Here is a 115343-nt window from a genome sequence, read left to right as displayed (position 1 = left end):
ACAATATTAATGTTGGATTTGCAACATTTAATCCAAACCAATTGATGTTTTTGGATGTTCAAAGCGGCTGCTCGTCGCGACGTTCGCGACATCATCGGAAGGCTGATGAACATCAGTGGGGTGGTGACGACCGCCCGGCGTCCGGTCGCCATCAGCGGCCGCCTCGGCGCTCCGGGGGCGATCGATCAGGGTCGCCGCTCCGAGGACTCTCGGATACTGCTCTTTCCTCGCTTTGCCTGCGGAGGCAGCGACGCGATCAAGCCAACCCAGCTGATGCGCCCATCGCCTAAATCAACTCAGGCCCCGAAGCACATTCTTGTGATCAAAAACCCAGGCCCAGCTGCGATTGGTCCTCGTATTCAGCCTCTTTGTCATTGGTGAGAGACGATAACGTTACCCCAAGGAGCCGGACCGCCCGTTTGAATGGATAGACACCGGCCAGCAGGGTATTGGCCGCGTCTAGAATGTCTTCGGCGTTCGAATAGGGGATGGCAGTTGTCCTGCTCCGCGTCGCCTGGGTGAAGTCGGAATATTTGATTTTCACGGTCACCGTCTTGCCGCTGAAACCCTTGGCCTCGCAATAGGACCAAACCTTTTCCGCAAGTGGCCGGAGTTCCTTGGTTGCGAGCTCGAGGTCATCGATGTCCGCGGTAAATGTATCTTCCGCGCCGACCGACTTACGCACGCGGTCCGGTCTGACCTGCCGCTCATCGATGCCCCGGGCGATGCCATAGAAATACGGACCGGACTTCCCGAAATGCTCAACCAGAAACGGCAAGGATTTTGCTTTCAGATCCGCTCCGGTCTCAATACCAAGCCGGTGCATCTTTTCCGCCGTAGCCGGGCCGACGCCATGGAATTTCTTGACTGCGAGCTGTTCGACAAAGGCCGGACCGTTCTTCGGCGTAATCACCGCCTGACCGTTCGGCTTGTTCAGATCGGACGCCATTTTTGCCAGGAACTTGTTATAGGAGATGCCGGCCGAAGCGTTCAGCCCGGTCACCGCCTTGATCCGGGCGCGGATTTCCAGAGCGATTTCAGTGGCAATTGGCATATCCTTGAGATTTTCGGTGACGTCGAGATAGGCCTCGTCGAGCGACAGAGGTTCGATGAGCGGCGTATATTCCGCAAAAATCTCGCGTATCTGCTGGGAGACGGCGCGGTAGACTTCAAATCGTGGTTTCACGAAGATCAAATCAGGGCATTTTCGAGCCGCCGTGACCGACGGCATTGCCGAGCGCACCCCAAATTCCCGTGCCTCGTAACTTGCTGCTGCAACGACGCCACGGGCAGCCGCTCCGCCAACAGCGAGGGGTTTGCCGCGCAGTTCAGGATTGTCGCGCTGCTCAACCGAAGCGTAGAAGGCATCCATGTCGACATGGATGATTTTTCTGGCGGCTGAGGCGGTGGTGAGGTCCATTGCAACCAAGTTCGCGGAGAGAAACGAAACAAGAACATAACAGCTTGCGACGTGACATCCAAGTCACCATTCGCAGTTAGGGTCATAATGGTGTTGCCGGAACGGAAGCGACGTCGTCTGATTACAATGGGTTTCAGAACCCATACATTGCCGAAATCGGTCAGGGCGGCATCCCAGGAGGCGCGGACAAATTTGCGAGGATCGTGTGCCGTGCAATTCACTCTCCTTATGGCGTGTCCATGCTGTGAGGTTAAGATTCAGTTTGGCGGCGTGCCGATGAACCTGTTCATGATCACGATTGGCACGACATAGCCGTTGTCCACCATGAGGATCCGCGAGAGCACTCTTACACTCTCTTGATCATCAGGGTGGTCGGCGACAGAGGCGTCCCGCCATCTGGACGATGGCAGGAAGCGCGTTATCGATGCGTTTGCTGGAATTTCGCGTAGTACTCGTCAGCCATCTTACGGAGCGATCGGCCAATCGCCGCGTACTCGTACTCGTTGAGATTGGCAAGCGACGCCCGACCAGAAGGGTGCTGGGTTCCAAAGCCGCGTCCCGGCAGCAAAACGATTCCGGTCTCATCGGCAATTCTGAACAGCAGCTCGTTCGGCGAAAATTCGTGTCTGACCCATGCTGCAAACTCGTCGCCAAAAAGCCGGCGGGAAATCTTCTCAAGATCCAGCAAGGTATAATAATCGACCGAATTTTCGTCGTCGGGAGTGTCCAGGCCGAGCTCAGCGTAGAGGGCTGCCTGTCTGCGCCGGATAAGTCGCTTCAGTGTTTTCTTGTAGTTGTCGTTTTCGTCCATAAGCGCGAATAACGAAAACAGCACCGTTTGGACCTGCTGAGGCGTTGAGAGCCCTGCGGTGTGATTGAGCGCCACGGTACGGCTGTCAGCAACCAAGCGGTCGATAAACCTCAATGCCGAAACGTCTGTGACAATCGATGAATACCGCTTGTCGAGCGACGCTTTGTCTTCCTCCGGCAAGTTCCTGATCGCTTGATCGATCACGTTGTCCCGTCTTAATGCGATGGTTCCCAGCCGCCAACCCGTAGCTCCGAAGTATTTCGAGTAAGAGTAGACCAGGATCGTGTTTTTTGGGCAGACGGAGAACAGCGATTTGAAGTCGTCCGCGAAAGTCCCGTAGACGTCGTCGGTTAATATCATCAAGTCTGGCCGATGATTGTCGACGATGTCGGCGATCTTTTCCAGGCTCCGTTGATCGAGCTTTACCGATGGAGGGTTGCTTGGGTTGATGCAGAAAAAAATCTTGATCGAGGGGTCTTTAAGCTTTTCGAGTTCGGAGTCCGGATACTGCCAGCCAGCCTCTGGGTCCGCACTGATCGAAACCTCTTCAAGCCCGTATGCGTCCAGTTGTGGAATCTCGATATACGGCGTGAACACAGGCATACCGATAGCCACCTTGTCCGATTTTTTGATCAGACGGTTTTTCTGCAGCGTGTCAAAAACATACGTCATTGCTGCCGTTCCGCCCTCAGTGGCAAAAACGTCTATGTCCTGGGGCGATATTTGTCCGCCGATCATCTCTTTCGCTAAATACTGACGGACAATCTGTTCACTGACACGCAGCATGCGCGGCGGAACAGGATAGTTGCAGCCCAATATGCCTTCCACCATCTCGTGGAGGAAATCGGAAGCGGAAAGTCCGAGCTGGTCACGCACGTAACTTATGGCGCGACCAAGAAACACGACGCCTTCCTGGTCTCGATTGTCTGAGACGAAGCGTTCGAATCGCGCTTCGATGCCTTCTATGCGCGGTAAGCCACCTAGGTGCTGCTCCATGTAGGAGTATGAGAGCTCTGATTCCGCAACAGCGAATAGGCCGAGCCTGAAAAAGCCTCGCCGGGGCAGGGTTGCCAGAAAATTCGGGTTGCCGCGTCCCGCGTTCAGCATTTGTTTTTCTTTTTTCGTGGACGCCAGTTTGATGAGCTCGTCTTTGAGTTCGAAGGGGCTGAGTTTTGCGAACTGACTGTAATCGTTCATACTTCTCTCTCCTGTCTGTTAAACGAGTGCCACCACGAGTGGGCCCAGCAACGTCAGGAAAACGTTGGCAAGTGCATACGTTATGGCAAAAGGGGTCGTGGGAATGGAGTTTCCGGCTTTATCGAGGATTTCTCCGAAGGCGGGATTGGCGCTTCGAGATCCACTCAGAGCACCAGCGAAAACCGCGACGTTGTCGTACTTTAGAAGGTAGCGACCAACGAGCATTGTTATCAACAGCGGGAGCACCGTGACGACGACGCCTATCGCAAATATCGAAAGACCACTTTCGGCGACGGTGTGTACCGCTTGTTGACCTGATTGTAGGCCGACCACGGCCACGAACCCTGCCAAACCGAGATCTCTCAGGAGAGTTGATGCGGGTGTTGGCATGTTGCCAAGCGTCATATTACGGCTGCGATACCAGCCAAATACGAGACCGGCGAGCAAAGCCCCGCCGCCCGCGCCAAGCGTTAGCGGGACCGAACCGATCCTCAACACGAGAAGACCAACCAGCAGGCCGATGGCCACACCAAACCCGTGGTATACGAAGTCTGTCTTGTCACTGGGAGTTATGACGTTGCCAACTTTGTTCGAGAGGCGCTGTAAATCCTCCTGTACTCCGTGCACGGTCACTATGTCGCCGGCACGTATAACGGTATCGTTGGTCAATTCCAGTTTCACACCGGCCCGAGTTACCTGGATCACGTAGATCCCGTGGCGCAGGTCTTTGCTTCGCTCCAATATCCGGGCGACGGTTTGGCCGGCGAAGTCCCTGTCTTTTACGACGATGTCGCGCGTTGTGACCACGAGTTCCAGGCCTTCCGCCGCGGCCACCTCCCTGCCGATCAGGTTTTCAAGACCGACGACGCCCGCACGACGTCCGACTATCAGCACGAGATCACCGTTCTGCAGACGAAGCTCGGGTTCAATGCCAACCAGAGCGCTGCCGCGTTTCACGCGTTCGATCGTGATGGGCCCTTTTGTCGACAGTGCTTCCAATTCGGCAATGCTTTTCCCAGCCGCATCCTCGACCCTGAATATCCGTCCGACGAGGTCCGGAAGGGCAGGTGCTTCACCGACGCCATATACTCGGGCGCCCTTGAGCATCTCTGCTTCCGCTTTCACGGCGTCATCCCGTATCCCCCGTTTCATGAACCAGGGAAGAATATTCACGCAGACGATGATGGCTCCAAAAGAACCAAATATGTAGGTGACCGCGTAACCGATCGCGACGTTCGCCTGGAGCCTCTGCGTCTCATCGGCGGCAAGGCCAAGTTTTTCAATAGCGGAGCTCGCCGTTCCGATAATGGCCGATTGTGTCATTCCCCCGGCGGCAATCCCCGCGGCGATACCCTTATCAAGGCCTGTCAACTTTGCGAGCACGACCACGGTGGCAAGACCGCTGATCGCAAGAACCGCAGCCAAGACGATCTCTCGTATAGATTGTTTTCCCAAGGAGCGGAAAAACTGTGGCCCGCTTTCAAAACCGACCGCGTATATGAAGAGCGCAAAGAGAACGGATTTGATCCCATTGTCGATTTGAACTCCCACCTGGCTTATCACGACCGCTACAAGAAGGGAGCCCGCGACGCCTCCGAGCTGAAACCTGCCGAACTGGACCTTTCCGATCCAATAGCCAAAAGCCAGGGATAAAAAGAGCGCGATTTCAGGGGATTGGCGGAAAATTTCGGCAACGAACGACATTCGACATCCTCTCAAGATGTGTAATCAAGCGTACAAACCGGCCGGGCTAGAGCTACGCGCATGACGAGCAAATTGTCTAGGGAATGCCCTGCAAAAATCCCCTTCAGGAAGATCGTGGTTACCAAAACATGACGGCTGAGCGGTCTGTGCGACCAGATGCAGCGATCGAGGCACAGGAAAACGTATCAGTAAGTATTTTAGCAACCAAAAGTTCCATGGCCTGTTCGTTTCGCGAAGCGATTAAACAACATCATCGACTGATGGCGAGCGAAGAGACTGACCTGAAATGGCGTGAGCCTCTTGGAGCGGCGGTTCATTTCGAGATGCGGAACGAAGCAACCAAGGCCCTTGAAAGTAGCCGAGACAAGTGGGCACCCCGTCGGAACCACGCAACTGGCCCATTGGCCAAAATCGCGGCTTTGAAAGCGCTCTTCTTTTCCACGATCGAAGTTTAAAGGCGGCCGGCTTTCACATTGCCGGTGGAATTTTGAGTGAAGGTCTGTATCACGCGCAGTCCATACAATATTTGCGCCGACAGCTCTAATTAAAGATCGGACAGCGCGAATGTTATTGTTCCATCCGAGACATCAGATTTCTCGGAGACACCGTAGATAATTGTTATGACAGATAATTAAGAATAACGGGGTATTATTTTCCAAGGCCGAACTTGGGAACAGTGTCATGGCATCCATTCAGCAGAAGATCATCTTTGCGGGCGTGGCAATATTTGCAATAGCCGGGGGCACCGCCGGGGTGGGGATATGGTCGGCATCGACGCTGACGCACAACTCTGAAAACGTAACCCGATCGGCTCAGGTCCTCCGCAACCATATGCAGGCGGACATGATGCATGACGCCCTGCGCGCAGATGTGTTTGCGTCTCTCCTTGCTTCCAATCCAGCGGCCGGCGTCGCATTCGACAGCGTCAAGGCCGATCTTTCAGAACACGTTGCGTCATTTCTCAAAATGATCGCCGCGAACAAAGCGCTGGCAACCGATGCGGCCACCCAGACGGTACTCGCCGGGGTCGAGAAACCCTTGCTCGCCTACATTGATAGTGCGAACAAGATCGTCGGTACGGCAGAAAAGGATCCGATCGTCGCCCTGGCGGCATTGCCCGATTTTATGAAGCAGTTCTCAGCCTTGGAAACCGCCATGGAGGAGACGGGCGACCAGATAGAGCAAGTGTCGGAATCTATCTCTGCCGAAAGCGCCCAGACAGCCGCTGCCATGCAGGATGTGCTGCAAGCTCTTCTCGGTCTGGCAGGATTGTTTTCGATCTTGCTCTTTGTCCTGTTCCGCCGCACCGTGAGCAAACCCATCCTCGCGCTCTCTGCCGACATGACAAGGCTGGCTGAGGGTGAGACCAACATCACCTGCGCGGGTACCGGACGGAAAGACGAGATTGGGACGATGGCGGCGGCTGTCGAGGTCTTCCGCAAGGCGGCAATCGTCAACAGGCAGCTGGAGGAGGATGCGGAGCGTGCACGCGGGCAAGCCGAAGCTGACAGGCTCGAGGCGCAGCAGCAGGCTGAGGCCGATGCCGCAGAACGGCTGCAGGTGGCGGTATCCGGTCTTGCCAATGGTCTCAAAAGACTGTCCTCCGGTGACCTTTCCTTCCAGCTCGATGAGCCTTTCGCTCCGGATTTCGAAGCCCTCAGGCATGACTTCAACACGTCACTGAAGCAACTGGGTAGGACGCTGAGCGCGATTTCCGAGAGCATTACGGTCATCGACAACGGCACGCGGGAGATCGCATCCGGTGCCAGCGACCTCTCGCGTCGAACGGAGCAGCAGGCTGCCTCGCTGGAGGAAACTGCTGCTGCCCTAGATGAGATCACCGCCAATGTGACCAATGCCAGCAGACGGACAGAGGAGGCACGCGGGGCGGCGACGGAGGCCGATCGGAGCGCTTCCCGCTCGGCTGCAGTGGTCAGCCAGGCTGAGGAAGCCATGCAGCGGATCGAGAATTCCGCGCAGCAGATTTCCAATATTATCGGCGTGATCGATGAGATCGCCTTCCAGACCAATCTTCTGGCTTTGAATGCCGGCGTGGAAGCTGCCCGGGCCGGCGACGCCGGCAAGGGTTTTGCGGTCGTTGCACAGGAGGTGCGCGAGCTGGCGCAACGTTCCGCGACGGCGGCAAAGGAGATCAAGACATTGATCAATACATCCACCGCCGAGGTCGACGGCGGCGTGAAGCTTGTGCGCGAGACTGGTGTGGCACTCAAGGAAATAGGTGAGCGTATCTCCGGCATCAACCGGCATATGGAAGCCATCGCGACGGCGGCCCGGGAACAGTCGACCGGTCTTTCCGAAGTCAATGGGGCGGTCAATACGATGGACCAGACGACGCAGCAGAACGCGGCGATGGTCGAGCAGTCAACGGCGGCATCCGCTGCTCTCGCGACCGAGGCGAGAAAGCTGCGGGAGCTCGTCTCGCAGTTCCACCTGGAGGCGGCCGGCTCCGTTACCTCTGCAGCGCTTAGACAAACCGCCCGCGCCATGGCAGAGCCAGCAGCTCGCGTTGTGCCCGTCGTGGCAGCCGTTAGGTGACTCATTTACGGTCTTTGGGGCATCCTGACTCAAGCGCAAGCGATATATCGGCAGGCTGGTCGAAACCATCCGGCCCGCCGAATGCCAAAAACTATCTCGAGAATACAGGGTGAGGCGAAATGCTCTAAGGCGAGCTGGCCGCGTATTTTACCGCAGGCGCTGCGCCGCATTGGCCTGCGCCTCGCGGATGAGGCCGGAATACATATTCTCCTTGCCCGGGTACCATGGCATCGTGCCGATGGAGCCGAACCCGGAAATTGTTTCCATATGCGCGACCATCCGGGCACGCATGCGCTCGTCCGGAAGCGGGCCTGTCATCGCCTGGACATTGTCACTCATATGGTCAGGGTTTGACGTACCGCAGAGCACGCTCGTAACGGCGGGGTGTGCCATGACCCATTTCAGAAAGAACTGCGCCCAGCTGGTCGCTCCAAACTCGGTTGCGAATCCGGGAAGCGGTCGCCCCTCGACGACCTTCATCAATCGTGCCTTTTCCAGCGGTAGATTAATGAGGACGCCAACGCCCTTGTCGGCGGCGGCTGGAAGGAGGCGTCGCTCCGCATCGCGATTGAAGATCGAGTAGTTCGTCTGAATGAAATCGACATCGTCGCGTTGAACAATCGCCAGCAGCTGGTCCTGTGCCGCCGACTCGTGATGGGTCACGCCGACATGCCGTATAAGACCTTCCTTCTTCCATGCCTTCATCAGCGGAATAACGACCGGCGCATTGGTGATGCTGTGGCATTGCATCAGGTTGATCGTGTCACGCCATGTCCGCATGCGTGATTGCCGAAAGCTTTCAACGGCATGGCTTTCGTCTCCGAGATATTCTCCTGTCGACCAGACCTTGTTGGCGAGGAACATCTCATCCGATCCCTCAAATTCGCCCATGAACTGACCGACGCTGACCTCCGCCGAGCCGTAGAGAGGCGATGTGTCGACCACGCGACCGCCTGCAGCGACGTATCGCTCAAAGACCTGTCGCAGGGCATCGCGGCGATCCCCGGGCTTTAGATCAAATGTCAGAAAGGTGCCGAGACCGAGGGCTGTGACCCGTTCCCCGGTGCGAGGCAAGGTCCGGGTCAGCACCTCCGGGTTCGAGGCAGATGCGGCCGACGACACGTTCGTGCCTTGAGCCTGCGCGGTAGTGCTGCTGGCGAGTGCAAGTCCGGTTGCCGCCGCACCCACCGTGCCGAGAAAGCCGCGACGATTGATCTTTGACTGATCCATGGGAGATTTCCTGCTCGATTGTTGTTGACGTCAAAACTGCCAGTTGGCGGGGACCCAGGCATAGCCGTCATCGGTCTTCAGCATCCGGCCAAGACCGGGGAAAGGATAATGAAAGCCAAGAACCGGCATACGCTCGGCGGCCGCCCTGTCAAATATGCGACGACGGGAGGAAAGGGCTGTTTCCTTATCGCGGTCGGGGCCTGGCACCCAAGGCCTGTCGACGTTGACGACAGGGTGATAGGCAAGGTCTGCCGTCAGCAGCAGCTGGTCATTTCCGGAATGAACGAGGAAGGTCGCCATGCCGGGTGTGTGGCCAGACGCGACGATCGTCGCCAGACCCGGCGCAATCTCGGTGCCGGCCTCATATAGTTCAACATCGTTCCTGAAGGGTTCGAGGCTATTCTTGATGTTTGCCGCAAATCGTGTCCGGAAATCCTCCGGGACAGGCATGTAGGATAGGTCCGGATCGGTGCGGACAAAGAAGTCCCAATCCGCCCTCGGGACAAAGACTGTGGCACGAGGGAAGGCCTTGCCACCGCCTGCAGTTCTTAGGTTGCCGACATGATCCGGGTGGGTATGCGAGATGACGATCACATCAATGTCAGCGGCATCGAGACCGATTGCCGCGAGGTTATCGAAGATGCGGCCACCGTTCGGACCCATGGTCTTGCCAGCGCCGGCTTCGATCAGAATCCGCCGGCCACCGGTTTCGATCAGCAGCGTGTTGAGATAGAGTGTCATGTGGTCGGTCGGCAGAAATGCCTGTCGCAGCACATCCTGAAGCTCGGCCTCCGGGGCATCACTGGCGTAAATGCGTGGCGGACCACCAATCACCCCATCGCTCAAGACGGTTGCGCTGATCTCTCCCACCCGAAAGCGATAATGACCGGCATTGCCGGCCGCTGCCGAAGCCGTCTGGGCACGGGCATTGCCCGGGCCGCCCAGGCTTGGGAGGATCATGCTTGACGCGCCTGCAACCGCGGACAGCATGATGGCACGTCTGTTCAGAGTGAAGGCGTTCATCTTTCTTTCCTCTTTCGTTGAGCGCACTGCCTCGGTTTGCCCCTCAATGGGGCAGAGGTGCACCAGAGCGCAGGCCTTAACTCAGGGAACCATGACATGACGTCATTGATCTGATAACCTGCATTAACTTTATCAACTTGATTAGAAAAACTTAGCAATGGACCCTGTTCGGCTAGACAGCTTCGACGTGTTTGTCGCCATCGTGCGCTGCGGCGGCTTCCGAGCCGCGGCATTTGAACGGGGGGTTTCTTCATCGGCCTTGAGCCAAACGATGAATGCTCTGGAGGAAGCTCTGGGCATCCGGCTTCTTAATCGAACAACGAGGAGCGTGTCTCCGACCGAGGCAGGGCAGCGTCTTCTCGAGCGTCTTGCGCCTGCGTTGAGCGACATCAGGCTCGCCATCGCAGAGGTCGATGAATTACGCGATAGCCCGTCGGGGACCCTCAGGATCAACGCGCCTGCGCCTGCAGTCGATCACTTCCTCTGCCCACTGGTCTTCGATTTTATGGAGGTATACCGCGAGGTGAAGATCGAAATTATCAGCGACGCGGCCGTCATAGACATCGTGGAACAGGGTTTCGATGCCGGTGTCAGGTTCGGCAAGCAACTGGCGCAGGATATGATCGCTCTGCCGCTTGGTCCTGCACTTCGTTATGCAATCGTTGCTTCTCCTGATTACATCGAGAGGTGCGGGCAACCACAGACGCCGCACGAACTTGTCAGTCATGACTGTGTCAAACGCCGCTTTCCCGGCGGCACGCTGGTCACCTGGCGATTTGCCGAGGGCGACGAGGAAATTGAAGTCACCCCAACCGGCCGCCTGACGGTCAGTTCGGCGCACAATGAACTACAGGCAGCACTTGCGGGAAGAGGTATCGCCCATGTCTTTGATGATTACGCCAGGCCCTACCTTCAGGATGGTCGACTGGTGGAGTTACTCCCCGACTGGAGCCCGACCCTGCCGCACTGGTTCCTGTATTATCCCAGCCGCCGCCTTCCGAGCGCGGCCATGCGTGCGTTCCTCGACTATATGAAGAACTATAAATGGGAGAAGGCGAGATCTTCAATCTAAGAGTCCCTGACATTGCACTGATGAACAACGAGCGACGGGTCTTGCTACGCTGACCGACGATGGCGCTAGGACTAACCTTTCAGCGTTCCCCCCGCGGCGTGTATCGCATCGGGCGTGTCTACGTCGAGCAACGCACCTTCTCCGATCTCCACATAAATGATGGGTAGGCCGGATGTTTCTATGATCCGACGAGCCCCAACATCGCCTTCGAGGTGGGTGACGGCCTCAAACAGCGATTTAGGAAGTATTACGGGATTCCCCGGCTTCCCGTTTCCCGTCGCACGTACAACCGCCTCACCATCGGTCGTTCGAAAAGCCGCAATGAGCCGATCGAGATCGCCGCTTGCCAAGCCCGGCATGTCGGCAAGCTGGACCAGAACTGCATCCGCTCCCCGAGCATGGCAGTATGAGACCCCCGCCGCAATCGAGGTCGCCATGCCGCGGCCGTATAGCGGGTTTTCGAGACACTCGACTCCCAAGCCATCAAGCGCAGCTTCGATTTCAAACCGGCGGTGCCCCGTTACAACGACCACACTGTCGGCAGTCGAACCGAGCGCGACCTGCGCAGAACGTCGTACGAGAGCAACGCCGCCAAATTCCGCAAGCAACTTGGATGCACCTGTCTCTCCCATGCGACTGGAACGCCCTGCGGCAAGCAGGATAACGAAAACACGGGGCCCGACGGGGCGTTCTTTGGGCGGCCGATCATTGTCGTCTCTGTTGGACACAGTTTTCCTCCCATGGTTTGCGGGCTTTCCATGAGCCTCTGTGACGAGGCGCTGCTGGAACCTGCAATATCCTATGGACGTGATCAATGGCTGGATTCCGCGGGGAGCGGAAGTCGTGCATCTCGTCGCTCAGCAACCGTTCGGTCTGTCGGTTTAACCTCGCGGGTTTGGCGGCCCCGTTACGGCGTTCAAGTTGTTGACCGGCGGTGGCGATGCGGATTGCACAGGGGTGGACGGATCAGCGCGACAAGCCGAATTCAGCCTCATGCGGGATTGACTGCAACTAAATTGCGGAGGCTTGATCGTCTGGCATGCAAACGCGCAGTCGATGCGCTAAACGAGGTGATGACCAGAATCCGGGCTGGCTTAAAAATAAGTGCTGGGCGGGCACCCGAGTGATCGGCGAAACACGGCAGAAAAGGCGCTTGGGCTATTGTAGCCACACTCAAGGGCGACATCGAGGACGCTTCTGCCTTCTGCCAGCATCGTCAAGGCATCGAGCATCCGGGCCTGTTGGCGCCATTGCCCGAAACTCATGCCGGTTTCACGCCTGAATGTCCGCATAAAGGTGGCTCTGCTCATGTGAAGCCTGGTCGCTGCATCTTCGATGGAGAGATTTTCCGCCGAATTGGTACGGAACTGCTCGCACATTTGCGCCAAGCCGGAATGCTTCGGTATCGGCAGGTTGAGCGGCTGCGCTGGCTGAAAGGAAAGTTCCATCAGGAGCAGCCTGACGACGGCGTCCGCTTGCTCCCGACTTTGTGGCTTCTCAGCAAGCTCGGCAAGTTTCAGAATCAATTCCCGCAAAAGAGGGGTGATCGTCACCACAAGGCATTCGTCGGGAAGCCCCCCTATTTCGCTCGTGTCAATCAGAAGTGACCGGAACTGCACGCCTGAATGGCTCGACGTTTCGTGCGCCAGCTTGGGCGGTAGCCAGACCGCCCGGCTTGGCGGAACGACCCAAGTGCCCCGATCCGTCCTGATCGATACAACCCCGCTGACGGCATATAGAAGCTGAGCCTCTTCGTGACTGTGCCTCGGCCCCGAAAAGCGGTTTTCGTCGTGGGTGATGACGGCGATCTCGTTGGTAATGTTTATGCCGCTTTTCAAAACTGATCCTTTTGCGACGATCGATGATCACCCGGCGTTAGAATATCAGCTTCGCGCTCACTACGGTAGGCCATCTAACAGCAGAGAGTTTTCGCCAGGTGACCGACCGCAACCGCCTTATTGACTGCATCGAAGAGCCGTATCCTGCGGCGCTCGGCGTGGCCGTTGGACGCGCGGCCCATGCGTTTGCCTGTTTAACGGTTTGCGACGTGTTGCGACTTACCGGCGATCGTCGGGCCTGACGGCTTCCCGGCGATCGTAATGGCCGTGTCGAATCCTTCACAAAACGCATCGCAACGGATCGCGCCATGTTGACCAATCCTGAAATCAAATACCGCCCTTTCGTCTCTCCCATCGAGCTGCAGGACCGCAGGTGGCCGTCCAACCGGCTCATGAAAGCGCCTCGCTGGTTGTCCACCGACCTGCGCGACGGCAATCAAGCGCTTGCCGATCCGATGGATGTGGAACGCAAGCTACGCTTTTACGACATGCTGCTCGCCGTAGGCTTCAAGGAAATTGAGATCGCCTTTCCATCGGCGTCACAGACCGAATTCGACTTTGTCCGTGCGCTGATCGAAGAAGATCGGATTCCCGACGACGTAACGATTCAGGTGCTTACCCAATCCCGTAAAGATCTTATTGTCCGCACCTTCGAAGCGCTCGAGGGCACGCGCCGGGCGATCGTTCACCTCTATAACGCAACGGCTCCGCTGTTCCGCCGTGTGGTCTTCGGGATGGAGCGGCATCAGATCATCGATCTGGCCGTCACCGGCGTCACGGCGATGCTGGAGGAAAGCCTGAAGCGACCCGACACCCACTGGACCTTTCAGTATTCACCCGAAACCTTCTGCTTCACCGAGCCTGATTTTGCGCTTGAGATTTGTGAACGGGTGTTGGACGTTTGGCAGCCGACCTCCGAACGTCCAGCGATCCTCAACCTGCCGGCAACGGTCGAAGTCGCGACACCCAACGTTTATGCAGACCAGATCGAGTGGTTCGGCCGCAACATCTCGCGCCGTGATGCGGTGGTTATCAGCGTGCATCCTCACAATGATAGGGGAACGGCCGTGGCGGCGGCCGAGCAGGCGTTACTTGCCGGGGCCGACCGTGTTGAGGGATGCCTGTTCGGGAATGGCGAGCGGACCGGCAATGTGGACCTGGTGACGCTGGCAATGAATTTCTACACCCAAGGGATCGATCCGAAACTCTATTTTCCCGCGATCCGCGATGTCGTGAATACCGTCGAGCATTGCAACGGACTGCCGGTGCACCCGCGCCATCCCTATGCCGGCGAACTGGTGCACACGGCCTTCTCGGGCTCGCACCAGGACGCGATCCGGAAAGGGTTCACGGCCCACAGAAAACGCAATGACGGTATCTGGGAAATGCCCTATCTGCCAGTTGATCCGGCGGACATAGGCGAGACATACGAGGCAGTCATCCGCGTCAACAGCCAGTCCGGCAAAGGAGGTATTGCCTGGGTGATTGAACAGGACAAGGGTTTGAAACTGCCGCGCTCGCTTCAGATCGATCTCAGCCGCCGTGTGCAGGAGTTCGCTGAGAGCACCGGCAGGGAAATCACGGCCGCTATGATCTGGTCGATCTTCGAAGATGCTTACCATCTAACCGGGCCGCAGCCGTTTGAACTGGTTGATTATCAGGATGAAAGCCGTCGGAGCGCCGGGAAAGAACGCGTGTTTGTCGGGCGCATCCGTCACAGAGGTCGTGTGATTGCGATCACAGGCCGTGGGAATGGCCTGATCTCCAGTGCGGTCTCGGCGCTGGAGGAGGGCTGTGGGGTGACGTTGGAAGTCCTCGACTATCACGAACATTCTCTGAAACGCGGCGCGAATTCCCAAGCGGTCGCCTACCTGGAATGCCGCACTCGTGATGGCGTCACGGTTTTCGGGATCGGCATCGACGATGACATCGCCACGGCTTCGGTCAAGGCCGTCCTCAGCGCAGCCAACAACGGCTAACCTCTCGCTATGACTGCCGCGTGATCCGCGCAGGAACAAACGAATGCCGTAGGTCATGCCCGGAGCGCTAAGGAGGCCGCCAGAGCGGCCAACTCGACGGTATGCAAACCGCAAAAACCATAGGCGAAGGGTAATGCCGGTGGTCTCTGCGCTCTTTGCCGATGGGCAGGGCTTACTGCCCATCCAGGCAGACAGATTTTGTGGACCGTTTACCGACATTGCTGTCGCTTGCAGGCGGGGTCGAGGTCCAAGCTCGACCTCGAATTTTAGCGCTCCGTGTCGGCGGCGAGCGGTTTGGACCGCGGCGGAAATGCTGAGGGCGTTGATGTTGTCGAACGCGTCAGTCGAGACCGGCCATCAGCTTGTCCAGGGTGACGGGCAGATCGCGAACACGAATACCCGTTGCGTTATAGACTGCGTTTGCAACGGCTGCGCCAACCCCTGTTATACCGATTTCACCGATGCCACGTGCGCCCATCGGCGCCTGCGGGTCGGGCTTGTTGGTGTAGAGGATTTCAATAGGCGGTACGTCCATTTGCACCGGCACATGATAATCCGCCAGGGAGGCGTTCACGATGCGTCCAGTCCGCTCATCGAAATAGGTTTCTTCGGTCAGGGCAAGCCCGATGCCCATTATGATGCCGCCTTTGAACTGGCTGGTCGCCATTTTGGGATTGAGGATCTGCCCGGCGTCGAAGGAACCCAGGAAGCGGGAGACGCGCGTCTCGCCGGTGAGTGCGCTGACGCGCACCTCGCAGAACTGCGCACCATAGGAATGCATTGAAAAAGCTTCCATTTCGGCTGGCGCTGGTGCCTCTGCCTCGCAGACGAGCTCTTCTCGACCCGCCCTCTGGAGGATCGATTGGTAGCTCTCAAACCGGCTGCTATCGCTCACATGCGATAGCCCACCATCTCTCGCCTCGACTTCAGAAAGCGACAGCCCCGCAAGGGGCGAGTCATTCCCGGCAAGCTTGATCAGCTCTTCCATGAAGACCTCGGTTGCGGCAATGATCGCCCCGCCTATGGAGGCGGTCTGAGTGGAGCCTCCGGCGATCACGCCTCTCGGCAGTCTGCTGTCGCCATACTCGAACGTGACATGCTCGAGCGGCAGGCCCAGTCGTGCCGCTAGGTGCTGCACCTGAGCCGTGGCGGTGCCCATACCCATGTCATGGACGGCCGTCGACACGGTAACATGGCCGTCTGCTGTCAGCTTGATCCGGGCCGCGCCGCCGGGAAAGCGATGGTAAGGATAGGTCGCGGTGGCGCATCCCATGCCGATAAGCCATTCGCCTTCACGTCTTTGACGTGGTGTCCGGCTCCTTTTATCCCAGCCGAATTGCTCTGCGCCCTTGTCGTAAGCTTCGATGAGAAAGCGCGACGAGAACGGCTTGCCGGTCGTCGGGTCCTTTTCCGGCTCGATCCGCCGGCGCAGCTCGATGGGATCCAGTTCCAATTTCTCCGCGAGTTCATCCAGTGCACATTCAAGTGCGAAAGTCCCGACGGACTCGCCCGGCGCACGCATGAAAGTATTTGCCAGCATGTCCAGATCGGCGACATCTTGACCGATGCGGAACGTTCTGGCGCCATAGAGATGGCGGGCCGGAAAGGTGAATTGTTCCGGACAGGAATTGTGCGTCGTCATCGCCGCGGTTCCGGTGTGGATCAACGCATTAAGTGTTCCATCGGTCCTGGCACCCAAGGCCACACGCTGTTCGGTTACGGTGCGACCGCCTATGATCCTGAAGACACCTTCCCGCGACAGCATGATGCGCACGGGGCGCCCCGCAAGTTTGGCTGCCGCGCAAGCCAGGATCTGATGATCCCAGAAACATTTCCCACCGAAGCCACCGCCGACATAGGGCGAGGTTACATGGACCTTGCTGATATCTAGCCCGAATATATCCGCGAGCTGGCCTGTGGTAAGGTCTAGCAGCTGGCTCGCATCATGAACGCGCAGCTCATCATCGTTCCAGACGATCGTTGCTGCATGCAGTTCTATGGCATTGTGATTGTGGCGTGGTGTTCTGTAGATGAGATCGACCTTCACCTGCGAACTTGCAAGCGCGGCTTCCGCGTCGCCGATTTCAACAAATGGAGGCTGACCAAGCAGGTTTTCGAGCTGCCTGGGCGATTTCTTGGCTTCATCGAAGGACGTGACCGCCGGCAGCAGTTCATACTTTGCCGTGACCAACGATGCAGCGTAATCCGCCTGTTCCTGCGTTTCGGCCAGAACCAGAGCGATCGGCTGACCGTTCCAGTGGATTTCGTCGTTTTGCATTACGGGAAGATTGCTCGCCCCGGCAGCTGTCGGAGACGACATCATCAGCGACGGCGCCTTCATCCTCGGTGCGTTTCTGTAGGTCATGACGAGAATGACGCCGGGCGCGGCCTCCGCTGCACTCACATTCAGCTCGGAGATGCGTCCGCGGGCAACGGTGCTGAAAGCGAGCGCCGCATAGCTGATGTTGTCATAGGGAAACTCCGCCGCAAATCGCGTCCTGCCCTGAACCTTCATGGGACCTTCGATGCGCGATATGGATTGCCCGAGGGCGCCATGTTTGCGCAGCAGCGGATCTTTCGTAACGGCAGGTTGCCAGCGACCTTGTCTGCCCGCTTCCGGCAGCGTGTGGGTATCAGCGCTCATGCGTTTTCTCCCTTCAGTTCTTCCAGAACGGCGACAATAGTGCGTTTTGCCAGTTCGATCTTGAAAGCATTGTCTCGCAGACCGACAGCGTCCGCGAGTTCGGCCTCCGCCGCAGCGCGGAAAGTCTTCGCGTTTGCCGGCTGACCTTTAAGATGCGATTCAGCAGTGAGAGCGCGCCACGGCTTGTGCGCGACGCCGCCGAGCGCCAGCCTCACGTCGTTCACGTTACCTGCGCTATCGACATCAAGCGCCGCGGCGACGGAAACGAGAGCGAAGGCGTAACTCGCACGGTCCCTGACCTTTCGGTAAGCGGATCTTTTTGCAAAAGGCAGCGCTGGGATTTCGACGGCCGTGATGAGCTCGTCCGGATGAAGTGCCGTTTCTATCTGGGGTGTGTCGCCCGGCAGACGGTGAAGATCGCGCAGCGGCAGGCTGCGCGTGCCGGATGGCCCCTCAAGGTGCACCATTGCATCCAGTGCGACGAGCGCAACGCACATGTCGGAAGGATGGGTCGCGATGCAGCTTTGAGATGCCCCAAGGATTGCGTGGTAGCGGTTGAAACCTTCCAGCGCGTCGCAGCCCGAACTCGGTTCACGCTTGTTGCAATGGGCGGCATTGTCATAGAAATACCGACACCGGGTGCGTTGGAGGATATTGCCTCCGACCGTCGCGACGTTTCGAATCTGCGCGCTTGCTCCTGCCAGGATGGCCCGGGAGAGAACCGGGAATTGGGTCCGCACCGCGCCATGGGCCGCGAGCGCCGTGTTCTTCACCCCCGCTCCGATCAGCAGGCTGCCATCGGTGCGCTGTTCGATGCTGCTCGATAGCCGCGTGACATCGATCAGCGTTTCCGGTCTTTCGACCGTCTCGCGCATGAGATCGACAAGATTGGTGCCGCCGCCCAGATATTTCGCCGCCGGCCCGGCCTGTTTGAGTGCGATCGCCGACCCAGCATCAGATGCCTGGTGATAGGAGAAGATATTCATGCCCGTGCCCTCTCATCGGTTTGGACCGCCGTCTGCTGCACCAGCGTTTCAGATATGGCTTCAACGATGCCGTTATAGGCTCCACAGCGACAGAGATTGCCGCTCATGCGTTCGCGAATCTCGGTGTCGTCGACGGCGATGCTGTCGCTCGAAAGATCGGCGGTGACGACGCTCGGAATATTTCGTTCAATTTCTGCCGCCATGCCGACGGCGGAACAGAGTTGGCCGGGTGTGCAATAGCCGCATTGAAAGCCGTCATGCTCTATGAAGGCTTTTTGCAGGGGATGAAGGTTGCCGTTTGCGGCGAGGCCCTCGACAGTCGTGATGTTACGCCCCTGATACTGGACCGCGAGCGCGAGACAGGAGTTGATGCGCTCGCCATCCACCAGAATGGTGCATGCGCCGCATGCGCCTTGATCACACCCTTTCTTGGTGCCGGTAAATCCCAGATAGTTGCGCATGAGATCAAGCAGCGAAGTGCGGATGTCTGCCTCGACCTCCACTGCCGTTCCGTTGATGTTAAATCGCATTGGACATCTCCCTCGTCTGAAGGCCCGCGCTGGAGGATCTGTCGCGGCACCCATGGAACTCACGGTAATGGTTTGCCTGTGACCAGCCGTCGGCTTGTTGATGCGACGGTCTTCTGCTCTAGCTGTTTGTTACGTTGAGCTGTCGCGACGCTGCGATGTCGGCGATGACCGACAGCGCCAGTGACTGAGCGTCTCTTGCCCGCCCGAAAACGCCGATCGGAGCCTTGATCCGGGCGATTGACTCATCCGAATGACCCCTCTGGCGCAATCGCTCGACGCGTTTCTCATGAGTGCGGGAGCTACCGAGTGCGCCAATGTAAAAAGGGGATGCGCGCAGAGCGGCCTCAAGTAACGGGATTTCCCGATCCAGGTCATGCTGGAGAACTGCAACGGCCGTGTCGGGATCAATCAACGATGCATCGATTTTGGTTCCCGGCGAATCCTCAAGGAGAACAACGTCGTATCCTGCAGCTCTCGCGACGCTGACGGCGTTTTCCACTTCGAGCGAGCGCCCGGAAAAAACCGTCCGTACTTTTGGCCGATAGTGGGTGACAAAGACATCGCCATCCCAGCCGGTCGGCTTGCTCTGGAGACCGGGCGAAAGTTGCTCGAGACCCGGTGCATAACAAAGCGATGCGCATTGCCGGTGATCGACCTGCATGTTGGTGGAACAGAGCGGTTCAACGTTCCTGACAAGATGAATCGCAACCGTAATACCGCCTCCGCAGGGCAGCACGATATCGAAGAACGGCGAGCCTTCGCCCAGCATGACGAAGCGATCATGGCCGCTCTTCATCGCTTGCAAGGCTTCGGCTGCGATAGCCGCTTCCGTGCATCCGCCAGAAACATATCCGCAGTACCTGCCATCCTCCGCTACCGCCATATGCGCGCCAAGCGGCCGGGACGAGCCTCCGCGTATTTCCACCAAGGTGCACAGCGCCACCTCAAGCCCTGCCTTCATGGTCTCGATGGCAAAGTCCAGGACGTCGTAGGCCCTGTCAGTGGAAAAAGCTTGCTGAGGTGTTGCCAAGATTGAGGCATCGGCACTGCGACGCAACCAATCTGCGGGATTATCGTTATGTCTGATGCTATCGGCCGATCGTGTCATAAGTGCCTCCTGCATTGTGACATCAGAATGAGCGACAGAAGGTTAAGTTCCTCAGGAACTCTGGAGTTGTCGGGAGCTCATCAGCGCCAATCGTTGATTTCGGCATGACATCCGCCTCATATCTGATTTAAAGAAGCGAATGGCGCACCCATAAACGGAGGCGCCTCCGTTTAACTTAGTGGCTTGCAGTCGTCCGTCAAGCTATTTTTTAATGGAGCGGCCTTTCACGTGCCCAAGGAGCAGACGAGTCCGGTTGAACCGGCCCCTTTGCGTGCAGACGCCCGGCGAAATCGGGAAAAGCTGATTGAAGTCGCGGCGCTGGCATTTTCAGAGCAGGGCGCGGCGGCTTCGCTGGAAGATATTGCCAGGAGTGCAGGCGTTGGCATAGGGACACTGTACCGGCACTTCCCGACGCGCGAACATCTGGTGGAGAGCGTCTATCGGCGCGAGCTGGAAATTCTTGCGACGGCCGCGCGCGACCTGATCCGGGAAGAAGAGCCCGCGAAAGCCGTTGAAGAATGGATGAACCGGTTTGTTAGCTACATGGCGGCAAAAAGGGGCATGGCCAACAGTCTGAAACTCCTGTTCACCTCCAACTCCGCCCTTTTTGCGGAGGGCTCGAAGCTGTTGCATACGGCGTTCGAGGAGCTACTCGACAATGCCGTCAAGGCTGACGCCGTAAAGGGAGACATCGCAGGTGCGGATGTCCTGAACGCGCTCTTCGGCATCTATTCCATACCGGAAGGGCCGGATTGGCGTGACCGCGCGCACAGGATCGTCCGGCTGGTCATGGATGGGCTGCGGCGTTAGTCTGGTATCCAGATCATACAGGCGGATAGACACCCTCCACGCTGTTCTGGTGCTCGTGGCCGTGACGCATTCACTCTCCGACAACGGCTCCCTCGCGCCGGGGATCGGCGCTGCCGGCCAACCCGTTTGCGGTCATCTCAATGGCATGCAAACCGGAATTCATTTCACCCGGTTTTACCTCGTAACCCAGCGCCTTGAGCGATCCCACCAGATCTTCTGCGCTGGTGCCGGCCTCGACATCGTATGTGCCGAACCGGTTGATGAGATGTGGCTGGGCGACGATCGCCTCAACGGGCATGCCCCAGTCAATGTAGGCGATCAGCGCCTGTGCCACATAGCCGATGATCTGGCTGCCGCCGGGTGAACCAATGGCGAGCAGGGGTCTTCCATCCTTCATCACGATAGTCGGGGCCATCGACGAGCGCGGCCGTTTACCGGGCTCAACGCGGTTGGCGACCGGCAGGCCGCCGTCGTGAGTCTTGAACGAGAAGTCTGTCAACTCGTTATTGAGCAGGAAACCATTCGTCATCAGACGCGAGCCGAAGCCGTTTTCGATTGTCGTCGTCATAGAGACCACATTGCCGTCCTTGTCGGCAATGACAAAATGGCTCGTGGAGGGCAACTCGAGCGCCGCATCCCGGCCCAAAAGGAGCGCGTGGTCCCATTCAGGTTCGCCGGCCTTGACGGCATCCTTGGCCAACGCCTTGTCGCCATCGAGCAGCTTTGCCCTTTCGCTTAGGTAGCTCTTGTCCAGCAGGCCCTTGATCGGCAGGGGGACGAAATCGGCGTCAGCGACATAACGCTCGCGGTCGGCAAAGGCGAGGCGTTGCGCATCGCCGATAATGCGCCAGCTTTCGACATTCTTCGGCCCTAGGCTCTTCAGGTCGAAATTCTCCGACAGGCCGAGTATTTGACCGACGGCGACGGCACCCGAAGACGGCGGTCCCATCCCGCACACATCAAGAGCGCGATAATTGAAGCAGACCGGTGCGCGCTCGATCACACGATAGTTGGACAGGTCGGTCAGCGACAAGACGCCCGGATTGTCGGCGGCTTCGCGCACGGTCTTGACAATCGCTTCGGCGATTGTCCCCTTGTAAAAAGCGTCGGCACCGCCTTTGGCAAGCACGGCAAGCGTTTCCGCATAGGCCGGATTCTTCAACACGGCACCGGTTTGCAGGGCGGCCCCTGAGGCGTCGAAGAAATATGACCGGGCTTCTGTATATTTCTTCAGCCGGTCGCCCTCCGAAGCGATGAGGGAGGCAAGACGCGGTGATACTTTGAACCCCTCGGTCGCCAGCTTTTCGGCGGGCTTCAGAAGGCTCGCCCATTCCGCTTTTCCATAGCGTTTATGGGCTTCCTCCAGAAGTCGCACCGTCCCCGGCGTGCCAACGGAACGGCCGCCAATGACTGCGTCCAAGAATTTAAGCGGCTGACCTTTATCATCCAGGAAGAGCTTAGGCGTAGCTTCCCGTGGCGCCGTCTCACGGCCGTCCAACGTCGTCAACTTGCCGCTTTTTGCATGGTAATAAACCAGGAAGGCACCGCCGCCGAGACCGGAACTCTGCGGTTCGACAAGGCCCAGCACGGTCTGCACCGCCACCATCGCATCTATGGCGTTTCCGCCCGCTGCGATCACCTCGCGTCCCGCCTCAGCCGCGAGGGGATTGGCCGCGGCGACCATGAAGCTCTTTGACTCGACACGTCTGGCAGTTGCAGCTCCCGTCGCTTTTTCGGGCGCGACAGTGTCAGAGGCCTGCTGAGCGGAGGCAATTGCGGTGGAGAGCACCAAAGCGAGGACAGTCCCACCGAGAAATCTCGTTTTCATTCGCCTTGTCCTCCAGCGCGGCGCACCGCGTTAACATGAGAAGAGCATCCAGCTGAGCCGGCAGGCCAGTGAATCCCATAATGGCCGAGGCAGGGATGGTTGCCCGAACTTTCTCTTCGCTCTCGGAAGAGCCGGCCTCTGCCCGTGACGCCATTCAGTGACGGACCGTAGCGTCGCTCTATTGCTGCACTATGATGACTGTTTCGGCCTGTGTCCATCATGCCGGAAGGTGACACATGCGTTGAGGGCGCGTCATGGAGCCTCCGCCGCCAGCACTGTCGCGGTGGTGATTTGCCTGGGCGTCAGTTGTCTTGCGTGATCGGTCCGCTGGCGGACAATCTCATTTTTATCTCGGTGCCAGGTCAATCCTCAAGAAGAATGGCGTCGCTCAGGAGCTCCCGTTTAAGCAATGCCTCCAACCAGTCTATGAAGACCTGCAAACGATGGGAGAGGTGCTGCCTGTGTGGATAGAGCAACGCCATGGGCAGGGATTGGGCCCTGTAATCCGGCATCACCTCGATCAGGGCGCCGTTTTGCAAGTGATCTCGGACGTCGTAGGCGGGTATCTGAATAAGACCCATTCCTGCCAGACAACATGCAATATAGGCCTCTGCACTGTTGGCCGTCACGCGGGCGCGCATAGACATCGAGCGAACGGTGTCGTTTTCCAGCCATTCCCAGCTTTCAATTCTCCCCGTGGAAGGAGATGCGTAGTTAATAGCCCAATGTTGCGACAGATCGTCCGGGGCGAAAGGTGTGCCATGCGCGGCAAAATATGCTGGGCTGCCGACGTTGATGAGTGGCAGCCTGCCTATCTGTCGCGCGATCAAACCGGAGTCGGTCAAGGCACCGACCCGCAAAACACAATCCACACTCTCTTCAATGAGATTGACTGCGCGGTCGGTAACCCCCAGCTCGATATCGATCAAAGGGAATCGATGAAGGAAATCCGGCAAGGCCGGCGCGATTATCAACCGGCCGATCCGGCCCGGAACGTCGATCCTCAGCCTGCCCGATGGCCGTGAGATGGTTTGTCGGAAGATGTTCTCGGTGTCCTCGACATCCGAGACAATGCGCTGGCACCTCTCGTAAAAAGCCAACCCATCCTGCGTCGCTGAAACCTTGCGGGTGGTCCGGTGAAGCAGGCGGGCGCCGACCCGCGCCTCCAGTTCCAGAACGGCAGCCGAAACCGTAGACCGTGGCAGGCCGAGTGTGTCTGCTGCACGTGTAAAGCTTGAGCACTCCACAACGCGGGTGAACACACGAAAGAGGTCGACGCGATCCACAAGAGCCTCAGATTGTGCGGGGTTTCAAACAAGTGAAACCAGAATGGATGACTTTATCACGAAAATCCAGACGATACTCTGGCTGGCGACGGCGGGCGCAGATGCGGCTGCCCATCTGCAAAAGGAGGCCATCCATGACCGATCACAGTATCAAGGGTAAAACCGTCATCATCGCCGGGGGCGCCAAGAATTTGGGCGGGCTGATAGCACGCGATCTCGCCTCACACAGCGCAAAAGCAATCGCGATCCATTATAACAGCGCTGCCACCAAAGGGGAGGCGGATGCAACAGTGACCGCAGTCAAGGCGGCCGGTGCCGAGGCAGTGGCATTGCAAGCCGACCTGACAACGGCGGGCGCCGTCGAAAAGCTGTTCGCCGAGGCTGTGGCTGCCATCGGCCGGCCTGACATTGCAATCAACACGGTGGGTAAGGTCCTTAAGAAGCCAATCCTGGAGATATCTGAAGCCGAATATGATGAGATGAGTGCCGTCAACGCGAAAACCGCATTCTTCTTCATCAAGGAAGCCGGCAGGCACCTTAATGACAACGGCAAGCTGGTAACGCTGGTGACCTCATTGCTCGGCGCTTTCACACCTTTCTATGCGAGCTATGCCGGCACCAAGGCGCCGGTCGAGCATTTCACCCGCGCAGCCTCGAAGGAGTTCGGTGAGCGCGGCATCTCGGTCACGGCGATCGGGCCCGGCCCGATGGACACCCCGTTTTTCTATCCCGCCGAAGGCGCGGATGCCGTCGCCTACCATAAGACCGCGGCGGCGCTCTCCGGTTTCTCCAAGACGGGACTTACCGACATCGAGGACATCGTCCCCTACATCCGTTTTATGGTCTCGGATGGTTGGTGGATGACGGGCCAAACCATTCTCGTCAACGGCGGCTATACGACCAAGTAACGACTGGTGGAACGGGCTTCAGCGCCCGTTCTCGCCTGCGAGGCATGAAAGGTTGGCATCATGCATATGATGTTGGTGATTCTGGGCGGCATTGCCCTGTTCGGTGTATTCTGCCTGTTCGGTTGGCTGTGGGGCGAGGATTCGGCAAGTGTGGCTGTCGCCGCGAAAGCTTTCATTCCCCTCTGGCTTGCGATGGCGCTGGTTAACATGTGGGTGGGCGTGACCAAAGCGGGTTACACGGTGATGCAGGAACTGCCCATCTTCTTGATTGTCGCCGCAATACCGGCTGCAATAGCTGCGATCGCTGTATGGCAAATCGCAAGGGCCTGATACGTAGCGGCACGTGGCTGCCGGTTCGGCGCACGATTCCTTGTCTTGCGTATGGTTGGCGCGGGCGACAACAACGCCATTCCATTCGGTCGGCGGAACCTGATCGATAGCTGCAAGCGGCATCCAGGCAGCAGTCCAAAGGTGAGGATCGGGAGAAACTGATACTGGATTGGGCCGTCTGTCATTTACCGTTGACTGCGCAACGTGCGCAGAAACCAGCGTGCACGTTCAACGGTCACCTGTGCGGGGTTCACGGTAAAATTTGCTGTCTCTCGAAAGCCGAAAGTCTTGCATATTCATCCGCCAGAAAGTCCAGAAGCGCGCGTACGGATGGCAGCAGCCCGCGCCGTGAAGGGAAGGCGGCATGGATCATGCCGCTTCGTAGCGCCCACAGGCGCGGCGCGATGATAAATCTGCCGAGAGTGCCGAAGCAAGATTCAACAGCAACTTCCAATGACTGCAAAGATAAATGATGCGATAATTCTTCTTGGGCGCCTTTCGATCAGCGCGCTCTTCCTGCAGGCCGGTGTCGGCAAGCTCTTCGAAATTTCCGGCTTTGCGGTTTCTTTTGCCGCAAAGGGCGTGGAAGAGCGCGCTCTGCCCAGCAGGGGCAATTCTTCAAGAATCTGGCGATCGTTGGGGCCCTGTTTTTGTATTTCGTGACGGGGCCCGGCAGGTATCGTCCGCGGTTCGGGGCGAAGTAGCCAATCCTAATACGGTTTGGCAGCACTCCGGTGCCGCACGGAGGTTTATTTAAAAGGCAGCGCGGTTATCGCTGACGTGATGTGTATCGTTCTTAAGCCGGGCCAAATAGCTTGCAAGCAGTTTCATCTCGTTCCTTCATGCGTGTATTCATGCAGGGCAGCGAGACGGTCCAGTGACACACCGAAAAGGACTCTGGACTGCAGGAGGCTGGCGGAGGTGATCGGGGGTGGGCCGCTCGGATTGAGATATATGGGGCTTTGATTGAGATACGATCGGCCATGATGACTTTCGGCTGATATCGACGGTCAGACACAGGAAACATGCCGCAACCGTGACAGACACTTTGCTCGCACCCGAAAGTTCTATAGGCTAACTTCTATAAATCCTCAGGTGGAGATCGTCGTCCTGGACAAGGTTAACACGCTCGCAGTTCCCGTATCCAGCCTCCTCGACACAGTGGACTGGACATCAGGGCCACTTGGTCCGAAATCGGAATGGCCTGCCTGTCTGCATGCCGCCATCGGCATCATGCTTCCCTCACAGGCGCAGATCGTGATGTTCTGGGGACCGGAGTTTGTCGCGTTCTACAACGACGCCTACGCGCCAACCATAGGCAATAAGCACCCACACGCATTCGGCAGACCCGCCCGAGAATACTGGAACGAACTCTGGGATGACCTCGAGCCGCTGCTGCAGCGCGTCCTCGCGAAGGGAGAAACGGTCGCCGCAAAAGACAGGCCATTTTATATCGAAAGACACGGTTACCCCGAAACGGTGTACTTCGACATTTCGTATTCTCCGGTCGCGGATCAGGATGGCACCGTGCGTGGTGTGTTCTGCATCGTCAACGAAACGACCGAGCGGGTGAAGGCGGATGCGGCTTTGCGAGAGAGCGAGGAGCGTCTAAGGGCCATCTTCGCGCAGTCAGCCGCTGGCATAGCCCTCGGCGATCTGACCGGAAAACTCCTCAGCGTGAACGATCATTTCTGTCGGATCGTCGGTCGGCCGAGGGACGAGCTGATCGGCATCCGCATGCAGGAGATTACGTTTGCCGACGATCTTCCCGAAAACCAGCGCCTGTTCCAGCACATGGTTCAGACCGGTGAAAGCTTCGAGATAGAAAAGCGCTACGTCCGTGGTGACGGAAGTCTGGTGTGGGTCGCGAACTCGGTCTCCGCAATCCGCGATGACGGGGGAAACATGTCGCAAGCTGTCGCCATTTCGGTCGATATCGGCGAGAGACGACACGCGCAGGAGATCGAGAAACACCTCGCGTCGATGATCGCCTCTTCCAATGACGCGATTATGGGCATCGATCTCGATATGAAGATCACCAGCTGGAACGCAGCTGCGGAAAAGCTCTATGGTTATTCGCAGGATGAAGTCGTCGGCCGGTCGGTGCTGATGTTGGTGCCGGATGGGAGGCAGGAAGAGGAGCCGAGGATCCTCACGGAGGTCAGGGCAGGCCGTTTCGTTGAACCCTACGAGACGCAGCGTCGTCGAAAAGACGGGCGGCTTGTCGAGGTGCTTCTCAGCGTGTCGCCGATCCGCGACGCCAACGGACGTGTTATAGGCGCCTCCAAGACGGCGCACGACATCACCGCCCGCAAGGATGCAGAGCGGCTGAAATCCATTCTCGTCAATGAACTCCATCATCGCGTCAAGAACGTCCTTGCGACTGTGACGGCAATTGCGAGACAAACGCTTGGTCGCGACAAGGCAAACCACGAGGAGGTGGAAGCCTTCACCAGCAGATTGGCGTCGCTGAGCAGAGCGCAGGACCTGCTGGTGCACGCCGATTGGCAGCACGCAGATCTCAAGGCCGTCATGCAGCAGGCCTTGTCACCTTATCCCGTCGACGCCTTTCAGATTGGCGGGCCTAGCGTTCCCTTGCCGCCGAGAGCGGTCGTGTCTCTTTCCCTTGCTCTCCACGAACTGGCGACCAACGCGGCAAAATACGGTGCGCTGTCCGCGCCTGGCGGCCAGGTATCCATCTCGTGGCAGTTCGAGCCTCTTGCAGACAACCGCCTCCGGATTGTGTGGGAGGAGCGAGGGGGGCCGGAGGTTGCTCCGCCCCGGCGCAGGGGTTTCGGTTCGACCCTCATCGAGCGGCTTCTGTCCGCCGAATTGAAAGGCGAGACGAAATTCGTCTATGAGAAGAGCGGTGTGATCTGCGTCATTGAGGCGGAAATGTCGAAGGATGATGATGGCGCGGCGTAATGAGGCCGAAGAGCGCGGATTGGCTTATGGTCGGGGCCCCGCCCGAGACGGGCGGGACTCCTTTGCAGATATGAAGGGCTATCTCCTGTAGGCGAGGCCGCCCCAGATTCGTCCTTCATCCCTATGTCGTCCACCGTGAACAGCGCCGATGTAAGCCGCTGCAGAGGACACGATTGCTGAAGCCGCCAATAAAAACGCGGTCAGAATGCCGGTGATTCGTGCTTTCTCCGCGACGTCAGCCGCCTGCCTCTTGGCATCCTCCAGCGCTTTCTCTGCCTGCGCCTTCATTTCGTCGACGCGCTTTTGTGCCTCATCGACTTTTTGCTGCGCTTCCGTCCGTACGGCCTGCACCCGCTCCACCGTCTGATTGACCCTGTTCTGGGCATCGGTCTGGCTGATGCCGGTACGCGTAGCAATCTGTGTCGTGAGCCAGTTTCTGTCAGCGTCGGAAATTTCGCCTGTCGACAGCAGATTTCCCAGGATGCCGCTTATTTGCCGCTGGTAGTCACCGACGGTTTGATCGGCCTGCGGCGACGCTGCCTGTCCATCCGTTCGCAACAGCGTATCAGTAAAATAATCGAGCGGATTGGCCCTGAGGCCCTGCGGAAGCATCTGCTCGATGCTGGGCGCTGCTGCCTGCCCGGCCCCTTGCGCGATACCGCCAGCGGCACTGCCGGCTCCTGAAACGATTCCCCCGGCGACCTGTCCGACGCCTTGCGCCGCTCCACCAACCGCCGTTCCGGTTGCCTCAATTGCTGTCTGGGCGGCGCTTCCAACAGCTCTTGCACCACCTGAAATAACGCCCAGGGCCAGGAATGACGAGACGACCGTTCCAATCCCCCAAACCACCAGCCCATTCAGGCCGTCACGAACGGTCAATTCGTTTCGGTCCGCCTGCCCTGCGGGTCTGCGCATCCGGCCGGTGATGTAACCGCCCAGCATGTAAGAGCCGACCATGGAAATGACTACGAAGAGGCCGGTTATGATCAGCCAGACTGAACTGATCTCACCGCCATTGTCCGCCGAGATTGAACTCAGTCCCAATCCGCTGGCAAACGCGGTGAGAACCGCCATGGCCCCGGAGGCAATAAACGCTCCGGCAAAAATGGCAGGCCAGTCGACGTAGCTCCGATTGGCGTCAGTAACGATTGGATCAACCATTAGCGTAACCCCAACAGTGAGAGAATGAACAGGACGACCACGACCAGCCCGACTAGGTAAATGATAGAGTTCACGGTATCTCCTCCGAAAGGGGGCAGATTCTCCGCATGGCGGATGACTGCATGCTGTGGGAAATGCGAGCTTCATTGCTCGTGAACCAAACTCGTCGCGCTCAAAAAAGTTTCACCCCCCGATCGCCGTCGCTGGCAAATCCGGATTCAAGACCGATTCCCTGTCTGCGATGTGTCTTATCTCGCGTCGCCGGCCTCTAAAGAACCTTCGACAGTTAGACCCATTGACGGCGACGTCTGACGAGGCGCGGTCCCGGTGTTGTGCGATAGCTGAAGCAAGTGTTCGCAAGACCCACCGGCCAGGGCTTTACGCGACGCAAAGCAATCATTCTTGCTGGAACATCCGAGAGAGGCGCGGGTTAGATGCTGATCAAGGAGGCTTCGATGAACCAAAATACCGTTCAACAACATGGCAGTTCTGTTCCCGCGCCATCAGAGGGCGACGGACAGCCGAACAACGCGGGTGTCCAGCCGCAAATCTCCGACGCTCCCCTCGTTGACGCGGCGCTTGCAGAGGTAGCGGAGCGCGATGACAGCCTTGCAGCGCAATTGAGCGATGAGATGAACGCACTGCGCGCCGAGATCGACAGTTTGAAAGTCCGTGCTGGCGAAACCGCTTCACGGGCTTTGGTGTCTGTAAATGCGGTTGCCCGGATCAATCGCCGCGCCGCACGTAGCGCTATCGGCAGAAGTCCTTGGGCTTCACTTTGCCTGGCCGCGGGTGTGGGTTACGTGTTGGGCTGCAGCACGTTGCGAAAAGACGGATGGCGGTGGCGGTAAAATTGAGAACGGCCGCAGCAGCGCGGCGTTTCGCTTCAGATACGGCGGATCACCCTTGCCAGTCCTGGGTTCTGCGCCATGCTGGACACGGAATTGCGTCTTTCTTTTCCGGCGGCAGCGTGACAATACCACGGCTGCAGACGGCCCAGTGGGGCATCAACCCCACCGGGCGGTGCCGACAGCAATGACCGGACCGGTTGCCTGACCAGTCGGTGAACCACCGAATGGTTCGACACTGATCGCGAAAGTCGTACCTTCCTTTATATTGCCACGCATGTCGGCGGGAATGACGAGGTCGCCATTCGTGCCGGGCTGGAAAACGCCGAGCGAGCGGGTCTTGCCGCCGTCCATGACGAGCCATAGTTCCAGTGACTTTTCGTCCGTCTTTCCGGTCGCCACGGGAACGATACGCATTCGGCCCGATTCCGCGTCGTAGGACGCGAGGAGATTGACCTGGCTGTCGGTTGTCGCAAGCTCGGCCACAAGCGGGCTTGTGCCGTCCCGTTGTTCCGGGAACGCGGCATAAACGACGGCAGCCACGGCGGTTGCGCTGGTGGCCACAGATATCCAGCGCCAGAAAGATGCGGAGTTCCACAAGGTGCCATTCGTGTTGACCGCTCTGCTGCCGAATAGACGCTCTTGAATACGGGCAAGAATAGCGGCGCTGGGCGTCTCTTCCTGGTAATCGGCGTTAAAGTCCGAAAACTCGGTCTCCCAGCGCTGCACCAGTTGCGCGAAGACCCCGTCCTCCTGGATACGCTGTTCCACTTCGCGGCGCTTTTCAAGCGGCAGGACACCGAGCACATATTCGCCTGCGAGTATTTCATCGCGCGAGTGCATTCCGCCGCTGTGGTCGCCCGTCGTCATCGCTGCATGCACTCTCTGAGTTTGAGAAGACTGCGCCGCAGCCAGGTTCTAACCGTATTCAGTGGCACGCGTAATTCGTCGGCGAGTTCGAGATAGCTCAGACCCTCGACATAGGCCCGGCGTATTGCCTGTGCGTGCACAGTTTCAAGTTCCCGCATGCAGTCGTCGATCCTGCGGCCTTCATCCGCCAGAACAACATGCTGTTCAGGATCGCGAACGCTTTCGTCGACGAGGTCATATACCTCGTCAATGTCATCGCCAGCAGGTCTGCGGGCGCGAATCGTATCTATGGCGTGGTTGCGCGCGATGGTGGCGAGCCATGTCGCCGGTTTGCCGGCACTAGCGGCAAATGTGCGGGCGCGCTGCCACACCTTGATATAAATTTCCTGCAGCGCCTCCTCGGCGTCCGTTCTGTCCCGCAGGATTTTCAGGCAGATCGCAAAAAGCTTCGGGCTTGTTGCCTGGTAAAGCGAGACGAATGCTGAACGATCACCCATGCCGACGCGGTGGATAAGGCTTGCGATCTCTGTGCCCTGCATTCGAACCTTCCTTGCTATTCTTCCTTTATAAGATCGTCTTTCGAAGGAAGACAAGAGATGCTTGGAAAGTTCGTTCCGGACACGCCCTGTGATCATCGGGCGCAGGCTGCAGGAGGCGACGGTCATCATGGCCAGCCTGCCGAGTTTTCCAACGGGCCAATGATGCGTACCGTGACAAGAAAGCCGATGACGGCCGCTGCCGCGGAGACGAAGGTGCCCCACAGCAGATCGGCAACTGTCAGGGTCGTCGACCAGCTTTTCAGCGTCGCCTGATTGGTCAGATCATATGTGGCATAAGCCATGAAGCCCACGGCAGCGCCGTAAAGCAGCGCCGTGCTCCATTGTCCCGAAATAAGTGCCGGACGCACGGCGAGAAAAGTAAGGCCGGCGGCGTAGATGAGATAAAAGATGATCGCCGGAGCGAGACGGAAATTTTCCGCCAGAAGATCGCCGATGGCCGGTCGATAAAGTCGTGACGCCATGGTGCTCAACCAGATGAAATCGATCACCAGAAAGGCAACCAGGGTGAAGAAATAGGCGGCAAGATATGTCTTCATCGATTTTTTCCTTTGCCATTGATCAGGCGACTTTTTGGTCTGGTTGACGAGAGAGGGAGGATCTGGGACGTGGCTAGTCGATCCTGGTCCAGCTTATGCCCTTGCACAGCAGACCGGCGATGATGCAGCCTTTCGTAGTCATGTTGTTGCCTGCCACCGTCACCGTTATCTTGTAGGATTTATCCCGCTGCGGGTCGAAGGCCGTGCCGGTGTAATTGCCCGTCTCGCCCGGCCTTATGTCCATGATCAGGCGGTCGCCGGTCTTTTCTTTCTGGGTGCCGGGTTTGATCCATGTGTTTGTCGCACATATTTTCTCGCCGCAGGGTGCGATCAGCACTTTCGCCTTGCCGTCGCCCCGCGCCCAGTTGCCGTTGATATCGGCTGCGGTCGCACTCGCTCCCACCAGCATCGGAGAGAGGGCGGATGCAATTGCCAATCCAAGGATCTTCATCGTGGTTCTCCGTTTTTTAGTCCCGCCTCATCCGTGTTCTATTGTGTACAGCCCGACGTTAATGGTTCCCTCGGCAAAACCTGCTTCGCAATAGCAGAGGTAATACTCCCACATCCGCCGAAAGCGCTCGTCGAAGCCGAGTAGGGAAATAGTCTGCCACCGAGCATGGAAACGCTGGCGCCATTCCGCCAGTGTGAGCGCATAGGACTGGCCGAAAAGCTCCTTTTCCGTGAGTTTGAGGCCGGCTTGCCCCACGGCTTTTTCCAGAGCTGAATCGGAGGGCAGGAAGCCGCCAGGAAACACGTATTTCTGAATGAAATCGGCCTTGCGCCGATACGTATCGAAGCGGTTTTCTTCAATGGATATGATTTGCAGCACCGCCCGACCGCCGGGTTTCAGGCAGCGCTTCAGCGTCCCGAAATAGCTTGGCCAATAGGCTTCACCGACGGCTTCAAACATTTCCACGGAGACGATGTTGTCGAATTGACCTTTGACGTCGCGGTAGTCCTGCAGCTTCAGTTTGATCCGGTCAGCCTTGTCTGCTTTTTCCGCAGCATTTTCCGCCCAGCGCAACTGGGAGGGCGACAGGGTGATGCCGGTCACGTTGGCATTGTGCTGCGTGGCGAGGTGAATGGCGAGCGCGCCCCAGCCGCAGCCGATTTCCAGCACATCCTTGTTGCCGGTCAACTGCAACTTTTCCGCAATACGCTCGAGTTTCTTCTGCTGCGCTGCCTCGAGGGTTGGTGTCATCAGGTCGAAAATCGCCGATGAGTAAAGCATCGAGGGATCGAGCCATTGCCGGTAAAACTCGTTGCCGAGATCGTAATGCGCCTCGATGTTGCGGCGGCTGCCACGTCTGGTATTGGCGTTCAGTCCGTGCGCAAGCCGGTTGATGAGGCGCATGGGCAGGCTGCCGCGCATTGATTTCGTAAAAGCATCACGATTTTGCGCGGCGAAACGGATAAGCGCGGTCAGGTCCGGTGTGGACCAGTCGTTCTCAATGAAGCCTTCCGCAAAGCCAATATCACCATTGACGAACAGACGGCGGATTGCCCGCCAATTATGCAGAACGAGAATGGCGTCGATGCCTTCCGATGTCCCCGATTTTTCGATGGTTCCGCCGCCGGGGAGGGTGATGCGAAGCCGGCCGCGGTGAATATTGTTCAGCAGCCGGGTGATGAGCCAAGTGCCGAGGCCCATACGGCCGCTGACGCGGGTGTTCTGCACCGGTAATTCCGAGAGATTGTCAAACGGGGTCATGAATTCTGGCCTCGATTTGCGACGATGAAGGGTGAACGAAGGATATTGGCTGTGCGGGTGGCGGCGGGCGCTTTCTCAGCGCCACCCCCTTCAGCCAGATTTTCAGCGCTTCCCAGTGAATGCCGAGAACGACTTTCAGGGTCAGGAAAGGAATGGTGACAAAGGCTCTCAGCAAGGCTCGATCGGTCAGTTCGACCCTTCGGGCAAGATGCCGGGCGGTCAGGACGGCGCCATCATCGTCGAATGTTTCAATGACGATCTTCAGCCTCTCCCCAGGCGGGATGACGCGGAAAACATAGTGAAGGTTCATGTCCATGAAGGGCGAGACATAAAAAGCCTTGTCACAGCGCTGTACGATCTCCGCGCCCATGCCGGCCTCTACGGGGATCAGATAGGAATGCCGTTGGCCGAAAGTGTTGTCCACTTCCCAGAGGATGGCTTTGAGTTCCATGTCGCGGCCATGGCAGAAGAACACGCTGAGCGGATTAAAGGACCAGCCAAGCAAACGCGGCATGGTAAGCAGGCGCACCGGCCCTCCATCCGCTGTCATGCCCGCCGCCGTCATTGCCGCATCTATCTGCTGGCGTAGCCTGAGCCCGCTGCCGTTGCCTCGGTCCTTGCGATGAAATGAAAACAGGTTGAACCGGTCCACCGAGAAAAACCGCAATTTCCGGTCCAGCGTCTCCAACTCATCGAGATCGAGAAACAGCGAATAGATCCGATAGTCCAGTTTGTGGGTTTTCGGCTTGAACCGGGCGTGGGTAACATGGCCCGGGAAAAGCGCAGAGACGAGGGGAGGCTTCATGCCGTCGCCTCCATGGATCGCGTGTCCCTGGCGATCGTCTCCAAATCAAGGCGGATGATCCGGCCGCTGTCGTCCGCCACCTTCCATGGGCGGGACAGGCCACCGAGATCTTCAGCGACGGCAAGCCCGGCCTGGAGGCCGTCTTCATGAAAACCGGAACCGAAATAGGCGCCGCAGAACCAGGTGTTTCGCAAGCCCTGCAAGGCCCATAGTTCCTGGCGCATCTGTTCGGTTCCGGCGTCAAAGACGGGGTGGTGATAGGTTTCCTCGGCGATGATCTTTCCTTGATGCGGTTCCCGCGCCGGGTTCAAGGTCACGAAAATATCCTCGGCTTCGCCGAGCGGCTGGAGCCGGTTCATCCAGTATGTGATGCTGGGCTGGCCCGCTTCGGTGCGCGTGTCGGCCACATAATTCCAGCTTGACCAAGCCGCGCGGCGGCGCGGCATGAAGGTGTTGTCAGTGTGAAGCACGGCCCGGTTTCGCGTATAACCAAAGGCACCGAGAATGCGCTTTTCGACACGTGTCGCATCGGCCAGCAAGTCCAGGGCCTGATCCGCATGCGTCGCGATGACCACGTCATCGAAGCCGGCAATCTCACCCTGCGCAGTTGTAATTTCGACGCCGTGCGGCAGGCGGCGAATACGCGTCACTGGCGTTGACAGGCGAATTCTGTCTGCAAACGGTGCCGTGAGGCGTTTTACATATTCGCGCGAACCACCAACGACGGTGCGCCAGACCGGCCGGTTGCGCAGCAACAGCAAACCGTGATTGCGGCAGAACTTGATGAAATGCGCCGCCGGATAACGGCCTACTTCCATGGCCGGTGTGGACCATATCGCCGCAGCCATCGGGTAGAGATGATCGTCGCGGAACGCTGCGCCGTAGCGATTACGCGTCAGATAATCGTCGAGGGACATGTCAGCCATCGAGTGCAGGTCACGCGGGGCGTTGCGATAAAATCGCAGGAGGTCCGCAAGCATCGACCAGAAGCGGGGTTTTAGAGCATTTCTCTTCTGTGCGAGCAGGCCAAACCCGTTTCCGCCGGAATATTCAAAGCCGCCATTATCAAGGGAAACAGCGAACGACATGTTCGAGGCTGCGGTCGGCACGTTCAGCTTTCGAAAAAGCGCGGTCAGATTGGGGTATGTCCAGTCGTTATAGACAATGAAACCCGTATCGACATGGATCGGGCCATTCTTCGTATCGAATGTCACCGTGTTGCTGTGGCCTCCGACGCGGTCTGCCGCCTCGAAGACCGTGACATCGTGCCTTTGCGACAAGAGCCAGGCTGCTGACAGACCGGAAATTCCCGTTCCCACTATTGCGATGCGGCGCCGGTTGTCTCGTCGCATTGTTTCGGTGTCGGTCATCGATCCTCGCTATCGCATTGTAGAAATTGTCTTTGGACAGCGCAGATACGAAGCGGCCGTCTGATAAGTTTCAGCGGCAGGTGGTTTTTCGAATTTTTTTCTAACCCTGAAACTCTTTTGCTGGTTAAGCCGTATTTGCCATCACGAAACCCGGCCTCGATCGATTAAAAGTGGTGAGCGAAGTAGTGATGTTTTCCGTGATCCTGACGCTTGCCATTCTGATGTCGCTGCTGATGGCAGGAGCCTGGGCATTACAAAGAGCGACCGGCTCGAGCGGCTGGATCGACACTGTCTGGTCGGCAAGCGTCGGGCTCGGCGGCATCTTGGCTGTGTTGCTGGCGGAGGGCGATGGCGGGCGGCGCAGTATCGTATTCTGTCTCGTTGTCGTATGGTCCCTGCGGCTTGCTGGACACATAGGCCTGCGCACGCGGGGTGGCGGGGAAGATCCGCGTTATGCAAAACTCATGGAGCAATGGGGCGAAACCGGTCCCCGGCGGCTTTTCTTCTTCCTGCAAATACAGGCGGTTGCCGCCTTCGTGCTTGTTTTGGCTGTTTATCTAGCCGCCAGCAACGACCAGATTTTCCCGCGCACAATAGATATTCTCGCCACCATGGTTGCGCTTGTTGCACTGGCAGGTGAAGCGCTCTCGGACGCCCAGCTGTCGAAATTCAGGAAAACCCCCGAAGCGAAAACCGGTATATGTGAAACCGGTCTCTGGCGTTATTCACGCCATCCCAATTATTTCTTCGAATGGCTTTTCTGGTGCAGCTTGCCGCTGCTGGCCCTCCAGGCGCACGGCTTGTCCTGGGCGTCGCTTGCCGCGCCCGTCATGATGTACTGGCTGCTCGTCCATGTATCCGGCATTCCGCCGCTTGAAGAGCACATGCTGAAATCGCGCGGAGAAAAATTCCGTGCCCTGCAACGCCGCGTCAACGCCTTCTTTCCGGGGCCGCGCAAAAACGAGGAAACGCCATGAATATGCTCGCCTTTGCCATCAATGCCGCAGAACGCGCGGCGCTCAACGACAGCGTTACACTCGCCGGAATAGATATGCTCTGCGCAAGAACGAAACGGCGGCTCGCAAAAATACCGCCGGATGCCGAGGCGGCTTTTGCGGCGGATATGGCGAAATTCCCCGTCGCCAGCCATACCGACGAGGCGAACAGGCAACACTATGAAGTCCCCGCTGAATTTTTCGCACTGGTTCTCGGAGCCCAGCGGAAATATTCCTGCTGCTATTATCCCCATAACAAGACAAGCCTCGGTGAAGCGGAGACAGCTGCTCTCGCCGAGACGGTAGACCATGCCGAGTTGGAGGACGGCATGGACATTCTCGAACTCGGCTGCGGCTGGGGTTCGCTGTCGCTTTATATGGCAGCGTGTTTTCCCAATGCGCGGATCACGTCCGTCTCCAATTCCGCATCGCAACGGGAATCCATCCTTGGCCGCGCGCGTGAGCGCGGGCTGTCCAATCTTTCCGTGGTGACCGCAGACATGAACGATTTTGCGACCGGCGATCACTTTGATCGCGTCGTATCGGTCGAAATGTTCGAACATATGTCGAATTGGCAGGTGCTCTTCGAACGCGTTCGTACCTGGTTGAAACCTGATGGCAAGTTTTTCCTCCATGTCTTCAACCACCGCAGCCGATCCTATCGTTTCGACCACAACAACCCCGCCGACTGGATTGCCCGGCATTTTTTCACCGGCGGCATCATGCCCGCTTTTGATCTTCCCCATCGTTTCAGCGAGGTTCTTACCGTCGAAAGGGAATGGAACTGGCCGGGATCGCATTATCGGCGCACGGCTCTCGCTTGGCTTGAGAATTTCGATCGGGAAATCGGCCACATAAGGCCGATCCTGCAGCGGGTTTATGGCGCTGACGCGCGGTTATGGGAACGCCGCTGGCGTCTGTTTTTTCTCGCAACGGCCGGGCTATTTGGTCACGAGGACGGTAACGTCTGGGGTGTGGGTCATTATCTCATGAAGCCCGCTGTTGTTGCCGAAACCTGAGAGGGACGTGGCCGACGGCGAAACAATTTCGCGTAAGCAAACGTTTACATCCGTAGAATAATGGCTAGGCTGGCCGCGTTTTGAGCAGGCCGTCGATCACAGAGCGGCTGGAGAAAGTCATGAGTTCAGTCACGCCGAAGCTGGATAGTTGCGGCGCCGAGCCCATCCACATTCCCGGCGCTATCCAGCAACATGGCGCACTCTTCGTGCTGTCCGCGCGTCAGATGGCCGTCGTGCAGGCGAGCGATAACCTGCAGGATTTTCTAGATGCGCCTCTATCGATCGGGGTAATTCCAGACCGGGGAACATTGCCTTTTATCGAGGCGTTACCGGCTTGGTATTCCGGTGACGACAGCAGCTTCAGATATGTCTGGACCGAAAAAAAACTCGATGTCTCGGCGCATCGGTCGGGAAGCGTGATCATCGTCGAGCTTGAGAGAACAGGCCCGGGCGCATCCGCCGAAGCGCTGATGAGCGAGTTAACAGGCCTCGCCCAATATCTCAACAGCACGCCGTCGCTGAGCGACGCACTGTCTCGAGTTGCACAGCTTGTTTCCTCGATCAGCGGTTATGACCGGACCCTCATTTATGACTTCGGTCCCGACTGGAGCGGTCATGTCGTGGCGGAAGCCGGCAGCGGGGCGTTGCCTTCATATATCGGGCTTCGCTTCCCGGCCGGCGACATCCCGCCGCAGGCGCGCAAGCTTTATACGGTCAACCGTCTGCGTATGATCCCGGACGTCGATTACAGGCCCGTGCCTGTCATGCCGCAGGTCAACTCGGAAACGGGCGCAGTGCTCGATATGAGCCTTTCACAGCTCCGCAGCGTTTCGCCCGTTCATCTGGAATACATGCGTAACATGGCGACGGCGGCCTCGATGTCGGTGTCAATCATCGTCAATGGCAAATTGTGGGGGCTGATCGCATGCCATCACGCCGCCCCGCACTCCGTCTCGCTCGCCGTGCGCGAAGCCTGCGATTTCGCCGCCCAGCTCCTTTCGATGCGGATCGCAATGGAGCAAAGTTCTCAGGATGCTTCGCGCCGGCTGGAACTTGGTCATGTCCAGGCTCGCCTGCTCAAGCGGATGGCGGCGGCACAAAGATGGGTTGACGGCCTTCTGGGCGGGGAGAGCGAAAAGGACGATCTGCTGGAGCAGGTGGGGGCTGAGGGAGCGGCACTCCTTTTTGGCGATGAGTACCATCTCGTGGGCAAGACTCCCTCGCAGGAGCAGGTCGAAGGATTGATCCGCTGGCTCGGCGAACGCGAGGTTGCAGACCTGTTTGCCACAGACAATCTTGCCGGCGATTATCCCGCTGCTGCGGCGTTTGCGTCCGTGGCGAGCGGGATCATAGCGATGCGGGTTTCGGAATTGCACGGAAGCTGGCTGATCTGGTTTCGGCCGGAAGTCGTAAAGACGGTGCGCTGGGGCGGGGATCCGCACAAGACAGTGCATGAGAGCGGGCGCATTCATCCGCGCAAATCGTTCGAAACCTGGAAAGAGCAGGTGCGCAACACAGCCTCACCGTGGTCAGCCCCCGAGCTTGCAGCGGCGCGGGAGTTGCGTGGCGCGATCATCGGCATCGTCCTGCGCAAGGCGGAGGAAATGGCGGATCTGACGAAAGAATTGCAGAGGACCAACAAGGAGCTGGAGGCATTTTCCTACTCGGTTTCGCATGATCTCCGCGCGCCCTTCCGTCATATTGTCGGTTTCGCCCAGCTCTTGCGCGAACGCAGCAACGCCCTGGATGAAAAATCGCTCCACTATCTGCAGATGATCTCCGAAGCGGCACTCGGCGCAGGCAGGCTCGTGGACGATCTTCTGAATTTCTCGCAACTCGGCCGCACGCAAATCACAATGGTGCCGGTAGACATGGAGAAAGTCGTGAACGAGGTTCGCCGCTCCCTCGCTCATTCCATCGCTGATCGGCAGATCGAATGGCATATCGGCGATCTGCCCGTGTCGCTCGGAGATCCGACCCTGCTTCGGCAGGTGTGGTACAATCTCGTTGACAACGCGATCAAATATTCCCGCCAGAAACCCGTTTCGATTATCACCATTTCCGCGGCAGAAACCGAAGGTGGCGTGACCTACTCGGTCGAGGATAACGGTGTTGGATTTGACATGGCCTATTACAGCAAGCTTTTTGGTGTGTTCCAGAGATTGCAGCGGGTAGAGGATTTTGAGGGAACGGGAATTGGACTTGCGCTGGTAAGACGAATTGTTGAACGCCACCACGGTTCGGTCAGCGCAAAGGGAACTGTCGGAGAGGGAGCCACGTTCTCCTTCACATTGCCGGTTACGAAAGTTGAAGAGGAAAAAATTGCCTGAACTCAGACCTATTCTTCTCGTGGAGGATAATCCACGCGATCTGGAATTGACGCTAACTGCGCTGGAAAAATGTCAACTGGCGAACGAGGTCGTCATTGCGCGTGATGGTGCAGAAGCGCTTGATTATCTCAACGCCTCGGGTAACTTCCACAACCGGCCTGCCGGTGACCCAACCGTGGTTCTTCTTGATCTCAAGCTGCCGAAGGTTGATGGGCTCGAGGTCCTCCAGACCGTTAAGGGCAGCGATCACCTCAAGCATATTCCGGTCGTCATGCTGACCTCCTCCCGTGAAGAACAGGATCTCGTAAAGAGCTACGAACTCGGCGTGAACGCCTTTGTGGTGAAGCCGGTGGAGTTCAATCAGTTTTTTAAGGCGATACAGGATCTTGGCGTGTTCTGGGCCCTGCTGAACGAACCGCCGCCGGGCGCGCGCCGCAATGGTGCGTGAGGCGATGCCGCAGATGGAGCAAAGCAAGCTTCTTCTTCTCGAAGACAGCTCGGTCGATGCCGAACTGATCGAGGATCAGCTTTCACGGATCTCTCCGCCCCCTGTCGTAACCAGGGCGGTGGGTAAAACTTCCTTCATCGAGGCGCTGGAAAATCAGCAGTTCGATATCATTCTCGCAGATTTTTCCCTGCCGGACTTTGACGGCATGGCTGCGCTTGATGTCGTCATGCAAACGAGACCCGACACGCCCTTCATTTTCGTTTCCGGTGTTCTCGGCGAAGACGCGGCGATCGATGCCTTCAGGCGCGGCGCAACTGATTATGTCCTGAAGCAGCGACTGGCGAGGCTGCCCTCCGCAGTCGGTCGCGCTCTCGCGGAAGCACGGGAAAAGGAGGAGCGGAGACGGGCGGAAATGCACAAGGAGCTGCTCGTCCGCGAACTCAGCCATCGTGTCAAGAACACAATGGCGATGGTCATTTCCATCATTCGTCGCACTGCAAAAGGCAGTTCTTCCGTAGAGGATTATCAGGAGAGGCTCGTGGCCCGCGTAAGTGCGCTCGCCGAGAGTCATGCCCTGCTTTTCCAGAGCAACTGGGGACAAACCGATCTCAAGGATGTCGTGAAGCGGGCAATTGAACCCCATAACACTTTTGCCAGCCGCGTCGAGCTCGACGGTCCGGACGGGGTTAGCGTATCGCCTAAATCCGCATTGGCACTTGGCATGATTTTGCATGAACTGGTGACGAATGCGCAGAAATACGGTTCGCTTTCAGAAGCGACCGGGAAGGTGCAGGTCTGCTGGAAAAGGCTTCGTAACGATGAAGGCCGGGACCTTATCGAGCTGCGCTGGCATGAAAGCGGTGGCCCGCCCATTTCTGTTCCGCTGGAGACCGGTTTCGGAACGACCCTCGTTACACGGGGAGCCCAGTACGAGCTGCAGGGCGACAGTGAAATCCGCTATGATCGCGACGGCCTGAAATATCGGGTGATTTTCCCTCTGGACTGAAGTGTCGCATATCAGCGTTACCGACGTTGCGGGTATTTTCCCGCTAGCCGGTATGCGCGAATTCGGTCGCCAGAACATTCGGGAGATTATCAAAATCGCACGGCTTGGAAATGATCGTCAGCCCTGTCAATTGCGTGCGAATACCGGGTATCTCGGCATATCCGCTGCAGATGACGAACGGTATGCTCTCGGCCCTCAGTCGTTCGATCACGGGAAAGGATAATTCGCCCTTGAGATTGAGGTCGATGACCGCTCCATCCAGATCGGTTGCGCTTATTTTCTCCAGCGCTGCGGCTATATCGGAAACCGGCCCGATGACGTCGACACCGAGGTCGGACAGAAAATCCTCCATATCCATCGCCAGAAGGGCGTCGTCTTCCAGAACGAGGATATGCTTTCCCTGAAAATCATATTGCATAGCTTACCGCATTCACATGGTCGCAGGCGCGCCCGGACATTTTACCAACAGCGCTGAACGCCTGAAGATCGAGGTGGTTCCACCCTTGTGCAAAAAGAAATCATTCGCATCCGTCGCTTGCGTACTCTAGTTTGTGCCGCGAACTAACTGCCTACCGGGAATGTTACTGCTGTGACTGGTTTTTCACCGTTTGCCCAGCGAAGCCTTTTGATGCTTGCTGTTGGCGTTGCAATTTTGATCGGCATGGTCTCCACATCTTTGTGGCTGGTACAGGTGAATAATCGCTATTCCCAGGAAACGGCGGAACTGCGCCGTGTCCGTGCCGCAATTCTGGATGTGCTGACGACGATGCAGGACGTCGAAACCGGCCAGCGGGGATATCTGCTTACCAACAATCGCGAATATCTGGGACCTTACGAAGAGGCCCTTCAGGGCTTGCCCCAACGCCAGGCGCGACTTCTCGATCTTCTGAAAGGGGAAGAGCGATATAAGCAATCTCTCGCTGGCTTGAAGCAGGCGATCGACGCAAAGCTCTCCGAGACACGCGAAACAATCGATTTGCAACGCGCGGGTCGCATTACCGAGGCAGCCGAGGTCGTTCGAAATAACGACGGCAAACGCTTCATGAATGAGATCAGGAGTGTTCTGTCGGACCTTCAGTCGGATACGGACGATCGCCTGCGCGTCATCGTTGCGGATCAACTGGGCGCCGCCAATACACTTCGTTGGGTAACGATTGGCGGTGCCCTTGCAATTCTCATCGTGGTCGGCGGGTCGATACTGCTCGTCTTTACTTATATTCGCGCGCTAAACAGGTCGCGGGACGATGTGGACGAACTTAATCGCCATCTTGAGGAGCGTGTCGAGGAAAGAACACGCGATCTGCGCCGGGCCAACCAGGAAATTCAGCGCTTCGCTTATATCGTTACGCATGATCTGAGGGCGCCGCTTGTCAACATCATGGGTTTCCTTTCCGAATTCGATACGTCGCTGAAGCCGGTCACCAACTATGTCCTCGCAGATGGAAAAACGCTGACGCAGGATGTGATCCGAGAGGCGCGGCTGGCGGTTGAGGAAGACATACCCGAAGCCATCGGGTTTATCCGTTCATCGACCCGCAAGATGGACCAGCTGATCAACGCCATTCTGAAGATATCCCGTGACGGCCAGCGCAAGCTTCAGCCGGAGAAAGTCGATATCGAAACTTTGCTCTCCTCGCTTTCAGAGACCGTGCGCCATCAGATCACGGCCAATGGAGGCGAGATTCATGTCGACACGCCCAAGCTGACAGTCGTGACGGACCGCATATCTCTCGACCAGATTCTAGGTAATCTTCTCGATAACGCGGTGAAATATCAGATGCCTGGGCGCCCTCTGAGGTTAACGGCACGCGCCTATCCGGCCGGGCGCGGCGCGATCGCCATTGAAATTGGCGACAACGGGCGCGGTATCGGTGAGCAGGATCTTGAGCGTGTCTTCGAACTGTTTCGTCGGGCGGGCGAACAGGACCAGCCCGGTGAAGGAATAGGTCTCGCACATGTCCGTTCGCTAATCAGAAATTTAGGAGGTGACATTAGGGTGGAGTCGCGACTCGGGGAAGGCAGCACATTTATCTTGCTGCTTCCGAGTGACCTCAGAAGAGTAACGAAGGAAGGCGACAAATGAAAGCGACCGGTCAGGAAGTAACGATCGTGATGATCGAAGACGACGAGGGACATGCCCGTCTGATCGAGAAAAATGTGCGCAGAGCAGGTGTCAACAACGAGATCGTGCCGTTCACACTCGGTGCAAAGGCGCTGGATTACATCCTGGGCCAAAGCAGGGATGGGCTCGTCAGCAAGGATCGCTATCTGCTCGTTTTGCTCGACCTCAATCTCCCCGATATGTCCGGCATCAGCATTCTCGAGCAGATCAAAAGCAATGAATACACCCGCCGTCTGCCTGTCGTGGTTTTGACGACCACTGATGACGAAACCGAAATTCAGAAATGCTATGATCTCGGCGCGAATGTTTATATAACAAAGCCGGTCGACTATGAAGGCTTCGCGAATGCCATCAAAAATCTCGGCCTTTTCTTTTCCGTAATACAGATACCCTGAAGGCATGATGGCTCTGCGCGTTTTGTATGTCGATGACGACCCGGCTCTGGCGCGGCTTGCGAGCCGTGTCCTTGGTCGCCAAGGAATGGAGGTGGTCCATGCCGCGTCCGTTGCTTCCGGGCTTGAGCTTTTCCAAAACGGGCAGTTCGATGTCGTCGTTCTCGATCACTATTTTCAGACGGCGACGGGAATGGAGTTTCTGGCGGCTATCGAGACGGTGCCGGCCCGGGTTCCCGTTCTTTACGTAACGGGGTCCAACGAGGCCCAGATCGCCATAGACGCGCTCAAGGCTGGTGCCGCCGATTACGTCATCAAGAATGTTGGAGACGACTTTTTTCCGCTGTTGCTGGCAGCCATCAACCAGGCGCTTGAAAACCATCGCCTGCGCCAGACAAAAGAGGAAGCTGACCGTCTGCTGATAAAGGCCAAAGAGCATGCGGAAATGATGGTGAAAGAGATGAACCATCGCATCGCGAATAGTCTCTCACTGGTTTCCGCCATGATCCGGCTGCAGATCAATACGCTGAAGTCCCAGGAAGCAGAAACGGCGTTGCTGGAAACGCAGAGCCGGATTTCTGCGATCGCCGGCGTTCATCGCAGTCTCTACAATACCGCGAATGTGGGGCTCGTATCCCTGAATTCCTATCTCACCTCGATCATAAGCGACCTGTTCCAAGCTGTCCCGGGCTCTTCCTCCATCACGGTCGAAACTTCACTCTGTGAGGTTGATCTGAACGCCGACCATGCCGTTGCGCTCGGTGTCATCGTCACTGAACTTCTGACAAACGCGCTCAAATATGCCTATCCGGATCAAGAAGGCACAGTGCGCATTAACCTGTCCGCCCAGGACGGCCGGTTCATTCTTGTTGTGGAGGATGACGGCGTCGGTGTGAAACCGGATTCAGCCCCTCGCGGCACCGGTCTCGGCACCAAGCTGATCATGGCGATGGCGCAGAATATTGGCGCCCGGGTCGAGCAGACGCACACGCACCCGGAACTCAAAAAAGGCACCCGTTTCTCGATGATATGGAATGAACGGTGACGGCATGGCCGCCGTGCCTCGCGATTATATCTCGATATAACGGCTGTCTAGCGGGAGCGATTGGACCTCCTGGCCGTCCCCATAGCCTTCAGCGCGAACGAATGGTCAAAATATTTTGCCCGAAGCACGCAAGAGTGAAGCCGCTTTCGGCGCTCAGAGCAGAGCGACCTGCCGCCAAAGCGATTCTTTAAAATTTTCTCTCTGCCATAGTGGAAACGCGGTACATTCTCAGGTTGTGCACCCCGGTCGAGCAAAGTGCACAAGGCGGGTGCCGGCTGCCGCTATAAAGGCACAGCTAATATGGAACCACTGAAATTTGACCCAGGAAGTTTTCATGGGTGAAATTTTGCGTTCATAAAGCCGGCAGATGCATAGTATTTCGGCAATTTCGGAAAATGTCTTAATGCAATCTTAACGATGTTGCGCTGCAAAAAAACTTGATGGACTATTTTAATACTGCGGGAGGAAATGCTGTTCAACAAAACAGGAGTTCGTGCCATGCTGTTCCGCAATAGAGATAAAGAAAAACCTCAAGGCGCCTCGGTCAGGCTGGCCTCATATACTGTTCTCGGTGTTGTCGCCACAGTGTTTTCCTCCTCCGTGTTTCCACCTGTCTTCACTTCGCAGACAAACCGCGCCTTGATCAATGCTCCCGTCATTCCGCTGACGACCCCCATCAGTGGCGTGGTGAAAATATCCGGTAACGGCAGGGCGGCTGTTGAAAACGACAAGGTCGACAACACCACTCTGATCGGCCTGAAAGTGCAACTGGCGGCGCTCGACAATGAACTTCGCCAGAAAAACGCGATTATCGGCGATTATGCTAGCCGGGTCGACAATCTGAACAATGATCTTCTCAGCCAGCAAGCGGCTTTACTGCAGAGAACAGAATCCGACCTTGAAGCGGCAAAGGCTGCTTTGCAGATGGTGACCTATTCGACCCGCATCGCGAAAGCAGAAGCGGTGCGCAAACAGAAGCTGGTTGCCAAGGGTGTTTATTTCGGAATTGGCGACGACATCGCCGATACGATACAACTTGAAGATACAAAACTGCAGGCCGCGAAAGTTGCCGTCGACAAGCTTAACAAGGAAATGAGCTTCGCGCGCCAGGGCATCTATATCGGTTCCGACCTGCAATCCCTGCAAAATCTTCAGCAGGAAATCCGCACGAGGTCCGCCGATCTGCTGCAAATTCAGATGCAGATGACGACCATGCAGACGCGGAAAAGCGAACTCGAAGCGCTTGCCTCCGCGGAGGCCGCGCGTATCGACAGACTGACCCGCGCCGATCTCGCCATTCCGCCAGGCACGACGCTTTATAAGCCGGTTGCCGTGACGGGACGTGAAGTGGTGGCCGGCGACACCTTGGCGGAGGCGCTCGACTGTCGCAACGCTTTCGTCGTGGCAATTTTTTCCGAACGTCAGGCGCAGGCCCTTTCCGTGGGTTCAAGGGTAAAGGTAAATGCCGATGCCTGGGCGCAGGAAGCGGACGGGGTGGTAGAGCGGCTGGTGCCCCGAACCACCGAACGCGTCGACCTCGATTATGCCGTACCGTTTCCCCCCACGGAGCGGCGGGAGCTTTACGCTTATATCCGCATGGCCGGGACATCCGAGAGCCAGTTTATGAGAAACGGCGTCTGTTCGGTCGGCACCTGGGTGAGTGTAAGTCTGCCGCGCGAATGGCTCGGCAAGACCCGGGAATATGTTCATGAGGCATCGGCAAGCCTCTTCCAGTTTGCGCAGGCATCCGCCAGCGAAATGCCCGACGTGAGGCAGGCCGCCTGGACGCTCATCGAGACATCACGAGAGAAAATATTCGAGCAGATGGGCATGGGCGGGCAGCCGCAACAGCCGCCGGGAATAGCGGCGCCCACTACAAAGCCGGATATCATCACGCAGCATGCGATCAGCGGTGCAGATGCCACCGCGAAAGCACCGCGCACCCAATCCTAACACCCGCATGGATTGGGCAAGCCCCTGCGGGCGCGTCCACGACGCCCGCAGGGCGACCCACCCGTTTCACACAGTCGAAGCAGCCTCATTCGCGCACGCTATCGGGCGCGGCTTTTGGGACGTATCCGGTCAACCATGAGGACAAGCGATGTATTTCACTTCAGAGGGCGATGTTCAGTCCGTCCTTTATGTCAATCTCATCATCGCCCTCTGCGCGATCCTGTTCACCATGCTTGCCGACCCGCGGCGAACGCTGGACCGGCTGGCGTTCAGCACCATCGTGCTGCTTTCGCTCAGCGTCTATATTTTGTGGCGCGCCACCGATACGCTGCCTCCCTTCGAGCTTTCGCTGGAAACCGCCTGGAATTACATCTATTTCACTTTCGAACTGATCTCCGTGCTTTATGCGATGGGATCGATCCTGATCCTGACAAGACGAACGGACTGGTCTTCCATTGCAGACGAAGCCGAAGCCGGGATTACGGGCGATCCCAATGCGCCACTGGTCGATGTGTTCATCTGCACCTACAATGAACCTTTGAACGTGCTTGAAAAATCGATTGTCGCGGCTCAGGCAATGCAATATCCGCGGTTGCGCGTTTTCGTCTGCGACGATACGCGCAGGTCCGAGGTTCGGGACTATTGCGAAACAGTCGGCGTCAATTACGTGACGCGGCCGGACAATAAGCACGCAAAGGCGGGGAACCTGAACAATGCGCTTGTCCACACCAATGCGCTGTCGGAAATTTCAGATTTCATCATGGTTCTTGATGCTGATTTTGCGCCGCAGGCCAATTTCCTGTCACGCGTGACCGGACTTTTTGCCGATCCCAAAGTGGCCGTGGTGCAGACACCGCAATTTTATTTCAACAGCGACCCCATCCAGCATAATCTCGGTATCCGCAATTCCTTCGTGGATGATCAACGGGTATTCTTCGACGTATTCCAGCCTGCAAAGGACGCGGTCGGTTGTGCGTTCTGCGTCGGAACGAGTTTCGTTCTGCGGCGGGCAGCGGTGAACGAACTCGGAGGTTTCCCGCATGATGCACTTTCGGAAGACATGCTGCTGACCTACCGGTTGATGGAACGGGGGTATGTGACACGCTGGCTAAATGAAAAGCTCAGCGTCGGATTATCGGCAGAAGGCCTGCCGGAGTATATCACGCAGCGCACGCGCTGGTGTCTCGGTACCATCCAGATTGGACTTTTGCGCACCGGGCCGCTGTGGCGCGGCAATTTTACCCTGACGCAGCGGCTGCATTATCTGCACGGCCTGTTCTGCTGGCTTTCGAAACCCTTCATCCTTTGCCTGCTGCTCGCGCCTTCCATCTATTGGCTAACCGGCGTTTCCGCGCTCCAGGCTGATGAGTTGATGTTCATGCAACTCGGCCTGTCATCGCTTGCGCTGTTCTGGGCCTACTCCACCTGGATATCGGGAAAGCGCACACTGCCACTTTTCACCGAGGTAACACACGCACTGACCGCCGTTCCGATCACGATCACGCTTTTTCAGGCCATGCGAAAACCTTTCGGACGCCCCTTCAAGGTCACGGAAAAGGGCGGAGACAGGTCACAGGTGCGCGTTCACGGCCCGACGGCGCTATTCTTTGCCCTTGTAACCCTCGCTTCGGCCATCTCCGTGCTGATTGCCGTTTATGGATGGGACGCACCCGTGGAATTTTCGGCGCGCGATTGTCTCAACCTTATCTGGTCGGCCGTCGCCATGGTGATTGCCTTCATCAGCCTTATCTGCTGCATCGAATTGCCGCGTTTCGACAGGGAGGAGCCGATCAGCGTAAACCTTGGCGGACAATTACGGCAGGGCAATGCGGTGACAGGGGTGAAGATCGTGGCACTGTCGACTGAAACCGTGACGCTTGCGGGTTTCACTTCTTCTACAGAAGCGCAGGCCATATTCGTGCCGGAGGTGGGCTGGTTGCAGATCGATGCAACAAAAGACCAGCAAATATCCGGAAAATTCTGCCTTGCTGCAACCGCCGAGCAGCATCGGGCTATCCTGCGGCTGCTTTTCCGCACTGCACCGGAAAATGTGGCGGAACAGGGCGACCTGATAAAATCCATGCAGATGTTGCTCGCGAGGGCCTTCAGCTAATCAGGGGGCGATTGAACAGGACTTTGCCGGACACAACACGGTCCCGATGGCCGGCTGCCGCCTTGAAAGGTTTCGATCAAACGGGAATTCCGCTCATGCCTCTCAGATCGATCATCCCTGCGATCCTGATGTCCTGTGTCATGACAGTGTTGGCTGGAGGTGACGGGCGCGCTGCATCCGGATCCGTCCGCGATATGCTCGCTTCGCGCTTATGCGCGGGTCTTGCCGGGAAGATGGATGGTTCTCCCGCGCCCTTCGTGTTCCGCAGCTTCGAGCCTGCGCCCGGTGGCAAGGCGCTCGATCCGGCGCTTTCGAATACGGGTTTCACCTATGACAATGCGCTGGCATCCATCGCTCTTTTTGCATGTGGGAAAGACGCAGAAGCAACAAGGGTTGCCGATGCGCTGCTGCTGGCCGTGAACCGTGACCGCCGTTACAGTGATGGCCGCCTGCGCAACGCCTATCGCTCCGGCCCGGTCGTCAGCAAAACGGAGCTTATGCTCCTGCCCGGTTTCTGGAATGCCGCCAGCAATGCCTGGGTCGAAGACGGCTATCAGGTCGGCAGTGCGACAGGCAATCTCGCCTGGGCGGCCCTTGCCCTGCTTACCGCCTCTGAGCGCTCCGACAATCCAGCCTATTTGCAGGCCGCGGCAAAAATCATGCGCTGGATCGATGCATATACCAAGGGTGACAGCGACATCGGTTACACGGGCGGCACATTCGGCCACGAACCGTCTCCGGTGAAACTCGACTGGAAATCGACGGAGCACAATCTTGACGTTTACGCCGTTGCCAGCTGGCTCACCGAGAGTGGGGACGATAAAACCTGGCGGACGATGCAGGACAGGGCAGGCAAGTTCCTCGACGCCATGTGGAATGAGCAGCAGGGTCGTTTTTATGTTGGTAGCCTGCCCGGCAGCGATCGGCCCAATTTAACTCAGTCGGGAATAGATTCCGAACTCTGGCCCATCCTCGCCGTTCCGGAATTCCGCGGCCGCGCCGAGCGCGTGCTGGAATGGATCGACCGGCACTATGCGGTCGGGGAAGGCTTTGATTTCAACGATGACCGGGACGGCATCTGGCTGGAAGGCACGGCGCAGGCAGCGCTTGCGTTTCAGCATGCAGGCCACGCCGGGCGCGCCGAAGCCCTGCTTGCCATCATTGATGCTGAGGTATCGCCCGATGGTCTGGTCTATGCCACTGTCGGGCCGGAGTTGACGACGGGGCTGATGATCGGGCCTGCCTCGACCTCTGCCGATTTCAAATATTTCAGACTGCCGCATGTCGGCGCTACTGCCTGGGCAATCCTGGCGGCGAAAGACTGGAACCCGTTTTTGAGAGAAAGCAGTTGCACGCGTCCCTGTCGGAATTATGCCCGTCCCGGCAGGGGGTAAGGAGGATGTTATTGTCGTGGGATCGCGAGAAGACCGGATGGCGGCGGGCCTTGCGGTTTAAGATGCCGGGCAGTCTTCAAAACGCTATCCCTTTATCCCGCTTGCTGCGATGCTGGAGATGAAAAGTCTCTGCAGACACAGGTAAAATATTAGCACGGGCAGGGTAATAATGGTGAGATAGGCCATGACTTCACCCCAGGGCGTGTTGAGCTGGAAGAAATACTGCAGCCCCACCATAACCGGCCGGTAAGCCTCGGACTGCGTGACGAGAAGCGGCCATAGATACTGCTGGCTGTACATGACGAGAAACTTCAAGATCGCAGCTGTTGCGATCACCGGCCCGCTGAGCGGCATTACCACCTGTGCGTAGATACGCAGCCAGCTGGCTCCGTCGATGCGTGCCGCCTCCAGCAATTCCCTCGGCAGATCCTTGAAATATTGGACGAAGAGAAAAATCGTCAGTCCGTCCGCGATCCATGGAATGATCTGCACATGCCAGGAATTGAGCCAACCCCAGGTAAACCCGCCGCTGCCGATCCATGGCAGATTGTTGACCTCCAGCAGCAGCGGCACGGCAATCGTCTCAAACGGAATAATGAGCGTGGCGAGAATGATAGAGAAGAGAACGTCCTTGCCGCGCCAGTTCAAAAACGTAAAAGCGAAGGCGGCAAGCGAGCCGAGCAGCAGGGCGAGAAATACGGTGACGCCAGTTACCACAACGGAATTGAATATGAAGGTCGCAATCGGCGCCCGGGCGAAAGCCGCAGTATAGTTTTCGAGCGAAAGATCTCCGACCGGCAGGAAGGCTCGTATCGAAGTCGCATCGCTCAACAGCTGGTCGTTCGGTTTTAGCGATGAGAACCCCATGAACAACAGGGGCAGGATGAAGATCGCCGCGAAGGCGAGCATGAGCGCGTAATTGCCGATGAGAAAAACGGGACTTTTGCGGCGTCCGGCCTTCATCATTGCTTCTCCCTTGTCAGGTAGCGCTGGGTCAGCGAAATGCACAGGACAAGCAGGAAAAGGACGACAGAAATTGCGGAACCCGCGGCTATGTCCTGCTGGCGGTATCCTCGCTCAACCGCCTGATAGACGATGCTCTGCGTAGAGTCGCGAGGCCCGCCTTTGGTCATCACATCGATCTGCGCAAAAAGCGCAAAAGCCTGCATGGTGATGACGATGATAACGAGTACGGCCGTGTTGCGCAGCAGCGGCCAGGTTATCATGCGGAACTTCTGCCAGCGGCTCGCGCCTTCAATGTCCGCTGCCTCGTAGAGATCGGGCGAGATGGTCTGCAGGCCGGAAAGCCAGATGACCATATGGAAACCGACGCCCTGCCAGACTGACATCACCAGAATGGCCCATAAGGCGGTATCGGTTCTGCCCAGCCAGTCGACAGGCTGGAAGAGCCCGAAACTCATATAGCTCAGAAGGCTGTTCAAGAGCCCATTATCGGCGGCATAAATAAACCGCCAGAGAAGCGCCACCACCACCACCGACAAGACCACCGGCATGAAATAGATCGCACGAAAAATCGTGACGCCGGGGATTTTCTGGTTCACCAACAGGGCAAGAAACAGCGCCAGCGCCGCCTGAACCGGCGCGACCACGACCACGAAGGAAAGGGTGTTTACGACGGCGGTCAGGAATACGACGTCGCGTGCGAGAATGACGATCCGGTTCTCGCCCCAGCTGAAGTTCTTATATTCCCGCATTCCGTCCAGATGAGGATAGTCGGGGTTGTTGCGGGTGAAATTACGAATTCTCGGATAGGAGATGGAGCCATCCGCATCCCGGCTGATGCTTCCATCGGCCTGCCTTTCCGGCTTGAGCGTCAGCACACCGACGCCCAGCAGCCGGCTGTAGTTTTCAAAGCCGACGAACTCCGTCGGGTTGGGAGATGTGAGCCGCTGGTTGGTGAAGGAAAAACCCAGCCCCAGCAGAAATGGTGTGATCAGGAAGAGCCCGATCAGCACCACCGCCGGTGCGGCCATGAACCAGCCCGTGAAGCTGTCCCGGGCCGGTTTTCCCTGTGAAGAAAAGAGCGCCATCGATCACGCCCCTATTTGGGTTGGTAACCGGAATTGCGTTCCAGATTGTTGTTTATCTCGTCCGTTGCATTATCGAGGGTATCGGCCACATCCGCACCGTTGGCAATGTCGGAAAGAGCCTTGGAGAAGACCGGCGAGATGAAGGCGTAGGCCGGGGTGACAGGACGCAACGTACCCTGGCGTCTGGATAGTTCGAAGAAAACTTCGAGCGGGCCGCCCTTCTTGTAATTCTTCGTCATCTGGGCTGCCGAGGACGTGGCCGGGATAAGACCGATCGCATCCGAGAACTGCGCGAGATATTTGTCCTGGATGGCGAATTCGATGAAGGCGGAAGCGCCTTCGGGATGCTTGCTGGTGGCCGAAACACCAAACTGCCATGACCCCGCGCCGATTTTCGGACCCTGCCCGAAATCAGGCGCAGGCAGGAAAAGCAGATCGTCTCCATATTTTTCCAGAGCCTTCACCGCAACCCAGTTGCCCATCCATTGCAAGGCGTGGCGACCTTCCAGAAATCCGGTTTCGTGGTCGGCGGGTGATTGCGATGTCCCGGGGGCAAGCTTCTTGGCGAACAGGGATTGCCACCACTCCCCGAACTTGACGGCATTGTCTCCATTGAGGAAGTCCTCGGCGGTTCGATAATTCTCCTTGTCGATCAGGCTGCCGCCGAAACTTTCCAGAAAGGGGCTAAAGGCATAGCTGTACCATTCGGTTTTATCGGCCATGCCGAGATCGATGGCATATTCGAACTTGCCGCTGGCAGCGAGCTTCTCAAGGGCTGCGTTGAATTCCTCGCCGGTCCACGGCTGTTCAAGAGTTGGAATGCGGATACCGTTTTCATCGAGCACCGATTTACGGGCGAAAACCGCCACGGCAGCGTCCCACAGACCGACCGAATAGAGCTTGTCTCCCCACCGGCCCACGGCGCCGGGCAGGAAATTCGCAAGCTTTGCCTCGTCGATCTTCAGTGGTTGCAAATATCCGGACCACGCCCAGTTGGGCATGTTCGGACCGTCGACATCCAAAATGTCCGGCAGCTTGTTGGAAAGCGCAGCAGCGGTGACGGATTCATTATATGCATTCTGGGGGAATTCCTGAAGCGAGACCCGCCAGTCCGACTGGGACGAGTTGAAGTCCTCGATGATGCCGGCCAGAATCTTACGTTCTTCAACATTGCCTGCGCCGTGATACCACATCGTCAGGTCGGTCTGGGCCAGTGCGGCGGTGGAAAAAAGCATCGACAGGGCAGTTGCTGCCCCCGCAAAAATGGCTCTGCTGGTCATAGATGGTCCTCCTCCTCACGAAGGGTAACTTCAACATCTACAGATTGTTCCGCAGAAATTTGCGTCCAGACGCTATGCGGAGAACCGCGTTTTAAAAAATGCAGACAGGATCGCGGATTTGCCCCGCCCGAACCGCACCAGCAGCCAGGCGTTCAGATCCCGCCATTTGACGGCTCTGTCGCCGGTGCATTGTTGCTGAAGGAGAGAGCCTCTTTCACCGCCAGTTCTGCCATGGCCAACGCGGCGTCGCGGGTCTTTGCAGCTGCGACAAACCGGCCGTTATGGCAGAAGCTCGCGCCTTCCACGCCACAAACCGCTTCCAGATCCTTGTCAGTCAGGCCTGCCCAGGCCGCCGGCAGATCCGCCCGCAACGCGAAGCCCTCGTCGGCGCGCCGGATACCGGTCAGGCACCAGTCGTTGTTACGCGGATGAACGACGAAGAGCAGATGATCGGCGCCTGCCTTCACGATGGCGGGCCGGAACGGCATTCCCATCGGCAACTCGAGAACATGCCCTTCGCCAGCATCCACGATAGCCTGCTTTACTAGCGCTTCGGCGCGCAACTTTGCGTCACTGTTGGTTATTTTTGCCTCAACGAAGCTGCGGGCAATGCCCAGCGCCGCGTGGAAATTGCGATTGTCCGCTTCGGGATCGGTGTCATCAAAAACGGGTTTCAGAGTTTCCAGCAGGACGGGCAGGGTCAGTCCGGCGAGCGGTCCGGCGGTCGAGGGGCTGAGCGCCCCATTGTCAACCAGGTCAACAGGCAACACAAAACCGGCATCGAAAGAAGCGTGAATGGTTTCGATGTGGTCTTCTGGAACGCCGAAGGCAGCAAGATAATCGCGGCCGAAATGCTTCCAGATCAGCCCGAATGAACTGTAGGGCTGTCCGTCATCGCGTAACGGCGCGCCGCGCTGGTGGTGGTCGAACATTCCTCTTGCTGCGTCGTAGGCGCCGCCCACGTCGTAGATGATGCGGTCCGCACCGGCAGCGAGCCATTCCGGTGCCCTGCTGCGAATGAGGCGGGCCTGCGGGAAAAGCCGTGTCAGCACAACGCTCGACAGAAGTTCATCGGCATGGAAGCCGCCGGAATGGGTGACGAGGAAGTCCGGGTTCATGTCAGGAGGTGCCTTATTGCTTGCGGAAGAGCCGCCGAGAATGGGGCACCTGATACCCTTTGCCGTACATCATCTCAACCCGCCACGACCCTAATTCGGATCAAAATTTCCCCCGGAAGGTGCGGACAGCATGCAGCCAGCGCGACATTGTCCGCGCGTTACGACGACCAGATGCGCCGCGTCTTGATCGTGTTCATGACGAAGCTGGTCTCGATGGTGTCCACGCATTTCAGCTTCGCGATCTTGTCCTTGATGAAACGCTCGTAATCCTCCAGTCCGCTGCACATGACCTTCAGCATGTAGTCCTTCGTGCCCGTGACAAGATGACATTCGAGAACCTCGTCCCACTCAAGAACCGCCGCTTCGAACATCCGGATTTCATCATCGTGCTGGCGGCTGAGGCGAATGGATGCGAGAGCGGTCATGGTCCATCCCTCGATCGCCGGGTCGATGATGGCGGAATATCCCTTGATGGCACCCATTTCTTCCAGGCGTCGAAGCCGGCGTAGACATGCGGATGCCGACAGCCCCACGCGCTCGGCGAGTTCGTTATTCGTGATCCGTGCATCGGCGGACAATTCCCGAAGTATCCGCCGGTCGATCGGATCTGCAATTTTCTGCGACATAAATTACAATTCTCCGCAATATATTGCTTCATGGGGCATATAAACGCTCCAAAATGCAAGGCATTTCGACTTCATTGCGTGTAACCTGCAGGAAGTTCAACGCCAGCTGAGGGATCATCGGAAATGACCGCGCCGCATCCGTCCAAAACCCATATCGGCAACCATGCTCTTCATCCCGAAACCCAGATGCTCAATTACGGGTATGATCCGGAGTTGTCGGAGGGCGCCGTGAAGCCTCCGGTGTTCTTGACATCCACCTTCGTTTTCAAGTCGGCAGAAGATGGCCGCGACTTCTTCGATTATGTCTCCGGGCGCAAGGAGCCGCCGGAGGGCAGGGGTGCCGGTCTCGTGTATTCGCGTTTCAACCATCCAAACAGCGAGATCGTCGAGGATCGTCTTGCAGTTTATGAACGGACGGAGAGCTGTGCGCTCTTCTCCTCGGGCATGTCCGCGATTTCGACGACGCTTTTCGCCTTCGTGCGACCCGGCGATACGGTGCTCCATTCCCAGCCCCTTTACGGCGGCACGGAAACGCTTCTCGCGAAGACCTTTCATAATTTCGGCGTGTCCGCAGTGGGTTTCGCCGATGGTGTCAGCGAAACCTCGGTCATGGCGGCGGCAGAGGAGGCGATGGCGAAAGGCAGGGTGTCCGTTATCCTGATCGAGACCCCCGCCAATCCGACGAACAGCATTGTCGACATCGCCATGATAGGCCGAGTCGCCGAGGTGATTGGCAAAAGGCAGGGGCACAGGCCGATCATCGCCTGCGATAACACGCTTCTTGGTCCTGTATTCCAGCGGCCCATAGAACATGGCGCCGATATTTCGCTCTATTCGCTGACAAAATATGTTGGCGGGCATTCCGATCTTATCGCCGGGGCGGCGCTGGGGCGCAAGGATGTGATGAAGCAGGTGAAGGCCCTACGTGGGGCGATCGGCACGCAGCTCGATCCGCACTCGTGCTGGATGCTCGGACGTTCCCTGGAGACGCTGCAAATCAGGATGGAACGGGCGGACAGCAACGCCAGGCTTGTGGCTGAATTCCTGAATGCCCATCCCAAGGTCGAAAAAATCCACTACCTGCCATTCAGCGATCCGGCATCCGCGGTTGGCAAGGTGTTTGCCGCCCAATGTTCGGGGGCAGGATCCACCTTCTCGTTCGACATTGTCGGCGGGCAGGCCGCATCTTTCAAATTTCTCAATGCGCTCAACATATTCAAACTTGCGGTAAGCCTTGGCGGCACGGAGTCCCTTGCTTCTCATCCCGCAACGATGACGCATTCAGGCGTTCCTGCCGATGTCCGTCAGCGTATCGGTGTGCTTGATTCCACGATCCGGTTGTCAATCGGCATCGAACACCCCGACGATCTTATCGCCGACCTGACCCTTTCATTGGATCAGGTCTGACGCTTCACGTGCCAACCAAGAGGTTGTCCTGTGCAGGCGGATCGATATATCTGGGGGTAGTATAGTCACGTGAACCTTCAGGCATATGGAAACTTCGCTTTATCTGCCCGTGAAAGATTTCCTCGAAGAGGCGGGTTATACCGTCAAGGGCGAAGTGGGTGGCTGTGATCTTGTTGGCTTGAGCGATGACGATCCCCCCGTCGTCGTCATCTGCGAGCTAAAGCTGAGCTTCAATCTGGAGCTCATTTTGCAGGCTGTCGATCGCGCGGCTATCGCAGATGAGGTGTGGATCGCCGCCCGGGTCTCTGCCAGGGGTAAGGGCCGCGAGGCTGACAGGCGTTACCGCGATCTTTGCCGCAGGCTCGGGATCGGTATGCTGGGAATCTCCGATGCCGGTGACGTCAGCATCATCGTCGGCGCCGTTTCGCCGATGCCGCGAACCAATCCGAAACGGCGGTCGCGGCTCATGCGGGAACACCAGAGGCGGCGGGGCGATCCCACGGCGGGTGGGAGCACGCGCATGCCAATAATGACAGCGTATCGCCAGCAGGCGCTTGGCTGCGCCGTGGCGCTGGCGTCGGGTCCGATGCGCGTGCGTGAGGTCAGGTCCAATATACCCGATGCCGGGAAGATACTGCTTTCGAATGTTTATGGCTGGTTCGTACGACTCGACCGGGGAGTCTACGGTCTGACCGAGGCCGGACACGAAGCCCTGCAGCGGTGGCCACAGCAGGACGTGCCGGCAAAGGCTGTCGACGGGATTGTGCGAGGCACGATCGGCTTCGAAGAAACCTGACGGCGAAAAACCTTTCCAAGACTTCAGGAGATCAGGATTGCGGGGTCAGGGGCCCTCCCGGGCATCCCCGACCCATCAGGTGACTACTGTGTCTTCCAGGTCTCCAGCAGCAGCCGGACGAATTTTTCCGCGGCGGGCGAAAGGGCACTGCTTCGCCTTTGTACAATGCCAATCGTACGGGAGACGACGGGATTGACGATCGGCCTGGTGATGAGAAATGGATGTTCGTCCTGCGGCGTGGCCAGCCGCGGCAGAACGGAAATCCCCAGCCCGGCTTCGACCAGCCCGAGCGACGTATTGAGATGAGTCACCTCATAAAACCAGTTCAGCTTTAGATTGTGTCTCGCAAGCGCGCCGTCTAGAAGGGTCCTGTTGCCGCTCGAACGGTCCACGACGACGAGCGGATAGGCTTCCAGCTGATTCCATTCAATCGTTTCGAAATTTGCCAACGGGTGATCTTTCCTCATCGCCAGCACGAACGGGTCATCGATGAGCGGTTCGAATGACAGTTCGGGATCGGAATTGCCCATCAGGTTGATGCCGAATTCCACCTCGCCTCTCGCAACCGCCTGCAGCCCCTCATTTGCCGTCAAATCCCTGATGCGCAGCCTGATATTTGGATATTGCTGACTGAAGGTCTTGATAACCGTGGGAAGAAAGTAGAAAGCGGCGGTGGGAACGCAGGCCATCGTGATGAGGCCGCGCCGGTGCGCGCCATCTTTCATGGCGAACAGCGACCCATCGAATTCTTCCAGCATACGCCGGACAAGCGGCATCACCTCCTGGCCCATGGCGGTGGGAGCGACATGTCGAGTCGTTCTCTCCAGAAGCGGTGCGCCGATGGCCTGCTCCAGCTTCTGGATGCGGCGGGTGAGCGCCGGCTGGGAGATATGCAGCGCCTCCGCTGCCCTGTGAAAGCTCTCAAGTTCAACTACGGATTGAAATGCGCGCAAATCCAGTATTTCGCAATTGATGCTCATTTCGCAATAAACCTCCAAAACATTGCATTTAACAGATTAGACTCTTTTGCCCATATTGCAACAACGCGGCGCATTGATCCGCAAAATGCAAGATTGAGGCTAATCATGAACGATCTGATGAAGATACCCTGTGTGCTGATGCGCGGCGGAACGTCTCGCGGACCGTTCTTTCTGGCTTCCGATTTGCCCCGAGATCCGGCGGCAAGGGATGCGGCTCTGCTGTCCATCATGGGCTCAGGCCATCCGCTGCAGATCGACGGTATCGGCGGGGGCAATCCGGTTACGTCGAAGGTGGCGATCATCGGACCTTCCACGGTCGCCGGCGCCGATATTGATTATCTGTTCGCACAGGTGCGCACCGACAGGCAGCATGTCGATTATTCCCCCAATTGCGGAAATATGCTGGCCGCCGTCGGTCCCTTCGCGATTGAGGCGGGGCTCGTGCCGGCGCAGGGTAACGATACGCTTGTCAGGATTCACAACGTGAATACCGGCAAACTGATCGAGGCGAAGGTGCCGACGCGGGGCCGCGAGGTAATTTATCTTGGTGACGCATCGATCGACGGTGTTCCGGGTCTTGCGGCACCCATCGCATTGACATTCATGGATGCAGCCGGCGCGAAAACCGGCAGGCTGCTGCCGACCGGAAAACCCGTCGATGTGATCGACGGGGTGGATGTAACGGCGATAGATTGCGCCATTCCGATGGTTCTCATGCGGGCAGCTGATCTCGGCGTCACCGGCTACGAAGATCCGCAATCGCTCTCCGCCAATCGAGACCTGATTGAACGGATGACCCGCATACGCATCGAGGCTGGAACGATGATGGGGATGGGAGACGTTCGGGATATGGTCATTCCAAAGCCGGTGCTCATTGCGCCGGCGCGGCGGGGTGGAACGTTTTCGGTCAGGTATTTCATGCCGAACGAGTGCCATCCTGCCCTCGCGACAACCGGCGCTGTCGGCATCGCGACGGCGGCCGTAACGGAAGGCACCGTCGCCTATAGTGCGGCAGGAGGGCTTTCCGTGCCGACCCAGATCCGCATCGAACATCCCGCAGGCCGTCTGGATGTACAGCTGGAAATGCGAAACGGAGCCATAACAGCCGGACTTGTAAGGACGGCGCGCAGGCTGTTCGAAGGCTTTGCCTTCGCCAAGCCGATGGCTGCGATTGAAGACGCAGCATAGACAAGGCCATAGTGGCTAAAATATCGCGAAACGGGAGGAGACCCTCATGCGTAAATACCTGCTTGCAACGGCTGCGCTCTGTGCGCTGGCGGCAACCGCCAATGCCGAATCTGTCAGAATGAGCGTCGGCTCATACAACCTCAACAACCTGCCTTTCCCCGTTGCGGCCAGCCTCGGCTTTTATAAGGAAGAGGGGCTTGATGTGACGACCGAGAACTTTGCCCAGGGAGGCTCGAAGGTGCTACAGGCGCTCGTCGCCGGCTCCACGGACGTCGCCGTCGGTTTTTATGACCACACCATTCAGATGCAGTCCCAGAACAAGCACGTCGTGGGCTTCGTTCAGCTCGCCCGCAACTCGGGTCTGGTTCTTGCAGGCAAGAACGATACTGACTTCGATCCTGCAAAGCCTGAGACGATCAAGGGCAAGAAGGTCGGTATCACCTCGCCGGGCTCTTCCTCGGACTTCTTCATTCGCTACTATATGAAGCAGCACAATTTAAGCGACAACGATATCTCCATCATCGGCGTCGGCTCGGGTGCTGCCGCCGTTGCGGCCCTGCAGCAGGGCAAGATCGATCTGCTCGTCAATTATGACCCGGCGGCCACGATTGTCGTCGAACGCGGGCTGGGCAAAATCCTCATTGATGCACGCAGCGATCAGGGCGCAAAAGATGTTTATGGCGGCATCTATCCGACCTCCGTGCTTTATGCGACCCAGGAGTATATCGACGCGAATCCCGAAGTGATCCAGAAGGTCACCAATGCCACGGTACGGGCGCTGCACTGGATGAAGCAGCATTCGGCGGAAGAAATCGTCGAGAAGCTTCCTGACGACTTCGTGTCCGGGGACAAGAAAACCTACATCAAGGCCGTCGAAGCCGCGAAGGCTATCTTCTCGGAAGACGGCAAATTCGAGCCCGGCGATCTCGAAACGCCGCTTGCCGTTCTCAAGACCTTCAACGAGGCAGTGGCAAAGGCGTCGATCGACCTCAACACCACCTATACCAACAAGTTCGTCGAAGCCGCGGCTTCGAAGGCTGCAAACTGAGAGGCCGCCATGTCATCCCCAGTCAGAAAGCTAGAGCCAGTGGCGGACTTCAAACCACAGCCCATGGTCGCGATCGAGAACGTCACCATGGCATTCGGTGCGTTTGTTGCAGTCCAAGACGTTAACCTCAAGGTCGGCGATGGCGAGTTTCTTTCCATTGTCGGACCGACCGGGTGCGGAAAGTCGACCATCCTCAATGCCATTGCTGGCTTACTGAAGCCCGCGCAGGGCACGGTTTCCATCGACGGTTCAGCGGTCCAGGGCGTGCAGAACAATATCGGATATCTGTTTCAGCAGGACGCCCTCCTTCCCTGGAAGACCGCATTTCAAAACGTCGAGCTTGGTCTGATGTTCCGGGGCGTTGCCGAGGACGAGCGGCGTGCCAAGGTCATGGCATGGCTTGAAAAAGTCGGCCTCAAGGGTTTTGGCGACCGTTTTCCGCATCAGCTTTCCGGCGGGCAGCGTAAACGCGTACAGATGGCGCAGGCGCTGATTACCGAGCCGAAGGTCATCCTGATGGACGAGCCCTTCTCGGCACTCGATATCCACACCCGCCATCTCATGCAGAACGAATTGCTGCGCCTGTGGCAGGAGGATCGCCGGGCGGTGGTCATGATTACCCATGATCTGGAGGAGGCTATTGCGCTCGGAGATCGGGTCGTCGTTCTGGCTGCGGGTCCGAAGAGCCGTGTCATCGAGAGCTTTCCCGTCGATCTCGAACGACCCCGCAACGTCGCTGAAATCAAACTCGATCCGAAATTCATGACGCTCTATCGCGATATCTGGGCGTCCCTGCGCGGCGAAGTGGAGAAAAGCTATGCAAGCCGTTAATGTTCGTATCATCCAGGTCGTTCTCCTGGTCGTGCTTCTTGGCGGATGGCAACTCGGTGTGTCCTCCGGCGCCATTGATCGCTTCTTCTTTCCCGCACCCTACGATATCGTCAGGCAGGTGATCGACTGGGTTGCGGATGCCGGCTTCTACAAGCATGTCGGCATTACCCTCAGCGAAACCGTGCTCGGTTATCTCATCGGCACCGGTCTCGGGGTAGGTGCTGGCGTCTGGCTGGGCCTCAGCCCCTTCGTCGCCCGCGTGCTCGATCCGTTCATCAAGGCGGTAAATGCCATTCCCCGCGTCGTCCTGGCTCCGATATTCGTTCTCTGGCTTGGCCTCGGTCTGTGGTCGAAAGTTGCCCTTGCGGTTACGCTCGTCTTTTTCGTCACCTTTTTCAACGCCATGCAGGGTGTGCGCGAAGTAAATCCGGTCGTGCTGTCAAATACCCGCATCCTCGGGGCGCGGCGCACGGATCTGCTGCGTCATGTCTATTTTCCCGCTGCGGCGAGCTGGATTTTGTCGTCGCTGCGCACCTCCGTCGGCTTTGCGGTGGTTGGCGCGATCATCGGAGAGTATCTTGGGGCTTCTGCAGGCCTTGGCTACCTCATTGCCCGGTCGGAAGGCAATTTCGATGCGGTCGGCGTTTTCGCAGGCATCATCATCCTTGCGGTCTTCGTCCTCATCATCGACCTCATTCTCGATGTCGCAGAGAAAAGGCTGATCACGTGGAGGCCCAACGCAGGCGAAGAGCGGCCTGCATGAGGCCGAGGTAGCTGAAATCCAGCGGGGCAGCCATTTGGCTGCCCCGTTTTTTTGAACCGTCCCGGCGATGTGGGCCATGGCCTTTCCGACATTACACGGCAGAGCTTCGAGTTCTGGAGCTGGACGATCGGGGATCGTCAACCGAAGATGATCGGCGTCCCGCTTCGCTGCGGTTCACCCGTTTACAGGCCAGCGCCTGTCTCTTCATCGAAGAGATGCATATCGGACGGGTCAACGTCGAGGCCGATGACCTCGCCGGCCTTGACCAGGCTGCGGCCCTGTATCGCAATCACCAGTTCCGTGGATGTGCCAAGTGTCAGGAAAGTTGCCGAGCCCGTTGTCTCCACAGCGGAGACGGGCAGTGTCAACACCGCTCCCGTTGCAGTAGCGGGGCTGATATGTTCGGGCCTGATGCCGACGATGAGATGTTTGCCCGGCTGCAGGGGGGCGGGGCTCCTGATCGACTGCCGGGGTTCACCGTCGCCGAACCGCAGCTGGAGCGATGCGCCATCCGGACTCACGGTCGCCGGGATGAAGTTCATGGCTGGGGAGCCGATAAAGCCTGCGACGAAGCGGTTGACGGGATGGTCATAGAGCTCCAGCGGTGTCCCCTGCTGCTCGATTACCCCGTCACGCATCACGACGACATGATCGGCCATGGTCATCGCCTCGATCTGATCATGGGTGACATAGACCGAGGTGGCGTGCAGGCGGTCGTGGAGGGCGCGGATTTCCTTGCGCATGTGAACCCGCAAGGCCGCATCGAGGTTGGAGAGCGGCTCATCGAACAGGAACGCCTGCGGATTACGGATGATCGCCCGGCTCATGGCGACACGCTGGCGCTGCCCGCCAGAGAGTTCTCGGGGATAACGCTTCATGAGCTTGGAAAGCCCCGTCGTGGCGGCAACCTCTTCCGCGGCCTTGCGGGCTTCTGCCTTGGCGACACCACGCATGCGCAGCGAATAGGTGAGGTTTTCCTCGACCGTCATATGCGGGTAGAGCGCATAGGACTGGAATACCATCGCCACATCGCGCTTGCGCGGCGGCACACCGTTCATCAGCGTGCCGGCAATGCGCATGTCACCGGCCGAGATGCTCTCCAGGCCGGCGAGCGAGCGCAGAAGCGTGGACTTGCCGCAGCCGGATGGTCCCACAAGGGCGACAAAGGTGCCCTTCTTGATGGAAAGGTTGATGTTCTTCAGGGCATGGAAAGCGCCGTAATATTTATTGACGCCTGATAGTTCGATCTGAAGGGTCATTTGAGCGCTCCTGATGTCAGGCCGGATACGATGCGGCGCTGCAAGAGAATGAAGAGGGCGAGAATGGGCGTCACATACATGGTCGCATAGGCCATGATGTTGTTCCATTCGCTGGTGTTGGGCCCCATGAAGGAATTGAGACCGACGCTGGCGGGCTGCAGTTCCGCCGCCTGGATCATCGATTTGGAGTAAACGAACTCACCGAATGCCTGCATGAAGATGAGAATGGCGCTGACGAGGATGCCGTTTCTGGCAAGCGGCAGCACGATATTGAAAAACGCGCCGACCCTCGAATTGCCGTCTACGAGCGCTGCCTCCTCCAGTTCCTGCGGCACGGCCATGAAGGTGGCGCGCACCAGCACAACGAAGAAGGGCATGCTTTTCGCCGCAATGGCGAGGATGACGGACAGGCGTGGATAATCCAGAAGCCCGAATTGCGAGAAACCGACGAAGATCGGCGTGATCATCAATGAAGCTGGAAGGACTTGCAGCATCAGGATGAGGAACAGACCGATATCCACCCAGACATTGCGATAACGGGCCAGCACATAGGCGCAGCCGACGCCGAGGATGGTGATCAAAAACACCGCACTCGAAGCGATCAGCACCGAATTCCACAGGTAACGGCCCATGTTGCGGCTGTTCCAGACATAGGCATAGGTCTGCCATTGTGGTTCACCAGGCCAGAAGGAGGGCGGGTTGGCGAACATCTCCGAGCCGCTTTTGAGCGAGGTCAGATACATCCAGTAGAGCGGGAAGAGGTAGATGATGGCAAGAATGATGGCGATTGCCAGCATCAGGCGGTTACGGTTGTTGATGCTCATCCGCGTACCTCATGCCGTGTGGAGCGCACATAAACGATGGAGGCCAGCATGACGAAAACGATCATGATGACTGAAATCGTCGCGCCCTTGCCGAAGTCATATTGCCGGAAGGACAGATCCCAGGCCCAATATTGCGCCACGTTGGAACTGTTATTGGGTCCGCCATCGGTAATGGCGGCAAATAGATCGAATTGCTGCAAGGTGAAGATCAGCCCGAGCGAGATGATCGCGCCGATGGTGGAGCGCATCATGGGCAGCGTGATGGTGTAGAAGCGCTGCCAGGCGTTGGCGCCATCAAGCTCGGCGGCTTCGTAAAGATCGCCGGGAATGGAGGCGAGGCCGACGGAAAGGAGGATCATGTTGAAGGAGGTGCCGAGCCAGATATTGGCGATCACAACCGCCCAGAGCGAAAAATTCGCATCCGAACGCCAGAAAATATTGCCTGATATCAGTCCGCTTTCGCGCAGGAAGAAGTTCAGAACCCCGAAGTCGCCGGACAAAATCCAGTTCCAGATGGCACCGACAACGAGGCCGGGCATGACCCATGAAACGAGGAACAGGCCCCGCAGCCAGGTGGCGCCGGGGAAATTGACCCAGAAAAACAGAGCCAGACCGAAGCCGATGACAAATTGCCCCGCTATGGAAGCGACGACAAAGGTTACCGTATTCATCAGGATGGGCCAGGTTTCCGGCTGCCGGAACAGATCGACATAGTTCTTGAAACCGACGAACGGGCGCACGAAGGTGCCCAGGCTGAACATGTCGACTTCCTGAAAGCTCATGACGATGTTGTAAAGCAGGGGTAACCCCGCCATCACGAAGAGGAAAGCCAAAGGAAAGGCGACAAGGGCGATATCGAAACCGCGACCATCGCTGATGCTGGAAAGCAGCTTTTTCATAAGAAATCCTCGCAAGCTCCGCTCGGGGCCGCCGCCGCTTATCACGGCAAGCGACCCCACCGGGAGGAACCCTGCGGATGGGGCCGGACATGCCGGCCGCCTCCCTGATCAACCATCGACGAGCTTGATTTTCTGTGCAGCCTGGTCGAGTGCGTCCTTCGGAGACATCTGTCCCGTCAGCGCGGCCTGAATGGCATCCTGAATGGCCTTCGAGATTTTCGGCCATTCGGGCGAGGGGCCACGCGGCTGTGCATATTTGAGCTGCTCGACGAAGGTCTTGAGCGCTTCATCCTTCAGAGCATTTCCGGTGGGCGGTACGGGAATGTCCGAACGCGCCGGCAATTGGCCGAAATTCTTGAACATGTCCTTGTCCTGCGAGACAAAGAACTCGATCGCCTTGAAGGCCTCTTCAGGATGTTTGGTCTTCGAGAAGATCGCCCAGTTATAGTCCCCCATGGCCGATGAGCGCGGCGCATCGGGCGCCGGAACCGGCAGCAGCGTGACGCCCCAGTCGAACTTCGCGTCCTTCAGCATGCGGTCGATTTCCCATGGGCCCGAAATGACCATGGCGGCGTTGCCGGCGTTGAAGGTCGCGGTAGAATCCCACTGGCTGCGTGTCAGCGTATCGGGCGAAGCCAGTTTTTCGTCCAGCATCAGCTTCCACGTCTCGAGCGCTTTCACGGCTCCCTCGGTGTTGATGTTCTTGTAGGTGGCGCCAGCCATCTGCGCCCAGGGCAGGAACTGGAATGTGCCCTCCTCATTCGCCTTGGCGCTGAAGCTGATGCCATAGACGTTCTTGGAAGGGTTGGTCAGTTTGCGTGCCGCGTCAACCAGCTCATCCCAGGTTTGCGGCGGCTTTGCCGCATCCAGCCCGGCGGCCTTGAACAGATCCTTGTTGTAATAAAGAGCGATCGTGTTGGTCGCCTTCGGGACGCCGAAATATTTTCCATCCCACATCACCGATTTCAGCGGGCCGGGGAAATAATTCTCCGTCTTGATGACATCGGACTTGGCTATCATGTCGGTCACATCGAGGAAGGCTCCGCGTGCGGCGAACATGGCGTGGTTGGGGTTGTCGATGGCGATGATGTCGGGCGCATTGCCGGTCGAATAGGCGCGCATGGATTCGCTCACCACGTCATCGAACTGCAGTTGCCGGTATTCGATCTTGATGCCGTTATTGAGCGCGTTGAACTCCTTGATGAGATTTGGAGCAGGCTGGATATCCCGGTCCAGCGACCACAAGGTCAAAGTCACGTCCTCTGCCTGTGCCGCAATCGCGCCGGCGGACACGCCCGCCAACAGAAACACGCCGGCCATCATGCATTTTGCGATATCCATAATCTCCTCCTCTTGGTTATCGTCTCTGCAATCTCGGGAACCTTCTCCCAAAAGGTTTCCGTTATGTCGGATCGACGACGAAATCGCCGCCTCGGCATTTTTTCAGATAGTTCAGGCCATGCACCTGTCCGGTCATTTCCAGCGCATCGCGATAGACCGGGTCATGCCAGCCTTCGATATCGATCGAGCCGGACCAGCCGGCGAGGCGCAGTTCGGAAATTATGTCGGTCCAGTTGCTGTCGCCAAAACCCGGCGTGCGCATGAAGACGAACTTCTCCTTGCCGAAAATGCCGTGCTCGCGGATGACGTCCCAGCGGATGGTCGCGTCCTTGCCATGCACGTGGAAAATCTTCTTCGCCCATTTGCGGATCTGCGGTAGCGGATCGATCAGATAAACCATCTGGTGGCAGGGTTCCCACTCGATGCCGATATTCTCGTCCGGCGTTTCGTTGAAGATCAGTTCCCAGGCATCGGGATTATGCGCAATGTTCCAGTCGCCCGTCTGCCAGTTGCCGTCCATGGCGCAGTTTTCAAAAGCGATCTTTATGCCCTTGTCGGCGGCACGTTTTGCAAGCTCGCTCCAGATTTGCCTGTATCGGGGAAGGCTCTCCGGCAGCGGCCTGCCGCGCAGCCGGCCGGTGAAACCTGCCACGCAATTCGCACCGAAATGATGGGCGTTGTCGATGCAATCCTTCCAGCCCTGCAATGTCTGAAGGTCGATATCGGTTTCTTCCAGCGGATTGCCGAACATGCCGAGCGTACTGATGGTGATATCGCGGTCGCCAATTGCGTCAAGGCAGCGCTTGCCGAGTTCGGCAAGGTCCTGACCGTTGGTCGTCTGCCAGAAGAAGGGCTCGAAGCTTTCAAAGCCGAGATCGGCGATCTGCCCGATACGTTCGGCCGCCTGACCCTTGGTGGCGCTGATCATGGTGCCGATGCGGATGGATGTTGCCGGATTGCTCACGTCTGTCGGTCCTTATGCTGCAATGGAAACGCGCTGGCCAAGACGCGCGCTTTCGATCGCGCCCATCACCATTGCGAGGCTGTTGATATTGTCGAAGGAGGCTGTTTCCGGCATCTCGCCGGTACGCATGGATTCGAGAAATGATAAAATGACACTGGCATGGCCGCGCGCGACCTTGTCTGACACAGCATCGGAAACGTTTACGGTCTTGAAGCCACGCAGAAGACCCTGTTCGTTGCCAGCCACAGAGGCGGAAAAACCGTCTTCGCCATCCCAGAGAATCATGCCTTTGGAGCCGATCAGCCGCCAGCGTGCTTCCCAACTTGTCCGCTCGCCTTCAGCGCACCACGAGCCGCGATAGGTGAAGACGACATCGTTGGAGAACTCGAAAATCGCGTTGGCGCTGGCCCCATGCGCATACCATGAGCCCGCCGGGTTCTTCTCCACACAGAAGACGGAGAGCGGCTTTTCATTGGCGACGAAACGGGCCGCGTCGAAGGTGTGAATTGCCATATCGAGAAGCAGGACGTTTTTCATCTCCTCGCGAAACCCCCCGAAATGCGGCCCCAGGAAGAAATCGCAGTGGATGGCGGTCAGATCACCGATGACGCCGTCCTCCAACGCGCGGCGTAGACGTCTGATGCCGGCCACGAACCGACGGTTTTGCACCACGGCGTGAATTTTGCCGGCTTTTTTCGCCAGTTCCACCAGCGTCGCGGCTTCCTCCATCGAGGCTGCAAGCGGCTTTTCACTCAGCACATGGCATCCAGCTGCGAGACCGGCTTCGACTACGGCGAAACGCGCCTGCGGGATGACGATGTCAAAAAGAATGTCGGCTTTCGTTTCGGCGAGAACCGCTCGAAGATCGGTGCCGATGACCGCGCCGGTGAGGGCGAATTCCTCGGCAAGCGCGCGGGCCGTGCCCTCGTTCAGGTCTACCAGACCCGCGATCCTGATTTCGCCGGCGATTTCCGGCGAGGACTGGATGGCGCGCAGCCAGCCTTTGGCCATAGCTCCGCACCCGCATAAAACGGCATTAAAAGTCATCTCATCTCCCCGGGCTCTTTCGCAAACTCCTCTTTGCGCAGAGCGTCGTAAACGTTTACGAGACTATGCCGATGATGTTAGATATGTCAAGACCATCAAGTGGCGCGCAGATTGCGGGCCGGGATTTGGAGGGGAGCGCATGAAAGGAATTCGCCAGCTTGCCGATTACCTCGAGATATCGATCGGCACTGTTTCCCGTGCGCTGAACGGCAAGCCCGACGTGAACGAAGAGACACGGCGCCGCGTTCTCGAGGCTGCGGAAAAACTGGGTTACGTCGCCAACCAGTCAGGCCGCAGCCTACGGCAGGGAACGACCAATGTCATTGGTCTGATGACGGGCAGTGACGCGCAGACGGTGGAGAATGCCGATAACTTCTTTCTCGGCTTGACGGATGGCCTGCAAAGCGTGTTTTCCGGTCACAACCTCGATCTCATCGTTCTGCCTTGCCCGGGAGAAGAGGACCCCGACGAATATCTCAAGCGTATGGTGGCGCGCCGCATGGTCGATGCGATGATCATTTCCGCCACCCGGCGAATCGACAGGCGTGTCGATTTTCTCAAGCAGAATCGGCTTCCATTCGTGGCGCTCGGGCGGACCGCCTCCAGTACGGATCATGCCTGGGTGGATCTCGATTTCGAGGGCGTCGCGAAAAGCGCGATCGATCGCCTCGTGGCCTCCGGGCATCGTTCGATCGCGGTAGCCGCGCCCGACAGCGATATCAATCTCGGGCATGTGTTCCTTGATGGGTACAGGCGTGCGCTGGACGATAATGGCATCGCTTATGATTCCTCTTTGGTCATCCGGGCGAAATCGAGCGAGCAGGGCGGTTATCACGCCGCCAGCGAATGGCTGCAGATGCGGCCTCGGCCGACGGCGATTGTGCTGATCTATGAGTTGATGGCCGTCGGTCTTTATCGTCGTCTTGCGGAAGCGGGGCTCGAACCGGGGCGGGATCTCGCCGTCATCGGATTCCGTGACGGCCCGCGCGGACAGTTTCTCGAACCGCGTCTGACAAGCTTCCGCATGTCGCTGCATGATCTCGGCGTTACGGTGGCGCAGACTCTGTTGTCGACAATGCCGGCCTATGCGCCATTTTATCCCGCCCAGGCCCGCCATTGCATATGGCCGATGGTGCTCGTGGCGGGGGAGAGCGATCCAGGTCCGGTATCGTAGGTCAGCCAAGTGGGGTTCCATCCAACCCGCGGCGGGCAGGATGTTTTGGCTGCTCAGGGGAGCAGGCCGTGCATGAGCACGTCGAGGTGCACCTTGATGACGGCCTCCTTGTCCAGGCTGCGCCGGTCGTCGAAAATCAGCCTGAAAACCAATGTTCCGACCATTGGTGACATGACGACATGCGCAAGTTCGGGCGCGTTGGCCCTGAATCTCTTTTTCGCGACACCTTTGTCCAGGATAGCATTGATGCGGGCGAGCACCGGCGCCATCAGAATATCATGGTGGTGGTCTATCAGATCCGGAAACTTGGCTCCCTCGGCCACGACGAAACGAAAGAGTTCCCGCATACGCCGGTCATCCACCAGCGTTTCGAACAGGAATTCGAGAAGCAGGCGAAGCTCCTCGACCGGATCGTCGGAGGTGCGTTCGTAGGCTTCGAATGCCTCTTGGAACGGTCTGCCGACGTGCTCGATCATCGCGGCAAAAAGGGCTTCCTTGGTTTCGAAATAGACATAGACCGTGCCTTTCGTCACTCCCACCCGGTCGGCAATGTCTTCGACCCGCGTTGCCGTAAATCCCCTTTTGGTGAATTCCTCAAATGCGGCGTCGAGAATTTGCAGCGGACGTTGTATCTTCTGTTCTGCACGTGAGAGTTTCGTTTTCGCCATTACCCCGGATCCTTACATATTGTCGGCGCGTGCCCTTCTACCCGTCGTGATCGGCGGAAGTAACAGGTGGTCTGCCTATCGCACCAGTGCAAAAACCGGAACCGATTTCCGCAGGTGGTTTGATGCTCGATATGTCAACATATGCCTTTGCTTGCCAGCGAATGCGTCGGGCAGTCTGCAATGATCCTTCTCTAGGGCAGCGATACCCCGAAAAGCTCCCAGAGCGACGGCATAAGAATTTCATTGACTATACAGTCAGTCAAATATTATGGATGAGGGCGAAGATCAAGAGGTCAGCATGAGAACCATTCTTATCGCATGGGCGGTGGGCGGCGTTTTTGCCCTGTCATCCTGCAGCAATGAAGAGCCGCCGGCCGAAAAGCCGCTGCGAACTGTCGATATGGTCAAGGCGGAGAAGCAGCCGATCGACCGTGGCAGCATCATCACCGGCGAAGTGAGGGCGAGGGTTCAGACGGACCTGTCGTTTCGCGTCAGTGGCAAAATCACCGAAAGGCTGGTGGATGTGGGCGCGCGGGTGGCGACAGGGCAACTGCTCGCCCGCATCGATCCGGAGGAGCAGAAGGCCGACATCGATGTTGCCCTTGCCAACCTGCAATCGGCAGAAGCACAACAGACGCAGGCACAATTGGCATTCGATCGCCAGCAAAGTCTTTTCCGGACGCAGGTCACCTCGCGCTCGGCCGTCGACAAGGCCCAGGAGACGCTGCTTACCACGCAGGGCGCGGTCAGATCGGCCCAGGCGCAGCTCGATACGGCGCGCGACGCGCTGTCGTATACGGAACTCAGGGCCGATGCGGATGGCGTGATCACGGCGCGAAATGTCGAAGTGGGCCAGGTGGCGCAGGCTGCCCAGCTCGTGTTCACGCTGGCGCATGACGGGCCGCGCGACGCCGTGTTTGATGTCTACGAATCTCTTTTCCTGGAGCGCGACATCGACAATCTCGTCAATGTCAGCCTCCTTTCGGATCCCGCCCGCGCCGTGGCGGCCCCCGTGCGGGAAATCTCTCCGACGATCGATCCGGACAATGGTACGATAAGGGTGAAGGTCGGTCTTAACGGCGATCTGACCATGCCGCTTGGTGCGCCGGTATCCGGCCATTTCCGCTTCAGGCAGGTGGATGCCATCGAGCTTCCATGGTCGGCAATGACGTCGCAAAAAGGCCGACCCGCCGTCTGGGTGGTGGATCCGCAATCCTCCGAAGTCTCCATGCGGCCGATCGAGGTTGCGGATTATGAGACCAGTCAATTCGTCGTCTCGGCGGGGCTGAACCCCGGCGATCTCGTGGTCACGGGCGGGACAAAATTCCTCCGGACCGGTGAAAAGGTCGCCTATCAAAAGGGGCAGGCACAATAATGTTCAGGATAAACAGAAGCTTGTTTTTGCTGCTGCCCGCGATGGCGCTCTCGTCCTGTCAGGAAAAGCAGGAGGCCGCCGCCGAGGCGCCGCGACCGGTGCTCTCGGTGGTGGTCGAGGAAAAGTCGGCGGATGCGCTGCAGCTCACCGGAACGGTGGAATCGCGCATTCAGACGGATCTCGGTTTTCGCGTCCTCGGGCGGATCATAGCGCGGAACGTCGATGTCGCCGATCTGGTCAAGAAGGGCGATGTGGTGGCCTCGATCGATCCGCTCGCGCTTGAACTGTCGGTGAAGAGCGCGCAGTCGGATCTTTCCAATGCCGAAGCGCAGCTCGCCAATGCCGTGACCACCGAACAGCGCCAGCGTGTGCTGGCGGAGGCGCGTAGCGGCACCGAGGCGGCGCTGGAGGAAGCCCAACAGGCGACGCGCACCGCCAACGCCTCCGTCGCCAAGGCCCGTGCAAACCTGGACAAGGCGGAAGAACAGCTGGGTTACGCGCAGCTCCATGCGGAATTCGACGGTGTTGTCACGGCCACATCGGGTGAAATCGGCCAGGTTGTTTCCGCCGGCCAGACGGTCGTCACCATCGCCCGCCCGGAAGTGCGCGATGTAGTGGTGGATGTTCCGCAATTTGCGGCGCAGCGTCTGGATATCGGCTCGACCTTCGAGATCGCCCTGCAGCTCGATCCAAAAATCCGAACCACCGGCGTGGTGCGGGAAATCGCCCCGGCAGCCGAAACGGCAACGCGCACACGACGGACGAAGATCAGTCTGCAGGATGCGCCGGCGGCATTCCGCCTCGGTTCCGTCGTCACGGCTTCCGTGCTTGCTGCTTCCGAACCGCGGATCATGCTGCCGGCATCGGCCCTGCTGAAAACGGAGGGCGGCTGGTCCGTCTGGATCGTTAATGTCGACACGGCGACCGTCACGGCGCGCCCGGTCACGATAGAGGGTGAACCTGCCGAAGGCGGCAGCGTGCGCATCACCGGCGGCGTCAAACCCGGCGAGCGCGTTGCCAGCGCCGGCGTTCACAAGCTTAAGGATGGACAGGCCATCAGGATCGATCAGGAGGTCCGTCAGTGAAGAAATTCAATCTTTCAGACTGGGCGCTCGAACACCGTTCGCTTGTCTGGTATTTCATGCTGGTTTTCGTTCTCGCCGGCGTTTTTTCCTATCTCAACCTCGGTCGCGAGGAAGACCCGAACTTCACCATCAAGACCATGGTGATCAGTGCCCAGTGGCCCGGCGCCTCGGCGGAGGAAGTGGCGCGGCAGGTGACCGACAGGATCGAGAAGAAGCTCGAAGAACTCGATAATCTCGATCATTTGCGCAGCCAGACGGTGGCGGGCCGCACGACGATCTTTGTGGAGCTGGTGCCGGAAACCAAGGCGCGCAATGTCGAGCCGACCTGGGTGCGGGTGCGCAACATGATCGGCGATATCAAGGGCGAGTTTCCGTCCGGCGTGGTCGGCCCCTTCTTCAACGACCGTTTCGGCGACGTTTATGGCAATATCTACGCCTTCACCAGCGACGGCCTCAGCCAACGGCAATTGCGTGACCTGGTGGAAGATGCCCGCGCCAAGGTCTTGACCGTCGACAATATCGGCAAGGTCGATGTCATCGGCGCACAGGACGAGACGATCTATCTGGAATTTTCCACGCGACAGATCGCAGCGCTCGGCATTGATCAGCAGTCCATCATCAAGACATTGCAATCGCAGAATGCCGTCACCCAGTCCGGCTTCGTCAATGCAGGACCTGAGCGCGTGGCGCTGCGCGTCAGCGGCCAGTTCACGTCTGAAGACAGTCTGCGGGCGATCAACCTGCGCGTCAACAACCGCTTTTTCCCGTTGACGGAAGTAGCGACGATCCGGCGCGGTTATGTCGATCCGCCGTCCTCGCTGTTCCGTTTCAACGGCCAGCCGGCCATCGGCCTTGCAATCGGCATGAAAACCGGCGCGAACCTGCTGCATTTCGGCGAGGCGCTGGATGCGCAGATGAAGCGCGTGGTGGCGGATCTGCCAGTTGGCGTCGATGTGCACCGGGTTTCCGATCAGCCTGCCGTCGTCGATGAGGCGGTCTCGGGCTTCACCTCGGCGCTGTTCGAAGCCATCGCCATCGTCCTTGTCATCAGCTTCATCAGCCTTGGCCTCAGGGCCGGCATGGTGGTGGCGGTTTCCATTCCGCTCGTGCTGGCGATAACCTTCGTCTACATGGAATATACAGGCATTTCGCTGCAACGCATTTCGCTCGGTGCTCTCATCATCGCGCTCGGGCTTCTCGTGGATGATGCGATGATCGCCGTCGAAATGATGGTCGCGCGGCTTGAGGTCGGAGACGATCTCAGAAAAGCGGCGACCTATGTCTACACCTCCACCGCCTTCCCGATGCTGACCGGTACGCTGGTCACCGTTGCCGGCTTTATTCCTGTCGGCCTCAACAACAGCGCAGCGGGTGAGTTTACGTTCACACTTTTCGTGGTGATTGCGGTTTCGCTGATCGTGTCATGGATCGTCGCGGTTTTGTTCACGCCCCTGCTCGGCGTGACGATTCTGCCGAAGACAATGAAATCTCACCACGAGAAGAAGGGCCGGTTCGCCTCGGCCTTTTCCTGGCTTCTCGGCCGGGCGCTGCGCTGGCGCTGGGTGACGATCATCCTCACCATAACCCTGTTCGGCCTGTCCGTGGGTGGCATGAGCCTCGTGCAGCAGCAGTTCTTCCCGTCCTCGGACCGTGTGGAGCTCATCGTTGACTGGAACCTGCCGCAGAACAGCTCGATTGCCGAAACCAACCGGCAGATGGCGCAGTTCGAGCAGGAAATGCTCGCCAAGAATCCGGATATTGACCACTGGACGACCTATGTCGGTGAAGGCGCGCCGCGCTTCATCCTCTCTTTCGACGTGCAGACTCCTGATGTCACCTTCGGCCAGACCGTCATCGTCACCAAGGGGCTGGACGTGCGGGACAAGGTGCGCGCCGAATTGCAGGAATATCTGGACCGGACATTCGTCGGCACTGACGCCTTCGTGAAACTGCTCGATATCGGCCCGCCGGTCGGTAAGCCGGTGCAATATCGCCTCAGCGGCCCGGATATCCAGAAGGTCCGTGAGCTCGGGCAGCAATTGTCGGGCATTGTCGGCGAACACCAGCTGTTGTCCAACATGGTCATGGACTGGAACGAACCGACACGTGTGGTGAAGGTGGATGTGCTGCAGGACAAGGCCCGCCAGCTCGGCGTCTCCTCGGAAGATATCGCCAACGCCATGAACAGCATTGTCGAGGGATCTACGGTCACCCAGGTCAGGGACGACATCTACCTCGTGAACGTGGTGGCGCGGGCGCAGTTGTCGGAGCGCGGGTCCATCGAAACCTTGCAGAATCTGCAATTGCCGGCGACCAACGGCAAGGCCGTGCCGCTTTCGGCCATTGCCAATTTTCGCTACGAGCTGGAGCAACCGACCATCTGGCGTCGCGACCGGATACCGACGGTCACCGTCAAGGCTGCCATCATCGGCCCGACGCAGCCCGCAACGATCGTGACGCAGCTGAAGCCGAAAATAGAGGCTTTCGAGAAAACGCTTCCTGTGGGTTACAAGGTGGAGACGGGCGGTTCGGTGGAATCCAGCGCGGATTCGCAAGCGCCGATCGTCGCCGTGGTGCCGCTGATGTTGTTTGCAATGGCGACGATCCTGATGGTTCAGCTGCAAAGCTTCAGCCGGTTGTTCCTGGTCTTCGCCGTGGCGCCCACGGCCCTGATTGGCGTGGTGGTGGCACTGCTCTTCTCCAATGCGCCAATGGGCTTCGTTGCCATTCTCGGCGTGCTGGCGCTGATCGGCATCCTCATCCGCAACTCGGTCATCCTCGTCGTGCAGATCGAGCATCTGCGAAGCGAGGGTGTCTCGGCCTGGCGTGCCGTCATTGAGGCGACCGAACACCGCATGCGGCCGATCATGCTGACGGCGGCGGCGGCAACGCTTGCCCTCATCCCCATATCCCGGGAAATCTTCTGGGGGCCGATGGCCTATGCGATGATGGGTGGCATTGTGGTCGGCACGGCGCTTACCCTGCTTTTTCTGCCGGCGCTTTACGTTGCCTGGTTTCGTATTCCGCGCGAGGATGAGAAGCCGGGGGGCGCAGAAATCCAGGCGTGATATCGGATGCCGGGCGAGGTGGTGGCTGCACTGCCTCCTCGCTCCAATAAAAATATCCACCGTCGTTGTTCCCGCGTGCAGGATGATGTTAGGAAGGTCGGCTTAGCCGCGAGAGCGGCAGCCGTCCTTTTGTATTTGGGCGGTTGCGTCGATATCGCGGACATATTGAGAGTGCGGAGGATTTAAAGATGGGCGGTTTGTCGGATTGGCTTGCGGATGGACAGCCGATCAATCGCAAGAATGCCGCGGAAGCGGTGTTCGATGATATCCGTTCCGCCATCACGACAGGCCAGCTTGCGGTCGGTACCCGGCTCCCTTCGGAAGCACATCTCGCAACGCGTTACGGCGTCAGCCGTCCGATTATTCGCGAGGCCCTGCGGTCTCTCCAGACGCTCGGCCTGACGCAGACCCGCACAGGCAGCGGCACGTATGTGATGACCCCGACGCCGCCATCGGAACTGAATTACGGTGCCTATTCCGCACGCGACCTGATCGAGGCCCGCCCCTTCATCGAAGTGCCGGCTGCAGGGTGGGCCGCCTTGCGTCGCACGGACGCCCAACTGCAGGTTTTGCTCGATCTCTGTAGCCGCATGGAAACCGAGGAAAGGCCGCATCCCTGGGTATTGCTGGACGGCCAGTTTCATTGCGCCATCGCGGAGGCCTCCGCCAACCGCCTCTTTGCCAAGGTGGTGGCGGACGCCCGCGAGGCCGTCGCCCAGCAATCAGAGATGGTTAACCTTATGGCCGGTCGCCGCGTCGCTTCCAATTTCGAGCATCGCCGGATCGTCGAGGCGATCCGGCGCGGTTCAGCGCCTGAGGCGCGTGAGGCGATGGAGCTTCACCTCGGGCAGGTGAAGCAGGTAGTGACGACGATCATTGGCGAAGATCGGCTTCGCCAGCCGTGACCGCTGGTAGATTGGCAAGGTGCCGTGGACTGAGCGCTTGCTGCAGTTCGGCCTCTGTCATGTAACCACGTTCAAGAACCACCTGCGGCACGGTACGCCCGCTGGCAAGCGCTTCCTTGGCGACTTCCGTCGCCGCATAATAACCGATCAGCGGGTTAAGCGCCGTGGCGAGACCGATTGATTCTTCCACGCGCTGCGCCATGATGGCCGGATTGGCGACGATGCCGTCCACGCATCGCTCTGCCAGTGTGCGGCAGGCGGCGCTTAGCTGGCTGATGCTCTGGGAGAGCGCACGCACGATGATCGGCTCGAAGGCGTTCAACTGCAGCTGCCCGGCTTCTGCGGCCATGGTGATGGTGATGTCGTTGCCGATCACCGCATAGGCCACCTGGTTGACCACTTCGGGAATGACCGGATTGATCTTGCCCGGCATGATACTTGAGCCCGCCTGAACGGAGGGAAGGGTAATTTCGCCAATTCCGGCGCGCGGGCCTGACGAGAGCAGGCGAAGGTCGTTGCAAGTCTTCGACAGCTTTACGGCGACGCGTTTCAGCACGCCGGAGAGGTGCACGAAGGCGCCGGGGTCCTGTGTGGCTTCGATAAGGTCTGCGGCCGTCACCAGCGGCCGGCCGGTCAGTTCCGCCAGATGCCGGCAGGCAAGCTCGGCATAACCGCGCGGTGCGTTGAGCCCGGTGCCGATGGCGGTGGCGCCCAGATTGATCTCATGCAGCAGAGCGGCGGATTCGATCAGACGCGCCTGGTCTTCGCCCAGCATCACCACGAACGTGCGGAACTCCTGGCCGAGCGTCATCGGTACCGCATCCTGCAATTGCGTGCGCCCGATCTTGATGAAGCGGGCAAATTCCTGCGCCTTGCGGTCGAAGGCGTCCTTCAGAACGCCCATCGAGGCGGCCAGGTCGTCAATCGCTTCGATCAGGCCCACATTCACCGCGGTCGGATAAGCATCGTTGGTCGACTGGCTGAGATTGACGTGATCGTTCGGGTGAAGCCGGGCATAATCGCCCTTTTCGTGCCCAAGCAGTTCCAGCGCGCGGTTGGCGATGACCTCATTGGCGTTCATGTTGGTGGATGTGCCGGCTCCGCCCTGGATTTCATCCACAACGAACTGCTCATGAAGAGCGCCGGCGCGGATTTCGCGGCAGGCTTCCGCAATCGCCTCCATCCGATCCCTGTCGAGCAGGCCAAGTTCGTGATTTGCACGTGCGGCCGCCTCTTTCACATAGGCCAAACCCCTTAACAGGTAAGGGTTATGGCCAATGGTCACCCCGGTGATCTTGAAGTTTTCCACCGCGCGCGCGGTGTGCACGCCCCAATAAACATTCGCCGGAATTTCCTTCGACCCGAGCAAATCATGCTCACTGCGCGTCACGCTCACTTCTTCCTCCACTGGCTTCAAGCGTTGCAAAATCTGTAAAGCTGTCTTACAGATTTAATGACCATATGCCTGCGGGGGAGGAAGGTCAATATTGGCGAACAGCTCTTGACGAAAGCCATTGTCTCGACTTATGACGGCAAAAATCTGTCATGCAGCTTTACAGCATGAGCGCATTCGCTGGCCATATTTCCAGCCTTGGGGACGACGCCAGTTCCACTTTGATTTCCGGCTAATTGCCGACTACAAGCGTTTTATCGGGAGGATAAATCCATGCATTCTGGAAAAACGGCACCCGCCGAACGTGAGGTCTTCGCCGAAGAGGATCTCGGTTACCATAAAGCCCTTAAGCCGCGCCAGATTCAGATGATTGCCATCGGCGGCGCCATCGGCACGGGTCTCTTTCTGGGTGCCGGCGGGCGTCTCGCACAGGCCGGTCCGGCTCTGGTTTTCGTTTATGCACTCTGCGGCTTCTTCGCGTTTCTCGTGCTGCGTGCGCTCGGCGAGTTGATCATGCATCGCCCCAGCTCCGGTTCCTTCGTGTCCTATGCCCGTGAGTTCTACGGTGAGAAGATGGCCTTTGCGGCCGGCTGGATGTATTGGCTCAACTGGGCCATGACCTCGGTGGCCGATGTCACCGCCGTTGCGCTCTATATGAATTTCTTCAAGCAATACGTACCGTGGCTTGCGGGCATCGATCAGTGGGTATTCGCGATGACGGCGCTGGTGGTCGTACTGGCGATGAACATGCTGTCGGTGAAGGTGTTCGGGGAACTGGAGTTCTGGTTCAGCCTGATCAAGGTGCTGGCGCTCGCGATCTTCCTCGTCGTCGGCGTTTATTTCGTCATTTTCGGTACGCCCATCGAAGGCCACGTTACCGGCTTCAGCCTCATTACTGACAATGGCGGCTTCTTCCCGAATGGCATTCTTCCAGCCTTCGTCATCATCCAGGGCGTGGTATTCGCCTATGCCTCGATCGAGTTGATCGGTACGGCGGCAGGCGAAACCGAGGACCCGCGCAAGGTTATGCCGCGCGCCATCCGCGCCGTCGTCCTCCGTCTCGTTGTGTTTTACGTCGGCTCGGTGCTGTTGTTCACGCTGCTCCTGCCCTACACGGCCTACAAGGCCGGTGAGAGCCCTTTCGTTACCTTCTTCGGCTCGATCGGCGTGCAGGGTGCCGATGTCATTATGAACCTTGTTGTTCTGACCGCCGTCCTGTCCTCGCTCAATGCCGGGCTCTATTCCACCGGCCGCATCCTTCACTCCATGGCTGTCTCCGGCTCTGCCCCGGCAGCGCTGGCGAAGATGAACAAGAATGGCGTGCCTTATGGTGGCATCGCGGTCACTGCCGTCGTTACCGTGTTCGGCGTCGCACTCAACGCCGTTGTCCCCGCCGCCGCGTTCGAAATCGCGCTCAACCTGTCAGCGCTTGGCATCATCTGCGCCTGGGCCGTCATCGTGCTCTGCCAGCTCAAACTCTGGCAGCTTTCGCAGCGCGGTGAACTGGTGCGTCCGGATTTCCGCATGTTCGGCGCGCCCTATACCGGCATCCTCACGCTCGTTTTTCTGTTCGGCGTGCTGGTGCTGATGGCCTTCGACTATCCCGTCGGCTCCTGGACCATCGCTTCGCTGCTGATTATCATCCCGGCGCTCGTCATCGGCTGGTATCTGCTGCGTGACCGCATCTATCGCCTTGCGGCTGAACGCGCGGGAGCATCGCATTGAGCGGGCAGGGCGCGATACCTCTGGTGGCGGTCATCGCCACCGGCGGCACCATCGCCAGTCGGCGCGGTGCCGATGGTGCCAGCACGCCCAGCCTTTCCGGTGAAGATCTGCTTGCGCTGGTACCGGAAATCAGCGCCCGGCTGAAGCCGGTGGACCTCATGGCGAAGGATTCGTCCAGCCTGACGCTTGCCGACATGCAGAGCATCAGCGATGCCGTTCGTATCGAACTCGACGATCCCGAAGTGGCGGGTATCGTGGTTCTGCACGGAACCGATGCAATGGAGGAATCCTCGCTACTCGTCCATTTGCAGCACGCCATCACGAAGCCGGTGGTCTTCACCGGCGCACAGTTTACGGCAGACCATAAGGACGCAGACGGACCGGCAAATCTGGCTCGAGCCATAGAAACAGCGCTCGATCAGGCGAATGCTGCGAAGGGTGTGCTTCTCTCCTTCGGCGGTCGCTGTCTCTCGGCCTGGGGGCTCTACAAGCTGAGCGCGGACGAGGCAGACGCATTCCGCTCGACCCGGCCACTGGCTGCCGCCCGAACACCGTTGCTTGCCGCCCCGGTGGCCGATCAACGCGTCGATATCGTTGCCATTCATCCTGGCTGTGATGCCACCCATATCGATGCAAGCCTTCAGGGGGGCGCGAAAGGCATCGTTCTTGCCGCACTTGGTTCCGGGAATGCCAATCCGCGTATCGCCGAAGCTGTGAAGCGCTGCGCCGAACGCGGCGTTCCGGTCGTCGTCTCCAGCCGCGTGCCGGAAGGGCGGCTCGTGGCGAGTTACGGCGGCGGCGGCGGTGGACATGATCTCGTCGCAGCGGGCGCCGTGCATTCAGCCACACTTCGTCCGGGCCAGGCGCGCATTTTGCTGGCCGCGCTGCTGGCGGACAAAAGTCCGGCGGAAACCATCGTTTCCGCTTTCGGTGACAACAGCTGACTTGATTGGCGGAAGCGATGTCCGGTCAGCGGGCATCGAAATTCCTATAGGATTCCTATTTTATTGCCCCTGTGGCCGTCTCGAACCTTTATGCGGTTCGGGTGCATTCTTCTGTGCGGGAAGGGATGGTGTTTCTTCCCAGCCAGAAAGAATGAAAAGCGACGTCCCACATGACGGCGCTTTTCTTCCTGTCCGGCTCCTCGATTAAAAAGGAGTCCCATCAATGATGGATATTGTTCTGATCGGCGCAGCCACGGTGTTCTTCGCCCTCTGCTTTGCCTACACGCGCGCCTGCGACCGGCTTTAGACGGAGGCTGCGATGACGTTTGATTATATCCTGAGCGGCGCCGTCACGGTCTTTATCGCTGCCTATCTCACCTATGCTCTCATTCGCCCCGAACGTTTCTGATCGGGAAGCGGCGGCTGTTGAAAGTTTGATACCATGACCCTCAATGGATGGTTCCAGATCCTGCTTTTCTGCGGGATCATTTTTGCGCTGGTGAAGCCGCTTGGCTTCTATATGGCGCGTGTCTTCAATGGCGAGCGCACGCTGCTGTCGCCGGTTCTTGTGCCGGTCGAGCGCGGACTTTACGCCCTTGCCGGGACAAGTGAGCGGGAGGAGCAGCACTGGACGACCTATGCGGTCTCCATGCTTCTCTTCAATCTTCTCGGTTTCGCCCTGCTCTATGCCCTGATGCGCTTTCAGGCCGTGCTACCCTATAATCCGCAGGGAATGGCGGCCGTCGGACCAGAATTGTCCTTCAATACGGCCGTCAGCTTCGTCACCAACACCAACTGGCAGAATTATGGCGGCGAAAGCACGCTTTCCTATCTGACCCAGATGGCCGGTCTCACCGTGCAGAACTTCGTTTCCGCCGCAACCGGCATGGCAATTGCCATCGGCCTGATCCGCGCATTCTCGCGCGCTTCCGGCAAGGCGATCGGCAACTTCTGGGTGGATATGGTCCGCTCCACGCTCTACGTGCTATTACCCCTCTGCATCGTGCTGACGCTCGTCTACGTCTGGCTCGGCGTGCCGCAGACGCTCGGCGCCTATGTGAACGCGCAGACGCTGGAAGGCGCGCAGCAGACGATTGCCGTCGGCCCCGTCGCATCGCAGCTCGCGATCAAGATGCTGGGCACCAATGGCGGCGGCTTCTTCAACGCCAATTCGGCGCATCCCTTCGAAAACCCCGATGCCATTTCCAACATGATCCAGATGGTATCGATCTTCGCCATCGGCGCAGCTTTCACCAATGTCTTCGGTCGCATGGTCGGCAACCAGCACCAGGGCTGGGCTATCCTTGCGGCCATGGGCGTGCTGTTCATCGCCGGCGTTGCCGTCACCTACTGGGCGGAAGCAGCCGGAAACCCGCTGATGCACAGCTTCGGTCTTGCAGGCGGTAATATGGAAGGCAAGGAAGTCCGTTTCGGATTGGCGCTCTCGTCGCTCTTCGCGGTCATCACCACGGCTGCGTCCTGCGGCGCGGTCAATGCCATGCACGGCAGCTTCACGGCCTTGGGTGGTCTCATCCCGCTCATCAACATGCAGCTGGGCGAGGTGATCGTCGGCGGGGTCGGTGCGGGCTTTTACGGCATTCTGCTCTTCATCGTCATCGCCATCTTCGTGGCAGGGCTGATGGTCGGGCGCACGCCGGAATATCTCGGCAAGAAGATCGAGGCCAAGGAAATGAAGATGGCGGTTCTGGCCATTCTTTGCCTGCCGCTCGCCATGCTGGTCTTCACCGCCACGGCCACCATCCTGCCCTCGGCTGTGGCATCGATTGGGACGGCGGGCCCGCACGGCTTTTCCGAAATCCTCTATGCCTACACCTCGGCGGCCGCCAATAACGGTTCGGCCTTCGGCGGCCTGACCGGGAACACGACCTGGTACAACATCACGCTTGGTCTCGGCATGTTGATGGGCCGCTTTCTGGTCATCATTCCCGCACTCGCCATTGCGGGTTCGCTGGTCACCAAGAAGACCGTTCCGGCCTCTGCAGGCACCTTCCCGACGGATGGCCCGCTTTTCGTTGGCCTGCTGGTCGGCACGATCCTGATCGTCGGCGGCCTTACCTTCCTGCCTGCGCTGGCGCTCGGCCCGGTTGCCGAACATCTCGTCATGGCGGCAGGTCAGCTTTTTTGAGGTGATGTCATGAACGAAGGCAAATCCGCACGTCGCCGCATCGTTCCCGCCCGCAACGGCGCTCCCGTCAGAGGCAGCGCCACGCCCGGCGGCTGGTGCGCCTCCAATCTCATTCTCGCGATGATGGCGGCTCTGTTCGCCGCCGTTGTCGCTCTCGAAGTTATCACGGGCTGATCGACCCTCATCGGTCGCCCTGTTCAACGCTGGAGCCTCTTCATGAGCCAGTCCAAACAAGTGAGCATCCTAGATTCTCGCATTCTCGTGCCGGCCATCGCCGCCGCATTCAAAAAGCTCAACCCGCGCACGCTTGCGCGCAATCCGGTCATGTTCGTTGTTGCGACGGTGTCAGTGCTGACCACGGTGCTGTTCATCCGCGATCTCATCACGGGCGGTGCCAATCTGGGCTTCTCCTTCCAGATCAATCTCTGGCTTTGGTTCACCGTGCTGTTCGCCAATTTCGCCGAAGCCGTCGCCGAAGGGCGCGGCAAGGCGCAGGCGGATTCGCTGCGCCGGACCCGCACAGAAACCCAGGCGAAACTGCTCACCGGCGATGACCGTAGCCAATACAGTATGGTGGCGGGTACGAGCCTGAAGGTGAACGATGTCGTTCTTGTAGAGGCGGGCGATATCATCCCTTCCGATGGTGAGGTCATCGAAGGTGTTGCTTCGGTAAACGAGGCGGCGATAACAGGCGAATCCGCCCCGGTCATCCGCGAATCCGGTGGCGACCGCTCTGCCGTCACCGGCGGCACGCAGGTGCTGTCGGACTGGATAAGGGTACGTATCACCGCTGCTGCTGGCTCCACCTTCCTCGACCGGATGATTTCCCTGGTCGAAGGTGCTGAACGCCAGAAAACGCCGAACGAGATTGCGCTCAACATTCTTCTCGCAGGCATGACGCTGATCTTCGTTCTGGCCACCGCGACCATACCGAGTTTCGCGGCCTATGCCGGCGGTTCGATCCCGATCATCGTGCTGGTGGCGCTGTTCGTCACGCTTATCCCCACCACCATCGGCGCGCTTCTGTCGGCGATCGGCATCGCCGGCATGGACAGGCTGGTGCGTTTCAACGTGCTCGCCATGTCCGGCCGCGCCGTCGAGGCTGCTGGCGACGTTGACACGCTGTTGCTCGACAAGACCGGCACGATCACGCTCGGGAACCGGCAGGCGACCGAGTTCCGCCCCGTCGCCGGCGTTTCCGAGCAGGAACTGGCCGATGCGGCCCAGCTTGCGTCCCTTGCTGACGAAACACCTGAAGGTCGCTCCATTGTGGTTCTGGCGAAGGAGAAATATGGCATCCGTGCCCGTGACATGCAGAAGCTGCATGCCAATTTCGTCCCCTTCACCGCCCAGACCCGCATGAGCGGTGTCGATTTCGAAGGCTCCTCCATTCGCAAGGGGGCGGTCGACGCCGTTCTTTCGTATGTTAACGGCGGCGCTTCGCAACAGGGCAATGTGGCGCTTGCCGTCAAAACCGAAACGGATGCCATGCGCGGCATAAGGACAATTGCCGAAGAAATTGCCAAGACCGGGGGCACGCCGCTCGCCGTTGTTCGGGATGGCAAGCTTCTCGGCGTCGTGCAGCTGAAGGATATCGTCAAGGGCGGCATTCGCGAGCGTTTTGCGGAGCTTCGCCGCATGGGCATCCGCACTGTCATGATCACTGGCGACAATCCGATGACCGCCGCCGCAATTGCTGCGGAAGCGGGTGTCGATGATTTCCTCGCCCAGGCGACACCGGAAAACAAGCTGGAGCTTATCCGTGAGGAGCAGGCGAAGGGCAAGCTCGTCGCCATGTGCGGTGACGGCACCAATGATGCTCCCGCGCTGGCGCAGGCCGATGTCGGCGTTGCCATGAACACCGGTACCGTGGCCGCCCGCGAGGCGGGCAACATGGTCGATCTCGACAGCGATCCGACCAAGCTCATCGAGATCGTCGAAATCGGCAAGCAGTTGCTGATGACGCGCGGTGCACTGACCACCTTCTCGATTGCCAACGACATCGCCAAATATTTTGCCATCATTCCGGCAATGTTCCTGGCGCTCTATCCGCAGCTTGGCGTCCTGAATGTCATGGGACTTTCGACGCCGCAGAGCGCCATCCTCTCGGCCATCATATTCAACGCGCTTATCATCATCGCGCTGATCCCGCTCTCGCTGAAGGGCGTCAAATATCGCCCGATCGGTGCAGGTGCGCTGCTATCGCGCAATCTGGTCATCTATGGCTTCGGCGGCATCATCGTTCCCTTTATCGGCATCAAGGCCATCGACCTCGCCATCACGGCGCTCGGTCTCGCCTGAGGAGTAAAGACAATGTTTAGACAGCTTCGTCCCGCACTGGTGCTGATCCTCGCCACCACGGCCATCACCGGCCTTGCCTATCCGCTCGGCATGACGGGCCTGGCGCAGGCGCTTTTTCCCGCGCAGGCCAATGGCAGCCTGATCGAAAAAAATGGCACGGTGGTCGGATCGCAATTGATCGGGCAGGCCTTCACTGGCGAGACTTATTTTCATGGCCGTCCTTCCGCCGCCGGCGATGGCTATAATGCGGCCTCGTCCTCCGGCTCCAATCTCGGGCCGACGAGCGCCAAGCTTATCGACCGGGTGAAACAGGATTACGAGGCCGCGAGAGCTGAAAATCCGGCCTCGTCGGTGCCGGCCGATCTGGTGACGGCCTCGGGCAGCGGCCTCGATCCGCATGTTTCGCCGGAAGCCGCCTATTTCCAGGTTCCGCGTGTCGCCAAAGCGAGGGGCATGGATGAAGCGGCGTTGCGCGCCATCGTTGAGCGTCATGTCGAAGCTCCGGAACTCGGCTTCATGGGCGAGCCCGTTGTAAACGTTCTTGCGCTCAACATGGCTCTTGACGCAGCCGGCTCATGAATTGAAATGGCTATGGCTTGTTCGCAAGCCATAGCCTCGACCACTGGTGGTTAAATGCCTGACGATATCAGCAACATGCCCGGCCGGCCGTCGCCCGATGCGCCACTGGAAAACGCCAGGCGCGAGGCGCGGGGCCGGTTGAAGATTTTTTTGGGCGCCGCACCCGGTGTCGGCAAGACCTATGAAATGTTGATGTCAGGCCGGGCGAAGCTTGCGGATGGCGTCGACACCATTATCGGCGTCGTGGAAACGCATGGCCGCAGGGAGACCGAGGCATTGGTCGAGGGGCTGGACGTCGTCCCTCGCAAACGTATCGATTATCGCGGCCAGATGCTGGAGGAGATGGATATCGACGCGATCCTCGCGCGTCGCCCCGCCCTGGTTCTGGTCGATGAACTTGCTCACACCAATGCTGCAGGCAGCCGCCACCCCAAGCGTTATATGGATGTTCAGGAAATCCTCGCGCAGGGCATCGATGTCTACACAACGCTGAACATCCAGCATGTCGAAAGCCTGAATGATGTGGTGGCGCAGATTACCCGCATCCGTGTCCGTGAAACCGTGCCCGACAGCATCATCGACCGGGCCGATGATGTCGAAATCATCGATATTACGCCTGACGACCTCATCAAGCGGCTGCAGGATGGCAAGGTTTACCTGCCCCGTACGGCACGGCGCGCCATCGAGAATTATTTTTCGCGCGGTAACCTGACGGCATTGCGCGAGCTGGCGCTCCGGCGCACCGCGCAGCGGGTGGATGAGCAATTGCTCAATCACATGCAATCCCATGCCATCTCTGGCCCCTGGGCGGCCGGAGACAGGGTTCTGGTCTGTCTTGATCATGGCGGCAACGGCCCCGGTCTTGTGCGTTATGCCCGAAGGCAGGCGGACCGGCTGCGCGCACCATGGACCGCACTGCATCTCGACACGCCGCGGTCGCAGCAATTGTCGGAGGCGGAGAAGGACCGGCTGGCCGGCACCATGCGGCTTGCCCAGCAGCTTGGCGGCGAGACGGTAACCCTGCCGGCGCTAGACCTGACGCGGGAGATCATCTCCTACGCCAATACAAACAATTTCACCCACATCATCATCGGTCGCCTGCGAAAATCCTGGTGGCAGCGAATTTTTCAGCGCTCGCTGACGCATGATCTGATCGACCATGCCGGCGATATCAGTGTGCACGTCATTTCCGGCGACAAGAATGAAGAGAAGCCGGCGCAATCCGTGAAGGCCGCACCGTCCCGCTCGCGCTGGTCGATAGGCTCCTATCTCAACAGCACGCTGTTCGTAGCGCTCGCCATCGTTGTCGGCATCGTGCTTGACCGGACGCTCGACGTTCAGAATCTGGCGCTCGTTTTTCTCATGGCCGTGCTGGCGGCCGCTGTTCGCGGAGGACTTGGACCTGCGTTATATGCCTCGCTGCTTGGTGCCGTCGCATTCAATTTTTTCTTTCTGGAACCACGATACACGCTGACGGTCAGCGCGCCGGACAGCGTTCTGGCGTTGCTTTTTTATCTCGGAGTGGCGCTTGTTGCCTCCAACCTCACGGTTGCGGTGCAACGGCAGGCGGCCTCGGCGCGGGTAAGGGCGCGCACGACGGAAGATCTCTACCTGTTTTCCAAAAAGCTTGCCGGAACGGCCACGCTGGATGATGTGTTGTGGGCCACCGCTTACCAGATGGCTTCGATGTTGAAGGTGAGGGTGGTGCTGCTTCTGCCGGAGAACAACGCCATCGCCGTCAAGGCCGGTTATCCGCCCGATGACACGCTGGTGGATGCCGATATCGCGGCCGCGCAATGGGCATGGGAACACGACAAGGCGGCTGGTCGCGGCGCAGACACGTTGCCGGGCGCCCGGCGGCTTTATCTGCCGCTCCGCACCGGCAGCGGTGCCGTCGGCGTCGTCGGGTTGGATGATGACCGAAGCGGGCCGCTTTTGACACCTGAACAACAGCGCCTGTTTGATGCGCTGGCCGACCAGGCTGCACTCGCGATCGAACGTATCCAGCTTGCCTCGGATGTCGACAAGGCAAGGCTGGCCGCGGAAACCGACCGACTGCGCACAGCACTCCTCACCTCCATTTCCCACGACCTCAAAACCCCGCTCGCGGCTATTCTGGGTTCGGCCGGAACGCTGAAGGACTTTGCCGAGGACATCCCGCCCGATGCGCGCGCCGATCTGCTTTCGACGATCGTTGAGGAATCCGAACGGCTGAACCGCTTCATCTCCAATCTTCTCGATATGACGCGAATCGGATCGGGTGCAATGGAGCCGAATTACGGGCTGCATTTCCTTGGCGACATGGTCGGGACAGCGCTTTCGCGTGCCGCGAAAATCATTGTGCGGCATGAGGTTGTCCTGGATATTCCGCCTGATCTGCCGATGCTTAGGGTCGATCCCGTGCTATTCGAACAGGTCCTGTTCAACCTCATAGACAACGCGGCCAAATATGCTCCCGAACACACGGTCATCGAACTCCGGGGCTGGCAGCAGGGAAGGCACGTCTTCCTGTCCGTGGCCGATGAGGGGCCGGGCTTTCCTCCCGAAGATGCGGAGCGGGTGTTCGACAGCTTCTACCGGGTGCGCAAGACCGATCAGGTGCAGGCGGGAACCGGACTGGGGCTATCCATCTGCAAGGGTTTCATCGAGGCCATGGGTGGCTCGATTCGTGCGGAGAACAGGCAGGATCGGGGAGGTGCGCAATTCACGGTAACTTTGCCCGTTCCCGCCAACGCGCCTGTGCTAGATCATGAAAAGGGCGCCGCCTGAGCCGAAATGGCGACCCCGCTCCCACTACGCCGCCAAAGGAGACCCTGGAATGACCAATTCCGCCGTTAACATTCTGATCGTTGACGATGAACCGCCGATCCGCAAGCTTTTGCGGGTGGGGTTGTCGACGCAGGATTATACGGTAAGCGAGGCGATGAATGCGAAGGTGGCGATGGAGCTGGTCGAGCAGGACAAGCCCGATCTCGTCATTCTCGATCTCGGCCTGCCGGATATGTCGGGACACGATCTTCTGGCGAAATGGCGCAGCGAGGGGGTGGCGTTGCCGGTCATCATCCTGTCCAGCCGAACCGATGAAGCAGGTATCGTCAAGGCACTCGAACTGGGAGCCGACGACTACATTACAAAGCCCTTCGGCATGAACGAACTCGTCGCCCGCATCCGTGTCGCGCTGCGCCACCGGCTCCAGAGCCAGGGTGAACGGCCTGTCTTTCAGACCGGCGATCTTTCGGTCGATCTTGTCCGGCGTATCGTCAGGGTGGAGGACCGGGAGGTGAAGCTCTCCCCGAAGGAATACGATATTCTGCGGGTGCTGGTTCAGCACGCAGGCAAGGTGCTGACGCACCGCTTCCTGCTGGAGCACGTATGGGATGAACTGACCGACGTGCAATATTTGCGGGTCTATGTGCGCCAATTGCGCCAGAAGATCGAAAAAATCCCCGACCAGCCCCGTTACATCCTGACAGAAACCGGGGTGGGTTACCGGTTGCAGGAGGTTTGAGGGCGCCGCAAGGCGACGCCCTCCGATATCTCAGACGGCAGCGCAGATGGACAGGAATTCATCTACATCGGCCTCGGTCGTCGCAAAGCTGGTGACCATGCGGATCAGTACTTCGTCCTTGCCGACTTTTTCCGGCATGTCGCGCGGTTCCAGCCAGTCATAGAACCTTGCGCCTTTTTCCGTCGCTGCTTGCGCGGCTGCCTTTGGCAAAATGGCGAAAACTTCGTTGGCCTGGGTCGGCCAGGCGAGGCGCGCGCTGTTCAGCGAGCCGAAGCCCGCGCGCAGCCGGTTAGCCATGGCATTGGCATGGCTGGCGAGACCGAGCCAAAGATCATCCTGCAGATAGGCTTCAAACTGCGCTGCAATGAAACGTGACTTCGAAAAAAGTTGCGCTGTGCGTTTGCGCAGGAACGAGAAATCCCGAGCGAGCGAAGGATCGAAGAAAACGATCGCTTCCGCGCACCAGCAGCCATTTTTCGTGCCGCCGAAAGACAGCACGTCAACGCCGCGTTTCCAGGTCATTTCAGCCGGCGTGGTGTCAAGCGCGGCCAGCGCATTGGCAAAACGCGCGCCGTCCATATGCAGCGGCAGGCCGTTTTCCTTGGCGATTTTGGAGATGGCTTCAATTTCGTCGAGTGTGTAGACGGTGCCGGCTTCGGTCGCCTGCGTCATGGTGATGGCGGCGGCACGGCCGTGGTGAACGGCATCCTGCGGATAGCGGGCAATGCGCTCGATCAGGTTTTCCGGCAGCATCTTGCCGTTCGGCCCTTCGACTGCGACCATGCGCATGCCGGAAAAGAAATCCGGCGCGCCGCATTCGTCCTCGATCACATGGGCTTCCGAATGGCAGAAGGTGAGGCCGCCGGCGCGAGCGATGCTGGCCAGCGAAAGCGAATTGGCCGCCGTGCCGGTGGCGACGAAAAACACCGCAACCTCGCGCTCGAATATCTCGTTGAAGCGCTTTTCGATGGAGAGATCGAGTTCGCTGGTGCCATAGGCGGAGGCAAACCGGGTGGATTCCCGCGAAAGCCGTTCATTGACGGCCGGGTGGGCGCCAGCCCAATTGTCTGAAGCAAAAAACATCTCTGAACGCTTTCCGATAGCTGGGGTTCTGATTGGGAAATGCATGGAACGACGACTGGCAAAGTTCTAGGACCTAACTACGCGATTGGCAAATCCGGCAATGAAAGCAATGGGGAGGCGGGATTTGCGACAGAAAGTTTCGCGCAATGGGTCAGTATCGAAACTTCGCTATAAAACGACGGTCTCACTAATTGGATTCGCGCCCTTGCCAATTCCGCCGGTTTCTGCCAAAATCCTCGGGAATTGAGACAGTCTTACTGTCCTAAATTTGATCCAGCCGGCGAGAATGCGGATTTTGCCAAAGAGCGAAATTTGCGTCGCGCCGGACCTTCGCATGAAACCGTGCAAGTAATTTGCAGGAGGGACAAAAATGACAAACAAGCCGCAGGCGGACATCGCCGCCGCAACCCTGACCACTGACTGTCCCACCGCGGCTACGGCTGCACCCGTTTCTGCGAAAGCGCGTTTCGCGGGCGGCTTGCCGGAAAGGCAGGGTCTTTACGATCCCGCCAATGAACATGATGCCTGCGGCGTCGGCTTTGTCGCCCATATGAAAGGCGTCAAGTCGCACCAGATCGTCAAGGACGGCCTGTTCATCCTTGAAAACCTGACCCATCGCGGCGCCGTCGGCGCAGATCCGCTGATGGGCGATGGTGCGGGCATTCTCGTGCAGATTCCCGACCGCTTCTTCCGCGAGGAAATGGCCGCGCAGGGCGTGACATTGCCGAAGGCTGGCGAATACGCCGTCGGTCATATCTTCATGCCGCGCGATCCCTCCCGCATCGAGCACTACAAGAAGGTCATCGTCGACGTCATCGGCGAAGAGGGCCAGCAGTTCCTTGGCTTCCGTGATGTCCCGGTCGACAACTCCTCGCTTTCCAAGGCGCCGGATATCGCAGCGACAGAGCCGCACCACGTGCAGGTCTTCATCGGCGCCGGCCGCGATGCCGCGAGCAATGCCGATTTCGAGCGCAAGCTGTTCCTCATCCGCAAGGTTCTCTCCAACCGCATCTATGACGAAGGCGGCGGCAAGGAAACGCAGGATTTCTATCCCGTTTCCCTTTCTTCCTCGACCATCGTCTATAAGGGCATGTTCCTCGCCTATCAGGTGGGCGCATATTACAAGGACCTTTCGGACCCGCGTTTCGAATCGGCTGTCGCGCTCGTGCATCAGCGTTTCTCCACCAACACCTTCCCGTCGTGGAAGCTGGCGCACCCCTATCGCATGGTCGCCCATAACGGCGAAATCAACACGCTGCGCGGTAATGTCAACTGGATGGCGGCGCGTCAGGCATCGGTTTCGTCCGCGCTGTTCGGTGACGACATCTCCAAGCTCTGGCCGATTTCTTATGAAGGCCAGTCGGACACGGCCTGTTTCGACAACGCGCTCGAGTTCCTCGTCCGCGGCGGTTATTCCATGGCCCATGCCGTGATGATGCTGATCCCGGAAGCCTGGGCCGGTAACCAGTCCATGTCTGCCGAACGCAAGGCATTCTACGAATATCACGCAGCCCTGATGGAGCCGTGGGACGGTCCCGCCGCCGTTGCCTTCACCGACGGCAAGCAGATTGGCGCGACGCTCGACCGCAACGGCCTGCGCCCGGCCCGTTACCTCGTCACTGATGACGACCGCATCATCATGGCTTCTGAGGCCGGCACGCTGCCGGTGCCGGAAGAGCGCATCGTCAAGAAGTGGCGTCTGCAGCCCGGCAAGATGCTGCTGATCGACATGGAAAAGGGCGCGATCATTTCCGACGAGGAAGTGAAGCACGAGCTTGCCGCCAAGCATCCCTATCGCAGCTGGCTTGATCGCACGCAGCTCATCCTCGAAGAGCTGAAGCCTGTCGAACCACGCGCGCTGCGCCGCGACGTGTCGCTGCTCGACCGCCAGCAGGCCTTCGGTTACACCAGCGAAGACACCAAGCTCCTGATGTCGCCGATGGCGACGACGGGCCAGGAAGCCATCGGCTCCATGGGCACGGATACGCCGATTTCGGCCATGTCCGACAAGTCGAAGCTGCTCTACACCTATTTCAAGCAGAATTTCGCGCAGGTCACGAACCCGCCGATCGATCCGATCCGCGAAGAGCTCGTCATGAGCCTCGTGTCGTTCATCGGCCCGCGTCCGAATATTCTCGACCACGAAGGTGCTGCCCGCGCCAAGCGTCTGGAAGTGCGCCAGCCGATCCTGACCAATGGCGATCTGGAGAAGATTCGTTCCATCGGTCACACGGAAGACCGTTTCGACACCAAGACGCTCGACTTCACCTATGATGTGGAGCGCGGTGCCGAAGGCATGCCCGAAATGCTCGACCGCCTCTGCGAGCGGGCCGAATCCGCCGTCCGCGGCGGTTACAACATCATCGTTCTGTCCGACCGCCAGCTTGGCCCGGATCGCATCGCGATCCCCGCACTTCTGGCGACAGCCGCCGTGCACCACCACCTGATCCGCAAGGGTCTGCGTACCTCGGTCGGTCTCGTCGTCGAAACCGGTGAGCCGCGCGAAATCCACCATTTCTGCCTTTTGGCCGGCTATGGTGCGGAGGCGATCAACCCCTATCTCGCTTTCGATACCCTGCTCGACATGCACAAGCACGGCGCCTTCCCGAAGGAAGTGTCTGATGATGAAGTCGTTTATCGCTACATCAAGGCGGTGGGTAAGGGCATCCTCAAGGTCATGTCCAAGATGGGCATCTCCACCTACCAGTCCTATTGCGGCGCGCAGATTTTCGACGCCATCGGCCTGTCTTCGGAATTCGTCGAGAAATATTTCTTCGGCACCGCCACCTCCATCGAAGGTGTCGGCCTGACGGAAATCGCCGAAGAAACCGTGGCGCGCCACACAGCGGCCTTTGGCAAGGACCCGATCCTTGCCAACACGCTCGATATCGGCGGCGAATACGCCTATCGCATGCGCGGCGAAAGCCATGCCTGGACGCCGGACGCCGTCGCCTCGCTGCAACACGCCGTGCGTGGCAACAGCCAGGATCGCTACCGCGAATTCGCCGGCATGGTGAACGAAACGGCGCTGCGCATGAACACCATTCGCGGCCTGTTCAAGGTCAAGTCGGCGGAAGCACTCGGTCGCAAGCCAGTCTCCATCGATGAGGTCGAACCGGCAGCCGATATCGTCAAGCGTTTCTCGACCGGGGCGATGTCCTTCGGCTCAATCAGCCGCGAGGCGCATACGACGCTCGCGATTGCCATGAACCGCATCGGCGGCAAGTCCAACACGGGTGAGGGCGGGGAAGAATCCGACCGCTACATGCCGCTGTTGAACGGCCAGCCGAACCCGGAACGCTCCGCCATCAAGCAGATCGCATCCGGTCGCTTCGGTGTGACGACGGAATACCTTGTCAATGCCGACATGCTGCAGATCAAGGTAGCGCAGGGCGCAAAGCCCGGCGAGGGCGGCCAGCTGCCCGGCCACAAGGTGGATGCGACGGTTGCAAAGACCCGTCACTCCACCCCGGGCGTCGGCCTCATTTCGCCGCCGCCGCATCATGATATCTATTCCATCGAAGATCTGGCGCAGCTGATCTACGACCTGAAAAACGTCAATCCGGAAGCCGATGTGTCGGTGAAGCTGGTGTCGGAAGTCGGCGTCGGAACGGTTGCGGCCGGTGTGGCCAAGGCCCGCGCAGACCATATCACCGTCGCCGGTTTTGATGGCGGCACGGGCGCGTCACCACTGACGTCGCTCAAGCACGCGGGTTCGCCCTGGGAAATCGGCCTTGCCGAAACCCAGCAGACGCTGGTGCTGAACGGTCTCCGCTCGCGCGTCGCACTGCAGGTGGATGGTGGTCTGAAGACCGGCCGCGACGTCATCATCGGCGCGCTGCTCGGTGCGGATGAATTCGGCTTCGCCACCGCGCCGCTGATTGCGGCCGGCTGTATCATGATGCGCAAGTGCCATCTCAACACCTGCCCTGTCGGCGTTGCCACGCAGGACCCGGTTCTGCGCAAGCGTTTCAAGGGTACACCGGAACACGTCATCAACTACTTCTTCTTCGTGGCCGAAGAAGTGCGCGAAATCCTTGCCTCGCTTGGCGTGACCAGGCTGGACGAGATCATCGGCGCTTCCGAACTGCTCGAGAAGGATGAGATGCTGGCGCATTGGAAGGCGAAGGGTCTGGATTTCAGCCGCATCTTCCATAAGGTCGAGGCACCCAAGGAAGCGACGTTCTGGACCGAACGCCAGAAGCATCCGATCGATGACATTCTCGACCGCAAGCTGATCGAAAAGTCCCTGCCGTCGCTGGAAAACCGCGAACCCGTGGTCTTCGAAGTGCCGATCAGAAACGTTGACCGCTCCGCCGGTGCGATGCTCTCCGGCGCGCTCGCCAAGCGCTGGGGCCACAAGGGTCTGAAGGATGACACGATCCATGTGACGCTGCGCGGCACGGCGGGCCAGTCCTTCGGCGCGTTCCTCGCTCGAGGCATCACCTTCGATCTGGTGGGTGACGGTAACGACTATGTCGGCAAGGGTCTTTCGGGTGGCCGCATCATCGTGCGCCCGCCGGAAAACGCCCGTATCGTCGCGGAAAACTCGATCATCGTGGGCAACACCGTGCTATACGGCGCCATAACCGGCGAGTGCTATTTCCGTGGCGTGGCTGGCGAGCGTTTCGCGGTGCGTAACTCCGGCGCGGTTGCGGTTGTCGAAGGTGTCGGCGACCACGGCTGCGAATATATGACCGGCGGCATTGTGGTCGTTCTTGGCGAGACCGGCCGCAACTTCGCGGCCGGCATGTCCGGCGGCGTGGCTTATGTTCTCGACGAGAAGGGCGATTTCGCCACGCGTTGCAACATGGCCATGGTTGAGCTGGAGCCAGTTCCGGAAGAAGACGACATGCTGGAAAAGCTGCACCATCACGGCGGCGACCTCATGCACAAGGGACGTGTCGACGTTTCCGAAGACATGACTCGCCACGACGAGGAGCGCCTTTACCAGCTGATCTCCAACCACTTCCATTACACGAACTCGTCGCGTGCCAAGGATATACTCGATCGCTGGAGCGAGTTCCGTCCGAAGTTCCGCAAGGTCATGCCGGTTGAATACCGTCGTGCGCTTGAGGAAATGGAGCGCATGCGCATGGGCGTGGCGGCGGAGTAATCCGTCGCGTGAGGACACTACACCACCTGATCTCGCTGATAACAGCGGTCGCCATTCGTGGCGACCACTTGGACGGGCGGCGAGACCGGATTTGAGTTCATCGTGCTGGGGCGGCTTTAGGTTTCGCCACCTGGTACTGGGGCCCGACAGGCGCTCCGCTTTGATGTGAGGACATAAACGTGGGCAAGGTTACAGGTTTTCTGGAGATCGACCGGCAGGTGGGCAAGTATCAGCCCGCATCGGATCGTATCCGCCACTTCCGCGAATTCACCATTCCGATGTCGGATGCCGAGGTGCAGAAGCAGGCGGCGCGCTGCATGGACTGCGGCATTCCCTATTGCCACGGCCCGACAGGCTGTCCCGTGCACAACCAGATCCCCGACTGGAACGATCTGGTCTACAATAACAACTGGGAGGAGGCGATCCGTAACCTCCATTCCACCAACAACTTCCCGGAATTCACCGGTCGCGTCTGTCCCGCCCCTTGCGAGGAGGCCTGCACGCTGAATCTTGAGGATGCGCCGGTTGCGATCAAGACCGTCGAACAGGCTATTGCCGACAAGGCCTATGAGCTGGGCTTCATCGTACCGAAGCCGGCGACGATCCACACCGGCAAGAAGGTCGCCATCATCGGTTCCGGTCCTTCGGGCATGGCGGCGGCGCAACAGCTTGGCCGCGCCGGCCACGAGGTTCACGTCTATGAGCGCGAATCCAAGCCCGGCGGCCTGCTGCGTTACGGCATCCCCGATTTCAAGATGGAAAAGAACTTCATCGACCGCCGTGTCGAGCAGATCAAGGGCGAAGGTGTTACCTTCCATTGTGGCGTCAATGTCGGCGTCGATGTGACGGTGGAGGCGCTTCTCGCCGACCACGATGCCGTGCTTTATTGCGGCGGCTCGGAAACCCCGCGCCCGGCCGGCATCGGCGGTGCGGATCTGCATGGCGTTTATGATGCCATGCCCTATCTAGTGCAGCAGAACCGGCGCGTCGGTCGTGAAAACATTGACAGCGTTGGTTGGCCGGCCGATCCGATCCTCGCGGGCGGCAAGCATGTCGTCGTTGTGGGCGGTGGCGATACTGCATCCGACTGCGTTGGCACGGCGTTCCGCCAGGGTGCTGTTAAAGTCACCCAGCTCGACATACGCCCGATGCCGCCGGAAAAGGAAGACAAGCTGGCGGTTTGGCCTTTCTGGGCAACCAAAATGCGCACCTCGTCTTCGCAGGCCGAAGGCGCCATCCGCGAGTTCCAGGTGGCGACCCTCGAATTCGTTGGCGAAGACGGCGTGCTGACAGGTGTGAAGTGCTGCCAGGTGGATGACCGACGCAAGCCCATTGCCGGCACGGAGTTCATCATCAAGGCCGATCTCGCCTTCATCGCCATCGGCTTTTCCGGTCCCTTCACGGACAGCGTTCTGAAGGAAATGGACGGCAAGTTGACACTCAACACGGACCGCCGTGGCTCCACAAATGTCGTCGCCAACGAGACGGATTACAGGACCTCTGTCGACAAACTCTGGGCGGCGGGCGATGTGCGCCGTGGCCAGTCGCTGGTGGTCTGGGCGATCCGCGAAGGCCGTCAGGCGGCGCGTGCTATCGATGAAGCGCTGATGGGCGCGACCGTTCTTCCGCGCTAAGCCGGCAAATGGATAAAAATGGAAAGGCCTGTCGCACCCGCAACAGGCCTTTTTTTGATGTCAGAAAACGAGCGCTCCTTTTTCAGCAATAGGGAAGCGTAATCCGGAAGCAGGCCCCACCGCTGGATGAATCGCCGATAGTAATATCTCCGCCGTGATACCGCACGATTTCCTGCACGAGATTAAGCCCGAGGCCCGTGCCCCGGTCTCTGGGTTGCAGGCGATGAAAGGCATCAAAGACGAGTTCCCGCTCCTTTTCAGGAATGCCGTTTCCTTCGTCGGCGATCTCTATCACCCGATTGGCCGCCACTGTCATCGTTATGGTTCCGCAGTTGCCGCCGTGTTCTATGGCATTCTGCACGATATTCATCAGGGCTCGCCGCAGGGAAGGGTCGTCCGCAAGTGCAAGGATCGGTTCTTCCTCCGGTTCAAATGAGAGCTCATAACCCTGCGAGATGGCAAGCGGTGCCATATCGGCAACAACCGATCTGCAGAGATTGACCAGATCGAGCGGCACCAATGGCGCCTTCTGGCCGCCGAGACGCTGCAGATCGAGCAATTGTTCGGCCAGCACGCCGATACGGTTGGCATCCGCCAAAATCCGGCTGCGTGCGGGCCCTTCCAGCAGAGTTTCGACACGCGTCTGTAGAATGGCGACCGGCGTACGCAATTCGTGCGCGGCGTCGAGAATGAAGCGCTTGTGCCGTTCATAGCCATCGTCCAGGCGCTTGAGTGCACCATTGACGGCATGCACCAGCGGCTGCACTTCCCGTGGAATATCATTGTCGGGCAAGCGATATCCGCGTCTGTCGATATCGATCGCTTCCGCGGTTTTGGCAATCGTCGAGAGTGCCCGAAATTCTCTGCGGATGATCAAGGGAATTGCTATCGTGGTCGCAATGGAGATGAGGACGAGGACCGGGAAAATCATGATGTTGGAAAAGAGCAGAACAGGGAGCGTCATGCTGAAAAGATCGCCTTTTCCGACCATCACGAACTCTCCGGCTGGCCCGGATGCACGGCGAACAACCGCAAGGTAAAGAACGGCAAAATAGGAGTAGGACATCCCGGCTTCGCGAATGTTCGAAATCTTGATGTCGTTTAACTCCTTCTCCATGTTGCTGTAGGCCTCGGGCACAGGGCCACCCTGGATGAGCTCATCCTTGTCGCTCAGCGCAACAAACCAGAAATCGGGCATTTTTTCCCGGAGTTTGGCATATTCGGCCGTCTCTTTCAGCGTAAGCTTCCCCTCCGTATCGCGGATCAAAGCGTTTGCAGTTATCTGCGCCGCCTCCGAGCTAAGAAGAGCGCTGCCGACGCCGTCGCTCAACAGATAGGCAAAGAACGCGACGCTGACGATCAACAGACTGCCGATCTGGAAGAGGAGCAGTTGAATGGTCAATCGCCGCTTCAGTGACTTTCTCTTTGACAATCTCATCCCGTCACCCTCAAAAGATATCCCACGCCGCGAATGCCATGCACCTCCACGGCGGCGTCCGCGGCCTGCAATTTGCGCCGCAAGCGGGAAATGTGGGAATCGAGCGCATTGGACTGGATTTCATCGTCAAAGTTATAGACGGCCTCTTCGAGCAGCGAGCGCAGCACTGTTCTGCCCTGTCGTCGCAGCAAGGCTTCGAGAATCAGCAACTCCCGTCTCGTCAGCGGAAGAAACGCGCCGTTGATACGCACTTCGCGCGTCTCGAAACAAAACTCCAGCCTGCCGAGTTTCGCCGTCATCGCCACGGTTCCGGCGGGTCGGCGCATCAGGGCGCGAATGCGGGCAAGTAGCTCCTCGACAGCGAAAGGCTTGGCCATATAGTCATCTGCACCGAGGTTCAGGCCCTTCACCCGATCCACGAGCCCGCCCTGGGCCGTCAATACTATGACGGGTGGGGTGACTGGCAGCAGACGCAGATTTTCTATCAGTTCGATGCCGTCACCATCGGGCAGTTGCCGGTCCAGCACAACGAGATCGTGGACACCATCCATGATGGCGTGTCGAGCGAGATCCAGTGTTCCGACCGTATCCACGATAATATCGAACCGATGGAGCGCGGCAGACAGGGCCGCTGCCATCTCACGTTCGTCTTCAACAAGCAGCAGGCGCATGAATTCGTCTCGGCATTGTCGGCACGCTTAGGGTGAAGCGCGCACATGAAGTGAAAAACGACGGTGCCGGTGACGCTCAAGGGCAAGCGACGCGTCGCCGTCGAATACATATCGCCGTGCGAAATCGGTGGAGCGGCGGAGGTTTGTGACCGATCTCCGCATTCCTGCAAAGCTGCAGCTATCCTGTCATCGTGGGATTGCCTGAACATTACGCCGACCGACTGGGCGGCAGACGGCGGGCAAGCTTCTATTGCTTTGCCTGTGTGGTATCGGGCGTCATCCGATAGTCATCGATGCGGCCTGCCGGCGCATCGGCCATTTCGCCACGCTTGGTCAGCCTTTCGCGCGGGGATTCCACGACGGAGACGCGTGTTGGTGCGGCCGAAAGAGGGACATCACCGAGCAGTTTGTCGCCGCCATCGAGAGCGGGATCGGTAAGGCTGATCGGCTGGGTGCGCACCTGTCCCGCATCGATGCCAAGTGCCGGCAGGGAGGTGAGTGCCGGCAGATTGCTGCCGTCCAGTTTCACAAGGTCCGGTCCGGCGCCGTCGAGGTGCCGGCGGACGAATTTCTCGACGTAAAAGGCAAGCTTGCGCTTTCCGGCCTGCGTCATGCCGATACCGTCGGCCTCACGCAGGCGGGCCTGCTGACCGTTCATGTCGTAACCGGTGATGACGAATTTGCCGGCTTCGTCGACAAAACCGTCCCAGACATCCACGAACTCGCCGCCGAATTTTTCCACATGGCTGCGGTAAAGCCGGTTGAACCCAACGAGATCCGCAGAAAGCGAGGGAGACTGGAAGGCGGGCAGACCCACCCATAATAGCGGCACTTTCGGGCGGCCGGCGAGGGTGAGAAGCTCATCGATCCGCCTCTCATATTCCTTGAGCCAGACCTCCGTGCCGAATTTTTCCTTGATATCGCCGATCTGCATCTGCTGGCGATCGTTCGAGCCCATCATGATGACAATGGTGGCGGGGTTGGTCTCGCTTATGAATTGCGGCAGGTTTTTGAACCAGTCGTAATAATCGGTGCGCACCAGGCCGGAAGAGCCATTGGCACGCACATCGACCGCAATTGCCGGCGAGCTGGCAAAGGCATTGACCAGCTCTTCCCCCATTCCGCCGGCGAGGAAATCACCGATAACAAGGACGCGCCTGGCATTTTCAAGCTTGGCGGCAGGCTCCGGCTTAGCGGTTCGCATCTGCACCACCGAAGGCGCTTTCCTTGCTGGTTGCGGGCGGGTAACCGATCTTTCACGCGGCGCGGACGGGAAATCGCGCCGGTTGCGGGGCTGGTATTCGCGGCCTGATCCGCCATCGCGTCCCACCGGCCTGCCGAAGAGCATTTCAAACAGGGTGCGCCGCTGTTCCTGTGCCAAGCTCTCGGAGGGAACGAGCGGCATGGCAAGAACAGCGGAAAGAAGGACGGCGCAGAAACGCCAGCCGGTTCTTCCAGTTTTTTCCGCAGGTTTCGTACTCATGACATCGGCCCTTCCGGATATTTCGGCGGCGTTTCGTAACTGCCGCCGAACTCGCCGGCACACTATCAGTTGCGAAGGGCTCTCAGCAACCGCTGCGACGGCTGGCCGTCCGCGTCCATCCCCATGCGTGACTGGATGGCACTGATGGCGGCCTTGGAACCGGAGCCGAAGTTGCCGTCGACTTCACCGTCATAATAGCCGAGTTCCTTCATGCGGGTCTGGAGTTCGAATTTTTCGCGAATATCCAGCGTACCGTCCGGACGCGGCCACTTCTGCTGCATGCCGCCGTAACCGGCGATTTCATCCGCGAGCAGTCCGACGGCGAGCGCATAGCTGTCGGAGGCGTTGTATTTCTTGATGGTGAAAAAGTTCTTCATCATCAGGAAGCCCGGGCCGTTTGCCCCGCCCTGTAGTTTCAGCATCGCGCGGTCGGAACCACGGGTGAAATTCTTGCCGTTGGGGCGGGTGAAGCCAAGCTTTGCCCATTCCGCGATGGTCTTCGTCTGGCCTTCATACCGCGCGCCGCCACGCGGAACGGCGGTTTCGTAACCCCATGTCCGGCCGGGCTCCCAGCCGTTTTTCGCGAGAAGATTGGCGGCAGTTGCGAGAGCGTCCGGGACGGAATGCCAGATGTCCCGTTTGCCATTGCCATCCGCATCTACCGCGTAAAGCAGGTAGCTTGTCGGGATGAACTGGGTATGGCCCATCGCGCCGGCCCAGGAGCCCGTCAGCTGTTTGGGGGTGACGTCACCCGCCTGAAGGATCTTGAGCGCGGCAATCAATTGCGTACGCGCGAATTTGGCGCGCTTGGGATCGGAATAGGCGAGCGTTGCCAGCGCCTGCGGGATGTTGTGCAGACGCTCCGGCTTTTCGAGAACCGCGCCGTAATTCGATTCCATCGACCAGATGGCGAGAATGATGTGCTTGTCGACGTTGAAGTTGCGCTCGATCCAGTTGAGGGTCGTCGCGTGCTTCATCTTCATTTCGCGGCCAATCCGCACCGTGTACGGATTGACGCGGGAGTCGAGATAATCCCAGATTTGCGTTGTGAATTCCGGTTGGAAAGTGGCCTTGCGCAACGCGTCGGGATCCGGCTCGCTAACGCCGGCAAAGGCTTTCTGATAGGTCGCCTTGCTAATGCCTTCTTTCGCGGCTGTTGCATAGAACTGGTTGATCCACTGACGGAATCCCGCATCGGCGCGGGCCGAAACCGGCGCCAGCGAGATTACGAGGCCAGCAGCCACCATGCAGCCGAATTTGCGGACATCTGAAAGGATCATCTTTGTCATCGTCTGTCTTTCGTTCTCTCGAATGTCATTTCGATTGCGAAAACGCATCGGGCGTCATCATGGATAACAAAAGAACGTCAACAAATTCTTTACCATTAATAGATGGTAGCGTCACCCTTTACAAAACGTTGTTGTTTTTGAAATAACAACAGCGTGCGGGGATTGTGATCAAGTGTTATCTCTCAGGAGGAATATGTGGTAGAACATAAGAAAATTCGGAAGGCCGTATTTCCCGTCGCAGGTCTCGGCACGCGCTTTCTGCCCGCAACCAAGGCAGTTCCGAAGGAAATGCTCACCGTCGTAGATAAGCCGGTTATTCAGTACGTCGTCGATGAAGCGGCAGAAGCCGGTATCGAGCATTTTGTATTTGTCACCGGCCGCGGCAAGGCGGTGATCGAAGATTATTTTGATATTCAATTTGAACTTGAACAGATGCTGCGCGAGCGCAACAAGAATGCCGAGCTGACACTGCTGGCCGGCCTTCTGCCCAAGGCAGGTACCGCAAGCTTCACGCGCCAGCAGGTGCCGCTCGGCCTGGGCCATGCGGTCTGGTGCGCCCGTGATATCGTCGGTGACGAGCCTTTCGCCGTGCTTTTGCCTGACATGATCATGCATTCACAGAAAAGCTGCCTGAAGGGCATGGTCGAACTTTACGACCAGACCCAGGGCAACGTCATCGCCGTGCAGGAATGCGCTCCCGACCAGACGCATAAATATGGTATCGTCGGCGTGGGCGAGACCGTGGGTGAGGGTTTCAAGATCACGGAAATGGTTGAAAAGCCTGCAAAGGGTACAGCGCCTTCGAATTTCTACATTAACGGCCGCTATATTCTTCAGCCCGAGATTTTCGATATTCTCGAAAATCAGGAGCGTGGCGCCGGTAATGAAATCCAGTTGACAGACGGCATGCTGACGCTTGCCAAGTCGCAGGAGTTTGCAGGCTATCATTTCCGCGGTCAGACCTTCGATTGCGGTGCCAAGGATGGCTTCATTCTGGCCAATGTCGCTTTCGCTCTCGAGCGCGGCGATATCCGTCCGGCAATCGAAGAGCCGATCAAGGCCCTGATCGACGGGCTGAAGTGAGAGACCAGAGAATAGATGACAAAATCCCGGCCTTCGCGCCGGGATTTTTATTTGGCGCTTATCGCTTCAGGACAAGCCCTGCACCGACGCGAAGTTCGCTGCTGTCATAAACCGGTGTCCACTGGTAGCTGACATCGGCAGTCAGATCGAGATAACGGTTGAGACCCCAGGTCAGGCCGGCTCCCGCCGTATATTCCACGGCGTCCTCCGTGTCGGAGGAGGGGAATGTGCGATGCACGATTTGGCCGGTCAGTCGCGCTACCAGATTGCTGCGCAATTCGTGGGTCAGCCCGGCATCCAGGCGATAGGAAACCCATCCGCCCTGCGGGCCGCCGGCGAAATCCTCTATTGTCGTGCGCAGGCCAAGATTGACATTCGTGCCGCGCTGGGGTGACCAGTTAAGGTCGCCGTCCAGCGTCAACGCGCCGATCGACGCAAGGCGATCATCGTCATATTGTTTGCGCAGATAACCGATGGCGGCTTCGCCACGGGTCTTTTCGCCAAGGTCGACCTCTGCCCCAATCTTCGCCCCATAGGCATTGGAGGAGCGGGCATAACCGGAATTGTCGAGGCGGCTGTCATATTTCGTTGTGCCGGCGTTCAGTTCGAGGAAGGGGATCAGCGCTGGTGACAGCTCATAGCCGAGGCGTCCGCGCAGATTCGCACCATTCTGGTCACGGTCACTGAGGCTTATCGGCCGGCCATCGATACCCTTCGCGTCGGTATACACCGTACGGGACAGGTCAAGCGCGGCCAGACCTCGGAGCTTGCCGAAATCCCGCTCTATCGATGCTCCGGCGCTGAAACGGTGTTCGCCACCCTGCACGGCGGCGCCGGTCAAGGCATTGGGATCGGTCGTGTCTTCACGGCTGAATTCGTAACCGGCCTTGAGGTTGGCGGTTGTTTCTGATCCGAGGTCAAGACGCAGATCGGCCTCTATCCGCGCCCTTGGTTCTTCTCCGTCCTTATCACCGAAGTTTTTCTCCCACGCGCCGTCTCCGGTGACGGTCAAAGCATGGCGGGACCAGTCGCTGGTGAGCGTTCCGCGTATGCCCGTCGTCAGATAGTTTCGTCGCGAGGGACCACCCGTATTCCTCTGTTTTTCCGTGTTGATGGTCTGACTGATCGAAGGCCGGAGCAGAAGGGTGCCCAGCCGAATTCCCGGAGTCTGTCCTGGGTCGGTAACAACGCGTGGGTTTTCGCCCCCGTCCACGGTCGGCTCATAGGGGTTGTCTGCGTCGGCATAGGGCTGCCCCGCTTCGTCCTGCTGCTCGGAAATCGCGTCACCGGGATTATTTGAGGGACGCCAGAGTTGGGGCGTGGGGACAGGTGCCGTTGTGGCCTGGGCCGTACCCACCATTGTCCCGGGGGTCGGCGCGGGAGCGGCGGAGCCAATGCCATCGGTCGTGGCAGCGGCGCCCGGCATTGCCGGGGCGGCAGTCGCCGTCTGTGCGGAAGCATCTTCGTGGTGGTAAAAAAGCGTGCAGGCGAGCAGCAGGGTTGCTGCTTTCCGCGACGTCGGCAGACGTGTGGCGGTGCCCTTCACAGTCATTCCTTTTCACCCGGCGAATGGGCCGAATGCCGGACCGACAGTCCGCCAATACATTGCCGCAGGCCCCAGTCAGAAAGGCCGACGAAACGACATGGACAAACCAGGGACCAAACAGTCGACGCAAGTTTTAACATCGCTTTAACAATAGGTTTTTTATGGTTAACAGTTGATAAAGATCGCGGGAATTTCCTGATGTCACGGGGAGGCGTCCTGGAGTGTCGTCCACTCCCGTTACCTGCGCGCACCGGTCAGAGCTGGCGGCAGCGGGGCTGTTCGCAAATGCAAAATATTCCTAATATGAAAAGATTAAAACGTTTCAATTTGGCACGGAATCGCCCTATGATTAACGAAAGTTGACCTTCCATTGCCCGGCAAATCGTATTGAATTTTATTTTGTGTGACAGTGTCGTTTCATGAAAGCCGTTTTGAATATCAAACAGGTCGGTTTCTATTGTTGGGATATTACCAATGACCGCTTCTATTTGGATGAAGTGTGCGCTGAACTATTCGGAATTCCACTAAGACAGGCAATGCAGGGCATCAGTATTTTCCAGATACTCGAAAAAGTGGATCTGGATCATCGGAATCGGGTGATAGAGACCGCCTTGAACACCCTGAAGGATGCGAGCTTCTACAATCAGGAATATGCCGTGCGCCGCACCGACGGTTCGGTTTCCTGGGTGAGGACCGCTGGCCGATATCTCGTCGATGAAGAAAACATTCCCTTTAAGCGGCTGGGAACCATGGAGGAAATTTCTCCGCCGGATCTGCGCCACTAAAGCAGGCGGCTTCCGGCAGGGAGTGGACTTATTCCGGCTGAAAGAGTAACAGTCCCCCATGATTACGCGCGCCGTCAACTTGGTCGAAGACAATGCCATCGAATCCGCCGTACGGACGATTTCGATGGAGCGGGCGGGCCTTGCCGCCCTCGAGACGGCTCTGCGAGACGGTCTCTCGGTCCCCTTCTGCAAGGCGATCGAAACAATCGGCCAGTCGAACGGCCGTCTCATCATAACCGGTGTGGGCAAAAGCGGGCATATAGGTGCGAAGCTGGCGGCCACCTTTGCGTCCACTGGAACGCCGGCATTTTTTGTCCATGCGGCGGAGGCCAATCACGGCGATCTGGGCATGATCGGCGGCGACGACGTGGTTCTGGCCATCTCCAAGGGTGGGGAAAGTGCCGAATTGCGCAGCATTATCAATTATTCGCGCCGCTTTTCCATTCCGCTGATCGCGCTCACCTGTTCCGAGACATCATCGCTGGCGAAGGCTTCCGATATCGTATTGCTGGTTCCCAATGAGCAGGAAGCCTGCCCGCTTGGCCTTGCGCCCACAACCTCCACATTGATGCAGCTTGCACTTGGTGATGCCCTTGCTGTTGCGCTGCTGGAAGCGCGCAATTTTACGGCGGGCGATTTCAAGGTATTTCACCCCGGCGGCAAGCTGGGCGCCAGTCTCACGCTGGTCAGCGACATAATGCATACCGGTGATCGTGTGCCGCTGGTCAACAGGGGAACGGCCATGCCGGAAGCCGTGGGTGTTCTCTCCCGCAAGCATTTCGGCTGCGTCGGCGTTCTCGATGAGGACGGGCGTCTGTGCGGCATCGTCACCGAGGGGGACATGGCGCGCAACCTGTCGCGCAATCTTGCCGAATTGACCGTGGACGATATCATGACCCGGACGCCCAAGACGGTCAAAAAATCGGTCCTGGCAACGGGTGCGCTGGCAACGCTCGAAAAATTCCACATCGGCGCATTGATCGTGGTTGATGACGATAACCGGCCGATAGGGCTGGTGCATTTCCACGATCTGCTGAGAATCGGCGTGGCCTGAGGCCCGCCGATCCTGAGAAGGCTGATCCTGAAAACCTATCGCTCTAACGGCTCGACTGTCAGCGTTCGTCCCCGGGCGGAAGCGATCTTCACCCGGGTTCCCGCCGGCAGGTCTTCACCGTTGACCGGCCACCAGGTATCGTCCAGCCTGATACGGCCCCGCCCTTCGACAATCGGTTCCTGAAGCGTCGCCGTGCGGCCGACAAGGCTTGCCTCTCGCTGGTTGAGGAAGGGCTCGTCGCTTGTCGCCCGGTTTCTGCCGAAGTATTTCCGGCCGAGCAGAGCGAAAACGACGGAGAGCGCGGCAAACATCACTAACTGCAATTGCCACGCCCAAAACGCTGTTTGCCAAAGGAGCAGCGAGAGCGCACCGATGACCAGTGCGGCAAGGCCGATCCAGATCAGAAAGACGCCGGGGGCGATGAGTTCGGCAGCGAGCAGCACGAAAGCGACGATCCACCAGCTCCATGGTCCAAGTTCCGTGGCAAGCCCTTGCAGCATCGTCACTTCTCCGAGGAAGAACCGAAGGGATTGCCGGGAGCCGTGACGTTAATCGTCTGGCCCGAAGCCCGTGTCGGCGGCACGGAGCGGGAGGATGCGGGGGCGGCGGGAGCAGTGGGCGCGTCTCCGTCGTTGCCGAAGACCTCTTTAGCAATCGTGCCGATACCGCCGAGAGAGCCGATCAGCGCCGAGGCCTCCATCGGCATCAGCACGATCTTGGCGTTTTTGGCCGTGCCAATCTCTGCAAGTGCTTCGGTGTATTTCTGAGCAACGAAATAGTTGATGGCATGGACATTGCCGGCGGCAATGGCTTCCGACACCATCCGGGTGGCGTTGGCTTCGGCCTCGGCGAGACGTTCGCGCGCTTCGGCGTCGCGGAACGCTGCTTCGCGCTGGCCTTCCGCTTCCAGAATAGCGGATTGTTTTGCGCCTTCCGCGCGCAAAATCTGGGCATTGCGGGCGCCTTCCGCCTCCAGCACCTGCGCGCGTTTTTCGCGCTCCGCCTTCATCTGCCGCGCCATGGAATCGACGAGATCCTTCGGCGGCGCGATATCCTTGATTTCAATGCGGGTGACCTTGATGCCCCATGGTCCCACGGCCTCATCCACCACGCGCAGAAGGCGGTCGTTGATGGCGTCGCGGTTCGACAGCAATTCATCGAGGTCCATCGAACCCATGACCGAGCGGATATTGGTCATGGTAAGGTTCTGGATGGCGTTTTCCAGATTGGCGATCTGATAGGCAGCCTGCGCCGCGTTCAGAACCTGATAAAACGCCACCGCATCGGCGGAAACGCTGGCATTGTCGCGGGTGATGACTTCCTGGGTGGCGATGTCGAGCACCTGCTCCATCACGTTCATGCGGGCGCCGATGCGCTCGAAGAAGGGTACGATGAGGTTCAGGCCAGGCTCGAGCGTGCGCGTATAGCGCCCGAAACGTTCCACCGTATAGCGGTATCCCTGTGGCACGGTCTTGATGCCGGCAAACAGCACCAGAATGACCAGAACCACGGCTGCCAAGACGACGATGTCGAAACCGCCCAATGCGATCATCACTTTACCCTCCAGCACATCATGATCAGGGTTTTACCCCCGTATCGTTATGGCAAGATTACACCCAGCCTTGCAACTCCCGCCGCACAACCTTTTCGAGAACGGTCATGCCCTCGACACTGTCATTCAGGCATGGGATGTGGGTGAATTTCTCGCCGCCATTATGCAGGAAGATTTCTCCGGCTTCACCGGCAATTTCCTCCAGGGTCTCAAGACAATCCGATACGAAGCCGGGATTCATCACGGCTATACGTTTGATGCCTTCCGAGGCGAGTTTTTCCACGGTCTTGTCGGTATAGGGCTGGAGCCACTCTTCCGGTCCGAAACGGGACTGGAACGTGATCATGAAGTTCTTTTCGGTCAAGCCCAGAGCCTCGCGCAGCAGACGGGCGGTTTTCTGGCAATGGCAATAATAGGGGTCGCCCTTTTTGAAATAGGATTGCGGAATGCCGTGGAAGGAGGTGATCAGCATCTCCGGCTCCCAGTCCAGCGTCGCCAGATGGTTTTTGACGGAGGCGGCGAGCGCCCCGATATAGGCGGGATCGTCATGATAGGGCGGCACGGTGCGGATCGCTGGCTGCCAGCGCAGTTTCATCAGATGTTCAAACGCCTTGTCGTTCACGGTCGCCGTGGTGGACGCGGCATATTGCGGATAAAGCGGAAAAAGCAGGATTTTTTCGCAGCCCTGTTCTTTAAGCGCGTCGATCTTCGAGGCGATGGAAGGCTGCCCGTAACGCATTGCCCAGTCCACAACCACGTTGGGCAAATCCTTCAATGCCTGCGCCATCAACTCGCCCTGGCTGCGCGTATATGTGCGCAGGTAGCTTTCGTTGCGCTCGTGGTTCCAGATTTCCTCGTAGGCCTTGCCAACCTTCTGCGGGCGCTTGTTGAGGACGATGCCGTAAAGGATCGGGTACCAGTAGAGGCGCGACCATTCGATAACGCGCTTGTCGCTCAGGAACTCCGCCAGATAACGGCGCATCGGCCAATAATCCGTACCATCGGGCGTGCCGAGATTGACGAGCAGCACGCCCACCTTGCCAAATGCGACACGGGGATGGTTCGCGGGGAGTGCGGATAGTTCTGTCACCATGAATGATACCCTGAAACTCGAACTGGTTGTGCGAGGGACGCTCCGCCTCGGATAAAGGCTGGAAACGCTCCATCGTCTGTTTATTGACCCCAACGCAAACAGCAATGAAGTTTGGCTGGACGTGCCCGAGCTATACGCCCGTGGCGTTACTTTGTTCATCGTGTTCTAGACGAAATTCTTCAGGATTAAACCACCGCCACCGGCTATTTCCGCCATTCCGGCAGGCACATGCCTTCAGGCGGCAAAATCATTACCGTAAGTATCTGTTTTTAATTAGAAAAAAGAAGCCGGCCCAGAAATTCGAGGGCCGGCTTCGTGTCTGCGGCATATTGCCCTGTCTGCTGTAGCCCCGCTTATTGAGCCGGCAGTTCCAGCTCCTCGCCGATTTCGATGTGGTTCGGATGCTTCAGCGTGTTTGCCTTGGCAATTCTCTGCCAGAGCGCGCCGTCGCCATATTTCTCCGCAGCAATTTTCCAGAGCGAATCGCCTTTTTCCACCACATATTTGCTGGCGCCTGCAGCAGGCGTCGTTGTGGGCGGTGCGGGCGTGGCAGGGGCTGCAGGCGCGGGTGCCGGTGTGGCGGCCGGAGCGGCTGTCGTCGCTGCCGGCGCGGGTGCTGCGGGCTTCGCCGGGGCGACGTAACCTGCGGGCGTCACTTCGGCGATGCGGCCATCCGTATAGGGCTTATAGGGGCTGTTGGCGGTAATATAGGCCGCGACGGCCTCCTCGAGATTGGGGCCGAAATCATAAGCGTTGATGGCTTTGGTCGCAAAAACCTTGAAGCCGTCACCCCCGGTCCGCACGTAGTTATTGGCCGCAACGATATAGGTCTTGGCGGGATCGAGAGGCACGAAGGCATCGCCTTCCTTGACTTCGACGGAAACGACGCGGCTGCCGGCCGGCTTCGAGCGGTCGAAGGAATATTTCATGCCGGAAACCTGCATGAAGCGGCCCGCACCGTCATCGATCTGGCTGACGCCGTTTTCGAGGGCGGCACGAATATCCTCGCCCTTGAGCTGGAAGGTTGCGACGGTGTTCTGGAACGGCAGAACCGTCAACACTTCACCCATGGAGACATCGCCGCCATCGATGGAGGAACGCAGGCCGCCGCTATTTGCAAAAGCGATGGTGACGCCCTGATCCTTGACGCGGGCCAGCGTTGCGTCGGCCACCAGATTGCCCATCGAGCATTCCTTCACGCGGCAAATCTTGCGGTCGCCCTCGATCGGGCCCTCAGAAGTGCCGACCACCTTGGCTTTCAGGGCTTCGATCGGCGCCTTCAGTTCATCGATACGCTTCAGCGTGGCTTCATCGGGCTTGAAGGAGGAATCGACGAGGATCGGGTCTCCCTTGCTTTCCTTAACCACGCCGTTGTCGTCGAAGACGACTTTGAGGTCGCCAAGATATTTGCTGTACTGGCCGGCCTGCACGACAGGAACCTTGTAGCCGCCGGGATTGTCAACGAGCGTCGGATAAGGGCCTTCGGCTTTCTGGTCGGTGTTCGACAGCAGCGTATGCGAATGGCCGCCAACCACAACATCGACATCGGGAATTTTGGCGATGAATTCCAGATCGCGCGGGTAGCCGACATGGGTGAGCGCGATGATCTTATCGACGCCGTCCTGCTTCAGCTTCTGTACCTGTTCGCTAATTTTCGCGACATCTTCGGCAATGGTGATGTTGGGACCAGGTGTTGCCAGTTCGGCCGTATCGTTGGCAACGGCGCCGACGATACCGATTTTCTGTCCGCCGACCTCGAGCACGACGGACGGCTTTACCCGGTCGCCGATTTTAGAGGCGGCGGTGGCCACCACGTTGGCGGTCACGACGGGGAATTGGACCTTGTCGAGGAAGCCGGCGAGCCCGTCCTCGCTATCGTCGAATTCATGGTTGCCGACGGTCATCGCGTCGAACTTCATGGCATTCAGCATTTCCGCTTCCACCGTGCCCTTGTAGGTGGTGTAGAACAGCGAGCCCTGGAAATTGTCGCCGGCATTGAGCAGCAGGACGTTTTTCCCCCCGGCCTTCAGGGCATCCCTTGTCTGGTTGATCGCTGTCAGCAGGCGCGCGGCACCGCCGAAGCATTCATTCTTGCCTTCCTCTTCCGCAGAGCAGGTTGAGTCGAATTTGTTGATCGATTCGATACGGGAGTGAAAATCGTTGATGTGAAGAATGTTGAGCTCGTAATCGGCCAGAGCCGCGCCGGCGGAAAGCGTTATCGCCGAAACGCTCAGCATGCCCAGTCCCAAAATTTTCTTCATGGTCCCTCTCTCCTGTTCAAAGCGGAAGCCCTGGCCGGTTGATCATTCTCCGACCGCGCTCATTCTTTAGTCCGAAAACATGTCAGTCTTTCGAAAACCGGATGTTTCCATTTAGCGGCAGTCGCCGCAAGCGAAATTATGACAGGTAGGCAATAAAGAAAAACGCACGCCAAAGGCGTGCGTCTGAGGGGTTTATCTTATTGAATAGGTGATATTATCAGCCCTGACGCGTGAGCGAGAACTGGCTGTTTGTGTCCGTCGTGCAGTTCAATTGTGACGGGGAGACGAGGGCGCAGTTGACGCGCGACTGCGTGTTGCGCACCAGCGACGTCATATTGATTTCGTAAAGCGTCGGCGAAATGGTGACATAGGTGCCGGAGGCCAGCAGCGTGTTGGTGTCGGTTGACCGGGTGGAGAAGGCGCCGTTCTGGAAGGTCGATACGATGCCGTTGCGGTCGATCCAGCGGCCGTCGACAGCCGGCCCGCGGGACAGGGACGGCGCCATCGAGGTTTGCTGCGATGGACCCGGCGCGACGCATGAAGACACCGCGATGGCGGCTGAAAGCAAAGCCGCGCTTGTCTTGAAGTTCATGAGCCTGTTCTCCTGCGATTCGATAAAAGCTTCTTGCTTCGACCATGCCGTGAAGCGTTCTTTATTTCAAGGCAACGTTGTTCGCTCTCCCCGGTTCCTGAGGTCGTTCAGGAAAGTCCCGGCGTGGCAAATATGAGACTCTTCCATCAGCGCACGAGGATGTTGCGGAACTGCCAGGGATCGGACTTGTCGAGATTTTCGGGGAACAGGCCGGGACGACCATCAAGCGGTGTCCAGTCGGTATAATGACCCTCGACCGGGCCGAGATAGGGGCGCTGCACTTCAAGGCAGCGGCGATAGTCCATCTCGTCGGCTTCGACGATGCCAACCTGAGGATTTTCGAGCGCCCAGACCATGCCGGCCAGCACCGCCGAACTGACCTGCAGTCCGGTCGCGTTCTGGTTCGGGGCAAGCGACCGCGCCTCTTGCAGGCTGAGCCGGGAGCCATACCAATAGGCGTTTTTTTCGTGACCATAAAGCAGGACGCCCAGCTCGTCGGCGCCATCGACAAGCTCGTCTTCGCCCAGCACATGCTGAACCGGCTGGGGAATGCCGCCATTGCCGAAGAGTTCATGCAGGGAGAGAATCGCGTCGTTGCAGGGATGGTAGGCATAATGACAGGTGGGTCGGTATGTCACGTCGCCACCATCATTGCGGACGGTGAAATAATCCGAAATCGAAATCGCCTCATTGTGCGTGACGAGAAATCCATATTGCGGCCCAAGGCCCGGGCACCATGTGCGTACTCTTGTGTTGGCGCCCGGCTGATCGAGATAGATCGCTGCCTTGCTGCCCTTCTTCTGTTTTTTTGCGTTTTTCGGCATCCAGTTCTCATGCGTTCCCCAGCCGAGCTCGGCCGGCTGAAAACCTTCCGCGATAAAACCTTCGACGGACCACGTGTTCCAGAAAGCGCCGAAGGGCTTGGGTTCTTTCGCCCGCTGGGTGTCGCGTTCAGCCACGTGAACACCCTTGACGCCAAGCCGCTCCATCAGTTTCGCCCAGCCTTCCCGGTCATGGGACTGCGGCTCCTCGATGTCGACGCCGATATCCTTTGCGAGATTGACGAGTGCCTGTTTCACGAACCACGAGACCATGCCCGGATTGGCGCCGCAGGTCGAAACGGCCGTCGTGCCGCCGGGTCTGCGCGCCTTTTCCTTGAGCATGGTCTCGCGCAGCGAATAATTCGTTCTCGCGGCATTGTCGGCATCGGCATCGAAATAAAAGCCGGGCCATGGCTCCACGACGGTGTCGATGTAGAGCATGCCGTGTTTACGGCAGATACGCATGAGATCGACGGATGCGGCATCCACGGAAAGGTTGACGCAGAAACCTTGACCCCGCACGCCTTTAAGAAGCGGCTTGAGAACCTCCTTATAGTTCTCCTTTGTCAGGTGTGTCTGGATATGACGGATGCCCTTCTCGGCCAGAAATGGGGCGATGTCTGCGCGCGGATCGATGACCACGAGGCGGGTCCGGTCGAAATTGAAATGACGTTCGATCAACGGAAGGGTGCCGCGCCCGATGGAGCCGAAGCCGATCATGATGATTGGGCCATCGATATCGCCATAAATCGGGTGGTTTGCGTCCGTCATTCGTCAATTTTCCTTTTTCAGCCAATAAGTAAGCTAGATCACAAAAGCGTGCCACAATAAAGGGCAGGCAGATGACGGACATATGACGGTGCTGCCCGCAAGGTCGGTTCAGCTTCTCTTCCCTTCATTCTGCCTCTTCGCATTTTGGAGGGCGCGTTTATAATTGAACTCTTCTTTTCGCCATCGACCAAGGCTCGGGGAGGGCTTGACGGGATGATGGAGGAGGGATTTCTCCATCACAGGAGTTGCCTGTTGAGTGATCTTTTCGCGCGTGTAACAGCGCTTCAGAGTGCCACCCCCGTTTTGATCGCCCTCTATGATTCCGACGATCGGTTGCGGCATGCCAATCCGTCGTTTCGGGAGAGCTTCAGGCTTGCCGAAGATGATTTTCCGACCTGGGCGGATATCATGCGGCTGAACCACCGGCTGCGGACCGGTGTCGTCATTCGCAACAATGATTTCGAGGGATGGCTGCTGTCGGCGCAGTCCCGTCGCGGCAAGCTGCCTTACCGCGCCTTCGAGATGGACATGTATGACGGCCGCTGGTTCTGGATGACGGAAACGGTGCAGCAGGATGGCTGGATGCTGTGCGTTGCAAGCGATGTCACCGAATTGCGCCAGGGTTACAGAACGCTGAGGCAGGACAGGGATCTGGCCGTACGCGCCTCCCAGACGGACGAACTCACGGGAACGGCGAACCGTCGCTTCGTCTTCGCCAAGCTGGCGTTGCAGGTCGAGCAGGTCTCAAAGGGGCTGGAGGCCTCTTTTTGCCTTTGCACGCTCGATATCGATTTTTTCAAGCAGATCAATGATCGTTTCGGTCATAAGTGCGGTGACGCGGTGCTGCGCGATTTTGTCGGCGTCGCCCATTCCGTCATCCGCAGGGTCGATTGTTTCGGCAGGATCGGTGGTGAA

General features: G+C 58.5%; 94 protein-coding genes (1 of these 94 running past the window's edge). 46 read left to right on the top strand and 48 right to left on the bottom strand.

Annotated features, from left to right (window positions below; translation table 11 throughout):
- Positions 1–322: 322 nt before the first annotated feature.
- The 3 genes from dinB to aspT all read right to left on the bottom strand — a co-directional run bounded on the left by dinB (position 323) and on the right by aspT (position 5132).
- Positions 323–1420 (bottom strand): DNA polymerase IV, encoded by a 1098-nt coding sequence (gene dinB, locus EYD00_RS17745; RefSeq protein ID WP_034497445.1) that lies wholly within the window; start codon positions 1418–1420, stop codon positions 323–325.
- A gap of 418 nt (positions 1421–1838) precedes the next feature.
- Positions 1839–3428: a bifunctional aspartate transaminase/aspartate 4-decarboxylase gene (locus EYD00_RS17740; RefSeq protein ID WP_004445962.1), complete on the bottom strand. Its 1590-nt coding sequence runs from the start codon at positions 3426–3428 to the stop codon at positions 1839–1841.
- An 18-nt stretch (positions 3429–3446) separates the two neighbouring features.
- A complete protein-coding gene (aspT, locus tag EYD00_RS17735; RefSeq protein ID WP_034497443.1) occupies positions 3447–5132 on the bottom strand; it encodes an aspartate-alanine antiporter in 1686 nt (561 codons plus the stop codon).
- 128 nt (positions 5133–5260) lie between these two features.
- Between aspT and EYD00_RS17730 the strand changes: the two genes are divergently transcribed.
- Positions 5261–5587 (top strand): hypothetical protein, encoded by a 327-nt coding sequence (locus EYD00_RS17730; protein WP_131258889.1) that lies wholly within the window; start codon positions 5261–5263, stop codon positions 5585–5587.
- 226 nt (positions 5588–5813) lie between these two features.
- A complete protein-coding gene (locus EYD00_RS17725) occupies positions 5814–7688 on the top strand; it encodes a methyl-accepting chemotaxis protein (protein WP_045531321.1) in 1875 nt (624 codons plus the stop codon).
- Positions 7689–7835: 147 nt separating this feature from the next.
- Here the strand turns inward: EYD00_RS17725 and EYD00_RS17720 are convergent, their stop codons facing one another.
- The gene (locus tag EYD00_RS17720) at positions 7836–8918 is read right to left on the bottom strand and encodes an aldo/keto reductase (RefSeq protein ID WP_022563134.1); all 1083 of its coding nucleotides are present in this window, start codon (positions 8916–8918) and stop codon (positions 7836–7838) included.
- Positions 8919–8948: 30 nt separating this feature from the next.
- Entirely contained in the window at positions 8949–9941 is a 993-nt protein-coding gene (locus EYD00_RS17715; protein ID WP_034497438.1) for an MBL fold metallo-hydrolase, read from the bottom strand.
- Positions 9942–10098: 157 nt separating this feature from the next.
- On the opposite strand from EYD00_RS17715, the gene EYD00_RS17710 reads away from it, so the two are divergent.
- Entirely contained in the window at positions 10099–11013 is a 915-nt protein-coding gene (locus EYD00_RS17710; protein ID WP_034497436.1) for a LysR family transcriptional regulator, read from the top strand.
- Between the two features lie 71 nt (positions 11014–11084).
- On the opposite strand, the gene EYD00_RS17705 is transcribed toward EYD00_RS17710, so the two are convergent.
- Both EYD00_RS17705 and EYD00_RS17700 read right to left on the bottom strand, forming a co-directional pair.
- A complete protein-coding gene (locus tag EYD00_RS17705; RefSeq protein ID WP_081859436.1) occupies positions 11085–11741 on the bottom strand; it encodes a nucleotidyltransferase family protein in 657 nt (218 codons plus the stop codon).
- 366 nt (positions 11742–12107) lie between these two features.
- Complete coding sequence (locus EYD00_RS17700; protein ID WP_034497433.1) at positions 12108–12851, bottom strand: AraC family transcriptional regulator; 744 nt, start codon at positions 12849–12851, stop codon at positions 12108–12110.
- Positions 12852–13159: 308 nt separating this feature from the next.
- On the opposite strand from EYD00_RS17700, the gene leuA reads away from it, so the two are divergent.
- Complete coding sequence (leuA, locus tag EYD00_RS17695; protein ID WP_034497432.1) at positions 13160–14830, top strand: 2-isopropylmalate synthase; 1671 nt, start codon at positions 13160–13162, stop codon at positions 14828–14830.
- A gap of 340 nt (positions 14831–15170) precedes the next feature.
- Here the strand turns inward: leuA and EYD00_RS17690 are convergent, their stop codons facing one another.
- From EYD00_RS17690 to EYD00_RS17675, 4 genes are all read right to left on the bottom strand, one after another.
- Positions 15171–17474, bottom strand: a complete 2304-nt coding sequence (locus EYD00_RS17690) for a xanthine dehydrogenase family protein molybdopterin-binding subunit (RefSeq protein WP_034497430.1) — start codon at positions 17472–17474, stop codon at positions 15171–15173.
- Positions 17471–18460, bottom strand: coding sequence for an FAD binding domain-containing protein (locus EYD00_RS17685; RefSeq protein WP_034497428.1), 990 nt, complete (start codon positions 18458–18460; stop codon positions 17471–17473). Before EYD00_RS17685 ends, EYD00_RS17690 begins: the two co-directional genes overlap by 4 nt.
- Complete coding sequence (locus tag EYD00_RS17680; RefSeq protein WP_045531324.1) at positions 18457–18990, bottom strand: 2Fe-2S iron-sulfur cluster-binding protein; 534 nt, start codon at positions 18988–18990, stop codon at positions 18457–18459. The genes EYD00_RS17685 and EYD00_RS17680 overlap by 4 nt, the downstream gene beginning before the upstream one ends.
- A gap of 118 nt (positions 18991–19108) precedes the next feature.
- The gene (locus EYD00_RS17675) at positions 19109–20098 is read right to left on the bottom strand and encodes an XdhC family protein (RefSeq protein ID WP_081859456.1); all 990 of its coding nucleotides are present in this window, start codon (positions 20096–20098) and stop codon (positions 19109–19111) included.
- Between the two features lie 228 nt (positions 20099–20326).
- Here EYD00_RS17675 and EYD00_RS17670 point away from each other — a divergent pair, with 228 nt between their 5' ends.
- Positions 20327–20908 (top strand): TetR/AcrR family transcriptional regulator, encoded by a 582-nt coding sequence (locus tag EYD00_RS17670; RefSeq protein WP_034497665.1) that lies wholly within the window; start codon positions 20327–20329, stop codon positions 20906–20908.
- Between the two features lie 70 nt (positions 20909–20978).
- Here EYD00_RS17670 and ggt read toward each other — a convergent pair whose 3' ends face one another.
- Positions 20979–22736, bottom strand: coding sequence for a gamma-glutamyltransferase (gene ggt, locus EYD00_RS17665; protein WP_034497425.1), 1758 nt, complete (start codon positions 22734–22736; stop codon positions 20979–20981).
- Between the two features lie 362 nt (positions 22737–23098).
- Complete coding sequence (locus EYD00_RS17660; protein ID WP_034497422.1) at positions 23099–24022, bottom strand: LysR family transcriptional regulator; 924 nt, start codon at positions 24020–24022, stop codon at positions 23099–23101.
- A gap of 134 nt (positions 24023–24156) precedes the next feature.
- Between EYD00_RS17660 and EYD00_RS17655 the strand changes: the two genes are divergently transcribed.
- The 3 genes from EYD00_RS17655 (at position 24157) to EYD00_RS17635 (ending at position 28185) form a co-directional block, all read left to right on the top strand.
- Positions 24157–24930, top strand: a complete 774-nt coding sequence (locus EYD00_RS17655) for an SDR family oxidoreductase (RefSeq protein WP_034497420.1) — start codon at positions 24157–24159, stop codon at positions 24928–24930.
- Positions 24931–24990: 60 nt separating this feature from the next.
- Positions 24991–25260, top strand: coding sequence for a hypothetical protein (locus EYD00_RS17650; protein ID WP_034497418.1), 270 nt, complete (start codon positions 24991–24993; stop codon positions 25258–25260).
- Between the two features lie 1095 nt (positions 25261–26355).
- The gene (locus EYD00_RS17635) at positions 26356–28185 is read left to right on the top strand and encodes a PAS domain-containing HWE histidine kinase family protein (RefSeq protein ID WP_100911240.1); all 1830 of its coding nucleotides are present in this window, start codon (positions 26356–26358) and stop codon (positions 28183–28185) included.
- Between the two features lie 78 nt (positions 28186–28263).
- On the opposite strand, the gene EYD00_RS17630 is transcribed toward EYD00_RS17635, so the two are convergent.
- Complete coding sequence (locus tag EYD00_RS17630; protein ID WP_034497412.1) at positions 28264–29346, bottom strand: ATP synthase subunit B family protein; 1083 nt, start codon at positions 29344–29346, stop codon at positions 28264–28266.
- Positions 29347–29780: 434 nt separating this feature from the next.
- On the opposite strand from EYD00_RS17630, the gene EYD00_RS17625 reads away from it, so the two are divergent.
- Complete coding sequence (locus EYD00_RS17625; RefSeq protein WP_034497410.1) at positions 29781–30197, top strand: hypothetical protein; 417 nt, start codon at positions 29781–29783, stop codon at positions 30195–30197.
- Between the two features lie 156 nt (positions 30198–30353).
- Here the strand turns inward: EYD00_RS17625 and EYD00_RS17620 are convergent, their stop codons facing one another.
- From EYD00_RS17620 to EYD00_RS17590, 7 genes are all read right to left on the bottom strand, one after another.
- Positions 30354–31064: an anti-sigma factor gene (locus EYD00_RS17620; RefSeq protein ID WP_034497408.1), complete on the bottom strand. Its 711-nt coding sequence runs from the start codon at positions 31062–31064 to the stop codon at positions 30354–30356.
- Complete coding sequence (locus tag EYD00_RS17615; protein WP_034497661.1) at positions 31061–31603, bottom strand: sigma-70 family RNA polymerase sigma factor; 543 nt, start codon at positions 31601–31603, stop codon at positions 31061–31063. The genes EYD00_RS17620 and EYD00_RS17615 overlap by 4 nt, the downstream gene beginning before the upstream one ends.
- 125 nt (positions 31604–31728) lie before the next feature.
- On the bottom strand, positions 31729–32160 hold the full coding sequence (locus EYD00_RS17610; protein WP_004445929.1) for a DUF2177 family protein: 432 nt from the start codon (positions 32158–32160) through the stop codon (positions 31729–31731).
- A gap of 73 nt (positions 32161–32233) precedes the next feature.
- Positions 32234–32611: a DUF2147 domain-containing protein gene (locus EYD00_RS17605; protein WP_034497406.1), complete on the bottom strand. Its 378-nt coding sequence runs from the start codon at positions 32609–32611 to the stop codon at positions 32234–32236.
- 27 nt (positions 32612–32638) lie between these two features.
- On the bottom strand, positions 32639–33871 hold the full coding sequence (locus EYD00_RS17600) for an SAM-dependent methyltransferase (RefSeq protein WP_034497404.1): 1233 nt from the start codon (positions 33869–33871) through the stop codon (positions 32639–32641).
- Positions 33858–34676: a DUF1365 domain-containing protein gene (locus EYD00_RS17595; protein ID WP_034497403.1), complete on the bottom strand. Its 819-nt coding sequence runs from the start codon at positions 34674–34676 to the stop codon at positions 33858–33860. Before EYD00_RS17595 ends, EYD00_RS17600 begins: the two co-directional genes overlap by 14 nt.
- Positions 34673–36046 (bottom strand): NAD(P)/FAD-dependent oxidoreductase, encoded by a 1374-nt coding sequence (locus tag EYD00_RS17590; RefSeq protein WP_034497400.1) that lies wholly within the window; start codon positions 36044–36046, stop codon positions 34673–34675. The genes EYD00_RS17595 and EYD00_RS17590 overlap by 4 nt, the downstream gene beginning before the upstream one ends.
- 188 nt (positions 36047–36234) lie before the next feature.
- Here EYD00_RS17590 and EYD00_RS17585 point away from each other — a divergent pair, with 188 nt between their 5' ends.
- The 5 genes from EYD00_RS17585 to EYD00_RS17565 all read left to right on the top strand — a co-directional run bounded on the left by EYD00_RS17585 (position 36235) and on the right by EYD00_RS17565 (position 41844).
- Positions 36235–37023: a DUF1295 domain-containing protein gene (locus tag EYD00_RS17585; RefSeq protein WP_034497397.1), complete on the top strand. Its 789-nt coding sequence runs from the start codon at positions 36235–36237 to the stop codon at positions 37021–37023.
- Positions 37020–38060, top strand: coding sequence for an SAM-dependent methyltransferase (locus EYD00_RS17580; RefSeq protein WP_034497394.1), 1041 nt, complete (start codon positions 37020–37022; stop codon positions 38058–38060). Before EYD00_RS17585 ends, EYD00_RS17580 begins: the two co-directional genes overlap by 4 nt.
- 119 nt (positions 38061–38179) lie before the next feature.
- Entirely contained in the window at positions 38180–40390 is a 2211-nt protein-coding gene (locus EYD00_RS17575; RefSeq protein ID WP_034497391.1) for an ATP-binding protein, read from the top strand.
- The gene (locus EYD00_RS17570) at positions 40383–40838 is read left to right on the top strand and encodes a response regulator (protein WP_022563108.1); all 456 of its coding nucleotides are present in this window, start codon (positions 40383–40385) and stop codon (positions 40836–40838) included. Before EYD00_RS17575 ends, EYD00_RS17570 begins: the two co-directional genes overlap by 8 nt.
- A gap of 13 nt (positions 40839–40851) precedes the next feature.
- Positions 40852–41844, top strand: coding sequence for a sensor histidine kinase (locus tag EYD00_RS17565; RefSeq protein ID WP_034497659.1), 993 nt, complete (start codon positions 40852–40854; stop codon positions 41842–41844).
- Positions 41845–41887: 43 nt separating this feature from the next.
- Here the strand turns inward: EYD00_RS17565 and EYD00_RS17560 are convergent, their stop codons facing one another.
- On the bottom strand, positions 41888–42262 hold the full coding sequence (locus tag EYD00_RS17560; protein WP_006699868.1) for a response regulator: 375 nt from the start codon (positions 42260–42262) through the stop codon (positions 41888–41890).
- A gap of 210 nt (positions 42263–42472) precedes the next feature.
- Between EYD00_RS17560 and EYD00_RS17555 the strand changes: the two genes are divergently transcribed.
- From EYD00_RS17555 to EYD00_RS17530, 6 genes are all read left to right on the top strand, one after another.
- Positions 42473–43927, top strand: a complete 1455-nt coding sequence (locus EYD00_RS17555) for a sensor histidine kinase (protein ID WP_034497388.1) — start codon at positions 42473–42475, stop codon at positions 43925–43927.
- A complete protein-coding gene (locus EYD00_RS17550) occupies positions 43924–44361 on the top strand; it encodes a response regulator (protein WP_004445914.1) in 438 nt (145 codons plus the stop codon). The genes EYD00_RS17555 and EYD00_RS17550 overlap by 4 nt, the downstream gene beginning before the upstream one ends.
- Positions 44362–44365: 4 nt before the next feature.
- Entirely contained in the window at positions 44366–45403 is a 1038-nt protein-coding gene (locus EYD00_RS17545; protein WP_034497385.1) for a sensor histidine kinase, read from the top strand.
- A 498-nt stretch (positions 45404–45901) separates the two neighbouring features.
- Positions 45902–47356, top strand: coding sequence for an HlyD family secretion protein (locus EYD00_RS17540; protein ID WP_034497657.1), 1455 nt, complete (start codon positions 45902–45904; stop codon positions 47354–47356).
- Between the two features lie 148 nt (positions 47357–47504).
- Positions 47505–49469 carry a glycosyltransferase family 2 protein gene (locus EYD00_RS17535; RefSeq protein WP_034497381.1) on the top strand — a complete coding sequence of 655 codons (1965 nt, stop codon included), beginning with the start codon at positions 47505–47507 and terminating at the stop codon, positions 49467–49469.
- Positions 49470–49564: 95 nt separating this feature from the next.
- Positions 49565–50863 carry a hypothetical protein gene (locus EYD00_RS17530; protein ID WP_034497379.1) on the top strand — a complete coding sequence of 433 codons (1299 nt, stop codon included), beginning with the start codon at positions 49565–49567 and terminating at the stop codon, positions 50861–50863.
- An 84-nt stretch (positions 50864–50947) separates the two neighbouring features.
- On the opposite strand, the gene EYD00_RS17525 is transcribed toward EYD00_RS17530, so the two are convergent.
- The 5 genes from EYD00_RS17525 to EYD00_RS17505 all read right to left on the bottom strand — a co-directional run bounded on the left by EYD00_RS17525 (position 50948) and on the right by EYD00_RS17505 (position 55938).
- Positions 50948–51829 carry a carbohydrate ABC transporter permease gene (locus EYD00_RS17525; RefSeq protein ID WP_081859433.1) on the bottom strand — a complete coding sequence of 294 codons (882 nt, stop codon included), beginning with the start codon at positions 51827–51829 and terminating at the stop codon, positions 50948–50950.
- The gene (locus EYD00_RS17520) at positions 51826–52914 is read right to left on the bottom strand and encodes a carbohydrate ABC transporter permease (protein ID WP_034497375.1); all 1089 of its coding nucleotides are present in this window, start codon (positions 52912–52914) and stop codon (positions 51826–51828) included. The genes EYD00_RS17525 and EYD00_RS17520 overlap by 4 nt, the downstream gene beginning before the upstream one ends.
- A gap of 11 nt (positions 52915–52925) precedes the next feature.
- Positions 52926–54194 (bottom strand): sugar ABC transporter substrate-binding protein, encoded by a 1269-nt coding sequence (locus tag EYD00_RS17515; protein ID WP_034497372.1) that lies wholly within the window; start codon positions 54192–54194, stop codon positions 52926–52928.
- Between the two features lie 152 nt (positions 54195–54346).
- Positions 54347–55312, bottom strand: a complete 966-nt coding sequence (locus EYD00_RS17510; RefSeq protein WP_034497369.1) for an MYG1 family protein — start codon at positions 55310–55312, stop codon at positions 54347–54349.
- Positions 55313–55470: 158 nt separating this feature from the next.
- The gene (locus EYD00_RS17505) at positions 55471–55938 is read right to left on the bottom strand and encodes an Lrp/AsnC family transcriptional regulator (protein WP_034497367.1); all 468 of its coding nucleotides are present in this window, start codon (positions 55936–55938) and stop codon (positions 55471–55473) included.
- Positions 55939–56061: 123 nt separating this feature from the next.
- On the opposite strand from EYD00_RS17505, the gene EYD00_RS17500 reads away from it, so the two are divergent.
- Positions 56062–57345, top strand: a complete 1284-nt coding sequence (locus tag EYD00_RS17500) for a cystathionine gamma-synthase family protein (protein ID WP_004445895.1) — start codon at positions 56062–56064, stop codon at positions 57343–57345.
- 85 nt (positions 57346–57430) lie between these two features.
- Complete coding sequence (locus EYD00_RS17495) at positions 57431–58141, top strand: DUF2161 domain-containing phosphodiesterase (RefSeq protein WP_034497364.1); 711 nt, start codon at positions 57431–57433, stop codon at positions 58139–58141.
- 83 nt (positions 58142–58224) lie between these two features.
- Here EYD00_RS17495 and EYD00_RS17490 read toward each other — a convergent pair whose 3' ends face one another.
- Positions 58225–59121 (bottom strand): LysR family transcriptional regulator, encoded by an 897-nt coding sequence (locus EYD00_RS17490; RefSeq protein ID WP_034497362.1) that lies wholly within the window; start codon positions 59119–59121, stop codon positions 58225–58227.
- Positions 59122–59226: 105 nt separating this feature from the next.
- Here EYD00_RS17490 and EYD00_RS17485 point away from each other — a divergent pair, with 105 nt between their 5' ends.
- The 4 genes from EYD00_RS17485 to EYD00_RS17470 are packed head-to-tail and all read left to right on the top strand — an operon-like array spanning position 59227 to position 62951.
- Positions 59227–60309, top strand: coding sequence for a 4-oxalomesaconate tautomerase (locus tag EYD00_RS17485; protein ID WP_034497360.1), 1083 nt, complete (start codon positions 59227–59229; stop codon positions 60307–60309).
- Positions 60310–60355: 46 nt separating this feature from the next.
- Entirely contained in the window at positions 60356–61357 is a 1002-nt protein-coding gene (locus tag EYD00_RS17480; protein WP_022563095.1) for an ABC transporter substrate-binding protein, read from the top strand.
- A gap of 9 nt (positions 61358–61366) precedes the next feature.
- Positions 61367–62188: an ABC transporter ATP-binding protein gene (locus EYD00_RS17475; protein ID WP_077985811.1), complete on the top strand. Its 822-nt coding sequence runs from the start codon at positions 61367–61369 to the stop codon at positions 62186–62188.
- Positions 62175–62951, top strand: coding sequence for an ABC transporter permease (locus EYD00_RS17470; protein ID WP_004445883.1), 777 nt, complete (start codon positions 62175–62177; stop codon positions 62949–62951). Before EYD00_RS17475 ends, EYD00_RS17470 begins: the two co-directional genes overlap by 14 nt.
- A gap of 182 nt (positions 62952–63133) precedes the next feature.
- Here EYD00_RS17470 and EYD00_RS17465 read toward each other — a convergent pair whose 3' ends face one another.
- The 6 genes from EYD00_RS17465 to EYD00_RS17440 form a co-directional block, all read right to left on the bottom strand.
- Entirely contained in the window at positions 63134–64210 is a 1077-nt protein-coding gene (locus EYD00_RS17465; RefSeq protein WP_034497356.1) for an ABC transporter ATP-binding protein, read from the bottom strand.
- Positions 64207–65034: a carbohydrate ABC transporter permease gene (locus EYD00_RS17460; protein ID WP_004445880.1), complete on the bottom strand. Its 828-nt coding sequence runs from the start codon at positions 65032–65034 to the stop codon at positions 64207–64209. The genes EYD00_RS17465 and EYD00_RS17460 overlap by 4 nt, the downstream gene beginning before the upstream one ends.
- Complete coding sequence (locus EYD00_RS17455; RefSeq protein ID WP_006697215.1) at positions 65031–65933, bottom strand: carbohydrate ABC transporter permease; 903 nt, start codon at positions 65931–65933, stop codon at positions 65031–65033. The genes EYD00_RS17460 and EYD00_RS17455 overlap by 4 nt, the downstream gene beginning before the upstream one ends.
- Before the next feature lie 108 nt (positions 65934–66041).
- Positions 66042–67274, bottom strand: a complete 1233-nt coding sequence (locus EYD00_RS17450; protein WP_034497354.1) for an ABC transporter substrate-binding protein — start codon at positions 67272–67274, stop codon at positions 66042–66044.
- 61 nt (positions 67275–67335) lie between these two features.
- Positions 67336–68238 carry a sugar phosphate isomerase/epimerase family protein gene (locus tag EYD00_RS17445; protein ID WP_034497352.1) on the bottom strand — a complete coding sequence of 301 codons (903 nt, stop codon included), beginning with the start codon at positions 68236–68238 and terminating at the stop codon, positions 67336–67338.
- A gap of 12 nt (positions 68239–68250) precedes the next feature.
- Positions 68251–69285, bottom strand: coding sequence for a Gfo/Idh/MocA family protein (locus EYD00_RS17440; protein ID WP_006697212.1), 1035 nt, complete (start codon positions 69283–69285; stop codon positions 68251–68253).
- A 139-nt stretch (positions 69286–69424) separates the two neighbouring features.
- Here EYD00_RS17440 and EYD00_RS17435 point away from each other — a divergent pair, with 139 nt between their 5' ends.
- Complete coding sequence (locus tag EYD00_RS17435; protein WP_004445871.1) at positions 69425–70459, top strand: LacI family DNA-binding transcriptional regulator; 1035 nt, start codon at positions 69425–69427, stop codon at positions 70457–70459.
- A 53-nt stretch (positions 70460–70512) separates the two neighbouring features.
- Here EYD00_RS17435 and EYD00_RS17430 read toward each other — a convergent pair whose 3' ends face one another.
- Positions 70513–71127, bottom strand: coding sequence for a TetR/AcrR family transcriptional regulator (locus EYD00_RS17430; protein ID WP_004445869.1), 615 nt, complete (start codon positions 71125–71127; stop codon positions 70513–70515).
- A 298-nt stretch (positions 71128–71425) separates the two neighbouring features.
- On the opposite strand from EYD00_RS17430, the gene EYD00_RS17425 reads away from it, so the two are divergent.
- The 4 genes from EYD00_RS17425 to EYD00_RS17410 all read left to right on the top strand — a co-directional run bounded on the left by EYD00_RS17425 (position 71426) and on the right by EYD00_RS17410 (position 77560).
- Positions 71426–72502 carry an efflux RND transporter periplasmic adaptor subunit gene (locus tag EYD00_RS17425; RefSeq protein ID WP_034497651.1) on the top strand — a complete coding sequence of 359 codons (1077 nt, stop codon included), beginning with the start codon at positions 71426–71428 and terminating at the stop codon, positions 72500–72502.
- Positions 72502–73587, top strand: a complete 1086-nt coding sequence (locus tag EYD00_RS17420) for an efflux RND transporter periplasmic adaptor subunit (RefSeq protein ID WP_034497348.1) — start codon at positions 72502–72504, stop codon at positions 73585–73587. The genes EYD00_RS17425 and EYD00_RS17420 overlap by 1 nt, the downstream gene beginning before the upstream one ends.
- Positions 73584–76655, top strand: a complete 3072-nt coding sequence (locus EYD00_RS17415; protein WP_034497346.1) for an efflux RND transporter permease subunit — start codon at positions 73584–73586, stop codon at positions 76653–76655. Before EYD00_RS17420 ends, EYD00_RS17415 begins: the two co-directional genes overlap by 4 nt.
- Before the next feature lie 188 nt (positions 76656–76843).
- Positions 76844–77560, top strand: coding sequence for a FadR/GntR family transcriptional regulator (locus tag EYD00_RS17410; RefSeq protein ID WP_004445862.1), 717 nt, complete (start codon positions 76844–76846; stop codon positions 77558–77560).
- Here EYD00_RS17410 and EYD00_RS17405 read toward each other — a convergent pair.
- Positions 77529–78956, bottom strand: a complete 1428-nt coding sequence (locus tag EYD00_RS17405; RefSeq protein ID WP_234826158.1) for an aspartate ammonia-lyase — start codon at positions 78954–78956, stop codon at positions 77529–77531. The genes EYD00_RS17410 and EYD00_RS17405 overlap by 32 nt on opposite strands.
- Positions 78957–79226: 270 nt before the next feature.
- Here EYD00_RS17405 and EYD00_RS17400 point away from each other — a divergent pair, with 270 nt between their 5' ends.
- From EYD00_RS17400 to EYD00_RS17365, 9 genes are all read left to right on the top strand, one after another.
- The gene (locus tag EYD00_RS17400) at positions 79227–80678 is read left to right on the top strand and encodes an amino acid permease (protein WP_004445858.1); all 1452 of its coding nucleotides are present in this window, start codon (positions 79227–79229) and stop codon (positions 80676–80678) included.
- Positions 80675–81622 (top strand): asparaginase, encoded by a 948-nt coding sequence (locus EYD00_RS17395; RefSeq protein ID WP_034497339.1) that lies wholly within the window; start codon positions 80675–80677, stop codon positions 81620–81622. The genes EYD00_RS17400 and EYD00_RS17395 overlap by 4 nt, the downstream gene beginning before the upstream one ends.
- Positions 81623–81941: 319 nt before the next feature.
- Positions 81942–82031, top strand: a complete 90-nt coding sequence (gene kdpF, locus EYD00_RS17390) for a K(+)-transporting ATPase subunit F (protein WP_003506089.1) — start codon at positions 81942–81944, stop codon at positions 82029–82031.
- A 33-nt stretch (positions 82032–82064) separates the two neighbouring features.
- Positions 82065–83768 (top strand): potassium-transporting ATPase subunit KdpA, encoded by a 1704-nt coding sequence (gene kdpA, locus EYD00_RS17385; protein ID WP_034497336.1) that lies wholly within the window; start codon positions 82065–82067, stop codon positions 83766–83768.
- 9 nt (positions 83769–83777) lie between these two features.
- Positions 83778–83942, top strand: a complete 165-nt coding sequence (locus EYD00_RS25950; RefSeq protein WP_004445852.1) for a hypothetical protein — start codon at positions 83778–83780, stop codon at positions 83940–83942.
- Between the two features lie 42 nt (positions 83943–83984).
- Positions 83985–86069, top strand: coding sequence for a potassium-transporting ATPase subunit KdpB (kdpB, locus tag EYD00_RS17380; protein ID WP_034497334.1), 2085 nt, complete (start codon positions 83985–83987; stop codon positions 86067–86069).
- Positions 86070–86081: 12 nt separating this feature from the next.
- The gene (gene kdpC / locus EYD00_RS17375) at positions 86082–86648 is read left to right on the top strand and encodes a potassium-transporting ATPase subunit KdpC (RefSeq protein ID WP_034497332.1); all 567 of its coding nucleotides are present in this window, start codon (positions 86082–86084) and stop codon (positions 86646–86648) included.
- A gap of 54 nt (positions 86649–86702) precedes the next feature.
- Positions 86703–89417, top strand: a complete 2715-nt coding sequence (locus EYD00_RS17370) for a DUF4118 domain-containing protein (RefSeq protein ID WP_034497330.1) — start codon at positions 86703–86705, stop codon at positions 89415–89417.
- Between the two features lie 49 nt (positions 89418–89466).
- Positions 89467–90156, top strand: coding sequence for a response regulator transcription factor (locus EYD00_RS17365; RefSeq protein ID WP_006697199.1), 690 nt, complete (start codon positions 89467–89469; stop codon positions 90154–90156).
- Between the two features lie 30 nt (positions 90157–90186).
- On the opposite strand, the gene EYD00_RS17360 is transcribed toward EYD00_RS17365, so the two are convergent.
- Entirely contained in the window at positions 90187–91239 is a 1053-nt protein-coding gene (locus EYD00_RS17360; RefSeq protein WP_004445845.1) for a threonine aldolase family protein, read from the bottom strand.
- Positions 91240–91609: 370 nt separating this feature from the next.
- On the opposite strand from EYD00_RS17360, the gene gltB reads away from it, so the two are divergent.
- On the top strand, positions 91610–96355 hold the full coding sequence (gene gltB, locus EYD00_RS17355) for a glutamate synthase large subunit (protein WP_034497329.1): 4746 nt from the start codon (positions 91610–91612) through the stop codon (positions 96353–96355).
- A gap of 179 nt (positions 96356–96534) precedes the next feature.
- Positions 96535–97989, top strand: a complete 1455-nt coding sequence (locus EYD00_RS17350) for a glutamate synthase subunit beta (RefSeq protein WP_004445843.1) — start codon at positions 96535–96537, stop codon at positions 97987–97989.
- 82 nt (positions 97990–98071) lie between these two features.
- On the opposite strand, the gene EYD00_RS17345 is transcribed toward EYD00_RS17350, so the two are convergent.
- The 4 genes from EYD00_RS17345 to EYD00_RS17330 form a co-directional block, all read right to left on the bottom strand.
- Positions 98072–99427: a sensor histidine kinase gene (locus EYD00_RS17345; RefSeq protein WP_034497326.1), complete on the bottom strand. Its 1356-nt coding sequence runs from the start codon at positions 99425–99427 to the stop codon at positions 98072–98074.
- Positions 99424–100098, bottom strand: coding sequence for a response regulator transcription factor (locus EYD00_RS17340; protein ID WP_034497323.1), 675 nt, complete (start codon positions 100096–100098; stop codon positions 99424–99426). Before EYD00_RS17340 ends, EYD00_RS17345 begins: the two co-directional genes overlap by 4 nt.
- 247 nt (positions 100099–100345) lie before the next feature.
- On the bottom strand, positions 100346–101581 hold the full coding sequence (locus tag EYD00_RS17335) for an SGNH/GDSL hydrolase family protein (protein ID WP_004445840.1): 1236 nt from the start codon (positions 101579–101581) through the stop codon (positions 100346–100348).
- A gap of 65 nt (positions 101582–101646) precedes the next feature.
- A complete protein-coding gene (locus tag EYD00_RS17330; RefSeq protein ID WP_034497647.1) occupies positions 101647–102870 on the bottom strand; it encodes a lytic murein transglycosylase in 1224 nt (407 codons plus the stop codon).
- 195 nt (positions 102871–103065) lie between these two features.
- Between EYD00_RS17330 and galU the strand changes: the two genes are divergently transcribed.
- Positions 103066–103953, top strand: a complete 888-nt coding sequence (gene galU, locus EYD00_RS17325) for a UTP--glucose-1-phosphate uridylyltransferase GalU (RefSeq protein ID WP_004445838.1) — start codon at positions 103066–103068, stop codon at positions 103951–103953.
- A gap of 58 nt (positions 103954–104011) precedes the next feature.
- Here the strand turns inward: galU and uppP are convergent, their stop codons facing one another.
- Positions 104012–105505 (bottom strand): polysaccharide biosynthesis protein UppP, encoded by a 1494-nt coding sequence (gene uppP, locus EYD00_RS17320; RefSeq protein ID WP_034497321.1) that lies wholly within the window; start codon positions 105503–105505, stop codon positions 104012–104014.
- A 413-nt stretch (positions 105506–105918) separates the two neighbouring features.
- Here uppP and EYD00_RS17315 point away from each other — a divergent pair, with 413 nt between their 5' ends.
- Complete coding sequence (locus EYD00_RS17315; protein ID WP_004445836.1) at positions 105919–106284, top strand: PAS domain-containing protein; 366 nt, start codon at positions 105919–105921, stop codon at positions 106282–106284.
- Between the two features lie 58 nt (positions 106285–106342).
- Positions 106343–107338, top strand: coding sequence for a KpsF/GutQ family sugar-phosphate isomerase (locus tag EYD00_RS17310; protein ID WP_004445833.1), 996 nt, complete (start codon positions 106343–106345; stop codon positions 107336–107338).
- Positions 107339–107373: 35 nt separating this feature from the next.
- Here the strand turns inward: EYD00_RS17310 and EYD00_RS17305 are convergent, their stop codons facing one another.
- From EYD00_RS17305 to EYD00_RS17280, 6 genes are all read right to left on the bottom strand, one after another.
- Positions 107374–107838 (bottom strand): NfeD family protein, encoded by a 465-nt coding sequence (locus EYD00_RS17305; RefSeq protein WP_004445832.1) that lies wholly within the window; start codon positions 107836–107838, stop codon positions 107374–107376.
- A 2-nt stretch (positions 107839–107840) separates the two neighbouring features.
- On the bottom strand, positions 107841–108890 hold the full coding sequence (locus EYD00_RS17300) for an SPFH domain-containing protein (protein ID WP_022563068.1): 1050 nt from the start codon (positions 108888–108890) through the stop codon (positions 107841–107843).
- Positions 108891–108948: 58 nt separating this feature from the next.
- On the bottom strand, positions 108949–109983 hold the full coding sequence (gene hemH / locus EYD00_RS17295; RefSeq protein ID WP_022563067.1) for a ferrochelatase: 1035 nt from the start codon (positions 109981–109983) through the stop codon (positions 108949–108951).
- Positions 109984–110336: 353 nt separating this feature from the next.
- A complete protein-coding gene (locus tag EYD00_RS17290; protein ID WP_034497319.1) occupies positions 110337–112244 on the bottom strand; it encodes a 5'-nucleotidase C-terminal domain-containing protein in 1908 nt (635 codons plus the stop codon).
- Between the two features lie 217 nt (positions 112245–112461).
- Positions 112462–112836, bottom strand: a complete 375-nt coding sequence (gene omp10, locus EYD00_RS17285) for an outer membrane lipoprotein Omp10 (protein ID WP_003506132.1) — start codon at positions 112834–112836, stop codon at positions 112462–112464.
- Between the two features lie 146 nt (positions 112837–112982).
- A complete protein-coding gene (locus EYD00_RS17280) occupies positions 112983–114428 on the bottom strand; it encodes a homospermidine synthase (RefSeq protein ID WP_004445823.1) in 1446 nt (481 codons plus the stop codon).
- 252 nt (positions 114429–114680) lie between these two features.
- On the opposite strand from EYD00_RS17280, the gene EYD00_RS17275 reads away from it, so the two are divergent.
- Positions 114681–115343: the 5' portion of a sensor domain-containing diguanylate cyclase gene (locus EYD00_RS17275; protein ID WP_006697187.1), read on the top strand. Its footprint extends 246 nt past the window's final position; 663 of the gene's 909 nt are visible here — the first part of the coding sequence; it begins with the start codon at positions 114681–114683; its stop codon lies beyond the right edge, outside the window.

Source organism: Agrobacterium sp. 33MFTa1.1, from assembly GCF_004328495.1.
Taxonomy (GTDB): Bacteria; Pseudomonadota; Alphaproteobacteria; order Rhizobiales; family Rhizobiaceae; genus Agrobacterium; species Agrobacterium pusense.
The sequence above is the reverse complement of the archived record's forward strand: the minus strand, read 5'-3'. Positions and strand labels throughout refer to the sequence as shown.

Excerpts from the sequence above, each read along its gene's own strand:
- dinB (WP_034497445.1), bottom strand. The coding sequence starts at position 1,420 with ATGGACCTCACCACCGCCTCAGCCGCCAGAAAAATCATCCATGTCGAC.
- EYD00_RS17740 (WP_004445962.1), bottom strand. The coding sequence starts at position 3,428 with ATGAACGATTACAGTCAGTTCGCAAAACTCAGCCCCTTCGAACTCAAA.
- aspT (WP_034497443.1), bottom strand. The coding sequence starts at position 5,132 with ATGTCGTTCGTTGCCGAAATTTTCCGCCAATCCCCTGAAATCGCGCTC.
- EYD00_RS17730 (WP_131258889.1), top strand. The coding sequence starts at position 5,261 with ATGACGGCTGAGCGGTCTGTGCGACCAGATGCAGCGATCGAGGCACAG.
- EYD00_RS17725 (WP_045531321.1), top strand. The coding sequence starts at position 5,814 with ATGGCATCCATTCAGCAGAAGATCATCTTTGCGGGCGTGGCAATATTT.
- EYD00_RS17720 (WP_022563134.1), bottom strand. The coding sequence starts at position 8,918 with ATGGATCAGTCAAAGATCAATCGTCGCGGCTTTCTCGGCACGGTGGGT.
- EYD00_RS17715 (WP_034497438.1), bottom strand. The coding sequence starts at position 9,941 with ATGAACGCCTTCACTCTGAACAGACGTGCCATCATGCTGTCCGCGGTT.
- EYD00_RS17710 (WP_034497436.1), top strand. The coding sequence starts at position 10,099 with ATGGACCCTGTTCGGCTAGACAGCTTCGACGTGTTTGTCGCCATCGTG.
- leuA (WP_034497432.1), top strand. The coding sequence starts at position 13,160 with ATGTTGACCAATCCTGAAATCAAATACCGCCCTTTCGTCTCTCCCATC.
- EYD00_RS17690 (WP_034497430.1), bottom strand. The coding sequence starts at position 17,474 with ATGAGCGCTGATACCCACACGCTGCCGGAAGCGGGCAGACAAGGTCGC.
- EYD00_RS17685 (WP_034497428.1), bottom strand. The coding sequence starts at position 18,460 with ATGAATATCTTCTCCTATCACCAGGCATCTGATGCTGGGTCGGCGATC.
- EYD00_RS17680 (WP_045531324.1), bottom strand. The coding sequence starts at position 18,990 with ATGCGATTTAACATCAACGGAACGGCAGTGGAGGTCGAGGCAGACATC.
- EYD00_RS17675 (WP_081859456.1), bottom strand. The coding sequence starts at position 20,098 with ATGACACGATCGGCCGATAGCATCAGACATAACGATAATCCCGCAGAT.
- ggt (WP_034497425.1), bottom strand. The coding sequence starts at position 22,736 with ATGAAAACGAGATTTCTCGGTGGGACTGTCCTCGCTTTGGTGCTCTCC.
- EYD00_RS17655 (WP_034497420.1), top strand. The coding sequence starts at position 24,157 with ATGACCGATCACAGTATCAAGGGTAAAACCGTCATCATCGCCGGGGGC.
- EYD00_RS17650 (WP_034497418.1), top strand. The coding sequence starts at position 24,991 with ATGCATATGATGTTGGTGATTCTGGGCGGCATTGCCCTGTTCGGTGTA.
- EYD00_RS17630 (WP_034497412.1), bottom strand. The coding sequence starts at position 29,346 with ATGGTTGATCCAATCGTTACTGACGCCAATCGGAGCTACGTCGACTGG.
- EYD00_RS17625 (WP_034497410.1), top strand. The coding sequence starts at position 29,781 with ATGCTGATCAAGGAGGCTTCGATGAACCAAAATACCGTTCAACAACAT.
- EYD00_RS17620 (WP_034497408.1), bottom strand. The coding sequence starts at position 31,064 with ATGACGACGGGCGACCACAGCGGCGGAATGCACTCGCGCGATGAAATA.
- EYD00_RS17615 (WP_034497661.1), bottom strand. The coding sequence starts at position 31,603 with ATGCAGGGCACAGAGATCGCAAGCCTTATCCACCGCGTCGGCATGGGT.
- EYD00_RS17610 (WP_004445929.1), bottom strand. The coding sequence starts at position 32,160 with ATGAAGACATATCTTGCCGCCTATTTCTTCACCCTGGTTGCCTTTCTG.
- EYD00_RS17605 (WP_034497406.1), bottom strand. The coding sequence starts at position 32,611 with ATGAAGATCCTTGGATTGGCAATTGCATCCGCCCTCTCTCCGATGCTG.
- EYD00_RS17600 (WP_034497404.1), bottom strand. The coding sequence starts at position 33,871 with ATGACCCCGTTTGACAATCTCTCGGAATTACCGGTGCAGAACACCCGC.
- EYD00_RS17595 (WP_034497403.1), bottom strand. The coding sequence starts at position 34,676 with ATGAAGCCTCCCCTCGTCTCTGCGCTTTTCCCGGGCCATGTTACCCAC.
- EYD00_RS17590 (WP_034497400.1), bottom strand. The coding sequence starts at position 36,046 with ATGACCGACACCGAAACAATGCGACGAGACAACCGGCGCCGCATCGCA.
- EYD00_RS17585 (WP_034497397.1), top strand. The coding sequence starts at position 36,235 with ATGTTTTCCGTGATCCTGACGCTTGCCATTCTGATGTCGCTGCTGATG.
- EYD00_RS17580 (WP_034497394.1), top strand. The coding sequence starts at position 37,020 with ATGAATATGCTCGCCTTTGCCATCAATGCCGCAGAACGCGCGGCGCTC.
- EYD00_RS17575 (WP_034497391.1), top strand. The coding sequence starts at position 38,180 with ATGAGTTCAGTCACGCCGAAGCTGGATAGTTGCGGCGCCGAGCCCATC.
- EYD00_RS17565 (WP_034497659.1), top strand. The coding sequence starts at position 40,852 with ATGGAGCAAAGCAAGCTTCTTCTTCTCGAAGACAGCTCGGTCGATGCC.
- EYD00_RS17560 (WP_006699868.1), bottom strand. The coding sequence starts at position 42,262 with ATGCAATATGATTTTCAGGGAAAGCATATCCTCGTTCTGGAAGACGAC.
- EYD00_RS17555 (WP_034497388.1), top strand. The coding sequence starts at position 42,473 with ATGCTTGCTGTTGGCGTTGCAATTTTGATCGGCATGGTCTCCACATCT.
- EYD00_RS17550 (WP_004445914.1), top strand. The coding sequence starts at position 43,924 with ATGAAAGCGACCGGTCAGGAAGTAACGATCGTGATGATCGAAGACGAC.
- EYD00_RS17545 (WP_034497385.1), top strand. The coding sequence starts at position 44,366 with ATGATGGCTCTGCGCGTTTTGTATGTCGATGACGACCCGGCTCTGGCG.
- EYD00_RS17540 (WP_034497657.1), top strand. The coding sequence starts at position 45,902 with ATGCTGTTCCGCAATAGAGATAAAGAAAAACCTCAAGGCGCCTCGGTC.
- EYD00_RS17535 (WP_034497381.1), top strand. The coding sequence starts at position 47,505 with ATGTATTTCACTTCAGAGGGCGATGTTCAGTCCGTCCTTTATGTCAAT.
- EYD00_RS17530 (WP_034497379.1), top strand. The coding sequence starts at position 49,565 with ATGCCTCTCAGATCGATCATCCCTGCGATCCTGATGTCCTGTGTCATG.
- EYD00_RS17525 (WP_081859433.1), bottom strand. The coding sequence starts at position 51,829 with ATGATGAAGGCCGGACGCCGCAAAAGTCCCGTTTTTCTCATCGGCAAT.
- EYD00_RS17520 (WP_034497375.1), bottom strand. The coding sequence starts at position 52,914 with ATGGCGCTCTTTTCTTCACAGGGAAAACCGGCCCGGGACAGCTTCACG.
- EYD00_RS17515 (WP_034497372.1), bottom strand. The coding sequence starts at position 54,194 with ATGACCAGCAGAGCCATTTTTGCGGGGGCAGCAACTGCCCTGTCGATG.
- EYD00_RS17510 (WP_034497369.1), bottom strand. The coding sequence starts at position 55,312 with ATGAACCCGGACTTCCTCGTCACCCATTCCGGCGGCTTCCATGCCGAT.
- EYD00_RS17505 (WP_034497367.1), bottom strand. The coding sequence starts at position 55,938 with ATGTCGCAGAAAATTGCAGATCCGATCGACCGGCGGATACTTCGGGAA.
- EYD00_RS17500 (WP_004445895.1), top strand. The coding sequence starts at position 56,062 with ATGACCGCGCCGCATCCGTCCAAAACCCATATCGGCAACCATGCTCTT.
- EYD00_RS17495 (WP_034497364.1), top strand. The coding sequence starts at position 57,431 with ATGGAAACTTCGCTTTATCTGCCCGTGAAAGATTTCCTCGAAGAGGCG.
- EYD00_RS17490 (WP_034497362.1), bottom strand. The coding sequence starts at position 59,121 with ATGAGCATCAATTGCGAAATACTGGATTTGCGCGCATTTCAATCCGTA.
- EYD00_RS17485 (WP_034497360.1), top strand. The coding sequence starts at position 59,227 with ATGAACGATCTGATGAAGATACCCTGTGTGCTGATGCGCGGCGGAACG.
- EYD00_RS17480 (WP_022563095.1), top strand. The coding sequence starts at position 60,356 with ATGCGTAAATACCTGCTTGCAACGGCTGCGCTCTGTGCGCTGGCGGCA.
- EYD00_RS17475 (WP_077985811.1), top strand. The coding sequence starts at position 61,367 with ATGTCATCCCCAGTCAGAAAGCTAGAGCCAGTGGCGGACTTCAAACCA.
- EYD00_RS17470 (WP_004445883.1), top strand. The coding sequence starts at position 62,175 with ATGCAAGCCGTTAATGTTCGTATCATCCAGGTCGTTCTCCTGGTCGTG.
- EYD00_RS17465 (WP_034497356.1), bottom strand. The coding sequence starts at position 64,210 with ATGACCCTTCAGATCGAACTATCAGGCGTCAATAAATATTACGGCGCT.
- EYD00_RS17460 (WP_004445880.1), bottom strand. The coding sequence starts at position 65,034 with ATGAGCATCAACAACCGTAACCGCCTGATGCTGGCAATCGCCATCATT.
- EYD00_RS17455 (WP_006697215.1), bottom strand. The coding sequence starts at position 65,933 with ATGAAAAAGCTGCTTTCCAGCATCAGCGATGGTCGCGGTTTCGATATC.
- EYD00_RS17450 (WP_034497354.1), bottom strand. The coding sequence starts at position 67,274 with ATGGATATCGCAAAATGCATGATGGCCGGCGTGTTTCTGTTGGCGGGC.
- EYD00_RS17440 (WP_006697212.1), bottom strand. The coding sequence starts at position 69,285 with ATGACTTTTAATGCCGTTTTATGCGGGTGCGGAGCTATGGCCAAAGGC.
- EYD00_RS17435 (WP_004445871.1), top strand. The coding sequence starts at position 69,425 with ATGAAAGGAATTCGCCAGCTTGCCGATTACCTCGAGATATCGATCGGC.
- EYD00_RS17430 (WP_004445869.1), bottom strand. The coding sequence starts at position 71,127 with ATGGCGAAAACGAAACTCTCACGTGCAGAACAGAAGATACAACGTCCG.
- EYD00_RS17425 (WP_034497651.1), top strand. The coding sequence starts at position 71,426 with ATGAGAACCATTCTTATCGCATGGGCGGTGGGCGGCGTTTTTGCCCTG.
- EYD00_RS17420 (WP_034497348.1), top strand. The coding sequence starts at position 72,502 with ATGTTCAGGATAAACAGAAGCTTGTTTTTGCTGCTGCCCGCGATGGCG.
- EYD00_RS17410 (WP_004445862.1), top strand. The coding sequence starts at position 76,844 with ATGGGCGGTTTGTCGGATTGGCTTGCGGATGGACAGCCGATCAATCGC.
- EYD00_RS17400 (WP_004445858.1), top strand. The coding sequence starts at position 79,227 with ATGCATTCTGGAAAAACGGCACCCGCCGAACGTGAGGTCTTCGCCGAA.
- kdpF (WP_003506089.1), top strand. The coding sequence starts at position 81,942 with ATGACGTTTGATTATATCCTGAGCGGCGCCGTCACGGTCTTTATCGCT.
- kdpA (WP_034497336.1), top strand. The coding sequence starts at position 82,065 with ATGACCCTCAATGGATGGTTCCAGATCCTGCTTTTCTGCGGGATCATT.
- EYD00_RS25950 (WP_004445852.1), top strand. The coding sequence starts at position 83,778 with ATGAACGAAGGCAAATCCGCACGTCGCCGCATCGTTCCCGCCCGCAAC.
- kdpB (WP_034497334.1), top strand. The coding sequence starts at position 83,985 with ATGAGCCAGTCCAAACAAGTGAGCATCCTAGATTCTCGCATTCTCGTG.
- kdpC (WP_034497332.1), top strand. The coding sequence starts at position 86,082 with ATGTTTAGACAGCTTCGTCCCGCACTGGTGCTGATCCTCGCCACCACG.
- EYD00_RS17370 (WP_034497330.1), top strand. The coding sequence starts at position 86,703 with ATGCCTGACGATATCAGCAACATGCCCGGCCGGCCGTCGCCCGATGCG.
- EYD00_RS17365 (WP_006697199.1), top strand. The coding sequence starts at position 89,467 with ATGACCAATTCCGCCGTTAACATTCTGATCGTTGACGATGAACCGCCG.
- EYD00_RS17360 (WP_004445845.1), bottom strand. The coding sequence starts at position 91,239 with ATGTTTTTTGCTTCAGACAATTGGGCTGGCGCCCACCCGGCCGTCAAT.
- gltB (WP_034497329.1), top strand. The coding sequence starts at position 91,610 with ATGACAAACAAGCCGCAGGCGGACATCGCCGCCGCAACCCTGACCACT.
- EYD00_RS17345 (WP_034497326.1), bottom strand. The coding sequence starts at position 99,427 with ATGAGATTGTCAAAGAGAAAGTCACTGAAGCGGCGATTGACCATTCAA.
- EYD00_RS17340 (WP_034497323.1), bottom strand. The coding sequence starts at position 100,098 with ATGCGCCTGCTGCTTGTTGAAGACGAACGTGAGATGGCAGCGGCCCTG.
- EYD00_RS17335 (WP_004445840.1), bottom strand. The coding sequence starts at position 101,581 with ATGAGTACGAAACCTGCGGAAAAAACTGGAAGAACCGGCTGGCGTTTC.
- EYD00_RS17330 (WP_034497647.1), bottom strand. The coding sequence starts at position 102,870 with ATGACAAAGATGATCCTTTCAGATGTCCGCAAATTCGGCTGCATGGTG.
- uppP (WP_034497321.1), bottom strand. The coding sequence starts at position 105,505 with ATGACTGTGAAGGGCACCGCCACACGTCTGCCGACGTCGCGGAAAGCA.
- EYD00_RS17315 (WP_004445836.1), top strand. The coding sequence starts at position 105,919 with ATGAAAGCCGTTTTGAATATCAAACAGGTCGGTTTCTATTGTTGGGAT.
- EYD00_RS17310 (WP_004445833.1), top strand. The coding sequence starts at position 106,343 with ATGATTACGCGCGCCGTCAACTTGGTCGAAGACAATGCCATCGAATCC.
- EYD00_RS17305 (WP_004445832.1), bottom strand. The coding sequence starts at position 107,838 with ATGCTGCAAGGGCTTGCCACGGAACTTGGACCATGGAGCTGGTGGATC.
- EYD00_RS17300 (WP_022563068.1), bottom strand. The coding sequence starts at position 108,890 with ATGATCGCATTGGGCGGTTTCGACATCGTCGTCTTGGCAGCCGTGGTT.
- hemH (WP_022563067.1), bottom strand. The coding sequence starts at position 109,983 with ATGGTGACAGAACTATCCGCACTCCCCGCGAACCATCCCCGTGTCGCA.
- EYD00_RS17290 (WP_034497319.1), bottom strand. The coding sequence starts at position 112,244 with ATGAAGAAAATTTTGGGACTGGGCATGCTGAGCGTTTCGGCGATAACG.
- omp10 (WP_003506132.1), bottom strand. The coding sequence starts at position 112,836 with ATGAACTTCAAGACAAGCGCGGCTTTGCTTTCAGCCGCCATCGCGGTG.
- EYD00_RS17280 (WP_004445823.1), bottom strand. The coding sequence starts at position 114,428 with ATGACGGACGCAAACCACCCGATTTATGGCGATATCGATGGCCCAATC.